General features: G+C 69.7%; 102 protein-coding genes, 1 tRNA gene and 1 riboswitch (1 of these 104 only partly in view). Of the genes, 57 read left to right on the top strand and 46 right to left on the bottom strand.

Annotated elements, in window-relative coordinates; genetic code table 11:
- The 5 genes in view from kdpA to SFC76_RS17445 are tightly spaced (at most 49 nt apart) and all read left to right on the top strand, a layout consistent with a single transcriptional unit that may run on beyond the window.
- Positions 1 to 1640: the 3' portion of a potassium-transporting ATPase subunit KdpA gene (gene kdpA / locus SFC76_RS17465; RefSeq protein WP_322850681.1), read on the top strand. It extends 64 nt beyond the left edge of the window; 1640 of the gene's 1704 nt are visible here — the last part of the coding sequence; the start codon falls outside the window, past its left edge; the stop codon is at positions 1638 to 1640.
- Between the two features lie 12 nt (positions 1641 to 1652).
- Complete coding sequence (gene kdpB, locus SFC76_RS17460) at positions 1653 to 3689, top strand: potassium-transporting ATPase subunit KdpB (protein ID WP_322850680.1); 2037 nt, start codon at positions 1653 to 1655, stop codon at positions 3687 to 3689.
- Between the two features lie 49 nt (positions 3690 to 3738).
- Positions 3739 to 4305 carry a potassium-transporting ATPase subunit KdpC gene (gene kdpC / locus SFC76_RS17455; protein ID WP_322850679.1) on the top strand — a complete coding sequence of 189 codons (567 nt, stop codon included), beginning with the start codon at positions 3739 to 3741 and terminating at the stop codon, positions 4303 to 4305.
- The gene (locus SFC76_RS17450) at positions 4302 to 6962 is read left to right on the top strand and encodes a sensor histidine kinase KdpD (RefSeq protein ID WP_322850678.1); all 2661 of its coding nucleotides are present in this window, start codon (positions 4302 to 4304) and stop codon (positions 6960 to 6962) included. The genes kdpC and SFC76_RS17450 overlap by 4 nt, the downstream gene beginning before the upstream one ends.
- Positions 6962 to 7645: a response regulator transcription factor gene (locus tag SFC76_RS17445; RefSeq protein ID WP_322850677.1), complete on the top strand. Its 684-nt coding sequence runs from the start codon at positions 6962 to 6964 to the stop codon at positions 7643 to 7645. Before SFC76_RS17450 ends, SFC76_RS17445 begins: the two co-directional genes overlap by 1 nt.
- Positions 7646 to 7696: 51 nt before the next feature.
- On the opposite strand, the gene cobU is transcribed toward SFC76_RS17445, so the two are convergent.
- Positions 7697 to 8221 (bottom strand): bifunctional adenosylcobinamide kinase/adenosylcobinamide-phosphate guanylyltransferase, encoded by a 525-nt coding sequence (gene cobU / locus SFC76_RS17440; RefSeq protein WP_322850693.1) that lies wholly within the window; start codon positions 8219 to 8221, stop codon positions 7697 to 7699.
- Positions 8222 to 8249: 28 nt separating this feature from the next.
- A riboswitch (cobalamin riboswitch) is annotated at positions 8250 to 8454 on the top strand.
- A gap of 134 nt (positions 8455 to 8588) precedes the next feature.
- Here cobU and SFC76_RS17435 point away from each other — a divergent pair.
- From SFC76_RS17435 to SFC76_RS17385, 11 genes are read left to right on the top strand one after another with little or no spacing between them, the layout of a single operon-like run.
- On the top strand, positions 8589 to 10508 hold the full coding sequence (locus SFC76_RS17435) for a TonB-dependent receptor plug domain-containing protein (RefSeq protein WP_322850676.1): 1920 nt from the start codon (positions 8589 to 8591) through the stop codon (positions 10506 to 10508).
- On the top strand, positions 10508 to 11482 hold the full coding sequence (locus tag SFC76_RS17430; protein WP_322850675.1) for an aminotransferase class I/II-fold pyridoxal phosphate-dependent enzyme: 975 nt from the start codon (positions 10508 to 10510) through the stop codon (positions 11480 to 11482). The genes SFC76_RS17435 and SFC76_RS17430 overlap by 1 nt, the downstream gene beginning before the upstream one ends.
- The gene (gene cobO, locus SFC76_RS17425; RefSeq protein ID WP_322850674.1) at positions 11479 to 12081 is read left to right on the top strand and encodes a cob(I)yrinic acid a,c-diamide adenosyltransferase; all 603 of its coding nucleotides are present in this window, start codon (positions 11479 to 11481) and stop codon (positions 12079 to 12081) included. Before SFC76_RS17430 ends, cobO begins: the two co-directional genes overlap by 4 nt.
- Positions 12078 to 12890, top strand: a complete 813-nt coding sequence (locus tag SFC76_RS17420) for an ABC transporter substrate-binding protein (RefSeq protein WP_322850673.1) — start codon at positions 12078 to 12080, stop codon at positions 12888 to 12890. The genes cobO and SFC76_RS17420 overlap by 4 nt, the downstream gene beginning before the upstream one ends.
- The gene (locus SFC76_RS17415; RefSeq protein ID WP_322850672.1) at positions 12887 to 13849 is read left to right on the top strand and encodes an iron ABC transporter permease; all 963 of its coding nucleotides are present in this window, start codon (positions 12887 to 12889) and stop codon (positions 13847 to 13849) included. The genes SFC76_RS17420 and SFC76_RS17415 overlap by 4 nt, the downstream gene beginning before the upstream one ends.
- Complete coding sequence (locus SFC76_RS17410) at positions 13846 to 14616, top strand: ABC transporter ATP-binding protein (RefSeq protein WP_322850671.1); 771 nt, start codon at positions 13846 to 13848, stop codon at positions 14614 to 14616. Before SFC76_RS17415 ends, SFC76_RS17410 begins: the two co-directional genes overlap by 4 nt.
- Positions 14613 to 15524 (top strand): adenosylcobinamide-phosphate synthase CbiB, encoded by a 912-nt coding sequence (gene cbiB / locus SFC76_RS17405; protein WP_322850670.1) that lies wholly within the window; start codon positions 14613 to 14615, stop codon positions 15522 to 15524. Before SFC76_RS17410 ends, cbiB begins: the two co-directional genes overlap by 4 nt.
- Positions 15512 to 16966, top strand: a complete 1455-nt coding sequence (locus SFC76_RS17400) for a cobyric acid synthase (protein WP_322850669.1) — start codon at positions 15512 to 15514, stop codon at positions 16964 to 16966. Before cbiB ends, SFC76_RS17400 begins: the two co-directional genes overlap by 13 nt.
- Positions 16963 to 17979: a nicotinate-nucleotide--dimethylbenzimidazole phosphoribosyltransferase gene (gene cobT / locus SFC76_RS17395; RefSeq protein WP_322850668.1), complete on the top strand. Its 1017-nt coding sequence runs from the start codon at positions 16963 to 16965 to the stop codon at positions 17977 to 17979. Before SFC76_RS17400 ends, cobT begins: the two co-directional genes overlap by 4 nt.
- Complete coding sequence (gene cobS, locus SFC76_RS17390) at positions 17979 to 18743, top strand: adenosylcobinamide-GDP ribazoletransferase (RefSeq protein ID WP_322850667.1); 765 nt, start codon at positions 17979 to 17981, stop codon at positions 18741 to 18743. Before cobT ends, cobS begins: the two co-directional genes overlap by 1 nt.
- Positions 18740 to 19309: a histidine phosphatase family protein gene (locus SFC76_RS17385; RefSeq protein WP_322850666.1), complete on the top strand. Its 570-nt coding sequence runs from the start codon at positions 18740 to 18742 to the stop codon at positions 19307 to 19309. Before cobS ends, SFC76_RS17385 begins: the two co-directional genes overlap by 4 nt.
- Here SFC76_RS17385 and SFC76_RS17380 read toward each other — a convergent pair.
- The 3 genes from SFC76_RS17380 to SFC76_RS17370 all read right to left on the bottom strand — a co-directional run bounded on the left by SFC76_RS17380 (position 19292) and on the right by SFC76_RS17370 (position 24469).
- Positions 19292 to 21271, bottom strand: coding sequence for an ATP-binding protein (locus tag SFC76_RS17380; RefSeq protein ID WP_322850665.1), 1980 nt, complete (start codon positions 21269 to 21271; stop codon positions 19292 to 19294). The genes SFC76_RS17385 and SFC76_RS17380 overlap by 18 nt on opposite strands.
- A 2-nt stretch (positions 21272 to 21273) precedes the next feature.
- On the bottom strand, positions 21274 to 22773 hold the full coding sequence (locus tag SFC76_RS17375; protein WP_322850664.1) for an ATPase domain-containing protein: 1500 nt from the start codon (positions 22771 to 22773) through the stop codon (positions 21274 to 21276).
- A gap of 73 nt (positions 22774 to 22846) precedes the next feature.
- Positions 22847 to 24469 (bottom strand): M28 family peptidase, encoded by a 1623-nt coding sequence (locus SFC76_RS17370; protein ID WP_322850663.1) that lies wholly within the window; start codon positions 24467 to 24469, stop codon positions 22847 to 22849.
- A gap of 167 nt (positions 24470 to 24636) precedes the next feature.
- Here SFC76_RS17370 and SFC76_RS17365 point away from each other — a divergent pair, with 167 nt between their 5' ends.
- Entirely contained in the window at positions 24637 to 25926 is a 1290-nt protein-coding gene (locus SFC76_RS17365) for an Hsp70 family protein (RefSeq protein WP_322850662.1), read from the top strand.
- Between the two features lie 94 nt (positions 25927 to 26020).
- Positions 26021 to 27952: a CocE/NonD family hydrolase gene (locus SFC76_RS17360; RefSeq protein ID WP_322850661.1), complete on the top strand. Its 1932-nt coding sequence runs from the start codon at positions 26021 to 26023 to the stop codon at positions 27950 to 27952.
- Position 27953: 1 nt separating this feature from the next.
- Here the strand turns inward: SFC76_RS17360 and SFC76_RS17355 are convergent, their stop codons facing one another.
- Positions 27954 to 28814 (bottom strand): oxygenase MpaB family protein, encoded by an 861-nt coding sequence (locus SFC76_RS17355; RefSeq protein WP_322850660.1) that lies wholly within the window; start codon positions 28812 to 28814, stop codon positions 27954 to 27956.
- Positions 28815 to 28867: 53 nt separating this feature from the next.
- Here SFC76_RS17355 and SFC76_RS17350 point away from each other — a divergent pair, with 53 nt between their 5' ends.
- Positions 28868 to 29611: a class I SAM-dependent methyltransferase gene (locus SFC76_RS17350; protein WP_322850659.1), complete on the top strand. Its 744-nt coding sequence runs from the start codon at positions 28868 to 28870 to the stop codon at positions 29609 to 29611.
- 216 nt (positions 29612 to 29827) lie between these two features.
- Positions 29828 to 30304: a DUF1440 domain-containing protein gene (locus SFC76_RS17345; protein WP_322850658.1), complete on the top strand. Its 477-nt coding sequence runs from the start codon at positions 29828 to 29830 to the stop codon at positions 30302 to 30304.
- A 341-nt stretch (positions 30305 to 30645) separates the two neighbouring features.
- Here SFC76_RS17345 and SFC76_RS17340 read toward each other — a convergent pair whose 3' ends face one another.
- From SFC76_RS17340 to SFC76_RS17305, 8 genes are all read right to left on the bottom strand, one after another.
- Positions 30646 to 31686: a sensor histidine kinase gene (locus SFC76_RS17340; protein WP_322850692.1), complete on the bottom strand. Its 1041-nt coding sequence runs from the start codon at positions 31684 to 31686 to the stop codon at positions 30646 to 30648.
- A 1-nt stretch (position 31687) separates the two neighbouring features.
- The gene (locus SFC76_RS17335; protein ID WP_137899422.1) at positions 31688 to 32134 is read right to left on the bottom strand and encodes a response regulator; all 447 of its coding nucleotides are present in this window, start codon (positions 32132 to 32134) and stop codon (positions 31688 to 31690) included.
- Positions 32131 to 33642, bottom strand: a complete 1512-nt coding sequence (locus SFC76_RS17330) for a sensor histidine kinase (protein ID WP_322850657.1) — start codon at positions 33640 to 33642, stop codon at positions 32131 to 32133. Before SFC76_RS17330 ends, SFC76_RS17335 begins: the two co-directional genes overlap by 4 nt.
- Positions 33643 to 33914: 272 nt before the next feature.
- Positions 33915 to 34673: an exonuclease domain-containing protein gene (locus SFC76_RS17325; RefSeq protein WP_416222439.1), complete on the bottom strand. Its 759-nt coding sequence runs from the start codon at positions 34671 to 34673 to the stop codon at positions 33915 to 33917.
- Positions 34674 to 34834: 161 nt separating this feature from the next.
- The gene (locus SFC76_RS17320; protein ID WP_322850656.1) at positions 34835 to 35299 is read right to left on the bottom strand and encodes a PH domain-containing protein; all 465 of its coding nucleotides are present in this window, start codon (positions 35297 to 35299) and stop codon (positions 34835 to 34837) included.
- A 30-nt stretch (positions 35300 to 35329) separates the two neighbouring features.
- On the bottom strand, positions 35330 to 36697 hold the full coding sequence (pgmG, locus tag SFC76_RS17315; RefSeq protein ID WP_322850655.1) for a phosphoglucomutase/phosphomannomutase PgmG: 1368 nt from the start codon (positions 36695 to 36697) through the stop codon (positions 35330 to 35332).
- Entirely contained in the window at positions 36694 to 36957 is a 264-nt protein-coding gene (locus tag SFC76_RS17310) for a J domain-containing protein (protein WP_322850654.1), read from the bottom strand. Before SFC76_RS17310 ends, pgmG begins: the two co-directional genes overlap by 4 nt.
- The gene (locus tag SFC76_RS17305) at positions 36954 to 37742 is read right to left on the bottom strand and encodes a division plane positioning ATPase MipZ (RefSeq protein WP_322850653.1); all 789 of its coding nucleotides are present in this window, start codon (positions 37740 to 37742) and stop codon (positions 36954 to 36956) included. Before SFC76_RS17305 ends, SFC76_RS17310 begins: the two co-directional genes overlap by 4 nt.
- An 86-nt stretch (positions 37743 to 37828) precedes the next feature.
- Between SFC76_RS17305 and panC the strand changes: the two genes are divergently transcribed.
- On the top strand, positions 37829 to 38674 hold the full coding sequence (gene panC, locus SFC76_RS17300) for a pantoate--beta-alanine ligase (RefSeq protein WP_322850652.1): 846 nt from the start codon (positions 37829 to 37831) through the stop codon (positions 38672 to 38674).
- Positions 38675 to 38752: 78 nt separating this feature from the next.
- The gene (locus SFC76_RS17295; RefSeq protein ID WP_322850651.1) at positions 38753 to 39049 is read left to right on the top strand and encodes a hypothetical protein; all 297 of its coding nucleotides are present in this window, start codon (positions 38753 to 38755) and stop codon (positions 39047 to 39049) included.
- A 58-nt stretch (positions 39050 to 39107) separates the two neighbouring features.
- Here the strand turns inward: SFC76_RS17295 and SFC76_RS17290 are convergent, their stop codons facing one another.
- Positions 39108 to 40118: an amidohydrolase family protein gene (locus SFC76_RS17290; RefSeq protein WP_322850650.1), complete on the bottom strand. Its 1011-nt coding sequence runs from the start codon at positions 40116 to 40118 to the stop codon at positions 39108 to 39110.
- A gap of 110 nt (positions 40119 to 40228) precedes the next feature.
- Positions 40229 to 41275 carry a glycoside hydrolase family 5 protein gene (locus SFC76_RS17285; RefSeq protein ID WP_322850649.1) on the bottom strand — a complete coding sequence of 349 codons (1047 nt, stop codon included), beginning with the start codon at positions 41273 to 41275 and terminating at the stop codon, positions 40229 to 40231.
- Positions 41276 to 41429: 154 nt separating this feature from the next.
- Here SFC76_RS17285 and SFC76_RS17280 point away from each other — a divergent pair, with 154 nt between their 5' ends.
- Positions 41430 to 41879 carry a DUF3617 domain-containing protein gene (locus tag SFC76_RS17280; protein ID WP_322850648.1) on the top strand — a complete coding sequence of 150 codons (450 nt, stop codon included), beginning with the start codon at positions 41430 to 41432 and terminating at the stop codon, positions 41877 to 41879.
- Positions 41880 to 41922: 43 nt separating this feature from the next.
- On the opposite strand, the gene SFC76_RS17275 is transcribed toward SFC76_RS17280, so the two are convergent.
- From SFC76_RS17275 to recF, 3 genes are all read right to left on the bottom strand, one after another.
- Positions 41923 to 42198 (bottom strand): hypothetical protein, encoded by a 276-nt coding sequence (locus SFC76_RS17275; protein WP_322850647.1) that lies wholly within the window; start codon positions 42196 to 42198, stop codon positions 41923 to 41925.
- 272 nt (positions 42199 to 42470) lie between these two features.
- Positions 42471 to 44996 carry a DNA topoisomerase (ATP-hydrolyzing) subunit B gene (gene gyrB / locus SFC76_RS17270; protein WP_322850646.1) on the bottom strand — a complete coding sequence of 842 codons (2526 nt, stop codon included), beginning with the start codon at positions 44994 to 44996 and terminating at the stop codon, positions 42471 to 42473.
- Positions 44997 to 45208: 212 nt separating this feature from the next.
- The gene (gene recF / locus SFC76_RS17265; RefSeq protein ID WP_322850645.1) at positions 45209 to 46264 is read right to left on the bottom strand and encodes a DNA replication/repair protein RecF; all 1056 of its coding nucleotides are present in this window, start codon (positions 46262 to 46264) and stop codon (positions 45209 to 45211) included.
- A gap of 116 nt (positions 46265 to 46380) precedes the next feature.
- Here recF and SFC76_RS17260 point away from each other — a divergent pair, with 116 nt between their 5' ends.
- Together SFC76_RS17260 and SFC76_RS17255 are read left to right on the top strand one after the other, a co-directional pair.
- On the top strand, positions 46381 to 46797 hold the full coding sequence (locus SFC76_RS17260) for a hypothetical protein (RefSeq protein ID WP_322850644.1): 417 nt from the start codon (positions 46381 to 46383) through the stop codon (positions 46795 to 46797).
- Between the two features lie 29 nt (positions 46798 to 46826).
- Positions 46827 to 47279 carry a hypothetical protein gene (locus SFC76_RS17255; protein ID WP_322850643.1) on the top strand — a complete coding sequence of 151 codons (453 nt, stop codon included), beginning with the start codon at positions 46827 to 46829 and terminating at the stop codon, positions 47277 to 47279.
- Between the two features lie 343 nt (positions 47280 to 47622).
- Here SFC76_RS17255 and SFC76_RS17250 read toward each other — a convergent pair whose 3' ends face one another.
- Positions 47623 to 47784, bottom strand: a complete 162-nt coding sequence (locus SFC76_RS17250) for a hypothetical protein (protein WP_322850642.1) — start codon at positions 47782 to 47784, stop codon at positions 47623 to 47625.
- Positions 47785 to 47914: 130 nt separating this feature from the next.
- On the opposite strand from SFC76_RS17250, the gene SFC76_RS17245 reads away from it, so the two are divergent.
- Together SFC76_RS17245 and SFC76_RS17240 are read left to right on the top strand one after the other, a co-directional pair.
- Positions 47915 to 48316, top strand: coding sequence for a glycine zipper 2TM domain-containing protein (locus SFC76_RS17245; RefSeq protein ID WP_322850641.1), 402 nt, complete (start codon positions 47915 to 47917; stop codon positions 48314 to 48316).
- Positions 48317 to 48410: 94 nt separating this feature from the next.
- Entirely contained in the window at positions 48411 to 50315 is a 1905-nt protein-coding gene (locus SFC76_RS17240) for an LpqB family beta-propeller domain-containing protein (protein ID WP_322850640.1), read from the top strand.
- Between the two features lie 113 nt (positions 50316 to 50428).
- Here SFC76_RS17240 and SFC76_RS17235 read toward each other — a convergent pair whose 3' ends face one another.
- Both SFC76_RS17235 and SFC76_RS17230 read right to left on the bottom strand, forming a co-directional pair.
- Positions 50429 to 51397 carry a cell wall hydrolase gene (locus tag SFC76_RS17235; protein WP_322850639.1) on the bottom strand — a complete coding sequence of 323 codons (969 nt, stop codon included), beginning with the start codon at positions 51395 to 51397 and terminating at the stop codon, positions 50429 to 50431.
- A gap of 296 nt (positions 51398 to 51693) precedes the next feature.
- Positions 51694 to 54531, bottom strand: coding sequence for a pitrilysin family protein (locus tag SFC76_RS17230; RefSeq protein WP_322850638.1), 2838 nt, complete (start codon positions 54529 to 54531; stop codon positions 51694 to 51696).
- Between the two features lie 244 nt (positions 54532 to 54775).
- Here SFC76_RS17230 and SFC76_RS17225 point away from each other — a divergent pair, with 244 nt between their 5' ends.
- The 4 genes from SFC76_RS17225 to SFC76_RS17210 all read left to right on the top strand — a co-directional run bounded on the left by SFC76_RS17225 (position 54776) and on the right by SFC76_RS17210 (position 59444).
- Positions 54776 to 56050, top strand: a complete 1275-nt coding sequence (locus tag SFC76_RS17225) for an MFS transporter (protein ID WP_322850637.1) — start codon at positions 54776 to 54778, stop codon at positions 56048 to 56050.
- A complete protein-coding gene (locus SFC76_RS17220) occupies positions 56047 to 57177 on the top strand; it encodes a metallophosphoesterase family protein (protein WP_322850636.1) in 1131 nt (376 codons plus the stop codon). Before SFC76_RS17225 ends, SFC76_RS17220 begins: the two co-directional genes overlap by 4 nt.
- A 337-nt stretch (positions 57178 to 57514) precedes the next feature.
- Positions 57515 to 57880, top strand: a complete 366-nt coding sequence (locus SFC76_RS17215) for a hypothetical protein (RefSeq protein WP_322850635.1) — start codon at positions 57515 to 57517, stop codon at positions 57878 to 57880.
- A 73-nt stretch (positions 57881 to 57953) separates the two neighbouring features.
- On the top strand, positions 57954 to 59444 hold the full coding sequence (locus tag SFC76_RS17210; protein WP_322850634.1) for an HWE histidine kinase domain-containing protein: 1491 nt from the start codon (positions 57954 to 57956) through the stop codon (positions 59442 to 59444).
- Between the two features lie 24 nt (positions 59445 to 59468).
- Here the strand turns inward: SFC76_RS17210 and SFC76_RS17205 are convergent, their stop codons facing one another.
- The 5 genes from SFC76_RS17205 to SFC76_RS17185 form a co-directional block, all read right to left on the bottom strand.
- Entirely contained in the window at positions 59469 to 61676 is a 2208-nt protein-coding gene (locus tag SFC76_RS17205; RefSeq protein ID WP_322850633.1) for an ATP-binding protein, read from the bottom strand.
- 117 nt (positions 61677 to 61793) lie between these two features.
- The gene (locus SFC76_RS17200; protein ID WP_322850632.1) at positions 61794 to 62267 is read right to left on the bottom strand and encodes a hypothetical protein; all 474 of its coding nucleotides are present in this window, start codon (positions 62265 to 62267) and stop codon (positions 61794 to 61796) included.
- A 100-nt stretch (positions 62268 to 62367) separates the two neighbouring features.
- Positions 62368 to 63477 (bottom strand): acyltransferase, encoded by a 1110-nt coding sequence (locus tag SFC76_RS17195; protein ID WP_322850631.1) that lies wholly within the window; start codon positions 63475 to 63477, stop codon positions 62368 to 62370.
- Complete coding sequence (locus SFC76_RS17190) at positions 63474 to 64022, bottom strand: sugar O-acetyltransferase (protein ID WP_322850630.1); 549 nt, start codon at positions 64020 to 64022, stop codon at positions 63474 to 63476. The genes SFC76_RS17195 and SFC76_RS17190 overlap by 4 nt, the downstream gene beginning before the upstream one ends.
- 4 nt (positions 64023 to 64026) lie before the next feature.
- Positions 64027 to 64716, bottom strand: coding sequence for a DUF1349 domain-containing protein (locus tag SFC76_RS17185; RefSeq protein WP_322850629.1), 690 nt, complete (start codon positions 64714 to 64716; stop codon positions 64027 to 64029).
- Positions 64717 to 64808: 92 nt separating this feature from the next.
- Here SFC76_RS17185 and SFC76_RS17180 point away from each other — a divergent pair, with 92 nt between their 5' ends.
- Positions 64809 to 65360, top strand: a complete 552-nt coding sequence (locus tag SFC76_RS17180; protein ID WP_322850628.1) for a TetR/AcrR family transcriptional regulator — start codon at positions 64809 to 64811, stop codon at positions 65358 to 65360.
- Between the two features lie 77 nt (positions 65361 to 65437).
- Positions 65438 to 66619, top strand: a complete 1182-nt coding sequence (locus SFC76_RS17175) for an MFS transporter (protein ID WP_322850627.1) — start codon at positions 65438 to 65440, stop codon at positions 66617 to 66619.
- Here SFC76_RS17175 and SFC76_RS17170 read toward each other — a convergent pair.
- A complete protein-coding gene (locus tag SFC76_RS17170; protein ID WP_322850626.1) occupies positions 66616 to 68436 on the bottom strand; it encodes a DUF885 domain-containing protein in 1821 nt (606 codons plus the stop codon). The genes SFC76_RS17175 and SFC76_RS17170 overlap by 4 nt on opposite strands.
- Positions 68437 to 68564: 128 nt before the next feature.
- Complete coding sequence (locus SFC76_RS17165) at positions 68565 to 68873, bottom strand: hypothetical protein (protein ID WP_322850625.1); 309 nt, start codon at positions 68871 to 68873, stop codon at positions 68565 to 68567.
- Between the two features lie 121 nt (positions 68874 to 68994).
- On the opposite strand from SFC76_RS17165, the gene SFC76_RS17160 reads away from it, so the two are divergent.
- Entirely contained in the window at positions 68995 to 69627 is a 633-nt protein-coding gene (locus SFC76_RS17160; protein ID WP_322850624.1) for a nicotinamidase, read from the top strand.
- Here SFC76_RS17160 and SFC76_RS17155 read toward each other — a convergent pair.
- From SFC76_RS17155 to SFC76_RS17110, 10 genes are all read right to left on the bottom strand, one after another.
- The gene (locus SFC76_RS17155) at positions 69624 to 70316 is read right to left on the bottom strand and encodes a FadR/GntR family transcriptional regulator (RefSeq protein WP_322850623.1); all 693 of its coding nucleotides are present in this window, start codon (positions 70314 to 70316) and stop codon (positions 69624 to 69626) included. The genes SFC76_RS17160 and SFC76_RS17155 overlap by 4 nt on opposite strands.
- Positions 70313 to 71056, bottom strand: a complete 744-nt coding sequence (locus SFC76_RS17150; protein WP_322850622.1) for a helix-turn-helix transcriptional regulator — start codon at positions 71054 to 71056, stop codon at positions 70313 to 70315. The genes SFC76_RS17155 and SFC76_RS17150 overlap by 4 nt, the downstream gene beginning before the upstream one ends.
- A gap of 63 nt (positions 71057 to 71119) precedes the next feature.
- Entirely contained in the window at positions 71120 to 72406 is a 1287-nt protein-coding gene (locus tag SFC76_RS17145; protein ID WP_322850621.1) for an MFS transporter, read from the bottom strand.
- Positions 72407 to 72665: 259 nt separating this feature from the next.
- On the bottom strand, positions 72666 to 74066 hold the full coding sequence (locus SFC76_RS17140) for an FAD-binding oxidoreductase (RefSeq protein WP_322850620.1): 1401 nt from the start codon (positions 74064 to 74066) through the stop codon (positions 72666 to 72668).
- 5 nt (positions 74067 to 74071) lie between these two features.
- Entirely contained in the window at positions 74072 to 76258 is a 2187-nt protein-coding gene (locus SFC76_RS17135) for a TonB-dependent receptor (RefSeq protein ID WP_322850619.1), read from the bottom strand.
- A gap of 118 nt (positions 76259 to 76376) precedes the next feature.
- Positions 76377 to 77138 carry an SDR family NAD(P)-dependent oxidoreductase gene (locus tag SFC76_RS17130; RefSeq protein WP_322850618.1) on the bottom strand — a complete coding sequence of 254 codons (762 nt, stop codon included), beginning with the start codon at positions 77136 to 77138 and terminating at the stop codon, positions 76377 to 76379.
- A gap of 13 nt (positions 77139 to 77151) precedes the next feature.
- Positions 77152 to 78669, bottom strand: coding sequence for a carboxylesterase/lipase family protein (locus SFC76_RS17125; protein ID WP_322850617.1), 1518 nt, complete (start codon positions 78667 to 78669; stop codon positions 77152 to 77154).
- Between the two features lie 102 nt (positions 78670 to 78771).
- Positions 78772 to 79332 (bottom strand): GAF domain-containing protein, encoded by a 561-nt coding sequence (locus SFC76_RS17120; RefSeq protein ID WP_322850616.1) that lies wholly within the window; start codon positions 79330 to 79332, stop codon positions 78772 to 78774.
- 193 nt (positions 79333 to 79525) lie between these two features.
- On the bottom strand, positions 79526 to 80905 hold the full coding sequence (locus tag SFC76_RS17115) for a sensor histidine kinase (protein WP_322850615.1): 1380 nt from the start codon (positions 80903 to 80905) through the stop codon (positions 79526 to 79528).
- Positions 80906 to 81189: 284 nt separating this feature from the next.
- The gene (locus SFC76_RS17110; RefSeq protein ID WP_416222438.1) at positions 81190 to 81855 is read right to left on the bottom strand and encodes a response regulator transcription factor; all 666 of its coding nucleotides are present in this window, start codon (positions 81853 to 81855) and stop codon (positions 81190 to 81192) included.
- A 95-nt stretch (positions 81856 to 81950) separates the two neighbouring features.
- On the opposite strand from SFC76_RS17110, the gene SFC76_RS17105 reads away from it, so the two are divergent.
- From SFC76_RS17105 to SFC76_RS17085, 5 genes are read left to right on the top strand one after another with little or no spacing between them, the layout of a single operon-like run.
- Positions 81951 to 83027 carry an ABC transporter substrate-binding protein gene (locus SFC76_RS17105; RefSeq protein WP_322850613.1) on the top strand — a complete coding sequence of 359 codons (1077 nt, stop codon included), beginning with the start codon at positions 81951 to 81953 and terminating at the stop codon, positions 83025 to 83027.
- Positions 83024 to 84517: an OprO/OprP family phosphate-selective porin gene (locus tag SFC76_RS17100; protein WP_322850612.1), complete on the top strand. Its 1494-nt coding sequence runs from the start codon at positions 83024 to 83026 to the stop codon at positions 84515 to 84517. The genes SFC76_RS17105 and SFC76_RS17100 overlap by 4 nt, the downstream gene beginning before the upstream one ends.
- A 20-nt stretch (positions 84518 to 84537) precedes the next feature.
- Complete coding sequence (locus tag SFC76_RS17095) at positions 84538 to 85842, top strand: CitMHS family transporter (RefSeq protein WP_322850611.1); 1305 nt, start codon at positions 84538 to 84540, stop codon at positions 85840 to 85842.
- The gene (locus SFC76_RS17090) at positions 85839 to 86918 is read left to right on the top strand and encodes an AbrB family transcriptional regulator (protein ID WP_322850610.1); all 1080 of its coding nucleotides are present in this window, start codon (positions 85839 to 85841) and stop codon (positions 86916 to 86918) included. Before SFC76_RS17095 ends, SFC76_RS17090 begins: the two co-directional genes overlap by 4 nt.
- Positions 86894 to 87553, top strand: coding sequence for an alpha/beta fold hydrolase (locus SFC76_RS17085; protein ID WP_322850609.1), 660 nt, complete (start codon positions 86894 to 86896; stop codon positions 87551 to 87553). Before SFC76_RS17090 ends, SFC76_RS17085 begins: the two co-directional genes overlap by 25 nt.
- Positions 87554 to 87635: 82 nt before the next feature.
- On the opposite strand, the gene SFC76_RS17080 is transcribed toward SFC76_RS17085, so the two are convergent.
- Positions 87636 to 87722, bottom strand: a tRNA-Leu gene (locus SFC76_RS17080).
- Between the two features lie 109 nt (positions 87723 to 87831).
- On the opposite strand from SFC76_RS17080, the gene SFC76_RS17075 reads away from it, so the two are divergent.
- The 6 genes from SFC76_RS17075 (at position 87832) to gltB (ending at position 96444) form a co-directional block, all read left to right on the top strand.
- A complete protein-coding gene (locus SFC76_RS17075) occupies positions 87832 to 88761 on the top strand; it encodes a complex I NDUFA9 subunit family protein (RefSeq protein WP_322850608.1) in 930 nt (309 codons plus the stop codon).
- Between the two features lie 9 nt (positions 88762 to 88770).
- Positions 88771 to 89568 (top strand): undecaprenyl-diphosphate phosphatase, encoded by a 798-nt coding sequence (locus SFC76_RS17070; RefSeq protein WP_322850607.1) that lies wholly within the window; start codon positions 88771 to 88773, stop codon positions 89566 to 89568.
- Positions 89569 to 89721: 153 nt separating this feature from the next.
- A complete protein-coding gene (locus SFC76_RS17065; RefSeq protein ID WP_322850606.1) occupies positions 89722 to 91155 on the top strand; it encodes an NAD(P)-dependent oxidoreductase in 1434 nt (477 codons plus the stop codon).
- Complete coding sequence (locus SFC76_RS17060; protein ID WP_322850605.1) at positions 91152 to 91451, top strand: nucleotidyltransferase domain-containing protein; 300 nt, start codon at positions 91152 to 91154, stop codon at positions 91449 to 91451. The genes SFC76_RS17065 and SFC76_RS17060 overlap by 4 nt, the downstream gene beginning before the upstream one ends.
- Complete coding sequence (locus tag SFC76_RS17055; protein WP_322850604.1) at positions 91448 to 91921, top strand: hypothetical protein; 474 nt, start codon at positions 91448 to 91450, stop codon at positions 91919 to 91921. Before SFC76_RS17060 ends, SFC76_RS17055 begins: the two co-directional genes overlap by 4 nt.
- Complete coding sequence (gene gltB / locus SFC76_RS17050; RefSeq protein WP_322850603.1) at positions 91918 to 96444, top strand: glutamate synthase large subunit; 4527 nt, start codon at positions 91918 to 91920, stop codon at positions 96442 to 96444. The genes SFC76_RS17055 and gltB overlap by 4 nt, the downstream gene beginning before the upstream one ends.
- 4 nt (positions 96445 to 96448) lie before the next feature.
- Here gltB and SFC76_RS17045 read toward each other — a convergent pair whose 3' ends face one another.
- Together SFC76_RS17045 and SFC76_RS17040 are read right to left on the bottom strand one after the other, a co-directional pair.
- Positions 96449 to 96838: a type II toxin-antitoxin system VapC family toxin gene (locus SFC76_RS17045; protein ID WP_322850602.1), complete on the bottom strand. Its 390-nt coding sequence runs from the start codon at positions 96836 to 96838 to the stop codon at positions 96449 to 96451.
- Complete coding sequence (locus SFC76_RS17040; RefSeq protein ID WP_322850601.1) at positions 96835 to 97089, bottom strand: type II toxin-antitoxin system VapB family antitoxin; 255 nt, start codon at positions 97087 to 97089, stop codon at positions 96835 to 96837. The genes SFC76_RS17045 and SFC76_RS17040 overlap by 4 nt, the downstream gene beginning before the upstream one ends.
- 96 nt (positions 97090 to 97185) lie before the next feature.
- Here SFC76_RS17040 and SFC76_RS17035 point away from each other — a divergent pair, with 96 nt between their 5' ends.
- Entirely contained in the window at positions 97186 to 97860 is a 675-nt protein-coding gene (locus SFC76_RS17035; RefSeq protein ID WP_038665920.1) for a glutathione S-transferase family protein, read from the top strand.
- On the top strand, positions 97847 to 98194 hold the full coding sequence (locus SFC76_RS17030; RefSeq protein WP_322850600.1) for a tRNA-binding protein: 348 nt from the start codon (positions 97847 to 97849) through the stop codon (positions 98192 to 98194). Before SFC76_RS17035 ends, SFC76_RS17030 begins: the two co-directional genes overlap by 14 nt.
- Before the next feature lie 25 nt (positions 98195 to 98219).
- Here the strand turns inward: SFC76_RS17030 and SFC76_RS17025 are convergent, their stop codons facing one another.
- The gene (locus tag SFC76_RS17025; RefSeq protein ID WP_322850599.1) at positions 98220 to 98648 is read right to left on the bottom strand and encodes a DUF1810 domain-containing protein; all 429 of its coding nucleotides are present in this window, start codon (positions 98646 to 98648) and stop codon (positions 98220 to 98222) included.
- Positions 98649 to 98689: 41 nt separating this feature from the next.
- Here SFC76_RS17025 and SFC76_RS17020 point away from each other — a divergent pair, with 41 nt between their 5' ends.
- Together SFC76_RS17020 and SFC76_RS17015 are read left to right on the top strand one after the other, a co-directional pair.
- Positions 98690 to 99196, top strand: coding sequence for a hypothetical protein (locus tag SFC76_RS17020; RefSeq protein ID WP_322850598.1), 507 nt, complete (start codon positions 98690 to 98692; stop codon positions 99194 to 99196).
- Positions 99197 to 99199: 3 nt separating this feature from the next.
- Entirely contained in the window at positions 99200 to 99820 is a 621-nt protein-coding gene (locus SFC76_RS17015; protein WP_322850597.1) for a YbhB/YbcL family Raf kinase inhibitor-like protein, read from the top strand.
- 281 nt (positions 99821 to 100101) lie between these two features.
- On the opposite strand, the gene SFC76_RS17010 is transcribed toward SFC76_RS17015, so the two are convergent.
- Together SFC76_RS17010 and SFC76_RS17005 are read right to left on the bottom strand one after the other, a co-directional pair.
- On the bottom strand, positions 100102 to 101154 hold the full coding sequence (locus tag SFC76_RS17010; RefSeq protein WP_322850596.1) for a GGDEF domain-containing protein: 1053 nt from the start codon (positions 101152 to 101154) through the stop codon (positions 100102 to 100104).
- Positions 101155 to 101216: 62 nt separating this feature from the next.
- Entirely contained in the window at positions 101217 to 101747 is a 531-nt protein-coding gene (locus SFC76_RS17005) for a peroxiredoxin (protein WP_322850595.1), read from the bottom strand.
- A gap of 63 nt (positions 101748 to 101810) precedes the next feature.
- On the opposite strand from SFC76_RS17005, the gene SFC76_RS17000 reads away from it, so the two are divergent.
- Complete coding sequence (locus tag SFC76_RS17000; RefSeq protein ID WP_322850594.1) at positions 101811 to 102626, top strand: inositol monophosphatase family protein; 816 nt, start codon at positions 101811 to 101813, stop codon at positions 102624 to 102626.
- 65 nt (positions 102627 to 102691) lie between these two features.
- Here SFC76_RS17000 and SFC76_RS16995 read toward each other — a convergent pair whose 3' ends face one another.
- Entirely contained in the window at positions 102692 to 104833 is a 2142-nt protein-coding gene (locus SFC76_RS16995; protein ID WP_322850593.1) for an AsmA family protein, read from the bottom strand.
- 162 nt (positions 104834 to 104995) lie between these two features.
- Between SFC76_RS16995 and rpmI the strand changes: the two genes are divergently transcribed.
- The 5 genes from rpmI (at position 104996) to pheT (ending at position 109878) form a co-directional block, all read left to right on the top strand.
- Positions 104996 to 105199: a 50S ribosomal protein L35 gene (gene rpmI / locus SFC76_RS16990; protein ID WP_017977259.1), complete on the top strand. Its 204-nt coding sequence runs from the start codon at positions 104996 to 104998 to the stop codon at positions 105197 to 105199.
- 12 nt (positions 105200 to 105211) lie between these two features.
- Complete coding sequence (gene rplT / locus SFC76_RS16985) at positions 105212 to 105577, top strand: 50S ribosomal protein L20 (RefSeq protein WP_038665948.1); 366 nt, start codon at positions 105212 to 105214, stop codon at positions 105575 to 105577.
- A 318-nt stretch (positions 105578 to 105895) separates the two neighbouring features.
- Entirely contained in the window at positions 105896 to 106234 is a 339-nt protein-coding gene (locus tag SFC76_RS16980; protein WP_322850592.1) for a GIY-YIG nuclease family protein, read from the top strand.
- On the top strand, positions 106231 to 107394 hold the full coding sequence (pheS, locus tag SFC76_RS16975; protein ID WP_322850591.1) for a phenylalanine--tRNA ligase subunit alpha: 1164 nt from the start codon (positions 106231 to 106233) through the stop codon (positions 107392 to 107394). Before SFC76_RS16980 ends, pheS begins: the two co-directional genes overlap by 4 nt.
- Positions 107395 to 107502: 108 nt before the next feature.
- Positions 107503 to 109878: a phenylalanine--tRNA ligase subunit beta gene (pheT, locus tag SFC76_RS16970; RefSeq protein WP_322850590.1), complete on the top strand. Its 2376-nt coding sequence runs from the start codon at positions 107503 to 107505 to the stop codon at positions 109876 to 109878.
- A 230-nt stretch (positions 109879 to 110108) separates the two neighbouring features.
- On the opposite strand, the gene SFC76_RS16965 is transcribed toward pheT, so the two are convergent.
- The gene (locus tag SFC76_RS16965) at positions 110109 to 110819 is read right to left on the bottom strand and encodes a murein L,D-transpeptidase catalytic domain family protein (RefSeq protein ID WP_322850589.1); all 711 of its coding nucleotides are present in this window, start codon (positions 110817 to 110819) and stop codon (positions 110109 to 110111) included.
- Between the two features lie 206 nt (positions 110820 to 111025).
- Between SFC76_RS16965 and SFC76_RS16960 the strand changes: the two genes are divergently transcribed.
- Together SFC76_RS16960 and SFC76_RS16955 are read left to right on the top strand one after the other, a co-directional pair.
- Entirely contained in the window at positions 111026 to 111586 is a 561-nt protein-coding gene (locus SFC76_RS16960; RefSeq protein WP_322850588.1) for a L,D-transpeptidase family protein, read from the top strand.
- 47 nt (positions 111587 to 111633) lie between these two features.
- Positions 111634 to 112509, top strand: coding sequence for an aldose 1-epimerase family protein (locus SFC76_RS16955; RefSeq protein ID WP_322850587.1), 876 nt, complete (start codon positions 111634 to 111636; stop codon positions 112507 to 112509).
- Positions 112510 to 112548: the final 39 nt, after the last annotated feature.

Here is a 112548-nt window from a genome sequence, read left to right as displayed (position 1 = left end):
CCGTCGGTATGTGGCTGTTCGCCCTGTACGAGGGGCGGCGCACGCCGCTCCACGCGCTGCTCGGCCCAGTCGAGACCGGCTTCTACAGGCTCGCCGGCATCGACCCGACCGCCGAACAGGGCTGGCGCCGCTACGCCGTCCATATGCTGATCTTCAACGTCGCGCTGATGGCCTTCACCTATGCGGTGCTGCGCTTGCAGGGCGTGCTGCCCGGCAATCCGCAGGGGCTCGCCGGTCTGTCGCCCGACCTCGCGTTCAACACCGCGGTCAGCTTCACCACCAATACCAACTGGCAGAGCTATGGCGGCGAATCGACGATGTCGAACCTCAGCCAGATGCTCGGGCTGACCATCCACAATTTCCTGTCGGCGGCGACCGGCATCGCGCTCGCCTTCGCATTGTTTCGCGGCTTCGCGCGCCGCGAGGCGAAGGCGATCGGCAATTTCTGGGCGGATTGCACGCGCGTTACGCTCTACCTGCTGCTGCCGCTCTGCGTCGTCTACACCGTGTTCCTGATCGCCAGCGGCGTGCCGCAGGCGCTCGCCGGCGTCGTCGACGTCACCACGCTGGAGGGGGCGAAACAGTCGCTGCTGCTCGGCCCGGTCGCCAGCCAGGAGGCGATCAAGATGCTCGGCACCAACGGCGGCGGCTTCTTCAACGCCAATAGCGCGCATCCGTTCGAGAACCCGACCGCGCTGACCAACATGGTGCAGATGCTGTCGATCTTTCTGATCGGTTTCGGCCTGACCTGGACGTTCGGCAAGGCGGTCGGCAACACGCGGCAGGGCTGGGCGATCCTGTCGGCGATGGTGATCCTGTTCCTCGCCGGCGTCACCGTCACCTATTGGCAGGAAGCGGCGGGCAATCCCGTGCTCCACCACCTCGGCGTCGGCGGCGGCAATATGGAGGGCAAGGAGGTGCGCTTCGGGGTCGCCGCCTCGTCGCTGTTCGCGGTCGTCACCACCGCCGCCTCGTGCGGCGCGGTCAACAGCATGCACGACAGCTTCACCGCATTGGGCGGGCTGGTGCCGCTGTTCAACATCCAATTGGGCGAGGTCGTGATCGGCGGCGTCGGCGCCGGTATCTACGGCTTCCTGCTGTTCGCGATCCTCGCGGTGTTCGTCGCCGGGCTGATGGTCGGGCGCACCCCCGAATATGTCGGCAAGAAGATCGAGAGCCGCGAGGTCAAGCTCGCGGTGCTGGCAATCGCGGTGCTGCCGCTGATGATCCTCGGCCTCACCGCCTTGTCGTCGGTGGTGGCGCCGGGGCTGGCGGGGCCGCTCAACAAGGGGCCGCACGGCTTCGGCGAGATCCTCTACGCCTTCACCAGCGCGGTCGGCAACAACGGTTCGGCCTTCGCCGGATTGAGCGCGAACACGCCCTATTACAACGGGCTGCTCGGGCTGGCGATGTGGGTGGGGCGGTTCTTCATCATCGTGCCGATGCTCGCCATCGCCGGTAGCCTCGCCGCCAAGAAGCACACGCCGGAAAGCGCCGGATCGTTTCCGACCACCGGCGGCCTGTGGGTCGGCCTGCTCGTCGGCATCGTGCTGATCCTGGGCGGGCTCACCTTCCTGCCGGGCCTCGCGCTCGGTCCCATCGCGGATCATCTCGCCATGATCCACGGCCAACTCTCCTAAAAGGCGCCGCACATGGCACGCGCACAAACCAAATCCCTGTTTACCGCCGACCTGATCCTGCCGGCGATCGGCGATGCGTTCCGCAAGCTCGATCCGCGCCAGCTCGTCCGCAACCCGGTGATGTTCGTCACCGCCGTCGTCGCGCTGCTGCTCACCGCCTTGCTCGCAGTCGGCAGCGACGGGCTGACCATCGGCTTCAAGCTGCAACTCGTCGTCTGGTTGTGGCTGACGGTGCTGTTCGGCACCTTCGCCGAGGCGCTGGCGGAAGGCCGCGGCAAGGCGCAGGCGGCCAGCCTGCGCGACGCCAAGGCGGAGCTGCGCGCCAAGCAGCTGATCGGCGTCGCCGATGCGTGGGAATGGGTGCCCGCCAGCCGGCTGTCGATCGGCGACGTGGTGCTGGTCGAGACCGGCGACCTGATCCCCAGCGACGGCGAGGTCATCGCCGGCGTCGCCTCGGTCAACGAGGCGGCGATCACCGGCGAGAGCGCGCCGGTGATCCGCGAGGCGGGCGGCGACCGTTCGGCGGTGACCGCGGGCACGCGCGTCATCTCCGACAGCATCCGCGTGCGGGTGACGGTCAATCCGGGACAGGGTTTCCTCGACCGGATGATCGCGCTCGTCGAGGGCGCCGAGCGGCAGAAGACGCCGAACGAGATCGCGCTGACCATCCTGCTCGTCGGGCTGACGATCATCTTCCTGATCGCGGTCGGCACGGTGCCGGGCTTCGCCGCTTATGCCGGCGGGTCGATCCCGGTGTCGATCCTCGCCGCGTTGCTGATCACGCTGATCCCGACGACGATCGCCGCATTGCTGTCGGCGATCGGCATCGCGGGCATGGACCGGCTGGTGCGCTTCAACGTGCTCGCCAAGTCGGGCCGCGCGGTGGAGGCGGCGGGCGACGTCGACGTGCTGCTGCTCGACAAGACCGGCACGATCACGATCGGCGACCGTCAGGCAAGCGAGTTCCGCGCGGTCGCCGGGGTCAGCCCGAGCGAGCTCGCCGAGGCGGCGCTGCTCGCCAGCCTCGCCGACGAGACGCCGGAGGGCCGCTCGATCGTCACGCTGGCGCGCGAACGTTTCCAAGTCGCCACCACGCGGCTGCCCGACGATGCCGAGGTGATCGCGTTCACCGCGCAGACGCGTATCTCGGGCGTGCAGATCGGCGCGACCCTGATCCAGAAGGGGGCGGTCGATTCGATCCTGCGCGCCAATGCGGGCGCGGGCGAGACCGCGGCGGCGACCGAGCTGCGCCGCGCCACCGACGAGATCGCGCGCGCCGGCGGCACGCCGCTCGCGGTCGCGATGGACGGGCGGCTGCTCGGCGCGATCTTCCTCAAGGACGTGGTCAAGGCGGGGATTCGCGAACGTTTCGGCGAGCTGCGCACGATGGGCATCCGCACCGTGATGATCACCGGCGACAATCCGCTCACCGCCGCGGCAATCGCCGCCGAGGCGGGGGTGGACGACTTCCTCGCCCAGGCCACGCCCGAGGACAAATTGGCGCTGATCCGCAAGGAGCAGCAGGGCGGCAAATTGGTCGCGATGTGCGGCGACGGCACCAACGACGCGCCCGCCCTGGCGCAGGCCGATGTCGGCGTCGCGATGAACACCGGCACGCAGGCGGCGCGCGAGGCGGGCAACATGGTCGATCTCGACAGCGATCCGACCAAGCTGATCGAGGTGGTCGGGCTCGGCAAGCAATTGCTGATGACGCGCGGCGCGCTGACCACCTTCTCGGTCGCCAACGACGTCGCCAAATATTTCGCGATCATCCCGGCGATGTTCGTCGCGCTCTATCCCGGGCTCGGCGTGCTCAACGTCATGGGGCTGGCGACGCCGCAATCGGCGATCCTCAGCGCGATCATCTTCAATGCGCTGATCATCCCGCTACTCGTGCCGCTGGCGCTGAAGGGCGTGGCGTACAAACCGATGGCGGCGGGGCCGCTGCTCGCGCGCAACCTCGCGGTCTACGGGCTCGGCGGGCTGCTCGCCCCCTTCGCGGGGATCAAGCTGATCGACCTCGCCGTGGGCGGCCTGGGACTGGCGTAACACGCAACATCTGCCCCTCCCGCGGGCGGGAGGGGCGAAAGGACCGACGATGACTTCCGATTTCACTTCCGCGCTACGTCCCGCGCTCGTGCTGACGATCCTGTTCGCAGCCTTGCTCGGGATCGGCTATCCCCTTGCGATGACCGGTATCGGACAGACGCTTTTCCCCGTTCAGGCCAATGGCAGCCTCGTCACCGCGGGTGGCAGGGTGATCGGCTCGACCGTGGTCGGGCAGGCGTTCGTCAGCGACCGCTATTTCCAGACGCGGCCCTCGGCCGCCGGCAAGGGCTATGACGGGCTCGCCTCGTCGGGCTCCAACCTCGGCCCCGCCAGCAAGGCGCTGGTCGCGCGCGTTGCGCCCGACGTGGCGAAGCGCCGCGGCGAGGGCGCGACCGGGCCGCTGCCCGCCGATCTGGTCACCGCGAGCGGTTCGGGGCTCGACCCCGATCTGTCGCCCGCCGCGGCGCTGGTGCAGGCGGCGCGGGTCGCGCGCGTTCGCGGCCTGCCGGTCGGGACGGTGCGCGCACTCGTCCAGCGGCAGGTGGAGGATTCGCCCTTCGGCGATCCGCACGTCAACGTGCTCGCGCTCAACCGGGCGCTCGACGCGGGCCGGTGAACGACGCCGCCGCCCGCCCCGATCCCGACGCCCTGCTGCGCCATGCCGCGCAGGAGGGGCGCGGGCGGCTGAAGATCTTCCTCGGCGCCGCGCCCGGCGTCGGCAAGACCTACGAGATGCTGTCCGAGGGCGCGGCGCAGGCGCGCGAGGGCGTCGACGTCGTCATCGGCGTGGTCGAGACGCACGGGCGCAGCGAGACCGAGGCGCTGACCCGCGGCTATACGATCGTGCCGCGGCGGACGGTGGTGCACGAGGGTCATGGCCTCGCCGAGATGGACCTCGACGCGATCCTGGCGCGGGCGCCGCGGCTGGTGCTAGTCGACGAACTCGCGCACAGCAACGCGCCGGGCAGCCGCCACGCCAAACGCTATCAGGACGTCGAAGAGCTGCTCGCGGCGGGGATCGACGTCTATTCCACGGTCAATATCCAGCACGTCGAGAGCCTCAACGACGTCGTCGCCGGCTTCACCCGCGTCCGGGTGCGCGAGACGGTGCCCGACCGCATCCTCGAACTGGCGGAGATCGAGGTCGTCGATATCCCGCCCGACGAGTTGATCGAGCGACTGAAGGCGGGCAAGGTCTATCTGCCGCAGGAGGCGACGCGGGCGCTCGCGCATTTCTTCTCCAAAACCAATCTGTCGGCGTTGCGCGAGCTGGCGCTGCGCCGCGCCGCGCAGGCGGTCGATGCACAGATGCTCGACCATGTCCGCGCGCTTGGCGTCGGCGGCACCTGGGCGGGCGGCGAGCGCGTCGTCGTCGCGGTCAGCGAGGCGGCGGGGGTGGAATCGCTGGTCCGCGCCGCCAAGCGGCTCGCCGATGCGCTGCATGCGCCGTGGACCGCGGTGTTCATCGAGACGCCGCGCACGCAGGGGTTCGGCGCGGCGGAGCACCGTCAGGTCGCCAGGGCGATGAACCTGGCGACGCAGCTCGGCGGGGCGGCGGCGGCGGTGCCGGCGCAGACCGTACTCGCCGGGCTCAAGGCCTATGTCGGCGAGGCGCGCGCGACCCAGCTCATCGTCGGCAAATCGTCGCGATCGCGCTGGTTCGAGCTGCGCCACGGCTCGATCGTCGACCGGCTGGTTCGCGAGGCGCCCGATATCGCGATCCACGTGCTGCCGATGGCCGCCGGGGCGCGCGGTCCGCGCCGGGCGCCGCCCGACCGATGGGGCAGCCGCAGCGGCTATGCCTGGACCGGGGCGATGGTCGCGGCGGTGACCGGGATCGCCAGCGCGCTGTTCCACATCCTCGACCTCGGCAACGTCGCCTTGCTCTACCTGCTGCCGGTGATGATGGCGGCGAGCCTGTTCGGGCTGTGGACCGGGCTGTTCGCCGGGCTCGCGTCGAGCATCGCCTATAATTTCTTCTTCCTGCCGCCGACCGGCACGCTGACGATCAGCAATCCCGAAAACGTCGTGTCGGTGCTGGTGCTGCTCGGCATCGCGATCGCGACCAGCCACCTGACGGCGCGGGTGCGGGCGCAGGCGGACATCGCCGCGGCGAGCGCGCGGACCAATGCGGCGCTCGCCGGCTTCCTGCGCCAGCTCACCCGGCTGAACGATCCCGTCGCGGTGGCGCAGGCGATCTGCGAGGAGGTCGGGCAATTGTTCGGGCTGCGTACGGTGATGCTGGTTGCCGAGGGGGCGGGGCTGGCGGTGCAGGCGGCGAACGGCAGCGACTATCGGCTGGAGACGATGGAGATGGCGGCGGCGCAATGGGCCTATGACGGCGGCGCGCCGGCGGGGCGCGGCTCGGCGACGCTCGCCGCGTCGCAATGGTTCTTCCAGCCGCTGGTGACCGGCGAGCGGACGCTCGGCGTGCTCGGCCTCGCCAACGAGGCGGGCGGCGATCCGCTGCGCCCCGACCAGATCCCGCTGTTCATGAACCTGATCGAACAGGCGACGCTGGCGCTCGAACGACTGCGGCTGGAGATCGAGACGCGCGACCTCGGCGCGATGCGCGAGCGCGAGCGGCTGCGCACCGCGCTGCTGTCGTCGGTCAGCCACGATCTGCGCACGCCGCTGACCGCGGTGATCGCCGCGGCCGCCGAGCTGCATCATGGCGCCACGCCGGAATTGATCGCGACGATCGAGGGCGAGGCGGCGCGGCTGCATCGCTTCGTTGCCAATCTGCTCGACATGGCGCGGGTCGAGGCGGGGGCGCTGACGCTGCGCATGGAGGCGGTCGACCTCGCCGATGCAGTCGCCGGCGCGGCGCATGACGCCCGCCGCGCGCTGGAGGGGCATACGGTGCAGCTCGACGTGCCGCCCGACCTGCCGCTGGTCCGCGCCGACCAGCAATTGCTCCACCATTGCCTGCTCAACCTGCTCGACAATGCCGGCCGCTATGCCGATCCCGGCACGCCGATCCGCGTCGAGGCGCGCCATCGCTACGGCGTCATCCTGCTGTCGGTCGAGGACGAGGGGCCGGGCCTGCCGCCGGGGCGCGAGGCGGAGGTGTTCGACACCTTCCGCCGCTTCGCCGGTTCGGATCGCGCGATTGGCGGCACCGGGCTGGGGCTGGCGATCGTCAAGGCGTTCGCCGCGGCGATGGGCATCGGCGTCGAGGCGGCGAACCGGCAGGACCGGGCGGGCGCGCGCTTCGGCCTGTCCTTTCCGGCGGCGTTGATCGTGCGCGACATGGCGGAGGAACGCGACTGATGGCGGCCAAGATATTGGTGGTGGACGACGAACAGCCGATCCGCCGGCTGTTGCGCAACACGCTGGAACGCGCCGGCTATGCGGTGGTCGAAGCGATCAACGGCCGCGAGGCGCTCGCGGCGGTCGCCGCCGAGACGCCCGACGCGGTGCTGCTCGACCTCGGCCTGCCCGATCGCGACGGGCTGGAACTGGTGCCGCTGATCCGCCGGGCGGGCGATGCGGTGATCCTCGTCGTCTCGGCGCGCGACGCGACCGACCAGAAAGTGGCGGCGCTCGATCTCGGCGCGGAGGATTACGTCACCAAGCCGTTCGACGGCGAGGAATTGCTCGCGCGGCTGCGTGCGGCGCTGCGCCACCGCGGCATCGACGCGGCGGCGGCGAGCGTGATCCGCCGCGACGGGCTGGAGATCGACCTCGACCAGCGGATCGTCCGGCGGGGCGGCGAGGCGTTCCACCTGACGCGCAAGGAGCATGACGTGCTCGCGGTGCTCGCGCGCCATCCCGGGCGGGTGGTGACGCACCAGCGCATCCTGGCGGCGGCCTGGGGCGGCGACGACGATCCGCGGGTCGAATATCTGCGCATCGTCGTGCGCAACCTGCGCCTGAAGCTGGAGGAGCCGAGCGCGACGGGAAGCGTGATCGCCAACGAATTGGGCGTGGGATATCGGCTGCTGGTGGGGTGAGGGCGTTTCGGTACATTCCTCCCCGTGCCGGGGAGGAATTGGGGGCGGCCGTCAGGACTCCCGTCCCGGAAACGGCTGCAACGGCAGCACCATGCCGGCGGCGACGAAATAGACCTCGCGCATCGCCGCCGCGACCTGCTGGTTGAGCCGGCCGGCGGCGTCGCGGAAGGCGCGGCCGAGCGGATGGTCGGGGACGATGCCGAGGCCGACCTCATTGCTGACGACGAACAGCGGCAGCGGCGTCGCGGCGAGCGCCGCGAGCAGGGCGTCCGATCGCGCCGCGACATCGTGGTCGCCGAGCATCACGTTGGTCAGCCAGAGCGTCAGACAGTCGATCAGGATCGCGCCCGTCCCGATCCCGCCGATCGCCTCGGGCAGCGCGAGCGGGCATTCGACGGTCGTCCAGCGCGCGTCGCGGTCGGCGCGGTGGCGGGCGATGCGGTCGGTCATCTCGCCGTCCCATGCCTCGGCCGTGGCGAGATAATGGAGCGGGCCGGCGCAGCGCTCGGCGGCGGCCTGCGCCAGCCGGCTCTTGCCCGAGCGGGCACCGCCCAGGAACAGCGTCTTGGCTGCGATCATCTTGCCTTCGTCTCCGCGGGGTTCTAGGGGCGCCGATGCGACAGGTTCCCAGAGATGGGATGAAAAGGGAACCCGGAAGCGAGCCTGAGGCTCGCCAGCCGGGGCTGCCCCCGCAACTGTGACCGGCGAGCCCTGCTCCTCCGCGCGCCACTGGATCATCCCGATCCGGGAAGGCCGGGCAGGGCGACGACCCGCGAGCCAGGAGACCTGCCCGTCGCGGTTGTCCTTCGTGCGGACGGGGTGTGCCGGCGCGATCGAGGGTTTCCTCGCGAGACGACGATGTTGGGGGCGTTGCGCGGCGGACCAAAGGTTCCGGCGAATCCGCGGTGCGTGCTCCCGTTGTTGCAACGAGGGGGAAACCATCGTGACGAAATACGCCTGTCTCATCCTGCTGCCGTGCATCGCGGCCGCGACACCTGCCTTCGCCCAGAATGCGCAATCGACCAGTGGCCTGGAGCAGGTCGCCGACGCCGGCAGCGACATCCTCGTCACCGCCAATCGCGAGGCGCGGCCCGCGTCCACCGTCGGCCAGGCGGTGACCGTCCTCGACACCGCGACGATCACCCAGCGGCAGGCGGTCGTCGTCGCCGACCTGCTGCGCCAAACGCCCGGCGTCAGCGTGACGCGCAACGGCGGCGTCGGCACCGCGACCTCGGTCAACATCCGCGGCGCGGAGAGCGACCAGACCGTCGCGCTGATCGACGGGATCAAGCTCAACGATCCCTCGTCGCCGGGCGGCGGCTTCGACTTCGGCGGGCTGCTGATCGGCAATATCGCGCGGATCGAGGTGCTGCGCGGCGCGCAATCGGTGCTGTGGGGCAGTCAGGCGATCGGCGGCGTCGTCAACCTCATCACCCGCCAGCCGACCGAACAGGTCGCGGTCAACGCGCGCGTCGAGGGCGGCTGGCACGAGACCGGGCAGGGCTTCGCCAACGTCTCGGGCAAGATGGGGCCGGTGTCGGCGAGCCTGGGCGGCGGCTATTACACCACCGAGGGCATCTCCGCCTATGCGCCCGGCACGGAGCGCGACGGCTATCGCAACTATGCCGCCAACGGCAGCCTCGGCATCGCGCTGGCGCCGACCGTGTCGGTCGACCTGCGCGGTTTCTATTCGAACGGGCGTGCCGAGTTCGACGGCGGCTTTCCGTTGCAGGACACGCGCGATTACGGCGAGACCGAGCAATGGACCGGCTATGCCGGCCTGAACGCGGCGCTGTTCGGCGGCAAATTGCGCAACCGCTTCGGCTATGCGCATACTGACACCGACCGGCACAATTACGATCCCGACGGCACGCCGACCGAGACGTTCGCCGGCAAGGGGCGCAACGACCGGATCGAATATCAGGGTGTCGCCGATCTCAGTTCCGCGGTGTTCGCCACCTTCGGCGCGGAACGCGAGGTGTCGCGCTTCACCACGGCGAGCTACGGCGGGCCGGTGACGCAGGGACGGGCGCGGATCTTCAGCGTCTATGGCCAGCTCGCGGTGACGCCAATCGCCGGGCTGACCGCGACCGGCGGCGTGCGCCACGACGATCACAATCGCTTCGGCGGCGCGACGACCTGGTCGGGCAGCGGCGTCTATACGCCCAACGACGGCGCGACCGCGATCCGCGCGAGCTATTCGGAAGGGTTCAAGGCGCCGTCCTTGTACCAGTTGCAGAGCGAATATGGGAATGGCGCGCTGCGCCCCGAACGCTCGCGCGGCTGGGATGCGGGCGTGACGCAGAAGGCGCTCGACGGCGCGCTCGAGGCGAGCGCGACCTATTTCCGCCGCACCTCGTTCGACCTCATCAATTTCGTGTCCTGCGACACGGCCGTGGGGATTTGCGCCGACCGGCCGTTCGGCACCTATGACAATGTCGCGCGGGCGCGGGCGCAGGGCGTGGAATTCGCGCTGACGCTGCGCCCGGTCGAGGCGTTGACGGTCAGCGCCGCCTACACCTATCTGGATGCCAAGAACCGTTCGACCGGCACCGCCAATGCCGGCCGCGACCTGGCGCGGCGGCCGGACAACAGCGTGTCGGTCAACGCCGACTATCGCTGGCCGTTCGGGCTGACCACCGGCGCGACCGTCACCGCGGTGGGGGACAGTTTCAACAATGCGTCCAACACGCAGCGGCTCGACGGCTATGTCGTCACCGACGTGCGCGCGTCCTTCCCGATCGTCGACCATGTCGAGGTCTATGGCCGGATCGAGAATGCGTTCGACGCGCGCTATCAGACGATCCTGCAATATGGCCAGCCGGGGCGCGGGGCCTTCGGCGGCGTTCGCCTGACCTATTGATGATCGTCCCGCGCCCGACCGCCCCGCATCCCTGGGCCACCTTCTGCGCCCATGGCGGGCGGGTGGCGGAGGCGCGCGCGGCGTTCGGCGGCGCGGACTGGATCGACCTGTCGACCGGGATTGCACCGTGGACCTGGCCGGTCGAGACGCTCGTGGGGCTCGATCGCCTGCCAGAACCGACGGAAATCGCGGCGCTGGAGGCGGCGGCGGCGCGGGCGTTCGGCGTCGCCGACCCGGCGCAGGTCGTCGCGGTGCCGGGGACCGATCTGGCGATGCGGCTGCTCGCGCCGCTGATCGGCGCCCGCGCGCCGGCGGTGCGGCATCCCGGCTATGCCGGGCATCGCGCGGCGTGGCCGGAGGCGGAACTGGTGGCGGAGGGGCCGGGCGACCACGACCTGTTCGTGCTGGCGAGCCCGGCCAATCCCGACGGGCGCATCGCCGATCCGGCCGGCCTGCTGACGGCGACGATGCCGCTTGTGCTCGACGAAGCCTATGCCGACCCTGCGCCCGGCCTGTGCCCGCAGGCGTCTGACCGGCTGATCGTGTTGCGATCGTTCGGCAAATTCTATGGCCTGCCGGGATTGCGGCTCGGCTTCGTGGTGGCGGGGGCGGGGATTGCGGGCGGGATGCGCGCGATGCTCGGCGATTGGCCGGTGTCGTCGCCGGCGGTGGCGATCGGCACCGCCGCCTATCGCGATGCCGCATGGCGGCGTGCGCAGGCGAGCCGCATCGTCGAGACGGGGGTGCTGCTCGATACGGTGCTGCACGAGGCCGGGCTGGCGCTGGCCGGCAGCGCGCCGTTGTTCCGGCTGATCGCCTGCGACGATGCGACGCGCCTGTTCGGCACGCTCGCGCGTCATGCTATCCTGACCCGACCCTTCGCCGACCGGACCGACCGGTTGCGGATCGGCCTGCCGCGCGGTGCGGCCGCGCTCACCCGCCTCGCCGCGGCCCTCGAGGAGTATCGCTCATGACCGACGACTATGCCCGTCACAATGCCCGCATGGCGAAGGTCGCCGCGGCGCGCGAGAAGATGCAGGCGCGCCGGACGCTCGAACGCGGGCTGCTGATCGTCCACACCGGCAACGGCAAGGGGAAGTCGTCCTCCGCCTTCGGGATGGCGATCCGCAGCATCGGCTGGGGCCTGAAGGTCGCGATCCTCCAGTACGTCAAAGGCAAATGGGAAACGGGCGAGCGCAACTTCTTCGAGGCGCATCCCGATCTCGCGACGTTCGAGGTGATGGGCGAGGGCTTCACCTGGGACACGCAGGACCGCGCGGGCGACATCGCCGCGGCGCAGGCGGCATGGGAGCGGTCGAAGGCGATGATCCTCGATCCGGAAATCGATTTCGTCATCCTCGACGAGCTCAACATCGTGCTGCGCGACGGGACGCTGGCGATCGACGATATCGTGGCGTTCCTGAAGGACCGGCCGCTGACCAAGCATATCTGCATCACCGGCCGCCATGCGCGGCCCGAGCTGCTGGAGATCGCCGATCTGGTCACCGAGTTCGGCGAGGTGAAACATCCCTACAATGCCGGGTTCAAGGCGCAGAAGGGCGTCGAATATTGATCCGGCCGCTCGCCGTTGCGCTCGCCGCGCTGCCGCTGCTGTCGGCGGCCCCGCCGCCGCGGCCCCCGCGGATCGTGTCGATCAATCCGTGTATCGACGCGGTGCTGATGCACGTCGCCGACCCCGCGCAGATCGCCGGGATCAGCCATTATTCGCAGGACCCGCGCGCGACCTCGATCCCCCTGACGCAGGCGATGCGCTTCACCGCGACCTCGGGCACCGCGGAGGAGGTGGTGGCGCTGGCGCCCGACATGGTGCTGACCGGCCCGCATGTCGCGCCCGCGACGATCGCGGCGCTGACCCGGATGAAGATTCGCATCGTCCAATATCCGGTGCCGGATACGGTCGTGGAGAGCGAGGAGCAGGTGCGCGACATCGCCCGCGTCGTCGGCCATCCGCAGCGCGGCGTGGCGCTGGCGGCGCGGATCGCGGCGGCGGCGCGACCGGCGGCGGTGACGCCGGTGCCGGCGCTGATCTGGCAGTCGGGCGGGCTGGTGCCGGGGAGCGGCACGCTGCCCGCCGAGCTGCTGCGCCGTGCCGGGTTTCGCGACATGAGCGCGGTCTATGGCTTGAAGAAATGGGACGTGCTGCCGCTCGAATATCTCGTCGCGCGGCCACCGCGCGTCTTGCTGTCGACCGCCGCGGCGGACGTCGGCGAGGATCGGATGACGTCGCATCCGGCGGTGCGGCGGCTGGCGGGGCGGATCACCGTCGCGCCCTATCCGGCGCGGCTGATGAATTGCGGCGGACCGACGATCATCGCGGCGATGGCGCGGCTGCGACAGGTGCGCGGGGGATTCGGGGCATGACGCGGCTCAATATCGGACTGGTGGTCGCGCTGCTCGCCGTCGCGGCGCTGTCGGTCGCGGCGGGCAAGGTGTGGGTGCCGTGGGACGCGTGGACCGCCACCGATCCGCGCTCGATCATCATCGTCGAGCTGCGCCTGCCGCGCACCGTGCTGGCGTTGGTCGTCGGCGCGGCGCTCGGCCTGTCGGGGGCGGTGATGCAGGGCTATTTGCGCAATCCGCTCGCCGATCCGGGGCTGTTCGGCGTGTCGACCGGCGCGGCGTTCGGTGCGGTGCTGGCGCTCTATTTCGGCTATGCCGCGCAGATGTGGCTGTTGCCGGGCTTCGCGCTGGTCGGCGCGGGGGTGACGATGGCGTTGCTCGCGTTGATCGCCGGCCGCTCGGGCAGCCTGATCCTGTTCACGCTGGCGGGGATGATCCTCACCAGCATCTTCGGTTCGCTGACCAGTTTGGCGATCAGCCTCGCGCCGACGCCGTTCGTCTCGTCGCAGATCGTGACGTGGCTGCTCGGCGCGCTGACCGATCGGAGCTGGGACGATGTCAAGGTCGCCGCGCCGCTGGTCGCGGTCGGTGCGGCATTGCTGTTCGCCACCGGCCGCTCGCTCGACGCGCTGACGCTCGGCGAACAGGCGGCGCGGTCGATGGGGGTCGATCCGGCGCGGCTGCAATGGCTGGTGATCGCCGGGGTGGCGCTGACCGTCGGGGCGTCGGTGGCGACGGCGGGGCAGATCGGCTTCGTCGGGCTGATCGTGCCCCATATGGTGCGGCCGTTCGCCGGGCATCGACCGTCGGCGATCCTGCTGCCCTCGGCGCTTGGCGGTGCGCTGCTGCTGACGCTCGCCGATGCGCTGGTGCGGATCGCGCCGACGGTGAGCGAGCTGCGGCTCGGCATCGCGATGTCGATGCTGGGCGGGCCGTTCTTCCTCTATCTGCTGATCGCGATGCGCCGGAGGCTCGCATGACCGGACTCGCGGCCGAGGGGATCGGCCTGACGCTCGGCGGCAACCGCGTGCTCGACGACGTGAGCTTCGCCTTCCGGCGCGGGCGGGTGACCGCGCTGCTCGGCGCGAACGGTGCGGGCAAGAGCACGTTGCTTGGCTGTCTCGCGGCGCTGCGCCGGCCCGACCGGGGCGCGGCGACGCTCGACGGGGTCGACGTGCAGGCGCTCGACCGGCGGGCGCGGGCGCGCGCGATCGGGTTGCTGCCGCAGGCGGCGGACGTGCATTGGGATATCGACGTCGCGACGCTCGTCGGGCTCGGGCGGCTGCCGCATCGCGGCCGCTGGGGCGAGACCGACGACGACCGCGCCGCGGTGGCGCGCGCGCTGGCGGCGACCGACATGACCGGCTTCGCGACGCGCGGCGTCGAGCGGTTGTCGGGCGGCGAGCGCGGCCGGGCCTTGCTCGCGCGGGTGCTGGCGGGCGAGCCCGACTGGCTGCTCGCCGACGAGCCGCTCGCCAGCCTCGATCCGGCGCACCAGCTCGACGTGCTCGCGAGGCTGCGCGGTGTCGCCCAAGCCGGAAGCGGCGTGGTGCTGGTGCTGCACGACCTGCATCTCGCGGCGCGGATCGCCGACGATGCGGTGCTGCTGCGCGGCGGGCGCGTCGTCGCGGCGGGGCCGGCGGATACGGTGCTGACCGCGCCGCTGATCGCGCAGGCCTATGGGGTGGAGGTCGAGATCGGCGTCACCCCGGCCGGCCAGCGCTTCATCCTGCCGATCGCGCGGTGAGCCATGCGCTGCCGCTGCTCCTCATGCTGATCGCGGAGGCGGCGTTCGGCTATCCGCGGCGTTGGCGGCATCCGGTGGTGGCGGTGGGCGCGCTGATCAATGCGGTCGAGCGGCGCTGGAACCGTGGCGATGCGCTGCGACAGCGACTGGGCGGGGTGACGCTGCTGGCAATATTGGTCGAACTGTCGGTGCTGACCGGCGTCGGCATAGAGCGGCTGGCGGGGGACCGCTGGGGGCTGGTCGCAGTGGTGGCGATCGGGACGACCGGGCTGGCGCAGCGCAGCCTGTACGATCATGTCGCGGCGGTGCTGACGCCGCTGGCGCATGGCGATCTGCCCGCGGCGCGGCAGGCGGTGGCGATGATCGTCGGACGCGATACCGACGGGCTCGACGAGAGCGGCGTTGCCGTCGCGGCGATCGAGAGCCTTGCCGAGAGCTTCTGCGACGGCGTCGTCGCGCCCGCTTTCTGGTTCCTCGTTGCCGGTCTGCCGGGGCTGTTCGCGGCCAAGGCGATCAACACCGCCGATTCGATGGTCGGGCATCGCACGCCGCGGCTCATCCGGTTCGGCTGGGCGTCTGCGCGGGCGGACGATCTGGTCAATTGGCTGCCGGCGCGGCTGTCGGGCGGGCTGATCTGTCTGGCGGGGTGGGGCGGCTGGCGCACGATGCTGCGCGACGCACGCCGCCACGCCTCGCCCAACGGCGGCTGGCCCGAGGCGGCGATGGCGGGGGCGCTGGGGCGGCGGCTGGGCGGCGCGGTGTCGTATGACGGCGAGCCGGCGCAGCGGGCGGTGCTGGGCGCGGGGCCGGCGCCGGATGCCGCCGATCTGGCGCGGGCGCTGCGCCGCTACCGGATCGCCTGCCTGCTGCTGTGGATAATGGTCGGAGCGCTCGCATGGGCGCGGTGATGGTGCAGGGAACGGGTTCCGACGTCGGCAAGTCGGTGCTCGTCGCCGGCCTGTGCCGCGCGCTCGCCAACCGTGGCCTCGTCGTCCGCCCGTTCAAGCCGCAGAATATGTCGAACAACGCCGCGGTCACCGCCGACGGCGGCGAGATCGGCCGCGCGCAGGCGTTGCAGGCGATCGCCGCACGCGTCGCGCCGAGCGTCGACATGAACCCGGTGCTGCTCAAGCCGCAGAGCGATCGCACCTCGCAGCTCGTCGTCGCGGGCCGGTCGCGCGGGACGCTGGCGGCGGGGGACTATTGGCGGCGCAAGCCCGATCTGCTCGGCGAGGTGCTCGATGCCTATCGGCGGCTGGCGGCGGCGGCGGATATCGTCGTGGTCGAGGGGGCGGGGTCGCCCGCGGAGATCAACCTGCGCCGCAACGACATCGCCAACATGGGCTTCGCGCGTGCCGCCGGCGTGCCGGTGGTGCTGGTCGGCGATATCGATCGCGGCGGTGTGATCGCCGCCCTGGTCGGGACCAAGGCGGTGATCGATCCGGAGGATGCGGCGATGATCCACGGCTTCATCGTCAACAAATTCCGCGGCGACCCCGCCTTGTTCGAGGACGGCGTAACCGCGATCGCCGATCGCACCGGCTGGCGCAGCATCGGCGTCGTGCCGTGGCTGGCGGAGGCGGTGCGGCTGCCCGCCGAGGATGCGGTGGCGCTCGGGCGGGAGAGCGGCGGCGCGGGGGTGACGATCGCGGTTCCGATGCTGTCGCGGATCGCCAATTTCGACGATTTCGATGCGCTGGCGCACGAACCCGGCGTGCGGCTGGCGATGATCCCGCCGGGCCGGCCCTTGCCGGGCGATGCCGCGCTGGTCGTGCTGCCGGGGAGCAAGGCGACGATCGCCGACCTCGCCTTCTTCCGCGCGCAGGGCTGGGACGTCGACCTTGCCGCGCACGTCCGCCGCGGCGGGCGGGTGCTGGGGATTTGCGGCGGCTATCAGATGCTGGGGCGGACGATCGCCGATCCGCTGGGGGTCGAGGGGCCGGCGGAGACGGTCGCGGGCCTGGGGCTGCTGCCGGTCGATACGGTGATCGCCGCGGACAAGAGGACGCGGGCGATCACCGGCGAGATCGGCGCCGGCATCGGCTTCACCGGCTATGAGATCCACGCCGGCGTCACGACGACCGCCGCGGGCACGCCGCCGCTGCTCCGCTTCGCCGATGGCGCCGCGGACGGGGCAAGCGCGCAGGATGGCAGGATCGCCGGCTGCTACGTCCACGGCCTGTTCGACGACCCCGCCGCGCGCGCGCATCTGCTCGCGCCGCTCGGTGTCGTCTCGGACGGGTTCGACCGGCGCGAGGCGATCGATACGGCGCTCGACGCGATCGCCGCGACGCTGGAACGGGCGCTCGACATCGACGCGCTGATCGCGCTTGCAAGGACCGCCGCATGACCGATGACGACGTTCGCGCCCATCTCGATGCGCTCGCCAAGCCGCGCGGCAGCCTGGGGCGGCTGGAGGATATCGCGGTGCGGCTGGCGCGAACGCAGGACCGGCTCGATCCGCGCACCCGGCCACGGCGGATCGTGCTGTTCGCGGGCGATCACGGCTGCGTCGCCGATGGCGTGTCGGCCTGGCCATCGGCGGTGACGGGCATGATGGTGGCAACGATCCTCGCCGGCCGCGCGACCAGCAACGCGCTCGCCGCGGCGCATGACTGTTCGCTGCGGCTGGTCGATGTCGGCGTCGCCGGGCCGAAGCCGGCAGCACCGCCCGTCTTCTTTCGTGACGCGCGGGTGGCGGACGGCACCGCCAGTCTCGCACGGGGTGCCGCGATGGATACGGGGCAGTTCGACTTGGCGTGGCGGGTCGGCGCTTTGGAGGCGGATGCCGCGATCGACGACGGCGCGGCGCTGCTGATCGCCGGCGAGATGGGGATCGGTAACACGACCGCCGCCGCCGCGCTCACCGCGTTGCTGACCGGCTTGCCCGCCGCGCAGGCGGTCGGGCGGGGTGCCGGTGCTGACGCGGAGATGGTCGCCACCAAGACGCGGATCGTCACCGATGCGGTCGCACGGGTCGCGCCGGGGCTGGCCGGCGATGCGCGGGGGACGATCGCCGCGGTCGCCGGCTATGAGATCGCCGCGATGGCGGGGTTCTTCGCGCGCGGCGCCGCGCGTGGCGCGACGCTGCTGCTCGACGGCTATGTCGCCACCGCGGCGGCGCTGGTCGCCGAGCGGCTCGCCCCCGGCAGCATGCGCGCGATGATCGCCGGTCATCGCTCGGCCGAGCCGGGTCATGCCGCGGCGCTGGCGCAGCTCGGGCTGGAGCCGCTGCTCGATTGGGGGATGCGGCTGGGCGAGGGGAGTGGCGCGCTCGTCGCGCTGCCGCTGCTCGATGCGGCGGCGGCGTTGCTCCGCGACGTCGCCCGGCTCGACGCGATCGGCGCCGAGCGGGCGGATTGATGGCGCGCGCGCCTTTATGGGCACCGCCGTTGCTGGCGGTGCAGTTTCTCACCCGCGTGCCGGTGCCGGCACTCGCGCGGCTGAGCGCGGCGGCGGCGGTCGACGGCTTCGCGCGGGCGATGGCGTGGCTGCCGCTGGTCGGTGCGCTGATCGGAGCGGTGACCGCCGGGGTCTTCGTCGCGGCGCAGGCGTGGTGGCCGCCGGTGATCGCGGCGCTGCTCGCGCTGGCGGTCGAGGCGCTGCTGACCGGCGCCTTCCACGAGGATGCGGTCGCCGATTTCTGCGATGCCTTCGGCGGCACCGCGCTCGGCGAGGCGGCGCTTCGGATCATGCGCGACAGCCGGATCGGCAGCTATGGCGCGCTCGGCCTGGGATTGATGGTCGGCCTGCGGCTGGCGGCGATCGTCGCGCTGCCGCCGATGCTGGCGGCGGCAGCGATCGTCGCGGCGGCGGCGGCGGGGCGGTTGTGGGCGGTGCTGCTCGCCGCGATCCTGCCGCCGGTGGCGGAGGGGATCGCGGCGTGGACGGGCGGGGTGCCGCCGCGCCGTGCGCTCGCCGCGCTGGCGCTGACCGTGCCGGGCGTGCTGCCGCTGGCGTGGTTGAGCCCGATGCCGGTGCTGGTCGATGCGGCGGTCGGCGTGGCGATCCTGTGGTGGCTGGCGTGGTTCCTGCGGCGGCGGATCGGCGGCAGCACCGGCGATTGCCTCGGCTTCGCGGCCTATGTCGGCCAACTGACCTTGCTGCTCGCGGTGGCGGCGGGGTGAGCGCGCAAGTGCTGCTCGTCCGCCATCCGCCGGTGGCGAAGGCCTGGGCGGGGCGGTGCTACGGCCGGTGCGACATGGGATGGAGCCGCGCGGGCGCGGCGCTCGCGCGGCGGCTGGCGGTCGAGCTCGCAGCCGAATCGTTCGCGACGATCGTCCATTCCGGCGCGCGCCGTACGCGGCGGCTCGCCGACATGGTCGCGCGGCTGACGGGGCGGCCGGTGCAGGACGATCCCCGCTGGCTGGAGCGTGATTTCGGAACGTGGGAAGGGCGGCGCTGGGATGCGATCTGGCGCGAGACCGGCGACCTGATGGACCGGATGATGACGCATCCGCGCGACTTCCGCCCGGGCGGCGGCGAGACCGGGCTCGACCTCTCCCGCCGTGCCCGCGCCGCCTGGGACGCGCTGCCGCGCACGGCGGACGTGCTGGTGATCGGTCATGGCGGGCCGATCGCGGCGGTCCGTGCGCAGCGCGCGGGCCTGCCGCTCGAACGGATGATCGAGATGGTGCCGCCGTGCGGCGCGATCGTCCGGCTGCCGCGCCTCGCGTCAGCGGACGACGCGTAACCCCTTGGCGCTCTTGGGCGGCTGATGGAGCAACGTATCGACGCGCGCGGCGAGATCGACCTGGCGGAACGGCTTGGCGAGCCGCGGCACGTCGCCGGGCACGTCGGCGCCGGTCGCGGCATAGCCGGTGATCAGCAGCGCGGGCAGGTGGTGGCCGGTGGCGCGCAATTCGCTGATCAGCGCCGCGCCGGTGATCCCCGGCATCAGATAATCGGTGACGAGCAGATCGACGTCGACGCCGCCGCGGATCGCCGCCAGCGCCTGGCTGCCCGAGGCCGCCTCGACGACCTGATAGCCGATGTCGCGCAGCATGTCGGCGGTGGCGAAGCGGACGATGTCCTCGTCGTCGACCAGCAGGATCTTGGCGGCGCGACGCGCGGTGACCGGCTCGTTGCGATGATCGGCGACCACCGCAGGCTCCTCCTGCGTCGCCGGCAGCCAAAGCTCGACACGGGTGCCGCGGCCCGGCTCGCTCGCCAGCGCCAGCGTGCCGCCCGATTGCGCGGCGAGGCCGTGGATCATCGACAGGCCGAGCCCGGTGCCCTTGCCGACGCCCTTGGTCGAGAAGAACGGCTCGGTCGAGCGCGCCAGCGTCGCTTTGTCCATGCCGATGCCGGTATCGCTCGCCAGGATGCGCACGTAGCGGCCGGCGGACAGGCCGATCGCATTGCGCTCGTCGACCACGGCGCCGCCGACGGTGATCGTCAGCTGGCCACCGCCCGGCATCGCGTCGCGCGCGTTGATCGCGAGGTTGAGCAGGGCGAGTTCGAGCTGGTTGGGATCGACCCGCGCCGACGGCAGATCGTCGGCGACCTCGATCGTCACCTTGATCGTCGGCCCCAGCGAACGACGGATCAGATCGACCAGCCCCTCGATCAGCGCGCCGACGTCGACCGCCTTGGGTTGCAGCGCCTGCCGCCGCGCGAAGGCGAGCAGCCGCTGGGTCAGCGTCGCGGCACGCTCGGCCGCCTGCATCGCGCCGCTGACCATCCGCTGCGTGCGCTCGTCGTCCTTGTGCCGCCGCCGGACGAGATCGAGGCTGCCGACGATCGGGGTGAGCAGATTGTTGAAATCGTGCGCAACGCCGCCGGTGAGCTGGCCGATCGCGTCCATCTTCTGCGCCTGGGCGAGCTGGGCGTCAGCCTCCTTGCGGGTGGTGATGTCGGCGACGACGCCAGTCAGCCGTTCCGGCGTCCCATCGGCGGCGTAGCGCATCCGCCCCTTCTTGCTGATCCAGCGGCGGTTGCCGTCGGCACCCTGGATCGCGCATTCGACATCAAGCGTGCCGGTGCGCGCCGCATCGTCCAGCGCCGCGGCGATCTCGTCGCGCTGTGACGGGTCGACGTGGCCGATCAGCCGCTCGACCGACCATTGCGGCTGCGGCACGCCATAGCCGAAAATCTCGTCGTGGCGCGGGCTGCGACGGATGTCGCCGCTGGCGACGTCGAGATCCCAGCTGCCCATGCCCGCCGCCTCGAGCGCGAATTCGAGGCTGTCGCGTGCCGCCTCGAGCTCGGCGGTGCGCTGCGCCACCGCCGCCTCCAGCGTCGCGGCGGCGGTGCGCAGCTCATATTGCCGCTGCCGCGCCTTGATCGCCGAGCGGACCGCGCCGAGCATTGCCTCGGCATGCAGCGGCCGTTCGAGCATCACGACGTTGCCGAGTTCGTCCAGCCGCTGCGCCGCCGCCGCCGACCGCGGCGCGCGGCCGCCGTTGGCGAGCATCACGAACGGCAGGTCGGACCAGGCCGGCTGCGCCGCCACCCAGGCGGCCAGCGCCGAGCGATCGCCGGCGACCAGCGCCTCCTCGGTGATCAGCACCGCGGCGACGCCGCGCGCCAGTTCGGCGACCAGCGTCGCCAGATCTGGGACGATCTCCGCCGAAATCGCCCCGCGCCGCAGCAGGTCGGCGGCGACGAAGGCGTCGCGCCCCCGCGGCGCGAGGATGAGGACGCGGTCGTCCATGGTCAGCCGCCGCCGCCGTCGGCGGGCGTGAGCAGCGTGTTGCTATCGCCCGAGAAGCTCGGCGCGCCGCTCAGCACGTTCTGGAACGACGCCAGCGGCTCGCCCAGATGGATGCCGCCCTTGCCGATGCGGAATTCGCGGATCGTGCGCTCGTGGCGGGCGGTGCGCGTCTTGATCACCGAAATCGCCTGCCGCACCGCGCCGAACGCCTCGAAATAGCGGAGCTGGACCGCGGTGTCGGCGAGATAACTGAGATCGATGTCGGCACGCACGTCCCCGAGAATGCCGTGCATCCCGAGGATCAGCAGCGAGGCGACCCCGCGCTGACCCAGATAGGTCAGCAGCTCGTGCATCTGGAGCATGAGGAACTGCTCGCTCGGCATCGATTGCAGATAGGCATTGAGGCTGTCGATGACGATGATGCGCGCCGCATCCTCCTCGACCGCGGTGCGCACCGTCGCGGCGAACTCGCCCGGCGACAGCTCGGCGGGATCGATCGCGCGCAGCGTCAGCTGGCCGTTGGCGAGATAGGGATGCAGGTCCATCCCCAACGCCTGCGAGCGGGCCAGCAGCGTCGGCGCGCGCTCGTCGAACAGGAAATAGGCGGCATTCTCGCCGCGACGTAGCGCCGCGATCATGCATTGCACGGTCGTCGTCGTCTTGCCGACTCCGGCAGGGCCGGTGAACAGCGTCGCCGTGCCGCGGACGAGGCCACCGCCGAGCAGCGCATCGACGGCGTCCGACCCGGTGGAGATGACCTCGAGATCGCGTTCCGCCTTGTAATCGGCGGCGGTCAGCCGGGTATAGACCGACAGGCCGCCGCGCTCGATCTCGAAATCGTGATAGCCGCCGCGGAAGCGGACGCCGCGCATCTTGACGACGTGCAGCCGCCGCCGCTGCGCGCCGAACCCGGAGAGCGTCTGTTCGAGCGAGATCACGCCGTGCGCGATACTGTGCAATTGCAGGTCGTTGCCCGTCCCGCTCTTGTCGTCGAGGACGATCACCGTGCACTGGCGGGTCGAGAAGAAATGCTTCAGCGCGAGGATCTGGCGGCGATAGCGGATCGGGCTCTGCGCGAGCAGGCGCAATTCGGACAGGCTGTCGATGACGACGCGCGCCGGACGCAGTTCGTCGACCTTCGCCATGATCGCGCGTACCGTCTCGCCCAGCTCGACTTCGCTGGGGTGCAGCAGCGTCTGTTCCTGGTCGTCGCTCAGGCCGTCGGCGGGGACCATCTCGAAGATGGTGATCGGATCGAGCGACCAGCCGTGCGTCTCGGCGACAGCGAGCAGCTCCACCTCCGTCTCGGCGAGCGTGACGTACAGGCCCGCTTGTCCGATCGCGGCGCCGGTGAGCAGGAAGCCGAGCCCCAGCGTCGTCTTGCCCGTTCCGGGCGTGCCCTCGACCAGATAGAGGCGCTCGGGCGTCAGCCCTCCGTTGAGGACGTAATCGAGCCCGGTGATGCCGGTGGATGCCTGGGTCGATTGTGTAGCCTGTACCAATCCGGTCTCCGTAAGACGTTGCCGGATGACGGTCCCGGTGCCGATCCTCGTTAGGCGTGTCGGCGCCTGGCGCCTAGTCGCGTTCCCGTCGTGCCGCATCGGTCTTAGCGCGCTCCGCGGCAAAGGGTTCCGCGGCGTTCCAGCCGGGCCACGTCCGCCCCCCGGCGATCTCGCGACCGAGCGCATACGCGACGCTGCCCTCCTGCGCCGCGCCGGTCATGTCCCAGCGCGGGTCGTATTCGTCGCAGGTCTGGTGATAGCAGCGCGCGTTATAGGCGTTGCGCTTCGCCTCGCCCGCCGCCATGCCGACGGCGACGATGTCGCGGCCGGCGCGGAAGTAGACGCCGGGGACGCCCTTCGCGGCGAAGGCATAATGGTCGGAACGATAATACCAGCCCGCCTCGGTATTCTCCTCGGGATCGATCCGCAGGCCCTGCGCCGCGGCGACGCGGGCGAGATCGGCCTCCAGCGGGGTGCGGCCGACGCCGATCAGCTCGAGATTGCGGGTGCGGCCGAGCACGACATGCGGGTCGAGGTTGAACTGCGCCGCGGTGGTCGCGAGCGGCAGCGCGGAATGGTCGGCATACCAGGTGGCGCCGAGCAGGCCCTTCTCCTCCGCGGTCCACAAGGCGAACACCACCGATCGCCGCGGGCGGGCACCGGCGGCGAAGGCGCGGGCGATGTCGAGCAACGTCGCGGTGCCGGTGCCGTTGTCGATCGCGCCGTTGCGGATGCGGTCGGCGGGCGGATCGAAGGCGTTCTCGCCATAAGCGTCCCAATGCGCGCCGTAGAGGATGCTGCCGGCCGCGGGATCGGTGCCGGGCAGGATGCCGACGATATTGTGGCTCTCGGTCCGGTCGAGCCGCGTCGTCACCGCCGCGCTGAACGTCGCGCCGCGCAGCGCGACGCCGGTGAAGTCCGCCCGCTGCGCGGCCCGCTTGGCGGCGGCATAGTCGAGCCCGCCCTGCGCGAGCAGCCGGACGCCGATATCGTTGCGCAGCGTGCCGCGCAGGCCGAAGGCGGGCGGCACGCTGCCGGTGTCGAGCGCATAGCCCGGCACCGCATCGCCGTTGGCCAGTTGCAGCCAGGGATAGCTCGACGGGAAGGTCTCATGGATCTGGACGAAGGCGGCGGCGCCGCGTTTCTGCGCCTCGGCGAGCTTGGTGCGCGCGGCGGGGCTCGACGCGCGGCCGCCGAAGCCGAGATCGCGCCCCGCCTCGACGTCGGGATCGCCGGCGAGCGCCACCACCAGTTTGCCGCGCACGTCGACGCCGCGATAGGGATCGTAGCCGAGCCCGGGCTCGACCACGCCATAGCCGACGAAGACCACCGGGACGCGATCGAGCCGCGTCTCGCCGACGATCCGCGAGCTGGCCGAAATCTCGACCCCCGGTCGCAGCGGCAGCGCGGTGCCGCCGAGGTCGAGCGTCATCTCGGCGCGCTCGCGGGTCCAGCGCAGCAGCGGCACGCGCTGGCGATAGCCGCTGTCGCCTGCGGGCTTGAGGCCGAGCTTGACGAAGCGCTTTTCGAGGAAGTCGAGCGTGATCGGCTCGCCCGCCTGCGTCGGCCCGCGGCCGTGGAAGCCGTCGGCGCTGAGGGTACGGACGTCGGTCTTGATCCGCTCGGGCGAGAGCAGCGGCGGCTTGGGATCGGTCGCGGCGATCAGCAGCAGGGCGAGCGGGAGCAGGCGTTTCATGACGGCGAAGGTGACGCGGTTCGGGGCGGCGCACAAGCGGGGGAGGTTCCTATTCGGTGCCGTGGCGAAATTGCTCCCCCTGGCGGGGGAGGAATTGTTATAGGCGCCAGGTCGGTTGCCCTATCCGCACTTGCGGGCGCCCCGCGCGTCATGACAAAGCCGCGCGGATGACGTCCTTGCCCGCCCTCGGCCTCGATTTCGGAACCACCAATTCGGTCGCCGCGGTCGCGTGCGGCGAGGCGGCCGAATTGGTCATGCTCGATGCGCCCGACGGCGACCAGGCGGTGTTCCGTTCGGCCCTGTGCTTCTGGGAGGACGGCGACGTCCGCGGCGGGCTCGCAGCGGAGGCGGGACCGTGGGCGATCCGCGAATATCTCGACTTTCCCGAGGGCAGCCGCTTCATCCAGTCGTTCAAGTCGGTCGCCGCCAGCGCCAGCTTCGAGCATGCCACGATCTTCGAGCGGCGGATGCGGTTCGAGGATCTCGGCAGCCTGTTCGTCGCCAAGATGCGCGCGCATGCCCGCGGCCGGCTGGACGGGCCGATCGCGCGCGTCGTCGTCGGCCGGCCGGTGGCTTATGCGGGCAGCCGGCCCGACGAGGCGCTGGCGCGCAGCCGCTACGATCTGGTGTTCGGCGCGCTCGGCGCGGAGGTCCATTACGTCTACGAGCCGCTCGGCGCGGCGTTCAGCTACGCGGCGCGGCTGACCGAACGCGCGACGATCCTCGTCGCCGATTTCGGCGGCGGCACCAGCGACTTTTCCGTCGTGCGCGTCGACGTGCCGGGGGCCGCGCGGCGCTGCGTGCCGCTCGGCCATGCCGGCGTCGGCATCGCCGGCGACCGCTTCGACCAGCGGATCGTCGACCGGCTGGTGATGCCGTTGCTCGGCAAGGGCGGGTCGTATCGCTCGTTCGACAAGGTGCTGGAGATCCCCGGCGGCTATTTCGCCGATTTCGCCGACTGGTCGCGGCTGGCGCTGATGCGCAACAAGCGGACGCTCGCCGAACTGGAGAAATTGCGCCGCTCGGCGCTCGATCCCGACGCGATCGGGCGGATGATCGCGGTGATCGAGCAGGAGCTGGGCTATCGGCTCTACGACGCGGTCGGGCAGTTGAAGCGCGCGCTGTCGGAGGCGGAGCAGGCGCGGTTCGTGTTCGAGGGTGCCGGGCTGGCGATCGAGGCCGAGGTGACGCGCGACCAGTTCGAGGCGTGGATCGCGCCCGACATCCTGCGCATCGACGCCGCGGTCGACAGCGCGCTGGCCAATGCCGGGGTCGAGGCGGCGGCGATCGACCGCATCTTCCTGACCGGCGGCACCTCGCTCACCCCGCGCATCCGCCGCCTGTTCGACGAGCGCTTCGGCGCGGAGCGGATCGCGACCGGCGGCGAACTCACCTCGATCGCGCACGGATTGGCGCTGATCGGCGTGCAGGACGACATCGCCGCCTGGGCGAGCTGACGCGGGTCCGCCTGCCCGGCTTGCGGAATAAGGCCACTTGCCGTTTCCGGCATGCCGCGCCTAGCATAGGTCATTCATTCTGTCGGAGATCCCCATGCGCGCTGTCCTGTTGCTGTCCTCGCTCGCCCTGCTCTCGGTCGGCGTACAGGCGCAGCAGCAGCCGGCGGGTGACATTCCGGCACAGTTCAAGCTGGTCGATACCGCCAACGATTACATCAAGCGCGAAGTGATGATCCCGATGCGCGACGGGACCAAGCTCTATACCGTGATCGTCATCCCCAAGAATGCGACCAACGCGCCGATCGTGCTTACCCGCACGCCCTATAACGCCAAGGCGCGCGCCAACCGCAGCGACAGCAGTTCGATGCTGGCGACCTTGCCGCTCGCCGACGAGATTTTCGTCAAGGGGGGCTATATCCGCGTCTATCAGGACATCCGCGGCAAATACGGGTCGGAGGGCGATTACGTCGTCACCCGGCCGGTGATCGGGCCGCTCAACCCGACCCCCCCAAATAAGGTTGGGGTCGATCACGTCACCGACGCCTATGACACGATCGACTGGCTGGTGAACAAGGCGAACCTGCCGCAGTCGAACGGCCGCGTCGGTATGATCGGCTCGTCCTACGAAGGCTTTACCGTGGTGATGGCGCTGCTCGCGCCGCATCCCGCGCTCAAGGTCGCGGCGCCGGAAAGCCCGATGATCGACGGCTGGATGGGCGACGACTGGTTCCATTACGGCGCCTTCCGCCTCGCCAATATCGCCTGGCTCGGCGGACAGACCGGCTACAAGGGCAACGGCACCGTGCCGCCCACGGGGGGCTGGGACGATTACGACAATTTCCGCGAAATCGGCTCGGCGGGCGATTGGGCGAAGAAATCGGGCTACGACCAGCTCCCGTATTGGAAGCGGATGTCGCAGCATGCCGCCTATGACGATTTCTGGCAGGGGCAGGCGCTCGACAAATTGCTCGCCGCCAATCCGTCGAACGTGCCCACGCTCTGGGAACAGGGGCTGTGGGATCAGGAGGATATGTACGGCGCGATCACCGCGTGGGAGGCGCTGAAGGCGAAGGGCAAGGCGGGCAACAATTTCCTGGTGATGGGGCCGTGGCGGCACAGCCAGGTCAATCGCGAAGGCCGCAGCCTGGGGCCGTTCCAATGGGACGGCGACACCGCCGCGCAATTCCGCGAGCAGATGGTGCTGCCGCTGTTCGACCAGTATCTCAAGGACGGTCCGGCGGCGAACCTGCCGCAGGCGGCGATCTACAACACCGGCGAGAATCATTGGGATCGCCTCAACAACTGGCCGCTCGCCTGCGAGAGCGGCTGCGCGGCGCCGCTCAAGCCGATCTACCTCCAGGCGGACGGCGGGCTCGGCTTCGGCAAGGCGGCGGCGGGCGGCGACAGCTATGTCTCCGACCCCGCCAAGCCGGTGCCGCATCTGCCGCGTCCGGTCAATTTCAAGGATGGCCGCTGGGGCGACTGGCTGGTCAGCGACCAGCGCGGATCGGACGGGCGGCCCGACGTGATGACCTATACGACGCCGGTGCTGACCGCGGCGATGCGCGTCTCGGGCGCGCCGATCGCCGATCTCTATGCGGCGACGACCGGCACCGACGGCGATTTCGTCGTCAAGGTGATCGACGTCTATCCGGCGGAGAACGCCACCGATCCCAAGATGGGCGGATATCAATTGCCGATCAGCCTCGACATCTTCCGCGGCCGCTATCGCGACAGTTTCGCGCATCCGAGCGCGATCCCCGCCAACAAGGTGCAGCATTACCGGTTCCGCCTGCCGACGGTGAACCACGTCTTCCAGCCGGGGCATCGCGTGATGGTGCAGGTGCAGTCGAGCCTGTTCCCGCTCTACGATCGTAACCCGCAGACCTATGTGCCCAACATCTTCTTCGCCAAGCCGGCGGATTACCGGAAGGCGACGGTGACATTGCGCCGTGGTGGCGCGACGCCGAGTGCGGTGCTGCTGCCGGTGGTCCCGATCGAGCAGGCGCAAGCGCGGGGACAGTAATTCAGCTCTGCGTCGTCGCGCGCTTCGCCGATCCGTCGCGGAGCGCCCAGCGCAGGACCGAGGCGATGCCGGCGACGCCGGCGCGCACCGCGGGCTTGCCAAGCGGCGGGCGATCGAGCCCGTGCATCCGCGCCGCCCAATCGGGAAGGAGGTCGATGCCCCCCTCCATCAGCACGGTCTGCGCGGGGGCCATCGCGAGGCTGGCGGGTTGCTGGCGGAGCAATGCGCGCGATACCTCGCGGGTGCGGTGGTCGACGCGCAGCTGCGGGCGGATCGCGGTGAAATAGGCGGCGAGCGCCGCGCGCGTCCTGGGCACGCCGGTCGCGCCGAGCCGTTCGGCAACGACGGCATATTCGGCGAGATAGCGGTCCTGCTCCGCCGCCGGGAAGGCGGGGTCGCGGTAGCGGCGGTGCGCGGCGAGGAAGCTCGCGACCTCGGCGACATGGACCCAGGTGAGCAGGTCGGGATCGTTGGCGCTATAGGGCGTGCCGTCGGGCAGGGTGCCGGCGACGCGGTCGTGGATGCCGCGCACCTTGGCGATCAGCGCCTCCGCGGTCGCGGTCGAGCCGTAGGTGGTGCCGGAGATGAATTGCGCGGTGCGGCGCAGCCGGCCGAGCATGTCGCGGCGGAAGTTGGAATGGTCCCACACCCCCGCCAGCGCGCCGGGATGGAGCATCTGGAGCAGCAGCGCGGCGACCCCGCCCGCCATCATCGCGGTGAAGTCGCCATGCACCACCCACGCGGCCGAGCCGGGGCCGAACAGGCCGTCGTCGCCGGGCGGGCGGGTGAGATCGACCGCTCCGTCACCGAAACCGACCAACCGATGCACCTGAGTCTGGATCGTGTCGCGAAGATCGGCCATGCTGTCTCATCTAGTGCGGCCCGGCGGCCAAACCAGTGACGGGAGACGTAACGATGCGCCTGGCTCTTTCGATGTTCGCGGCGGCGGCGCTGACCACCGCGGTGGTGGCGCAGGACAAGGCGGCGCCCGCCGGCCCGGCGATCACCCGCGCGCTCGCCGATCCCGCCCGCGCCGACCAGGCGGGCGACGATGCCCGGCGACAGGCGGCGGCGGTGCTCGCCTTCGCCGGGGTGAAGCCGGGCGACACGGTGGTCGATTATCTGCCCGGTGCGGGCTATTGGACGCGGATCTTCACCGGCGTGGTCGGGCCGAAGGGCAAGGTCTATGCGCTGTGGCCCGCCGCCGGCGCCAAATATGCCGAGAAGAGCCTGCCGGCGTTGCAGGCGCGCGGCCTCGCCAACGTCGTCGCGCAGGTGCAGCCGACCGATCTGCCGACCGCGCCGCAGCCGGTCGACCTGTTCTGGACGGTGCAGAATTACCACGACATCCCCAACAAGGGCGCGGGCGAGCCGGCGTTGCGCGCGTTCGACGCGGCGGTGTTCCAGTTGCTCAAGAAGGGCGGCACCTATGTGGTGATCGACCATGCCGATGCGCCGGGCACCGGGCTGACCGGGACCGAGACGAAGCACCGGATCGATCCCGCGGCGGTGCGCCGGCAGATCGAGGCGACGGGGTTCCGTTTCGTCGGGGCGAGCAAGGTGCTCGCCAATCCGGCGGACGACCATAGCAAGAACGTGTTCGATCCGGCGGTGCGCGGCAAGACGGACCAGTTCGTGCTGAAGTTCCGGAAGCCGTAGGACCGCAAATTCCTCCCCCGCCAGCGGGAGTGAACCAGCGAAGCGGGTGGTGAGGGAAGACAGGGTAGGAGCTTCGCAATCGGGCTTCCACCCTTTCCTCCCCCTCCACCATTCGGCTGGCGCCGAACGGTCCCCCTCCCCCTGGCGGGGGAGGAATTTGGGGGCCTTTTGGTCGCACTGCGCGTTACCTCGCCGACTTATCGGAAGGGAATGCCTGTGCCGTCATTGACCAAGACCCTTGCCGCCGGGATCGCCGGTGGGCTCGTCGCCAGCCTGGCGATGAACCTGTTCCAGTCGGTGAGCGCGTCGGCATTCGGGCAGACGGGCAGCAACGACGATCCGTCCACCGTGAAGGCGGCGGACAGCGCCAAGAAGGCGGTCACCGGCGATGCGGTGACGCAGAAGCATCGCGCCGCGGCGGGCGAGCTGGTCCATTATGCCACCGGCGCGGCACTGGGTGCGGGCTATGCGCTGGCGGTGCGGCAATGGCCCGAATCGAATGCGGGGTTCGGATCGGCATTCGGGATCGGCGTGGCGACGATGCTCGACGATGTCGCGGTGCCGGCGTTCGGCTGGGGACCGGGGCCGACCGAGACGCCGCCGGAGACGCATGCCTATGGGCTGGTCAGCCATGTCGTGTTCGGGCTGGTGCTGGAAGGTACGCGGCGGGCGATCGTCGAGACGCTCGACTGATTCGATTGCGGCAGGAATGCGGCAACGTGGACAAGATGGACACCTGAACGAAAACGATCGGGGGCGATCGTTTCCATTCTGGTGGTGATAGACGGAAGACGGGATAGCGCGTCTGGCCATTCCTTGCTCTTGTCCTTTACCGCCGGGGGGTGGGGGCAGCGACGGGGCCGAGATGGGAGAAACACCACCGAGGACGTTGCTACCTCCCCCTCCGTCATGCCTTCGGCATGCCACCTCCCCCTGGCGGGGGAGGAATTTGTCGCTGCTTAGGACGCTGGTGGGGTGTAGGACAGGGGCGGCTATTTCGCCTTGTGGCTCAACGCGTTACCTTCTGCGTCGACCTATACCGCGGCGCGGAGGGTGGCGCAGACGCCGTTAGTGCGGGGTTCGTATTCGACGATCGTCTGCAGGCTCTGCGCCATCGCGCGGATCAGCTTGGTGCCGAGGCCGGTGCCCTTCGGCGTCGCTTCGGCGGGCATGCCGCAGCCGTCGTCCTCGACCGAAAGGCGGAACGCCTGTTCGCCGTCCGCGGAGAGCATCACCCGGATCTCGCCGCCGGCGCCGGCGGGATAGGCGTATTTGCAGGCGTTGGTGACGAGTTCGGTGACGATGACGCCCAGCGACACCGCCTTGTCGGTGGGCAGGCGGATCGGTTCGGCGGCGACGCGCAGCGCGTGCGGCGCGGTGTCGCTGGACAAGGTTTCGGCGAGTTCGGCAACGAGCGAGCCGAGATAGTCGCGCATGTCGACGCTCTCGACATCGTTCGCCGAATAGAGGCGGCGATGGACCTGCGCGATCGCGCCGATCCGCCGCTGCGTATCGTCGAGCGCGGCGCGCGCGGTCGGATCGGCGAGCGCGCCGGCCTGTAGCCGCACCATCGCCGAGACGAGCTGGAGCGAATTGGCGACGCGGTGATTGACTTCGCCGAGCAAAGCCTCAAGCCGCGCGTTGCTGGCGCGCAGGTCCTCCTCGGCGCGTGCCTTTTCGCGCGCCAGCAGGCTGCGGTCGAGCACCTGTTCGAAACTGGCGGCGAGCAGGTCGAAGAAGTCGTCGCCGATCGTCTTGACGACGTAATCGGCGGCGCCCGCCTTGAGCGCGGCGACCGCGATCCGCCCCTCGTCCGAGCCGGTGACGTAGACGACCGGCGGCATGACGGGGAGCGCGGCGAGCCGTTCGAGCGTCTCCAGCCCGTCCATCCCCGGCATGTAATGATCGACCGCGATCAGGTCGAACGGCTGCGACGCCGCCAGCATCAGCCCCTCGGCGCCGCCCTCCGCGGTGGTGACGCGATAGCCGCGCCGCGCCAGCCCGCGCGCGGCGAGGCGGCGGATGCCGTCGTCGTCGTCGATATAGAGTACGCTGGGGTTGGCGGCTTCGGCCAGATCAATGTTCCTCGACTGCGGGGACCTGGATCACCGACAGGAACAGACCGAGCTGGCGGATCGCCTGTGCGAAGCTTTCGTAATTGACCGGCTTGGTGATGTAGACGTTGCAGCCGAGATCGTAGCAGCGCTGGATCTCGATCTTGTCGTCGGTGGTGGTCAGCACGACGACGGGGGTGCGCTTCAACGGGCTGCCCTCCGCCTTGATCCGCTGGAGGATGTCGGTGCCGCTCATGTCGGGCAGATTGAGATCGAGCAGGATCAGCGCCGGCGCGCCCTTGGCGGGACCGTCGTCCGCCTCGAACAGATGGTGGAGCGCCTGGGTGCCGTCGGTGAAATGCTTGATATCGTTGAGGATGCCGGCGCGACGAATGTTCTTCTCGATCAGCCGGGCATGGCCTTCGTCGTCCTCGATCATCACGATGCCGACGGATTGATGGGCGTTCATGCTGCGCTGTCCTGACTAACGTAGGTCTTGGGAAGATTGAGGCGGAAGGTGGAGCCGCGGCCCGGTTCGCTCTCCACGTCGATCGTGCCGCCGAGACGATAGGCGAGCGCCCGGACGTGCGCCAGCCCGATCCCCTCGCCGGGCTGGTCCTGCTGGCCCGAACGGCGGAACAGGTCGAAGATGCGCTGGTGATCGCGCGGGTCGATGCCGCGGCCGTTGTCGGTGACCGACAGGATGACGCGGTCGCGCCGCTGCTCGCCGGCGACCGTGATCACGCCGGGGCGACCGGGCTGGAGATATTTGGTGGCATTCTCGATCAGGTTCGACAGGATCTGTTCGAGCGCGACGCGGTCGGTGACGACCGGCGGGATCGGGCGGCGGACGCTGAAGGCGATGCCGCGCTCGTCGAGCAGGTGGCGGATCGAGCCGGCGACGGTGTCGGCGATCGCGCCGGGATCGATCGTCTCGGGCGCGATGACGCGGCGGCCCTCGCGCGACAATTTGAGGATGGCGTTGATCAGCCGGTCCATCTTCTGCGTCGAGGTGCGGATGAAGCCGATCGATTCGGGCAGGTCCTCGCGCACCGCGAGCCGCGCCTCCTCGCTGACGATATGCGGCGCCTCCGCCTCGGCGCGATCGACCAGCTCGGTGAGCGGGGTGGTGGCGGCGGCAAGCTCGGCGGTGAAGCCCATCACGTTGACCAGGGGCGAGCGCAGATCGTGGCTGACGATATAGGCGAACCGCTGGATCTCTTCGTTGGCGCGGCTGAGATCGGCGGTGCGCTCGTGCACGGTTTCTTCGAGATGCTCGTTGAACTCGCGCAGCGAATCGCGCGAGCGGGCGAGGTCGCGGGTATAGCCGAGCACGGTGAGCAGCGAGGCGAGCGCGACCAGCGCGAGGATCACCGCGGCGAGCGCGAGGATGCCGTAGAAGATGCGCACGCTGGTGCGCTGCGCCGCATCGCGCTCGGCGAGCAGGCGGCGTTCGGTGACCGCCATCCGTTCGAACGCGTCGCGGATCGAGGTCAGGCGGCGCACGCTCGCCTCGGTGCGGAACAGCGCGACCGCGGTATCGGCACGACCGGCGTCGATCAGCGCGATCGTGCGCGCGCGCTGGGTGAGCAACGCCTGGATCTCGCCGCGAAGCTGCCGCAGCGTCGCGATCTGCGCCGGATTGTCGCGGGTGAGATGCTGGAGATAGCCGAGCGCGACGGGGGTCGCCGCCGACCAGCGATGATAAGCGTCGCGATATTCGGGGTTGCCAGTAAGCAGATAGCCGCGCCGCGACGCCTCGCCCTGTTCGATCAGCCGGCGTGCGTTGCTGACCGCCAGTTCGACCTCATAGGTGTGGTTGACCGAGCGGGTGTGGCTCTCGTTCTGCCCCGTCGCCCAGCCCGCGCCGATCCCCGCCGCGACCAAAGCGAGGAAGCCGAGCGCCATGAACGTGACGAGCAGCCGGCCGAAACGGCCCTCGGATACGACGAACGGGTTGCGGACTTTTCTGATCACGCGCGGGGCTTTACGCGAGGCGGTGTCGTTACGCCAGCGACGCCGTCGGGGGTCGTGACGCCAGCGACGCCGTCGGGGTGGGGGGCCTAGGCCGGATCGACATCGGGCAAATTCCTCCCCCTGGCGGGGGGAGGTGGCGCGGCGAAGCCGTAACGGAGGGGGAGGTAAGCGACCACTCCGGTTCCGTGTCCTCCCCCTCCGTCATGCCTTCGGCATGCCACCTCCCCCTGGCGGGGGAGGAATTTAGCCAAAACTCCGGACGCCTTCCCGATCTACAGCAGCAATTCCTGCGTGGTGGCGCGGCCGACGGCGCCGCCGCCGCTGCGACGGTCCATCTCGGCGTTGGCGGTGAAACGGATGTCGGGGTCGCGATCGGCCATGAACGCCATCAGGCTCTCGTGGTCGAGTTCGCTCCACGCCTTGCCGCGATGCGGGCCGTAGCGGACGCGCGGGATCAGGCCGGGCGTGCGCGACCAGTCGAGCAATTGCGCGACGCTCGCCTCGTTGAGCTGGTCGCGCAGATGGTGCGCGGTGACGTAGGCGTCGGGGAAGGCGCGGTGGACGGGCAGGCCGCGGTCGTGATCGAGGCCGGCGGGCTTGCGCCAGTAGCGCAGCACCTGATTGGAGAAACTGGGCGAGTCCGGCCAGAGGCGCAAAGCGCATTTCCAGGTGCAGATCCACTCCTGACCATGGGTTAGGTTGGGGGTGCAGAATTGCTGCTCGAAATCGGCGCGGTGCGCGGCGAGTGCGAGGCGGCGCGGATAGGGATCGAGCACGCGGCGCGCGACGTCGTGCCACCACGGCGCCTCGGCGACATGCTCGTCGAGGATGTGGTGGATCGCCTGGGTGATCGGCGGGATGGCGCGGCCGGGGTTGACCAGGATCGCCCCGCCTTCGCCCTCCAGCTCCCAGCGGCCGTCCTGCTGGAGCGCGACATCCTGCCAGCCGATCTCGCACACGCCATGCGCCGGCGGCGCGCTGCCGGTGGTTTCGAGGTCGATGACGCGGATGATCTGGGGGGTGGGTCGCATTATGCCCTAAATGGGCGCTTGGCGGCGATTATGCCAGTGGGAAGGGGGCGTGCCGGCGTCGCTGCCCTATCCACGTTCGTCACCATGGGTCCCGACTTTCGTCGGGATGACGAATGTGGGTGAGGGATGACGAACGTGGGGTGGGTGGGGCAGGGCGGGCCTTACCGATAATCCTCGTCGTCGATGTCCATCTCGCGGACGCCGCGCAGGCGGCGGGCGCGGTCGACGAGCTTGCGCAGGCCTTCGCGGCGCTCGCGCGCGGCGGGGATGTCGCGCAGCACGAATTGCGCGTTGCCGGTGGTGCGGTCGGAGGAGGTGATGGTGATCGTGCCGATGTCGGTGATCTGGTTGATAAGCGAATAATCGACGCGGACGTCCTTGATCCGGTACAATTCGATCTCGTCGATCGACTTCATGACGAGGCCGCGCTTCACGATCAGCCGCTGGTCGGTGATCGCATAGGAGGCCGACAGATTCTGCAGCCAGCGCACCGCGATGACGATCAGGCCGACGCCGATCGCGCAGGCGAGGATGGTCAGCCAGCCGGTGAAGCTGCCGAACAGCCAGCGATTGGTGCTCGACCGGAAATTGTCGACCGGCCGTTCCGTGCTGTAGGTCCCCACCATGCGCCGACCCTATCCGGCGCGCGGCGGCTGTCAATCGCGCGTGACGCCCGACGCCGCGAGCGCCGCGTCGATCGCGGCGAGGAGCGCGTCGAGCCCGACCTGATCCGCCGCCTCGGCGCGGGCGGTGAGCACGTCCTGCGTGTTGGAGGCGCGCAGCAGCCACCAGCCCTGCGGCGTGGTGACGCGGACGCCGTCGATCGCGATCACCGGGGTGCCGGCAGCCTCCAGCCGCGCGCGGACCTCGTCGATCACCGCGAACTTGCGCGCGGGATCGACCGGGAAGCGCAGGTCGGGGGTGTTCACCAACGGCGGCATCGCGTCGCGCAATTGGGTGAGCGAGCGGCCGGACAGATGCACCGCGCGGATCAATTGCACCGCGGCGTGGAGCGCGTCGTCGAAGCCGTACCAATCGTGCGCGAAGAAGATATGGCCGCTGAGTTCGCCGGCGATCGGCGCGTGGTGCGCGAGCATCGCCTCCTTCATCAGGCTGTGGCCGGTGGCGCCCATCACCGGCGTGCCGCCGAGCGCCGCGATGCGGTCGAAGACGAATTGCGAGGATTTGACGTCGGCGACGACGGTCGCGCCGGGCAGATCGGCGAGCACCGGCGCGATCAGCAGGCTGAGCAACTGGTCCCCCCACAGCACGCGGCCGGCGCCGTCGACCGCGCCGATCCGGTCGCCGTCGCCGTCGAAGGCGATGCCGAAGTCGAGTCCCTCGCGGCGGACCAGCGCCTTGAGGTCGGCGAGGTTATGCTCCTCGGTCGGGTCGGGGTGATGGTTGGGGAAGCGGCCGTCGACCTGCGTGTAGAGCGTATGGTGCTCGCCGGGGAGCAGGGCGGTGAGCGCCTCGACCGCGGGGCCGGCGGCGCCGTTGCCGCAGTCCCAGCCGATCCGGTAGTGGCCGCCGCCGTGGCCGGCGAGGAGCCGCGCGACATAAGCGTCGAGCACGTCGGCGTCGGCGATGCTGCCCGCGCCCTCGCTCCACGCGCCGGCGGCGGCGATGCGGGCGAGGTCCTGCACGTCGGCGCCGTAGAAGGAGCGGTGGCCGAGCACCATCTTGAAGCCGTTGTCGTCGCGCGGATTGTGGCTGCCGGTGACGTGGATGCCGGCGTCGACGCCGAGCGTCGCCTCGGCATAATAGAGCATCGGCGTCGGCCCGATGCCGATCCGCACCACATCGACGCCGCCGGCGACGAGGCCGGCGACCAGCGCCGCCTCCAGCTCGGGCGAGGACAGGCGGCCGTCGCGGCCGACCGCGACGCGGCGGCCGCCGGCGGCGCGGACGCGGGTGGCGAAGCTGCGGCCGATCGCCATGGCATCGGGGGCGCCGAGGTTGCGGCCGACGGTGCCGCGCACGTCATATTCCCGCAGGATCGCGGGCGACAGGACGTGGCTCATCCGCCGTGGCGCAGCGCGCCGAGCAGCAGGTCGCGCGCCGCGTTGATTTCGGTGCTCGCGGCTACCGAGCCGCCGCGGTCGGGATGCGATTCGGCGAGCAGGCGGCGATGCGCGGCGCGGATCTCGCCTTCGTCCGCCCCGGCGCGCAGGCCCAGCACCTGCCGCGCGCGCTGCGTGTCGGTGAGCTTCGGGCGCTTGGCGGCCGGTCGCAGATAGCGCCATGCGAACCAGATCAGCCCGATGACGAACAGCCATTTCATGCGGCGGCCTGCGGGACGCCGGGCTCGGGCAGCTGGAGCGCGCTCATCATCTCGCGCAATTCCTGCCGCGAGGCGACGTGGCCGAGGCCCATCGCGCCGAATTCCTTCGAATCGATCATCGTCAGCCCGGCGGGGAACAATTCGCGATAGATCACGCGTTCGCCGAGGCCGGGGATGATGCGGAAGCCGACGCGCTTGGCGAGCTGGCCGAGCGCATCCGACACGCGGCGCATGTTGCGCGCCTCGATATGCTGGAGGCGGTTGCGCAGCACGACCCAGTCGATCTGGGTGCCGTCGGCGCGGGCGCGCTGTTTGCGCGCGTCCCAGATCAGCTCCGAATAGAAACTGGGGCGGGTGACGTTGAACGTCTCGGGATCGACCTGCCCGATCAGGTCGAAATCGACGAAGCTGTCGTTCATCGGCGTGACCAAGGTGTTGGACAGCGCCGCGGCGGTGCGCGCGAAATAATCGTCGCGGCCGGGGGTGTCGATGATCAGGAAGTCGGCGCCCTCCGACAGGCGCTGCCACGTCTCCTCGAACACCGACTCGCTCGCGCCGTCGTGCGTCGCGTGAATCGGCATCGGCAGGTCGCTGCCGGTCCGCTTGATCGTCGCGGCGCGGTTCTCGAGATAGCGGCCGACGGTACGCTGGCGATGGTCGAGGTCGAAGCACGCGACCTTGGCCCCCTTGGCGGCGAGCGCGATGGCGACGTGCACCGCGGTCGTCGACTTGCCGGTGCCGCCTTTTTCATTGGCGAAGACGATGACGTGTGGCCCTGCGGGCACGGTTCGTTCCTTATCGATGCTGGCGGGTTGCTCGGTCACGACGCTCTTCATAGAAGCCGCGCGCTCATTGTTCGAGGGATTAAACGGTGCTGACGGTTCGAGACCTGGACGGGCTGCGTGCGGCGGTCGCCGCTTTCCGCGCGGACGGCGCGACGATCGCGCTGGTGCCGACGATGGGGGCGCTGCATGCGGGCCATATGGCGCTGGTCGAGGCGGCCCGCCGGCCGGGCACCAAGGTGATCGCGTCGATCTTCGTGAACCCCAGGCAATTCGGCCCGAACGAGGACCTCGGCCGCTATCCGCGACGCGAGGCGGCGGATGCGCGGCTGCTCGCGGAGGGCGGCTGCGACCTGCTGTGGCTGCCGCCGGTCGAGGCGATGTATCCGGCGGGCTTCGCGACCAACGTCGGCGTGACCGGGGTCAGCGACGGCTTCGACGGCGCGGCGCGGCCGGGCCATTTCGACGGCGTCGCCACCGTCGTCACCAAATTGTTCAACCAGACCGATGCGGATGTCGCCTATTTCGGCGAGAAGGACTTCCAGCAGCTCGCCGTGATCCGCCGCATCGTCGCCGACCTCGACATGGCGATCGAGATCGTCGGCGTGCCGACGCAGCGCGACGACGACGGCCTCGCGCTGTCCTCGCGCAACATCTACCTCGACGACGAACAGCGCGCCAAGGCGGTGGCCTTGCCGCGCGCGCTCGGCGTCGCGGCGCGGGCGGTGGGGCGCGGCGACGATATCGAGACCGCGCTCGCCGAAGCGCGCGCGACGCTGATCGCGGCGGGGTTCACGGTCGATTACATCGCGCTCGCCGATGCCGAGACGCTCGCCGAATCGCCTGCCGCGGACCGGCCGCGGCGGCTGCTCGCGGCGGCGCGGATGGGCGCGACGCGGCTGATCGACAATATCGCGGTCGAACCGAACGCCTGATCGGTAGGGTTGCCTCTGCGTTAACCAATTCGCAGGACGAATCGCCGATGGTGTCGTCATGACGAATGGGGGCAAACCATGGGCAATAGTTTCAAGAGCGCGCAATTCCTTATAGACAGCCGCATCGCCGATGCGATGCGCGGCCGGCCGGAGGCGCTGTTCGACCTCGGCGTCTGCTACCAGACCGGCACCGCCGGCGCGGCGGTCGATCTGATCGAGGCGCATAAATGGTTCAACCTCGCTGCGGTGGCGGGTTTCAGCGACGCCGTCGACGCCCGCGCCGAAGTGGCGGAGGACATGACCGCCCGCGAGATCGCCGCCGCACAGCGCCAGGCGCGCGACTGGCTGGGCATGACCCAGCGGCGCGCGGCGTAACGGGGTTCCTGCTACCGCCACGGATGCGCATCCCCCGACGTTAGACGGCGGTTGCCGTTTATCGGGCGGGCGGGCTGTCCTGCTGCGCGATGGCGCCGGTCAGGCGATCCCAATTGGCATGGGCGAAGCCTTGCCGCGCGGCATCGTCGAGCTGGACCGATTCGAGGAAATGGCGCGGGGCGCCGCCTTCCTTATATTGATAGGGGAAGTCGGTGGAGAACAGCAGGCGCTCGGGGCCGACGATCTCCAGGCAGCGGTGGAGATAGGTCTCGCTCCACATGCCGCTGCCGGTGACGTACAGGTTGCTGCGGGCATAGTCCGACAAGGATCGGCGCAGATCGAGCGCGCGTGCGAAGACCGCGGACGTGCGCTCCAGATAGAAGAGCACCACCTCGCCCCAGTGACCGAGGATGATCTGCAGGTCGGGAAGCTCATCGAACACGCCGGCCGCGGCGAGACGCAGCCATTGCAGCCCCGCCTCATAATGCCAGCCGAGGCCGAATGCCGCCAAAGCGAGGTCGGCCGTCTCGCCGATCCCCGAATAATTGGCCTGACGGACCCCCGCCAGCGGGGTCTGCGGATGGATGAACAGCGGCACGTGCAGCTCCGCCGCCTTGGCGAGCAGGGGGCGCAGATCGGGATGGTCGAGATGACGCTCGCGCGTGCGGCCGCAGAGCAGCGCGCCCTTCAATCCGAGGTCGCGGACCGCGCGTTCGAGTTCGCGCGGCGCGGCGTCGGCATCCGGGGTCGGCACGGCGGCGAACCCCTGGAAGCGGTGGGGATGGCGCGCGCAGGTTTCGGCGATCAGGTCGTTGACCCGCTGCGCCGTCTCGACCGCCGCTGCGGGGGCGAGATTGTGCAGACCGGGGGTGGTGAGCGAGAGCACCTGCACGTCGACGCCCTGTTCGTCCATCAGCGCGATCCGGCCGTCGCCGAGATCCGCGAGGCGGCGGCCGTTCTCGCCACCGTCGGCGAAGGCCGAGACCGGATCGTGCGGGGGTGGCGCGGCGTCCCAGGCGTCGCGGACGAAGGGGGGCAGGACATGCTCTTCGATCGCGATCAGGCGCATGGGCAATCTCTCGGGACGACAGGCCTAGGCGGGGTAGACATTCAGGTCATGAAGTCTTCCCCCTTGCGGGGGAGGACTTCTCAAGGACCGGAATGGCGGTCCCGGTCCGGTCAACGAGGCGCCGCGGCTTTGGTTTCTTCCGGCACGAGCGCCTGGCGGATCGGCTCCACCCAGCGGTCACGATCGATGTCGTACAGGATGAAATCGCTGTCGAACTGCCAATAGGCCCAGGGGAAGCCGTGCGCCTCCGCTTCGCGGCGGACGGTCGCGGTGTAGCGCGCGCGTGCCGCCATCGGCGTGCCGCTTTTCTCATAGGCGCCGAATTCGCCCATCAAAACCGGGCGATCGTTCGCCTTCGACCATGCGCCGACGGTGTCGTAATCGGCCTTGATCCGCCGTTCGTCCGCCGCGGTGAACGGCACGTTCTTGACGCCGGTCAGCTCGGGTGCCCAGGGCGCGCCCTGATGCGTGAAGCGGAACGGTTCGTAGGAGTGGAAGGTGACGAGGATGTTGCGGTCGGCCTCGGGCAGGTCGAGCTTGGGCAGTTCCTCGAGATTGTTCCAGCGGCTCGGGCCGATCACCAACGTGCGCTGGGGGTTCGTCCGTCTGACCAGGGGGATGAGCGTGCGCAGCATCGCGTTCCAGCGCGCATCGTCCAGCGGCGCGTGCGGTTCGTTGAGCAGTTCGAACAGCACGGACGGCGGTGCATCGCGATAGCGTTCGCCGATCTGCGTCCAGAAGGCGATCAATTTGGGTTCGCACGCATCCGGCGCCTTCGAACAGACGTTGAAATCGTGTTCGTCGATGATGACGCTGAGGCCCGCGGCGCTCGCCTCGCGGACGACCCGGTCGAGCGTCGCGAGCCATTGCGGATCGAGCCGGTTCTGCGCGTCCATATGGCTAAACGACTGGAGCACGACACGGACGAAATCGAACCCGCCCTGTCGGATGATGCGGAAGTGGCGCGTCTTGAACCGCGCCTTGGCCGCGTCGCGCCACAACGGGTCGTAGCCGAGGATGTTGATGCCGCGGTGCAGGCGCGCGGCGGTGCGCCACGCCGGGCCGGTCCCCGTCGTTGCGGCGGTCGCGGCCGGCGCCGTCGCCTGACCCGCCGCGATTGCCGGGGCGACCGTGGGTGCGGCGAGGATCAGGGCCAAAGTCAGTAACTTAGAGGTGAACCGCACGGCGCTGACCCTTCGCAAGACGAGAGCTTGGGCGGTAGCCGATCCGGCGGGGGTTGTCCTCTTATTCGGTGCGGCGGGCGGCGATCGGCTGCTTGCGCTGGCGGCGGGCAGGCGCCATGGCCTGTGGATGCGCAGCCTGACCCTGTTCGCCGTTCTGCTCCCGCTGCCCGCGGTCGGCGCCGCCCAGTCGCTCGCGCAGGAGCGCTGGGACGTCACGTCGACGGTGGTCGATCTGACCGTGCCGGGGGCGCCCGGATTCTTGCTGCGGATGGCCAAGGGCAAATCGCGTGCGGAGCATAAGTGCGTCGCGCCCGGGCAGACCATCGCGGCGGTGCTGGCGCCCGATCCGAAGGCACGATGCCGGGTCGACAAGCAGCAGATCGCCGACGGCCGCTACACGCAGGCGCTGACCTGTCCGCAGAAGAACGGGACGCCGATGCAGGTCAGCCGCGCCGGGACCTTTACCGCCGCTGGCTTCGTCGGCCGCGCCGAGATGACCGGTCAGACGGCCAAGGGCAGGATGAACGTCGTCCTCGATCAGCGGGCGGCCCGGGTCGCCGGCACCTGCAAGGGCTGACGACGGGGCGGGCCCTCCCGTGGCGTCGATCGCGCCGGAGGGATCAGTGGTCGACGGGGATGTCGGCGATCTCGGTGTTGGACAGGCCGGCGCTTTCGTCGCGCAGGAAGCGCAGCAGCTCCGCCACCTCGGGCGGTCCGAAGCGGAGGCCGAGGTCGTCCATCTGGATGAAGATCGCCTGCTGCCTGTCCGGCGACATCGCCGCGACGACATCGACGCATTCCGCCAGCGTGCCTTGGCCCACGACGTCCGACATCGCCTCGGTATCGCCTTCGATGGCGTAGATCGTCGCGGGTTCGCTTAACGGATAGGTCGTCATCGCTGCTCCTGTCGGTCGCTGTCGCGACGATAACGTGCGGGGGCGGGAATGGACGCAGGCGTTGCGCCGCGTTTGAAGAAGGTCGTTAGGCACTGTGGGCCGGATCGACGTTTAGGGTCGCCCTCAATTCCTCCCCCGCCAGGGGGAGGTGGCATGCCACAGGCATGACGGAGGGGGAGGACACGAAACCGAAGTGGTCGCTTACCTCCCCCTCCGTCACGGCTTCGCCGCGCCACCTCCCCCTGGCGGGGGAGGAATTGAGGGTGTCAAACCTAGACGTCCAGGTTGGCGACGTTCAGCGCGTTGTCCTGGATGAATTCGCGGCGGGGTTCGACGACTTCGCCCATCAGCTGGGTGAAGATCACGTCGGCGGCCGAGACGTCTTCCGAGGTGACGCGCAGCATCGTGCGGTTCGAGGGATCGAGCGTGGTCTCCCACAATTGGTCGGCGTTCATCTCGCCGAGCCCTTTGTAGCGCTGGATCGCCAGGCCCTTGCGGCCCGCGGCGAGGATCGCGTCGAGCAATTGCGACGGCCGCGCGACGAGGCTTTCGCCGCGCGAGACGGTGGTGGTGATGCTGCCGATCTGGCCGGCGTTCTCCTCGGCCTCCTCGCCGCCGTCCGTGGCCGGTTCGGGGTCCGCCGCGGTGGCGGCGAGGCCCTTGAGCGGGATCAGCTTGCCCGCCGCGACGAAGCTTTCCGCCTGTTCGGCGGCGAGGCCGTGCAGCTTGCGCGCCTCGGCGCTGGCGAGGAAGGTCGCCTCGACGATGTGATGGTCGGTGACGCCGCGCCACAGCCGTTCGAAGTGGATGCCGCCGTCCTCGGTCAGCCGCGCGGTCCAGCGCGCTTCCTCGTCGCCCGATTCGAGCCGGCGGACGACCTCGGCGACCGTCGCCGCACGCTGGTCGCGGGTGAAGCTGGGGTCGAGCGCGCCGGCGAGCGCCAGCACCTCGATGATCACCGGGTCGTAGCGCCGCGGCACGTAGCGCATCAGCGTGCGCATGCGGCGGGCATGGTCGAGCAGGCTCTTGAGGTCGGCGCCCGAGCGCGTGCCGCTCGGCGCGTCGAACACCATCGACGAGACGCCGGCGTCGACCAGATATTCGTCGAGCGCGGCATCGTCCTTGAGATAGACTTCCGACCGGCCCTTGGTCGCCTTGTACAGCGGCGGCTGCGCGATGAAGAGGTGACCGCGGGTGATCAGCTCGGGCATCTGGCGGTAGAAGAAGGTCAGCAGCAAGGTGCGGATATGCGCGCCGTCGACGTCGGCGTCGGTCATGATCACGATCTTGTGATAGCGCAATTTGTCGGCATTGAAGTCGTCGCGGCCGATGCCGGTGCCCATCGCCTGGATCAGCGTGCCGATCTCGCGGCTGGCGATCATCCGGTCGAAGCGCGCACGCTCGGTGTTGAGGATCTTGCCGCGCAGCGGGAGGATCGCCTGGAAGTGGCGATCACGGCCCTGCTTGGCCGAGCCGCCGGCCGAATCGCCCTCGACCAGGAACAGCTCGGACTTGGCCGGGTCCTTCTCCTGGCAGTCGGCGAGCTTGCCGGGCAGCGAGGCGATGTCCATCACGCCCTTGCGCCGGGTCAGCTCGCGCGCCTTCTTGGCGGCCTCGCGCGCGGCGGCGGCGTCGATGATCTTGCCGACGATCGAGCGGCCGTGGGCGGGATTTTCCTCCAGCCATTCGGCGAGCTTGTCCGCCATCAGCGATTCCAGCGGCTGGCGTACCTCGGACGAGACGAGCTTGTCCTTGGTCTGGCTGCTGAATTTGGGATCGGGCAGCTTGACCGAGACGATCGCGGTGAGCCCCTCGCGCATGTCGTCGCCGGTGAGCGTCACCTTCTCCTTCTTCAGCATCCCCGACTTGTCCGCATAATTGTTGAGCGTGCGGGTCAGCGCGGCGCGGAAGGCGGCAAGGTGCGTGCCGCCGTCGCGCTGCGGGATGTTGTTGGTGAAGGCGAGGACGTTCTCGTAATACGAGTCGTTCCATTCGAGCGCGACGTCGATGCCGACCTCGTCGCGCTGGCCGTGGATCGCGATCGGTTCGGGGAACAGCGGCGTCTTGGCGCGATCGAGCCACTTCACGAACGCGGCGATGCCGCCCTCGTAATAGAGCTCGACCGTCTTCGCTTCCTCGTGGCGTGCGTCGGTGAGGAACAGGCGGACGCCCGAGTTGAGGAACGCCAGCTCGCGATAGCGATGCTCCAGCTTCTCGAAGTCGAATTCGGTGATCTTGAACGTCGCGGGCGAGGGCAGGAAGGTGACGCGCGTGCCCTTCTGGCCGGGCGCGGCGGGGCCGACGACCTTGAGCGGGGCGACCGCGTCGCCGAACGCGAAGCGCATGTAATGCTCCTCGCCGTCGCGCCAGATGGTGAGATCGAGGAATTCGCTCAACGCGTTGACGACCGAGACGCCGACGCCGTGCAGGCCGCCCGACACCTTGTAGGCATTGTCGTCGCTGGTGTTCTCGAACTTGCCGCCGGCGTGGAGCTGGGTCATGATGACCTCTGCCGCCGAGACGCCTTCCTCGGGGTGGATGCCGGTCGGGATGCCGCGGCCGTTGTCGGTGACGCTGACCGATCCGTCGGCGTTCAATTGGATGTCGATCCGGTCACAATGGCCGGCGAGCGCCTCGTCGATCGCATTGTCGCTGACCTCGAACACCATGTGGTGGAGGCCCGATCCGTCGTCGGTGTCGCCGATATACATGCCCGGCCGCTTGCGCACCGCGTCGAGGCCCTTCAGCACCTTGATCGACGAGGCGCCGTATTCGTTCGCATTCTGGGGTTCTGCCATAGCGAGGATATAGGGATTACAGGGGCGGAACGAAAGCGAAATGGGCGGTTGGGGGTGGTGAGGCAATTCCTCCCTCGCTTCAGCGGGGGAGGGGGACCGCCCGGCGCAGCCGGGTGGTGGAGGGGGCGTTTCCGCATACGGCGAACGTGCCGTATCCTCCCCCTCCGTCACGGCTTCGCCGCGCCACCTCCCCCTGGCGGGGGAGGACTTATTCACCCCAGTTCCACCCGCGTCGCGTCGCCGCCGATCGCGGCGAACAGCGCGGGTTCGGTCCCGGTCATCCACACCTGCCCGTGGCCCGCGAGCCGGTCGAACAGCGCGGCGCGGCGGAGCGGGTCGAGATGCGCGGCGATCTCGTCGAGGAGGAGGATCGGGGCGTGGCCGGTGCGCTGCGCGACGAGTTCGGCATGGGCGAGGACGATGCCGAGCAGCAGCGCCTTCTGCTCGCCGGTCGAGGCGAGCGCCGCCGCCTGCGCCTTGCCGAGATGCGTGACGGCGAGGTCGGCGCGGTGCGGACCGGCGAGCGCGCGGCCGGCGGCGGCGTCGCGCGGGCGCCCCTGGCGCAGCGCGTCGAGCAATTGCGCGCCGTCGCCGCGCCAGCCCTCCAGCGCCAGCGCGGCGCGCGCGAACGGGCCGTCGGGCTGGTCCGCGAGCCGTTCGCCGAGCAGCGTGACGGTGGTGCAGCGTGCGGTCTCGATCGCGCCGCCATGATCGGCCATCTGCGTCTCCAGCGCGGTCAGCCAATCGGGGTCGGCGGGCGCATCGGCGGCGAGCAGGCGGTTGCGTGCGCGCATCGCCGCCTCGTAGCGCGCGGCGTGATGCGCATGGCCGGGGAGCAGCGCCAGCGTCAGCCGGTCGAGGAAGCGGCGGCGCTCCCCCGCCGGCTCGACGAACAACCGGTCCATCGCCGGGGTCAGCCACAGCACGGTGAGCCATTCGGCGAGCGTATTGGCGGTGGCGGCGGCGCCCTGGATACGCAGCTGGCGGCGGTCGGGCGCCGCGGCGAGCGTGCCGGTCGCGATCTCGACGTCGCCGCCGGGCGCGGCGAGCGTCGCGGCGATGCCGAAGCCGCCCGCGCCGCCCTGCCGCTGCATGTCGGCGAGCGCGGCGCGGCGCAGCCCGCGGCCGGGGGCGAGCAGCGACACCGCCTCGAGCACGTTGGTCTTGCCCGCGCCATTCTCGCCGGTGAGCACAACGAAGCCCGGACCCGGCGCGAGCGCAAGGCCCGCATGGTTGCGATAATCGGTCAGGACGAGGCGCGAGAGCATCGTCCGCCCGCCTATAGCAAAGCAATGGAGCGGCAAATCGCCGTCATCGCTGCCGATCCGGGCATATCCGCTTGATCGGCAAGGAACGGATGCGAATTGCGGCCGGTTGCGACGGCATGACCGAGACCCCTTCCGCCGCGCCGCTCGCCGGTCGGCATATCCTGATCGTCGAGGACGAATGGCTGCTCGCCGACCATCTCGACGGGATCGTCACCGATGCCGGCGGCACGGTACTGGGCCCGTTCGCCACCGCCGGGCAGGCGCTCGCGGCACTTGCCGGCGACGCACCGCGACCGGACGCGGCGACGCTCAACGTCGTGCTGATCGATCATATGTCGTTCGATGTCGCCGATCGGCTCGGCGATCTCGCCATTCCCTATACTTTCCTGTCGGCCAACCGGCCGTACACCCTGCCCGAACGGTTCCGGACGACGCCGCTGATCGGCAAGCCGTTCAGCGACCGGCAGGTGATCGAGGCGCTGGTGGTGCTGCTGGACGAGGCGGAACCCGCCCGGACGCGCACCGTTGGATGAGCGAACAGCAGCAACCGGGACGCTTTACGATGGATTACAAGAAGATCGGCTTCGGCCTCGGCGCCTTCGCGGTGGGTGCGGCGGCGTGGACCGCGGCAACGGCGGCGTTCGGCCCCACGCCCGGCTCGCGGCCACGGCGGCTCGCGGACGACGCGGGTGCGGGCGCGGTGCCGGGCGACAGCACGACCAGCCCGATCGCGCCGCGCCCGGCGACGATGGCCGCCGCGCCGGTCGGTATGGCCGAGACGGAGAAGCATTTCGAGGAGCAGCCGGGCAATCCGGCCGCCGAGCACGTGCCGACCGATCTGATGGGCGACGCGCATCCCGGCAACGATAGCCGCGCGGTCGAGGCGTTCCGCCCCGATCCCACCGCGGTGCCGACCGAGGAAGAGCGCGAGGCGCTGCGGCCGGCGACGGGGCCGGCGCCGACCCTGGTCGCCGATCGCGGCAGCGGGTTCAGCGAGGCGGCCGGCGCGGCCTGAGCAGACACCCGGTGTACCCCGGCGGAGGCCGGGGCCCGACGGGGTGGAAGCCTGCGCTGACTTCAATGGCCTTCCCGACCGCGGCTCGGCCTTCGCAGGAGCTTTGCAAAAGGTCACCTCACCAGTGTTCCCGCGAAAGCGGGAACCCAGGGTCAGGCAGGGCAACGTCTTGCGGCGTCCGGGGCCCTGGGCTCCCGCCTTCGCGGGAGCACTGGTGGGATTTGCGCACATCTTGCGAAGCCGGAAGCTGGTCGGGAAGGCCGTCGCTCGGTCATCACCGGCCTTCACCCAATTGGGCCCCGGCCTTCGCCGGGGTGCAGGTTCGTGGACGTTCGCCGCGCGGTCAGTCGTTGCCGAGCAGCGAGGATTTGCGGGGGATCGTCTCGCCCTGCGGCTGGTCCTTGTCGAGCGTGTCGCTCGGGCGGCGTGCGTCGCCGGCGCGTTGATGTTCGGTGGACAGGTTGGGATCGGATGTCTCGGTCGTCGGCTTGGTGTCGTCGGTCATCGTCGGTTCCTCTCGGGACTTCAACCGCCGGGCGAGGCGCCGCGTTCCGCCGGCCGCAGCGTGATCCATGTTGCAACCAAATCGCCGCAATGGACATTCTTCTTTGATCTAAATCAGATGGGAGGATGTCATGCGGATACCCTTGTTGGCGGCGACGATCGCCGCGACCGCGCTTGCGGGATGCTCGACCACCGGTACGGACGGCCGGTATCGGAGCTACAGCCGCTACGACTATAACCGGGTCGATCCGGCATATGGCGGCTATTATGCCGATCGTTATTATGCCGACGGCCCGCGCTATCGCGAACGCCGCCTGTCCTCGCGCGACCGGATCTATCGCGGCGAGAACGGCCAATATTATTGCCGCCGCAACGACGGGACGACCGGGCTGATCGTCGGCGGCCTCGCCGGCGGCGTGCTCGGCAACATCATCGCGCCGGGCAATTCGGGTCTGCTCGGCACGTTGCTCGGCGGTGCCGCGGGTGCTGCGGTCGGGCGCTCGGTCGACCGCAACAACGTCCGCTGTCGATAAGGGGACGCGGCGGGGCGCGGTATCCCGCGTTCCGCTTGCGGCGCGGCGGCGAGACGCTAAGCGTCGGGGATAGTGCCTGTCCGCCGGAGTTCCGATGCGCCTGATCCTCGCCGCCACCCTGCTCGCGTCCACCTCGCCCGCCGCCGCGCAGGCGCTGCATCAATATGGCGGGCTGGCGATCTCGCCGACCGGCGACCGGGTCGCGGCGATCGAGAGTGCCGGCGGCCATGGCGTGGTGACGGTGCGCGGCACCGCCGACGGCCGCGTGCTGCGGACGATCGATCCGTGCAAGACGTGCATTTACTCGGGGCTGAGCTTCGCACCTAATGGCGACCTCGTCTTCCTGGTCCGCGATACCGCGGCGGTGCGGCTGAGCTATGCCGACGCGACGACGACGCGGACGATCGCGACGATCCCCGGCATCGCGCAGACACCGCGCGTCTCGCCCGACGGCACGCGCATCGCGCTGCTGGTGACGCTGGGCGCCGCCAAGGAATCGGGCGCGACGCAGGCGGGCGTGCGGATGATCGGCGAGATCGGCGAGAAGAACGACGAACAGCGGCTGGCGGTGTTCGACATCGCCAAAACCGCGGCGACGACGGTGACGCCGCTGTCGCCCGCCGGGCGCTACGTCTACGAATATGACTGGACGCCCGACGGGCGCGGCTTCGTCGCGACCACCGCGCTCGGTAACGGCGACAACAATTGGTGGGTGGCGACGCTCGATGCGATCGATGCACGCACCGGGGCGGTGCGCCCGATCGCCAAGCCGGCGACGCAGCTCAACCAGCCGCGCGTCTCGCCGGACGGGCGCACGGTCGCCTATATCGGCGGCTTGATGAGCGATTTCGGCTCGATCGGCGGCGACGTCTTCACCGTGCCGCTGGCCGGCGGCACGCCGCGCAACATCACCGCCGGCGCCAAGTCGACCGTCACCACGATCGACTGGACCGCGGGCGGGCTGCGCACGGTGACGCTGGCCGGGGACAGCATCCAGTTCGGCACGCTGACGCCGGGCCAGCCGGTCGCGCCGGGCTTCGCCAAGCCGGCGAGCAGCGCGGCGGGCGACGGCCGCGCGGTCTTCTCCGCCGACGGCCGCGTCGCCGCGGCGGTGGTGCAGGATTACGAGCATGCGCCGGCGATCTATGCCGGACCGGTCGCCGCGCCGGCGACCGGCGTGCGGCAGATCACCCACGACAACGACGCCGCACCGGTGCTGGCCAGCGCGCGCAGCATCGCGTGGCAGAACGAAGGCTATGACGTGCAGGGCTGGCTGCTCGCGCCGCGCACCGCGCCCGCCGGCAAGGCGCCGATGATCACGATGGTGCATGGCGGCCCGTCGGCGGCGTCGATGCCGGGCTATGTCTCGGCGGGGTCGACGAACGGCGCGCTGCTCAAGGCGGGCTATTACGTCTTCCTGCCCAATCCGCGCGGCAGCTACGGCCAGGGCGAGGCGTTCACCGCCGCGAACAAGCGCGACTTCGGCGGCGGCGACCTGCGCGACATCCTCGCCGGGATCGACGCGGTCGAGCGCGTCGCGCCGGTCGACGACGCGCGGCTGGGGCTGGGCGGATGCAGCTATGGCGGGTTCATGGCGATGTGGACCAACACCCAGACGAACCGGTTCAAGGCGATCGTCGCCGGTGCCGGCCTGTCCAACTGGGTGAGCTATTACGGCACCAACGGCATCGACCAGTGGCTGCTGCCGTTCTTCGGCAAGACGATGTACGACGACATCAAGGCCTATGAGGACGTGTCGGCTGTCTATCAGGCGAAGAAGGCGAAGACGCCGACCTTCATCTATGTCGGCGAGCGCGACATCGAGGTGCCGCCGACCCAGTCGATCGAATGGTGGCACGCACTGAAGGACCGTAACGTGCCGGTCAGCCTGGTGATCTATCCCGACGCGGGCCATTGCGTCAGCGCGCCGGAGCAGGCGAGCGACGTGCGCGCGCGCTCGATCGCGTGGTTCGATCGATATGTGAAGGGAGCGAAATAGGGCGGCTTCGCCTTCGCCGATCGTCATCCCGGCGTAGGCCGCGACCCATGGACGCCGGCGGCCGCTGTTCCGCGCAACGACCGCGTTCATCTGAAGGGGGCGGGCGCGTGCGCCTAGAACAGCGGCTTGCCCGAATCCTTCCATCTGTCGAGCACCGTCGCGGCGGGCGGCAACATGTCGGGGGTCGGGCTGGCCGCGGGTTGCGGCGCGCCCGGCGCGACCGGCAGCGGTGCGGCGGCGGCGATCAGTTCGGGCGGCGGCGCGACCGGCGGTACGCCGAGCCGCAGGTGCGGGCCGGGCAGCGGCTCACCGCCAAGATAGCTCCGGGCGAAGGCGGCGCGAGTGCCCCAGAAACCCTTCCAGCGGTGGAACAGATGCGCGCCGACGATATCGGTCATCACCATCGCCCGGTTCCACGCCGGGGTCACCGCATAGGTATGGTAATGCGTGGCGAGGCCGACCGGCGCATAGACATAGCCGGCGAGCGCCATCGCCGCATGCCGCGCCGCGCGGGCCCAGGCGGCGCGCGCCGGCACCCGCGCCATCGCGCCGTCGCAGGCGAAGCTGAACTGGCAGCCGGCGCGCTCGGAGCCCTGATAGACGACGCCGCACACCGTCGCGGGGAAAGCGGGATGGCGCGCCCGGTTGAGGATCACCTGCGCGACCGCGGACTGGCCCGCGTCGGATTCGGAGGCCGCCTCGTAATAGATCGCGGCGGTGAGGCATTCGAGCGCGCGCGACCGGTCGAGGCCGGTCGCCGCCTTGGTCGAGAAGGGCACGGCGCCGCTGCCGCTGCGCAGTGCCGCCGCGAGGACGGCGGCCGATACGGGCAGCGCGGGCAAAGCGGTGGAGCCGGTGACGCCCTCCGCCGGCGCGGCGCTCTCGCCCGCGGCGGGTGCGGTGGCAGCGGCGTAGAGCAGCGCGGCACCGGGGAAATGATCCTCCGCCTCGTACCCGGCGGGCGCGGGCAGCGGCGGCGCGGCCACGCCATGCGCGGCGATCGCGCGCCACGCCGCCTGCGCCGCCAAGACGACGGCGAGCGCGAGGCACAGCGCGACCAGCGCCAGCCACAGGCGCGTCATCGTCCTTATCGTCCGCATCGGCACCCGCATTACGCGCCAATAGCTTACATCGGGTTTCGCGTCCGCGGGGATTGCGGCCGCGTCATTCGGAGCGGTGTTCAGGGGCGGTCACGGTGACAAATCCACCTGAGATGCCGGACACGTCCGGGGGAACAACCGAACGAATTTCGATCGCGCCTCCATATGCAACACTTCCAGATTGGATCGACACTTAGCAAATTCCTCCCCCTGGCGGGGGAGGGATACTGTCTGAAAATCCTGAGCGTCGATCCGGCCTAGGGGTGTCTCCGGGGGGCTTATTTCAGCGTCGGGCTGTCGAGGTTGAGTTGCGCCTCGGTCAGCGTTTCCGTGTCGGGGCGTGCGGCTTTCAGGGGCGTGAGGAATTGCTTGGCGTCGCCGACGATCGCGACGCTCGCCGCTTTGGGATCGAGCAGCGCCGCCGCCGCCGACTGGACCGCGGCGGGGGTCACCGCCTCGACCTTGGCGGTGTAGCTCTGCAATTCGGTGAGCGGCACGTCGTCGAGAACATAGCTGCCGAGGATGCCGGCGATGCCGCCCGTCGTCTCGACCGTGCGGCCGAAATTGCCGACCAGCACCGCCTTGCGCGTCGCCAGTTCCGCCTCGGGCACCGGCGCCGCGCCCATCCGCGCCATTTCGGCGGTGATCAGCGTCACCACCTCCGCCGCGGTCGGGTTCTTGGTCTGGGTGCGCGCGGTGAATTCGCCGGCGAGGCGGCCGCCGCCGACCCCGCTCGACGCGCCGTAAGCGAGGCCGCGCTTGATCCGCACCTCCTGGTTGAGCCGCGACGAGAAGCCGCCGCCGAGCACGGTGTTGGCGACCGCGAGCGGATAATACCGCGCGTCGGCGCGCGGGATCGCCGGCCGCTCGACGACGACCCCCGCCTGACCCGCGCCGGGCATGTCGACGACGATCGTGCGCGGCGCCGGGAAGGCGGCGACGGCGACCGGCGCGGCGGGCGCGCCGGCAGGTGCGCGCCACTGGCCGAGCTGCGCCTCGGCGAGCGCCCTGGCCTGTGCCGGGGTGACGTCGCCGACGAGGATCAGCGCCGCCTGATCGGGGCGCCAGGTGCGCGCATAAGCGGCGGTGACGTCGCCGCGGGTGATCGCCTTGAGCGACCTGGGGGTGCCGCCGCCCGGCGCGCCGAACGGCGAGCCGCCGAAGGTGGCGCGGTCGGCGACCATCGCGGCGAGCTGCGCGGGGTCCTTGACCGCGACGGTGACCGCGTCGACCTGCTGCGCGCGGGCGCGATCGAGTTCGTCGGGCGCGAACACCGGATGCGTCGCGACATCGGCGAGGATCGTCATCGCCGGGGCGAGCTGGTCCGACTTGACGGTCACCGAGACGGTGCCGCCCTCCTGATCCGAACCGGCGCCGATCGATCCGCCGAGGCTTTCGACCTGCCGCGCGATCTCGGTCGCCGAGCGGGTGGTGGTGCCCTTGGTCATCAGGCTCGCCGCGAGACTGCTGACGCCCGACCGGTCGATCGGATCGAGCACCTCCCCGCCGGTCGCGACGAGATAGGCGGTGGCGATCGGCAGCTCGTGACGCGCGACGGTGATGACGCGCAGGCCGTTGGCGAGCCGCGTCTCGACCGGCTGCGGCAGGTTCGCCTTGACCGGCGCGGCGGGGGCGGGCGGCCGGATGCGCTCGCTTTCCGGCGCGGGGGTGACGATCGCGATCTGCGCCGGCGGGGTGAGCGGCGCGGTCTGCACCGTGGAAGCGATCGCGATCGTGTCGCCGCTCTGGCCGGCGGGCTTGGCGGTGTCGGGCAGGTAGCGGATCGTCGCCGACTGGGCGTCGCCGAGATATTTGCGCGCGACGCGCTGCACGTCGGCGGCGCTGACCCCGGCAATCTCGGCGAGCTGGCGGTCGGCGGCGCGGGGATCGCCGTCGATGATCACCGACGAGGCGAGGATGCGCGCCTTGCCCTCGGCGGTCTCGCGGCTGCGGATCGCCGAGGTCAGGATCTCGTTCTTCGCCTCGGCGAGTTCGGCGGCGGTCACCGGCGCGTCGCGGAAGCGCGCGATCTCGCGCTTGAGCGCGGTCTCGCCCTGTTCGACGGTCTTGCCGCCGGCGAGGATCGCATAAGCGATCAGATTGCCGGTACCCTGTTTGCTGTCGAGGAAGGACGAGGCGTCCTGCGCGAGCTGGTCGCGATAGACGAGGCTTTCGTACAACCGGCTGCTCTCGCCGGTCGACAGGATCGTCTGGAGCACGGTCAGCGCCGGGATGTCCCCGTCGCGATCGGCGGGAACGTGCCAGCTCATCAGCACCGCGGGCAGCGGCGTATTGGATTCGTAGACGGTGTAGCTGACCGACTTGGTGCGCGGTAGTTCCTGCACCGTGACGCGCGGGATGACCGCGGCGGGCTTGGCGATCTTGCTGAAATATTGGTCGATCCACGCATTCAGCTGCGCCGGATCGAAATTGCCCGAGACGACGAGGATCGCATTGTCGGGCCGGTAATAGGTCGCGTGGAAGGCGCGGACGTCGTCGATCGACGCGGCTTCGAGATTCTCGATGCTGCCGATCGTCGAGCGCGCATAGGGATGCGTGGTGTAGGCGGCGGCCGACAGATAGGTGGAGAACAGCTTGCCATAGGGCCGCGCGAGCGTCGACTGGCGCAGCTCCTCCTTCACCACGTCGCGTTCGGAGGCGAAGCTCTTCGGCTCGACGACGAGGCTCGCCATCCGGTCGGCCTCGGCGAACAGCAGCCGTTGCAGGTGGTTGGCGGGGATGACCTCGAAATAATTGGTGAAATCGTCGTTGGTCGAGGCGTTGTTATAGCCGCCGACATCCTCGGTCAGCCGGTCCATCTGTTCGGAGACGAGGTTGCGCGTCGCCTTGAACATCAGATGTTCGAACATATGCGCGAAGCCCGAGCGGCCGCGCGGATCGTCCTTCGAACCGACGTCGTACCAGACCTGCACCGCGACGTTGGGCGTGCCGGTGTCGCGAAGCGCGTAGACGCGCAGGCCGTTGGCGAGCGTCCGCTCGGTGAAGGCGATCGGCTTGACCGTCGCGGTGTTGGCGCGGGGGCGCGCGGTCTGGGCGGTGGCGGCGAGGGGCAGGAGCGCGGCCCCGAGCAACAGGGCGGCACGAACGAGGCGCATGGATCGGGGCTCCGGCTGGGCAGGTAGGATGATGGCGAGTTGAGCCGCAGGCGGGAGCGGTGTCAATCGTGCGTGGTCCCGCCATCGCGCACGAGAGATGACGCCGAATTCATCTAGCCGGTAAATATCTGATTTTGAATGGCTATACTTGCCGCTGTGGCGGTCCGCCGCGATCGGGGCTGCGCGGCGATGGGTCTATTTCGGCTCGATCGGGTTTAGCGCCACGAACCGAAGGACGTGGGCCATGGCATCGAGCGCAATTCCCGTTTCGCGATCCGCATCCTGCGACGAGACGGGGCGCGCCCGGACGGCGTTGCAGGCGCTCAATTTCTTCATGGCGGACATGCAGGCGGGGATCGGGCCGTTCCTCGGCGTGTTCCTGCAACAGCGCGGCTGGACCGCGGGACCGATCGGCACGGTGATGTCGGCGGGCGGGGTCGCCGGAATGATCATGACCGTGCCGGCGGGGGCGTTCATCGACCATACCGAAAAGAAGCGGCTGGTGGTGATCGTCACCGGCATCTGCACGGTGATGGCGTCGTTCCTGATCCTGCTGTCGCAATCGGGCTGGGTGGTGACGGTGAGCCAGGTGGCGACCGCGATCGCCGGCGCGGCGATCGGCCCGGCGGTGACCGGGATGACGCTGGGCGTGGTGCGCCAGCGCGGCTTCAACGCGCAGAACGGCCGCAACCAGGCGTGGAACCATGCCGGCAACATGATCGGCGCCGGCCTGTCGGGCTTTCTCGGCTGGAAGTTCGGGATGCCGGCGATCTTCTACCTCGCCGCGGCATTCGGGGTGCTGGCGATCGTCAGCGTGCTGATGATCCCCGAACAGGCGATCGACCATCGTGCCGCCCGCGGCCTCGAAGGGGACAAGCAGGATGATGCGGGCGGCGGCCAGGCGGAGGGGTTCAGGACGCTGCTGCGCAACAAGCCGATGCTGATCCTCGCCGCCGCGCTCGCCTGTTTCCACCTCGGCAACGGCGCGATGCTGCCGCTCTACAGCCTCGCGGTGGTCGGCGCGGGCAAGGGCAATGCGGCGCTGTTCACCGCCACCACCGTCGTCGTCGCGCAGGCGGTGATGATCGCCGCGGCGCTGATCGCGATGAAGATGTCGGCGGGCAAGGGCTATTGGCTGGTGCTGCTGATCTCGTTCGCGGCGTTGCCGCTGCGCGGGTTCCTGGCGGGGACGTTCATCGAACATTGGGGCGTGTGGCCGGTGCAGGCGCTCGACGGCATCGGCGCCGGATTGCAGAGCGTCGCGGTGCCCGGCCTCGTCGCCTGCCTGCTCGACGGCACCGGCCGGGTCAACGTCGGGCAGGGCGCGGTGATGACGATCCAAGGCCTCGGCGCGTCGCTGAGCCCGGCGATCGGCGGCTGGATCGCGCAGGCGTTCGGCTATCACGCCGCCTTCCTGATCCTCGGCAGTTTCGCGCTGGCCAGTCTGGCGCTGTGGATCGGCTTCGCCGGCCTGTTGCGGCCGGCATGCGAGGGCAAACGGGTGGAGAACAGGGCATGAGCAAGACGATCACCTGGGTGCATGTCGGCGATCTCCATGCCGATCCCGCCGACGGCTGGCTGGGGATCGACCGGCTGGAGGCGATCGTCGCCGACCTCGCTGTGGTGCGCGAAGGGATCGACTTCGTCTTCGTGCCCGGCGACAACGCCAATCACGCCACCGTCGAACAATATGACCGCATCCGCGCCGCGCTCGCGCCGCTGGCGCTGCCGGTGTTCACGATCCCGGGCGACCATGATTTCGAGGACGGCACGCTCGCCGCCTTCCGTGCCGGCACGCCGGAGGCGATGCGGCCGTTCGAGCGGGTGATCGGCGGCCACCGCTGCCTGTTCCTCGATATCGTCAGCGCCGGCAGCGGCGGCCCCGACTTCCGCATCGGTGCCGGCCAGCGCCGCCGGATCGATGCCGCGCTCGCCGCGAGCGACGACGAGGGGCTGACGCCGCTGGTCTTCATGCACGCCTATCCCGGCGACCTCGCCGATGGGGGCGAGGTGCTGGCCACCGCCTTCGCCGACGCCGGCGTCGCGTTCGTCGATACCGGGCATACGCATTACAACGAGCTGCTCAACGACGGCCGCGTCGTCTATGGCGCGACCCGCTCGACCGCGCAGATCGAGGAGGACGACGGCGCGGCGGGCTATGCGATCGTCAGCGTCCATGACGGCGTGCCGAGCTGGACCTTCCGGCCGATCGGCGATGCCGCGCCCGGCTGGCCGCACGTGCAGATCCTGTCGCCGACCGACGTCCGCCTGCTCACCCGGCCGCACGATCCCCGTCACGTGCCGCCGCCCGGCACGATCGCGGTGATCGCACGCGTGCTGGGTCCCGCCGCCGCGCCGCCGGTGGTCGAGGTGGACGGCGTCGTGACGCCGATGCACGCGGTATCCGGCCAGCCGGCGACCTGGACGGCGGCGGTGACGGTCGGGCGGCCCGGCCTCCACCCGCTGCGGGTGCGCAGCGGCGCGGCGAGCGACACGATCGACATCCTGGTCCGCGACCGCGAGGACCGCCCCAAGCGCGGCCGGCCGGTGGTGCCCGGCCATGCGGTCCATACGATCGGCGCCTGGCCGTCGCGCCACATCCTCGGCGCGCAACTCGGTCCCAATCGCAACGGCGGCGGCTGGTGACCGCGCTGGCGGTGGACTAGCCGGATTGACAATCAGGGTCTGGGGAAAAGTCCTCCCCCGCCAGGGGGAGGTGGCGCGGCGAAGCCGTGACGGAGGGGGAGGACACGGAACCGAGGTTTCCCTTTCCTCCCCCTCCGTCATGCCTGCGGCATGCCACCTCCCCCTGGCGGGGGAGGATTTTGACCGAATGTCGGTGGACTAGGTCAAAAGCACCACGGCATAGTGCAGCAATACCGGGCACTTGGCCTGTATTGTGGAGACTTTTCGGTCGACTTGGCGGCGGCGATCCCGGACAAGCAGGCACCGGCACAATGGTGCGGTGACAGGGGATATCTACATGGCCGATCGTTTCTTCTTCCGCGCGCCGGTGTTCGTCGCGACCGGCATTGCCGCGTTGCTGGGCGGCTGCGTCGATCCCTCGGCGCGGATCGCCACCGCGATGGAGGGATACGGTTTCCAGCCCGCCCAGTCGCAATGCGTCGGCGACCGGCTGGAGGCGAATCTGTCGATCGGCCAGTTGCAGCAGCTCGGCCGTGCGGCACGCGCGGCGCGGCAGGGCGACACCAGCCCCGGCCGGCTGACGATCGGCGACTTCGTGCGCGTCGCGGGACAGGTGAAGGACCCCAAGGTGCCGATCGAGGTCGGCAAGGCGGCCGCGGGCTGCGGCGTCCTCGCCGATGCCGTCGTTGCGGCGCCGCTCTGAAATGCGATAAGCCCCATCCCGGAGCTTTCGCGATATTGCTGAAATCCTTATCTTAAGATAGCGCTGGTCAGGCTTGGATCGTTTCTCTTTCTCTCCCGGTCCGGTCGAGCCGGTCGTCGCTGCCCCGGCGGTGCAACGGTCGATCGATGCGTTCGGGGAGCGGCTGGATGCGGCGGACCCGGTCGTCGTCGGGTTCCGCGATGCGACGCTGCCGATGGCGATCAGCGACCCGACGCTGCCCGACGATCCGATCATCTACGTCAATGCCGCGTTCGAGCGGCTGACGGGCTATGCCGCCAGCGAGATCGTCGGGCGCAATTGCCGGTTCCTGCAAGGCCCGGCGACCGATCGCGCCGACGTCGCGCGGCTGCGCGAGGCGATCGCGGTGCGGCGGCGGATCGAGATCGACCTGCTCAACCACCGCCGCGACGGCACCGCCTTCTGGAACCGGCTGACCGTCGCGCCGGTGTTCGGCGACGACGGCGCGCTGACCTATTTCGTCGCGTCGCAGACCGACGTGACGCTGGAGCGGCACCGGCTGGTCGAGCTGATCGAGGACCGCGACGCGCTGAAGGTCGAGGTGGCGGTGCAGGAGGCGGCGCTCGCGGAGCGCGCGTTGCAGTTGCAGCTCGCTTTGCGTGCCGGGGGCCTGGGCTATTGGAGCTTCGACATCGCGTCGCAGACGCTGGAGGCGTCGCCGGGCTGCAAGGCGATCTTCGGCCGGGCGGCGGAGGAGGCGTTCACCTATGCCGATTTCTGCGGCGCGGTGCATCCCGAGGACATGGCGTTGGTCACCGCGGCGATTTGCGACACGATCGCCGGTGTGGGCGACTGCGCGCACGATTACCGCATCTTCACGCCGGCGGGCGAGCTGCGCTGGGTGCAGACGCGGGGCGAGGTGACGCGCCACGACGGCGCCGCACCGGCGACGCTGATCGGCTTTTCGACCGACATTACCGCGCGCAAATTCGCCGAGGAGCATCGCGCGGTGCTGGCGCAGGAACTGACCCACCGCGTCAAGAACACGCTGGCGACGGTGAGCGCGGTGGTCAGCCAGACGTTGCGCAACGCCGGGTCGATCGCTGAGGCGCAGGAGGCGATCGCCGGGCGGATCGCCAGCCTCGGCGCGGCGCACGACCTACTGATCCGCGACGAGGTGGAGGGGGCGGCGCTCGGCGAGGTCGCCGAAGGCGTGCTGATGCCGTTCATGGACCGCGCCGGCAGCGTCTTCTCGATCGACGGGCCGGAGGTGCGACTGTCGCCGGCGGTCACGCTGGCGATGTCGATGGCGCTGCACGAACTGGCGACGAATGCGGCCAAATATGGCGCGCTGTCGGTCGCGGGCGGGCATGTCGCGGTGCGCTGGCACCATGTCGACGCCGGCGACGCGCATCGCGTCCGCTTCTCGTGGGTGGAGAGCGGTGGCCCGCCGGTGGTGCCGCCGACGCGCACCGGTTTCGGCACGCGGATGATCTCGCGCGTGCTCGCGCAGCACGTGCGCGGACAGGCGTCGATCGACTATCCGCCCGAAGGCGTGCGCTTCGTCATCGATGCGGCGATCTGAGGTCGGGCACCGGCGATAAGCGCATCAGTCGCTGCGAAGCGGGGCGAGGCGCTGGAAGGCGGCGCTGAGCGCGTCGATCGAATAGGGTTTGTGCAGCAGCTCGAACTCGCCGGCGCCCTGTTTCGACAGGATCTCGCTATAGCCGCTGGTCAGGATGATCGGCAGTTCGGGCAGGCGGGTGCGGATGACGTGCGCCAGTTCGATGCCGTTCATGCCCGGCATCATCACGTCGGAGAAGACGACGTCGAAACCATCGCCATCCCCCTCCAGCCGGCCCAGCGCCTCCTTGGCGTTGCGCGCGAGCACGATGTCGTGGCCGAGGTCGCTGAGCGCGGCGGTGGCGAAGGTGCCGACCTCCGGATTGTCCTCGACCACCAGGATGCGCAGCGGCGTGCCGGTGGCGGCAGCGTGCGATGCCGGCGACGCCTCGACAGCGGGGGCGGCACGTTCGCGCGGCAGGAACAAGGTGAAGGTCGCGCCCTCGCCGACGCAACTCGTCGCCAAGACGTCGCCGCCCGATTGCTTGGCGAAGCCGAACACCTGCGACAGGCCGAGGCCGGTGCCGTGGCCGACCCCCTTGGAGGTGAAGAAGGGTTCGAAGATCCGGTCGATATGGTCGGGCGGGATGCCGGTGCCGGTGTCGGTGATCGATACCTTGAGGAAGTCGCCGCTCCGCTCGCTATGGCCACGTACCGGCGGGATGCGGTCGCAGATGTCGACCGCGATCGTCAGCCGGCCCTCCTTGCCCATCGCGTCGCGCGCGTTGACCGCCATGTTGACGATCGCGGTCTCGAACTGGCTGACGTCGGCATGCGCGAAACAGGCGACGTCGGGCAGGTCGAGGTCGACGGTGATCAGCGCGCCCGCCAGCATCTCCATCATGTCGGTCAGCCCGCGGATCGTATCGCCGACGTCGAACACCTGCGGGGTCAGCGACGAGCGCCGTGCGAAGGCGAGCAACTGGCCGGTCAGCGTGCTCGCCCGGTCGGCGGTCTGGGCAATCGCCTCGATATAGCGGTCGCGCCGCTCCTCGCTCAGCCCCGGCCGGCGCAGCAGCTCGGTCGAGCCGCGGATCACCGTCAGCAGATTGTTGAAATCGTGCGCGATGCCGCCGGTGAGCTGTCCCAGCGTCTCCATCTTCTGGGCCTGGCGCAACGCTTCGTGGGCGCGGGTCAGCGCCTCGCTGCGCTCCGCGACGCGGCGTTCGAGCGTGTCGTTGACCTCCTGCACCGCGCCGAACAGCCGCGCATTGTCGATCGCGATCGCGGCCTGCGCGGCGATGCCGACGAGCAGCCGCTCGTGCCGGGCGTGGAAGCGGCCGGGTTCGGGATGGCCGAATAGCAGCCCGCCGAGCACCTCGCCCGAGCGCGACGCTACCGGCGCAGCGAGATAGCTGCGTACCGGCAGATGCCCCTCGGGCAGGCCGCGGTGCGGGGCGTTGTGGCCGTAGCGCGGGTCCGACTGGATGTCGTCCGACCGCAGCACGCCTTCGTTGCGGAAGGTCGGCGTGAACACCGCCGTGGCGCGCGGCTTGCCGAACCCCTCGAACGCGGCACGGCTGGCGCCGGACAGCGTGAAGAGGTTGAGCCGCTTGCCGTCCTCATCCATCTGGTTGTGGAAATAGGCGCCGAATTTCGCGCCGGTCAGCGTCACGCCGGCATCGGTGACCATCTGCACGAGCGGTTCTAGGTCGAGTTCGGCGGCAAGCGCGGTGCCGATGCGGTTCAGCGTCTCGAGGCTGTGCGTCTCGGCGATCAGCTCCTGCTCCATCGCCACCGCCTGCGTCACCTCGATGACCACGGCGAGTACGCCACCCGCATCCCCCGCCGGATCGAACACCGGCGCATAGGTCAGGTCGAAGAACACCTCGGCAGGAAAACCATCGCGATAGACGGTGATCCGCTGGCGCGAAAAGGTCAGCGGCTCGCCCGCCAGTCCGGCGCGCAGCACGCGGCGGTTGAAATCCGCCGCCTCGGGCCAGGCGTCCGCGACCGGCCGGCCGAGGATGGCGGGATGGTAGCGGCCCGCGATGGTGGCATAATGATCGTTGTAGATCAGACACCCCTCGTCGCCCCACAGCAGCGCCATCGGCAGCGGCGATTGGAGGACGATATCGGTAACCGTCCTGAGATGCGGCGGCCAGCCCTCGCGTGGCCCCAACGGCGACGCCGCCCAGTCGTGGGCGGCGACCCGCGCCGCCATCTCACCGCCACGACTGGAAAAATCCGTCAAACCCTGGGCCTTGTCATGATCGCATCAACGACCAGAACCGGCGAGCGGCCGAACTGATCCCGATCAATGTGCACCCGCGCCGCAGATCGTCGCAAACCGGGACGGTTCGGGGAGTGCTCAGCCGGCGCCGGGCTTGCGCTGTTCGGCCTCGTAATCGGCATCGGTGCCGATCTTGCCGCTCGTCTCGGCCTCGGCGACACCGTCGGTGGCGGTCGCCTTGACCGGGCCGTCGGTGCCGCCCACCGCATGATCCCGGCGGTCGGCGGTCGGGACCGCATCGCCGGCGTCGTCGGTCGCGTCGGGACCTTCGCGCGAGCCGGTCGCGGCGTTGGCGACGCTGGCACCGTCCTCGCCGGCCTGGCCGCTGCCGTGATAGGCGATCTCGGTCTGGCCGCCGTGGCCCATGAAGCCGCCGCCGGTGGGGGTCTTGCCGGTATGCGGATTGGGATAGGCGCCGCCGCTGCTCTCGCCGCCGGCGCTGCGGCCGTGGATCTCGCGATCGCCGCCGCCGGGGACGCCCGAGACGCCGTCGGGCGCGCCCTTGCTCGCCGGATTGCCGCTGACCGGATTGGGGACCTTGTCGTCGCTCATCATGTCATCCTTGGTCGTGGCCGCGGTTGCGGCCCCGATATCCAAGCGATGCGGGTCCGCGATCGTTCCTCCGCCGTCATGCGATCGGGTCGCGCCTGCGTCATGCCGCGGGCAGGCGGCGGTTGAGCCAGGTGCGGATCGGCACGTCCCAGCGGGCATAGGCGACAGCGGCGAACAGGATGGTGAAGCCCAATAGCGCGACCGCGACCGTCGCGGTCAGCCAGCCCGGCCCCTGCCGCCCGGCGATCCAGTTCATGTAGAGATACACGAAGGGATAATGGGTGATGTAGATCGGGTAGGAGAGGCGCCCCGCCAGCTTGCAGAGCGCGACGACGCCCGGGCCGCCGCGCGAATGGCGGCCGGCGACGATGATCGCGGGGAACAGCAGCAGCACGCAGGCGGCTTCGTAGAGACCGTTGAGCTTGAGCGCGCCGACGGCGGGGAAGACCGGCGCGGCGAAGGCCAGCGCGAGCACGACGCTGAGCGTGACGAAGCCGAGCCGCAGTCGCGGCAGACGATCGCCGAGCCGGTAGAGCAGCAGCCCGGTGACGAAGGGATAGGCCAGGCGGACCGGGGCCCCCCAGAAATTGGCGAGCCCCCAGCCGGTGTCGTAGGAGCCGAGCGTCAGCGCGGTCGCCGCCGAGACGATCGCGGCGATCAGGGCGACGCCGGCGAGCGCGCGCAGGCCGAGCCGGCGCAGCAGCAGCGCATAAGCGAGATTGGCGATATATTCCTGGAAGAGCGTCCAGGCCGGCGCGTTGAGCGGGTGGCTGTCGCCGAGCCGGTTGGCGAGCGGCAGCGACGGCAGCGCGAGCAGTCCGGCGGCGAAGGCGAGCGCGACCAGACCGGCGGAGGCGTCCTGCTTGCCGTCCGCGAACGGATCGAACAGGTAGCTCGCCAGCCCGAGCAACGCGCCGAGCACGACGAGCGGATGCAGCCGGACCAGCCGCCGCGCCAGAAAGCCCCGCGTCGTCATCCGCGGCCAGCGATCGTCATAGGCGTAACCGATGACGAAACCCGACAGCGCGAAGAAGAAATCGACCGCCAGATAGGCGTGCGGCAGCATCAGCCGCGACGCGTCGAACAGCACCGCAATGCCCTGGATGTGGAAGGCGACCACCAGCAGCGCGGCGGTGCCGCGCAGGCCGTCGAGCACCTCGAAATGGGTTTTGCCGACGCTGGTGCGGTCGGGCGTCGGCACCACGTTCATGCACGCACCACGCGGGCGGGATTGCCGACGACGGTGGCGCCGGCGGGCACGTCGCGGGTGACGACGCTGCCCGCGCCGACGATCGCATCGTCCCCGATCGTCACGCCGGGCAGGATCAGCGCGCCGCCGCCGATCCAGACGTTGGCGCCGATCCGGATCGGCCGACCGAATTCGAGCATCGCCGCGCGCGTCGCAGGGTCGCGCGGATGGTCGGCGGTGAGGATCTGGACGCCCGGCCCGATCTGCGTCCCCGCACCGATCTCCACCGCGACGACGTCGAGGATGACGCAGCCGAAGTTGAGGAACACGCCGTCGCCGAGCCGGATGTTGTCGCCATAGTCGCAATGGAAGGGCGACCGCACGGTGACGCCGCGGCCGACCGCCCCGAGCCCCTCGACGAGCAAGGCGTGGCGCTCGGCCGGGCTCGCCGCGGCGGCGGCATTGTAGCGCGCCATCCATTGCGCGGCGCGTGCGGCATCGGCGGCGATCTCGGGATCGTCGGCGGTGTAGAGGTCGCCCGCCAGCATCTTCTCCTTCTCGGTCATCGTCTCAGCTCAGATCGTGCAGGTCTTTGCCGAGCGGCGCGGTGATGCGCAGATCGGAGAAGCGCACCCCGAGCCCGCTGCGCTCCGGCGTACAGGCCATCGGTCCGACCCGGTAGGACGATGCGACCGGAAAGGGAGCGAGGCGGACGAGCGGCCAGGTCCGGCCGTCGGCGGAGACCTGCAACCGCAGCACCCCCTTGGCGACCGTCGCGCGCATCCAGAAATCGGACGCGTCGCCGGTGTAGCGGCCGGTCGCCCAGTCCGAGCGGCCGTCGGTCAGGACGCTGCTCAGCATCGCCGCGCCGTCCGACAATTCGATCCCCGCCTTGACCCAGCGACGCTCGTCGACGCGGACCATGATACCGGCTTGATCGTAGAGCTGCCGATAGTCGCCGCGGATGCGCAATTGCGCGGTGAAGGCGGCGGGGGTGGGGAAGCCGAGGAAATGGCCGCTGTCGCGGGTGAAGCCGTAATGCGTCTCGCGCCAGAAATCGGTGGCGCGATCGGTGACGATCGTCAGCTCGCCGGCGGCATCGGCGTGCCATTGCTTGGGCGGATTGAGCCAGCGGCCGTCGCGGCGACCGAATACCGGCGCATCCGCCGCCTCGCCGAGGGCGGCACCGGCGGTTGCGGGCAGCGCCAGTGCCGCGGCACCGCCAAGGACGGTACGGCGGGATAGCGGCGGTTGGGACATGATCGACGGCCTTTCTTGCGATACGGCGGCGTCGGCCGCGAAAGATGCGCGTATATGTACAAATGTACACATGATTGGCAAAGGAAGAATGCGTGGCATCCGGCGAACCCAAGCGGAACGACCCCGATCGCCGGCAGCGGATCGTCGATGCGACGCTGGAGGTGATCGCGCAGCACGGCGTCGCGGCGACGACGCACCGGCGGATCGCCACCGCGGCGGCGGTGCCGCTGGGATCGGTGACCTATTATTTCGCGTCGCTGGAGGCGCTGCTGACCACCGCCTTCCTGCAACTGGCGGCGGTATCGTCGGCGGCGTTCGCGGCGCGGCTGGCGGAGGCGCAGGATCGCGACGGCGCCCGCGCGGCGATCGTCGACATCATCGCCGAATCGATCTGGGCGGAGCCGCGCACGCTGCTGCTCAGCTACGAACTCTATGCCTTCGCCGCGCGCCACCCACCGGTGACTGCGGTGATGCAGCGATGGATGGACGACAGCCGCGCGGCGCTGGAGCGGTTCTTCGATCCGCTGACCGCCCGCGCGCTCGACGCGCTGGTCGAGGGGATCGGCATCCACAATTCGATCGACCGCCAGCCGCTGCAACGCGACGCGATTCGCGAGATCGTCGATCGGGTGGCCGGCGCCTGATCGGTCTTTTCCCCGATCGGCCGCGGGCTTGGCGATCGGGGCGCGACGACGGGCGCGAGAGCCGGTAAGCGGCGGCGATGACCGACCAGACCGACCATGCCGGGATCAGCCCGGGGCTCACCGCGATCTTCTCGCTCGCCTGCGGGCTGATGGTCGCCAACCTCTATTATGCGCAGGCCCTCATCGGCGAGATCGCGCCGGCGCTGGGGCTGCACGGCAGCGTCGCCGGGCTGATCGTCACGTTGACCCAGCTCGGCTATGGCGCCGGGCTGTTCTTCGTCGTCTCGCTCGCCGACCGCGTCGAGAACAAGCGGCTGATCCTGCTGCTCACCGTCGGGGCGTGCCTCGGGCTGGTCGGGATCTGGACAGCGACGGGGGCGACGGGCTTTCTGATCTTCTCGTTCCTCACCGGCTTCTGCTCGGTCGGCGCGCAGATCATGGTCCCGCTCGCCGCGCATCTCGCCCCCGAACAGCGGCGCGGCCAGGTGGTCGGCAATATCATGGGCGGGCTGATCACCGGCATCATGCTCGCCCGGCCGCTCGCCAACGGGCTCGCCGCGGTGGCGGGGTGGCGCGCGATCTTCGGGCTGTCGGCGATCGGCATGGCGCTGCTCGCGCTGCTCATCGCGCGCACCGTGCCGCAGCGGCGGCCCAAGCCCGATCTGGGCTATGGCGCGCTCCTGCGGTCGGGCCTGTCGCTGCTCGTCCGCACGCCCGCGATCCGGCGGCGGACGGCTTATCAAGCGACGATATTCGCCGCGTTCAACCTGTTCTGGACGACGGTGCCGCTCTTGCTCGCGCAGCGCTTCGGGCTCGGCCAGATGGGGATCGCGCTGTTCGCCTTGGCGGGCGCGGGGGGCGCGCTGGCGGCGCCGATCGCCGGGCGGCTGGGCGACCGCGGGCATATCCGCGCGGGTACGGCAGGCGCGCTGGCGGCGGCGATCCTCGCCTTCCTGCTCGCCGGCTGGGCGGGCGCGGCGCATGCGCTGATCCTGCTCGCGGTCGCGGCGGTGGTGCTCGACGCGGCGACGCAGATGAACCAGGTGCTCGGCCAGCGCGTGCTCTTCTCGATCGCGCCCGAGGCGCGCGGGCGGATCAATTCGGTCTATATGACGATGGTCTTCCTCGCCGGCGCGCTCGGCTCGACGCTGGCGACGATCAGCTACGATCGCGGCGGCTGGACCGCGACCGCCGCCGTCGGCGCGGCGCTGATGACGGCGGTGTTCCTGCTGTTCCTGACCGAGCGCCGCGCCGCCTAGCGTTTGGCGGCGATGTAGCGCGTCACCTGTTCGTCGAGCAGGTCGAGCGGCAGCGCGCCCTGATCGAGCACGGCTTCGTGGAAGTCGCGGATGTCGAACTTCGGCCCCAGCGCACGCTGCGCCCGCGCCCGCGCCTCGCTGATCCGGAGCTGGCCGACCATGTAGCTGGTCGCCTGGCCCGGCCAGTTGAAATAGCGATCGACCTCGCGCGCGATATCGGTGTCGGAGACCGAGCTGTTGGCGCGAAAATAGGCGATCGCCTTGTCGCGATCCCAGCGCTGCGCGTGGATGCCGGTGTCGAGCACCAGCCGGATCGCGCGCCACATCTGCAACGACAGCATGCCGAAGCGGGCATAGGGGTCCTTGTAGAGTCCCATCTCGTCGGCGAGCCGCTCGGCGTAGAGGCCCCAACCCTCCGCATAGGCGCCGTAGCCGCCGTATTTGCGGAATTTGGGGATGCCGGTCAGCTCCTGCTGGCGCGCGATCTGGAAATGATGGCCGGGCGCGCCCTCATGCGCGGCGATGCCGGCGACCTGCACCTTCTGCGTTTGGGTCATGTCGATCAGATTGACGTAATAGATGCCCGGCCGCGACCCGTCCGCCGATGGCGGATCGTAGAAGGCGGTCGACGCGGTCCGCTCGCGCCACGGCTCGACCGCGCGGACCTCCAGCGGCGCCTTGGGCAGGACGCGGAAATAGCGGGGTGCCGCCGCCATCGCCCCGGCGATCACCGCGCGCGCATCGCCCAGATACGCCTGCCGCCCCGCCGCGGTGTTCGGATATTTGAGCTGCGGATCGGTGCGGATCTTGTCGAAAAAGGCTTCCAGCGTGCCGGTGAAGCCGACCTCGCGCTTGATCCCCTCCATCTCCTGCCGGATTGTCGCGACCTGGCGCAGGCCGAGCGCGTGGATCTGCTCGGCGGTGAGATCGGTGGTGGTCGCGGTCTTGAGGCGGTCGGCGTAATAAGCGGCGCCGTCGGGCAGGCTCCACGCGCCGAAATTGCCCTTGGACAGCGGCTCGACCGCGTCGAGCGCCGCGAACAGCACGTCATAGCCGCGGCGGAACGGGCCGGTCAGCGCCGCGGACGCATCGGCGATGAGCTGCGTCCGGGTCGCCGGCGGCACGTCGAGCGCGGTCACCTTCTTGCGGAAGTCGGCGAGCAGCGTCGAATCGGGACCCTTATCGAACGGCGCGCCGGTTACGATGGCGCGTGCGTCGGATCGGGCGGGGGCGAAATTGACCTTGTTGGGGACGATCCCCGCCGCCGCCTGTTCGCGCATCGTCGCGGCGACCTCGCGCATCACCCGCTCGGTGTCGCGCAGGCGGGCGATATAGGCGCGGGCGTCGGCGAGCGTGTCGATCCGGTGATTGTTGATCAGCAGCACCGGGATGTCGCCGGCCGGACTGCCGGTGGTCGAGACCGGGAAGCGCAGCTTGCGGAAGCGCAAAGATTCGCGCCCGCGCGTGACCTCATATTCGAACAAGCGGTAGCTGACCCGTGCGCTCTCGCCGAGCTGGTCGGGGCGGAAGCGCGCGTGCATGTCCTGCAACTGGCGTTCGGCCAGCGCCTGATCGCCGCGCGCGCCGGCATCGGTGTAATCGTCGAGCCGGTCTTCGTGCGTCTTGAGGCCGAGCTGGGTCAGCGCCTCCGGATTGCGGTCGAGCTGTTCGTCGAAGGCGCGGTCGAGGAATTGCAGCAGCGCCGCGTCCTGCGTTGCGGTCGATGCGGCGCGGGGCGGAGCGGCTTGGGGCGGGGCGGCGTCGGCCTGGACGAGCGGTGCTGCCGACACCAGCAGCAGGGCAAGAGCGTGACGCATGGAGAAACCCCTGTCGAAACCGTCGGCGCCGGTAGGTCCGGCGCCCTTATCGCGCCGACCTTACGTCATGCGCGTGCCGCGACAAGTCTCGCGCGTCGGCCGGACGCGATGCGTCCGACCGGTAGGCGTCAATCGGCGGTGACGTCCGCCGCGTTGAATTCGGCGAAGGCGTCCTTCACCTCGTCGGCGAGCGTCGCATCGTTGATGTCGACCGACACGACGACCGCACCGGCGTGGGCGCCGTCGTCGCGCGCTTCTGGAGTGGGGGCGCCCGCCTCGGTGTCGGAACCGGCTTCTTCGGTGCCGACGGTGTTGTCGGGGCCGTCGGCGGCGATGAACACGTCGGTGCGCGGAATCTCGAACTGCTGCACCAGCCGCTCCACCGTCATCTCCGCTTCGCGCCGCGTCTCGAACTTCGCGGTCAGGGTCGTGCTCATGAACCTCTCCCGGCGGTCACAGCGACCGCCAAGCCCCTCCAACGCGCGAACGCCGGTGTGGACGCAGACATAACGCGTCGTCCTGCTTTGCCGGCGGGCGGTTCGCCCGGTAAGAGGCGCCATGGACCCCAGCGACGTCACCCCCGCCGATGCGCTCGTCATCGTCGATCCGCAGATCGACTTCTGTCCCGGCGGACGGCTCGCGGTGGCGGACGGGGACGCGGTAATGGGGCCGATTGCGGACTTGGCCATGCAATTCGCGCATGTCGTGGTGACGCAGGACTGGCATCCTGCGGGCCACAGCTCGTTCGCCAGCAGCCATGCCGGACGGCAGCCGTTTGAGACAATGCGGATGCCCTATGGCGAGCAGGTGTTGTGGCCGGACCATTGCATCCAGGGCACGCCCGGCGCCGATTTTCATCCCGCGGTTGATGCGGCGGTGGCGCGGGCGGGGCTGATCCTGCGCAAGGGGCAGCATCCCGACGTCGATTCCTATTCGGCCTTCTTCGAGAACGACAAGACGACGCGCACCGGGCTGGCGGGCTATCTGCGCGATATCGGGGTGCGGCGGTGCGTGTTCGTCGGCCTCGCCTACGACTTCTGCGTGGCGTGGTCGGCGCTGGATGCGCGGCGCGAGGGGTTCGCGGCGGCGATCCGGAAGCCGTACACGCGCGCCATCGCGATGCCGCTGGCGCAGGGTACGACGGCCGATGCGATCGAGGTGCAGCTCAGCGCCGCCGGGGTCGCGTTCTAGCGGACGAAGATGTCGCTGATCGCGCGGTCGAAATGCGCGTCCATCAGCGTCGCGGCGGCGGCGGCGTCGCGGTCGGCGATCGCCGCGGCAAGATCGCGGTGGACGGCGAAGACCGTCTCGCGCTGTTCGAGCGTCTCGCGCGTCTGCCAGGCGGTGGGGACGGCGACGCGCATCAATTGCTCGAACGAGCGGACGATCTGGTGGAACAGCGCATTGCCGCCGGCGCGGGCGATCGCCTGATGGAAGGCGATGTCGTGGCGGATCAGCCGGTCGAGATCGTCGGCACTCGTCGCCATCTGCGCGGCATGATCGACGATCAGGCGGGCGTCGGCGTCGCTGCGATGCGCGGCGGCGAGCGCGGCGGTGCGCAGCTCCAGCGTGCGGCGGACGTCCCAGACGTCGCTGGTGGTGATCTGCGCGGTGGCGACGGCATGGTCGATCGAGGCGGCCATCACCGAACCGTCGATCGCGCCGACCCGCGCCTTGCGGCCGTTGCCGACGTCGATGACGCGCAGCGCGGCGAGGGCGCCGAACGCCTCGCGCATCACCGCGCGGCTGACGCCCAGGTCGCTGGCGAACTGGCCCTCGCCGGGCAGAGTGTCGCCGACCTTGAGATCGGCGCCGCGAATATGGTCGCGGACGCGGCGCACCGCCTGATCGACCAGCGAGCCGGAGAGATCGGCCGTCATGCGGCGAGCGGGTGGCTGCGCAGCTGCGTCGGCGGCTGGCCGTAGCGGCGCGAGAAGGCGCGGGTGAAGCTGGCGTTGTTGAGATAGCCGCAGCGATAGCCGATCGACGAGACCGGCAGGTCGGTCGCGAGCAGCAGCTCGCGCGCGCCGCTCAGCCGCCGGTCGGTGATCGCGTCGGCGACGCTCATCGCGAACATCGAGCGGAAGCCGCGGGTGAGCTTGGCGCGGTTGAGGCCGCAGGCACGCGAGATCGAATCGAGCGTCAGCTTCTCGTGCCAGCGTTCGTCGATCAGGCGGCGGGCGGCGGCGATCCGCTGCGCCTCGCCGGCGGACAAGGCGCCGCTGCCGTCGGCGGGGATCAGGCTGCCGTCGCCCAGTGTCTCGAAGGTCGCGCAGATCAGCTCGATGCATTTGGCGATGCGCAGCGTCGCGGCGGCGGCGCTCGCCAGCCGGCCGGGTTGCAGCGTCAGCGCGATCGCGCGCATGTCGCTGGGGATATGCCAGGTGCCGGCGCGATCGGGGGCGCCGCCGAAGATGCGGGTGCAGGCGGTGGTCGCGACGACGAAGGCGATATCCGCCGACTCCAGCGCGTCCGCGGCGGGGGCCGGATGGAAGTCGAAGGTCGCGGGTGCCAGCCGGTAACCGAACGCAACCGCCTCGAACGGCCAATCCGCCACCGGCAACGGTCCCTCGCCGATGAAGGCGTACATCTCCGGCGATACCTCGACCCGCGTTTTCATCCTGACCTCTCGTTATATCGTTGAGGGCGTGATGAACCTATCCGATAGCTGATGCAAGAGCTTTCAGATAGGTTCGGTGGTCGCCGTCGCGGGCGCGCGGCGCATCGCGACGAAAAAGGCGATCAGCGACAGCGCGCTGGTCGCCGCGCCGACGGTGGCGAGGCCCTGGTCGAGATGCGATTCGCCGCCGAACAGGCTGCTCGCCGCGGCGACCAGCGTCGGTGCGACGCCGAAGCCGATCAGCCCGGCGATGGCGATGAACGCGCCGATACACAGGCCGCGCAGTTCGTTGGGGATGAGCACGGTCAGCGCCACCGAGGTGACGACCCCGGTCACCGCGCCGCACAGCAGCAGCAGCCCGAGCGCCGCGCCGAACAGCGGGACGGAGGGCGCGATCGGGAACAGCCCGGCGGGGATGCCGAGCGAGGCGGCGATCACCGCGCCGATCAGCAGGCCGCCGCGGCGGCCGCTCTTCTGCCCCCAGTCGGCGGAGAAGCCGCCGATCACCGCGCCGAGCAGGCCGGCGACGAAGATCATCGTCCCCATCCAGCCGGCGACCTGATCGGGGCGCAGCCCGAAACTGCGCGACAGGACGGGCGCGGCCCAGATCGCCGCGGCGGCGTCCGCCATCACGACGCTGACCTGCCCCATGAACAGCGGCAGCAGGAAGGCGCGGCGCGCCCACAGCTCGCCGGCGACGATGCGGAAGGGGGCGTGGGTGCTCGCGGCGACTTCGTGGCGGACGGGTTCGCGCAGCAGGAACAGCGGGATCATGAACGCCGCGCCCATCAGCGCGAGCGCGAGATGCGCGCTGCGCCACGGTGCGGCGTGCCAGAACCAGCCGGGCGCGCCGCCGCGGAGGAACAGGCCGAACAAGGCGCCGGTGAGGCCGAAGGCCATCGCCTGCCCCAGCGACTTGCCGAGGTTGACGACGAGCAGCGCGCGGCCGCGCTGCGTCGGAGGGCAGAGATCGGCGCAGAGCGACAGCGCCGCGGTGAGCGCGCCGGTGGTGCCGATGCCGGTCAGCATGCGCGCGACGAACAGCAAGGCGACGCTGTGCGCGACCGCGGTGAGGAGGGTGCCGAGGACGAAGGTGGCGACCAGCACGATCATGATGCGGACGCGATTGTGCCGGTCGACCCAGATGCCGATCGGGATCGAGAACAACGCGAGCGGCAGCGCGGCGCTGAGGCCCTGGATGAGGCTGAGCGTATAATCGCTGAGGTGGAGTTCGGCCTTGGCGCCTTCCTGCACGGTGCCGAACGACGCCATCATCGTGAAGCCGAGCATCATCGCCAATGCGAGCGCGAGCAGCGGGAGGAGCGAGCGAGAGAAAGCGGGGGTCGGCATGGCTGGCTCCTGTTGGGGTAGGTCGTCGGACGGTCAGCGCGGGCCAAATTCCTCCCTCGCTTCAGCGGGGGAGGGGGACCGCCGGCCGCAGGCCGGTGGTGGAGGGGGCGTTTCCGCGAAAACCGACTTCGCCGTATCCTCCCCCTCCGTCACGCCCTTCGGGCGCGCCACAGTGCCGGGTCGGTCATGCCCCCGGCATGACCTTGAACGGCCGGGGGCCGTTCAACCCGGCACTCCCTGGCGGGGGAGGAATTCTCGGTTACAAACTGAAGATCTTGCCCGGGTTGAACAGGTCCTTCGGGTCGAGCGCGCGCTTCAGGATGCGCATCACGTCGACCGCGTCGCCGAGTTCCTCGACCAGCCAATGCTGCTTGCCGATGCCGATGCCGTGTTCGCCGGTGCAGGTGCCGTCCATCGCCAGCGCGCGGGCGACGAGGCGGGCGTTGACGCCTTCGACCTCGGCGAGGTCCGCCTTCGACTCCGGGTCCATCGCGAAGATGACGTGGAAATTGCCGTCGCCGACATGGCCGAGGATCGTCGCGGGGACGCTGCACGTCGCGAGGTCCGCCTTGGTCGCGGTGATGCATTCGGGCAGGCGGCTGATCGGCACGCAGACGTCGGTCGCCCAGCCGACCGCGCCGGGGCGCAGCGCCACCGCGGCATAATACGCCTCGTGCCGCGCCTTCCACAATCTGCCGCGCTCCTCGGGGAGGTTGGACCAGGCGAAGTCGCCGCCGCCATTCTCCGCGGCGAGCATGCCGACCATCTCGACCTGTTCGGCGACGCTGCCCGGCGAACCGTGGAATTCGAAGAACAAGGTCGTCACCTCGGGCAGCGCGAGCTTCGACCAGGCGTTGACCGCACGGATCTGCATGTCGTCGAGGATCTCGACGCGGGCGAGCGGCACGCCGGCCTGGATCGACTGGACGACGGTGGTGATCGCGCCTTCGAGGCTGGCGAAGCCGCAGACCGCGGACGAGATCGTCTCGGGGATAGGATGCAGCCGCAGCGTCACCTCGGTGATGATACCGAGCGTGCCCTCGCTGCCGACGTAGAGGCGGGTGAGGTCGTAGCCCGCCGCGGACTTGCGCGCGCGGCGTGCGGTGGTGACGACCTTGCCGTCGGGGGTGACGACCTTGAGGCTCAGCACCGCCTCGCGCATCGTGCCGTAGCGCACCGCATTGGTGCCGCTGGCGCGGGTCGAGGCCATGCCGCCGATCGTCGCATTGGCGCCGGGATCGATCGGGAAGAACAGGCCGGTGTCGCGGAGATGCTCGTTGAGCTGCTCGCGGCGGCAGCCCGCCTGCACGGTGCAGTCGAAATCCTCGGCGTTGACCGCGACGATCTGGTTCATCTCGCCGAGATTGACGCTGACGCCGCCGCGCACCGGCACCGCATTGCCCTCGATCGAGGTGCCGGCGCCGAACGGCACGATCGGTACGTCGGCGGCGACGCAGAGATTGACGAGATCGACCACATCCTGCGTCGAATGCGCGAAGACGACCGCGTCGGGCAGGACGACGTCGAAATGCGCCTCGTTCGAGCCGTGCTGGCGCAGCATCGCGTCGGTGAGGTGCAGCCGCTGCCCGAACCGCTCGCGCAGCCGGTCGAGGAACGCCGGGTCGAGCGCGGCGCGGGGGAGGGCGGTGTCGATATGCATGGGACCTAGAACCTGAAGCCGAGGCGGACGCCGATGCGGCGGCGATCGCCGATGATGCCGAGATCGGAGGCGGGCAGGCCGGCGAGGGCGAGCGTCGTCTTTTCGATATAGGCGTCGAAATAGTTCTTCTGGAGAAGGTTGTTGGCGAACGCCGCAACCTCCAGCGGACCGGTGCGATAGGTGATCGCGGCGTTGACCAGCGCATAGGGGCGCAGGAAGGTCGGCGTCGTCTGGTTGAGCGTCGCGGCGAGGCGGCTGCCCTTGGCGACGACGCCGCCGGTCAGCGTCAGCGTATCCTCGCCGCCGAGGCGGATGGTATAGTCGCTGTAGATATTGCCGCTGAAATCGGGCTGGAAGGTCAGCCGGTCCGACGACAACGTGCGGCCGGTGACCAGCGTATAGGGCGAGGAATCGGTCAGGCGGGCGTGGATGTAGGTGACGCTGCCGTTGATCGTCCAGTTGGACACCGGCCGCACCGTCGCCTCCAGCTCGGCGCCGTAGCTTTCGACGTCACCGCTGTTGAGATCGACGGTGACGAGGCCGCCGCCCGCCGCCGGCGCGATCGAGTTGAGGCCGATATAGTTGGAATAATCGTTGTAGAAGACGTCGCCCGACAGGCTGAACGCGCGATTGGGCGAGACGTATTTCGAGCCGATCTCATAGGTCCATGCCGAATCGCCCTTGTAGGTGCGGATCGGCGCGGTCGGCGCGTTGAAGCCGCCGCCGCGATAGCCGCGCGCCACCGACGCATAGGTCATCAGCTGGCTGGTCCAGTGGCGGGTGACCGACAGGCGCGGTTCGACCTGATCGGACTTGAGCTGCGCGTTGGAGATGGTGGTCGGCAGCGTCGCGGCACCGACGGTGATCGCGATATCGCCGTCGGCGCTGCGCTTCTCGTGATCGTAGCGCAGGCCGAGCGCGATCTCCCACGCCGGGGTCGGCTTCCAGAAGATCGTGCCGAAGGCGGCATAGGTGTCCGCCTTGGTGGCGTTGTTGGTCAGGCGGGTGAGGTTGGCGGGCAGGATGCGGGTGCGGTCGAACGCGGTCGCCTCCTCACGGCTGTAGAACAGGCCGAGCAGGGTGCTGAGCGTGCCGCCGAGTTCGGTGTCGAGGCGGGTCTCGACCGTCTTGGTGCGCAGGCTGTCGGTGCCGTTGCTGCGCGCGATGTCGGCGGGGCCGAAATCGGCATCGCTGTTGGGCGACACGCCGTTGCGCGCGTCATAGGAGCCGACGAGGGTGAATTTGGAATTGATCGCCTCGATCGGCGTCTCCAGCCGCGCGTTGACGCCGCGATAGCGATACTGGATGCGGTTGGGCGCGTTGAACTGGACGATGCGCGAATAATCGGTCGGGCCGGTGACGCGCGCATAAGGCGTGTTGGCGCCGTCGACCCAGTCGTAATAGCCGTTGACGGTCAGCACGACGTCGCCGGTCGGCACGAAGCGGATCGTGGTGTTGAGCGAATCGGTCTTGAACGGGCTGGCATCGATGCCGAGCAGATTGTTGCGCAGGAAGCCGTCCTGCTGGCGGTGGCCGGCGGCGACGCGGACCTGCAGCACGTCCTTGATGATCGGGCCGCTGACCGAGGCGGAGGCGAGGATGCTGTCGTCGGGGCCGGCGAAGCTGAAATTGCCGCGTGCCTCGGTCTCGTTCGACGGCTGGCGGGTGATGACGTTGATCGCGCCGCCCAGCGTGTTCTTGCCGTACAGCGTGCCCTGCGGGCCGCGCAGCACCTCGATCCGGTCGATGTCGAGCAGCGGATTGTTGAGATAGGACGTGTTGGGCTGGTAGATGCCGTTGATGAACAGGCCGACGCCGGGCTGCACCGATTGCACCAGCGTGACGCCGACGCCGCGGATCGAGACGAAGGCGCGGCCGGCACCGTCGCTGGCGATGTTGAGCCCGGGGGTGAGCGACGCGGCCTCGCGCACCGAATTGACGCCGCGCTCGGTCAAAGTGTTGCCGCTGATCGCGGTGGCGGCGATCGGCACGTCGAGCAGCGATTCGGCGCGCTTGCGGGCGGTGACGACGATATCCTGGTCGCCGGTCTGCGGCGCGGCGCCGGTGGCGCGGCCGGGCGGGGCGGTGTCGGTGACGTCGGGAGCTTCGGCGACCTGCGCGGCGGCGGGTGCGGCGAAGGCGAGCAGTGCAACGGGCGCGGTGGTGACGGCAAACAGGGTGCGAAGGCGCATCTTTTATCCTCTCTTCGGCCGGTGAGTCTCCGCCCACCTGTCAGAAAGGTTTGTGCGCCTTTCGCTACCTATCCGAAAGGTAAGGCGGATATGCCGATCGGCTCTGCCGCTTCGCCGATCACCAGCAGCTGTAGCCGCCGTCGGCGAGGACGATGCTGCCGGTCATCAGGCTGGCGGCGTCGCTGGCGAGGAAGTGGACGATCGAGGCGACCTCCTCGGGCTCGCCGAGCCGGGCCTGCGGCGTGCCGTCGATCCAGCGGCGGTACATCTCGCTCTGCTTGTCGGCGAAGGCGTTGAGCGGTGTGGCGATATAGGTCGGCGCGACCGCGTTGACGCGGACGCCGCGCGGTGCCCATTCGGCGGCGAGGCTGCGGGTGAGCTGGTGCACTGCGGCCTTGCTGGCGTTGTAATAGCTCTGCGGCTGCGGGCGGTTGACGATGAGCCCCGACATCGAGCCGATGTTGACGATGCTGCCCGTGCCGCGCGCGAGCATATGCCGGCCGAAGGCGCGCGCGCACCAGAAGGTGCCGTTGAGGTTGACGTCGAGGACGTTGCGCCATTGTTCGTCGGTGACGTCCTCGGCGGGGGTGTCGCTGCGCGCGATGCCGGCGTTGTTGACGAGGATGTCGACCGCGCCGGCGCTGTCGGCGATGCGCGTCACCGCGGCGGGATCGGCGACGTCGAGCAGCACGCCGTCGATGGCGCGGCCGCGCGCGCGCAGGCGCTCGATCGCGGCACCGAGCGCGTCGGGATCGCGGTCGGCGAGGATGACGCGCGCGCCGGCCTCGCCCAGCGCATCGGCGCAGGCATAGCCGATGCCCTGCGCGGCGCCGGTGACGAAGGCGGTGCGCCCGTCGAGGCGCAGGCGGTCGAGATACATGAGGGGAATCCGATCAGGGCAGGAAGGCGGCGGCGGGCATCACCGGCTCGGCGACCGGCTGGCCGGCGGCGAGCTGGTAGACGATGCGGCCGTCGCGCTCGAACGGCGCCCAGGGGAGGCTGCCGTCGCGGGCGAATTGCACCCAGAGCGCGTGGATGCGGTCGGCGAGGTGCTGCGGCGGCGCATCGCCGCACAGCCCTTCCGCGCCGGTGCACTTGGCGAGGCTGTCGAAGACGAAGGGCAATTCCATGCCGTGCGATGCGCCGAGCCCGTCGTCGTAGCGCGGCGAGCGCCATTCGAATTCGTACATATGCGTGCGGCCGCGATGCTCCTCGGCGAACCGGCGCGCGGGCCAGCGAAAGACGAGGTCGGTCATCGCATCGGTCAGCGCCTGTCCGGCGGGCTTGCCGCGCCCCATGCCATAGGCCTTGAGGACCGCCCACGCACGCGGCTGCGACTTGCGCAGCACGACCCAGGCGAGCAGCTTGCCGATCGCGGTGTTCAATTTGTCGCGGACGCCGCTGGGGACGAGGTAGAGGTTCATCTCCTCGCGGTTGCTGCCGATCAGCAACGCGACCTCGGCACCGGCGCCCTGTCTGAGCGCGTCGAGCGGAGCGAGCGGCAGCACGTCGTCGCCGTGGACGGGGACGAAGCGGCTGATCCCGAACACCGGCTCGCGCCCGTCCGCGCCACGCAGATCGAGCCGGGTGGTGGGCAGCGAGACCGTCTCGACCGCGTCGAGCAAGGGCTCGCCGGAGGCGACGCGTTCGAAACCGGCGCGATCGGGGGTGACATCGAGCAGCGCGGCCATCTTCTTCACCAGCCGCTGCGCGACGGGGATCGTGCGGGTCATGCCGCCATGGCCGCTCTGCACGATGGCACGATGGAACAGCTCCTTGGCGAGCGGCGATGCGATCAGGTCGGCGATCGCCATCGCGCCCGCGCTCTCGCCGAACACGGTGACGTTGGCGGGGTCGCCGCCGAAGGCCGCGATCTCGTCGCGCACCCAGCCGAGCGCGGCGATCATGTCGCGCAGGCCGAGGTTGGTCGGCACGCCGGGGATCGGCAGGAAGCCGTCGACCCCCATGCGATAGTTGATCGCGACATAGACGATGCCGTCGCGCGCGAAGCTCGCGCCGGTCTGTACGCCCGCGTCCTTGCTGCCGACGACGAAACCGCCGCCGTGGATGAACACCATGACCGGGCGCGCCTTGTCCTCTTCTGCGTCCACTCCCGCCGGGCACCAGACGTCGAGCGCGAGATACTCGTCGCCCGGCGTCCAGCCCTCGCCGATCAGCGGCGCGGCATCGAGGCCGGGCAGCTTGCGCGTCCGCTGCGGCGCGTTGGGACCGGGCGCGACCGCCTGCCGCACGCCGGACCAGCGCGTCACCGGCGCCGGCGGCGCGAACCGCCGCGCCCCGACGGGAGCCGCGGCATAGGGAATGCCGCGAAAGACGGTAAGCGCGCCGAGGCGGCGCCCTTCGACCGGTCCGGCAGCGGTTTCGATCACGGGAGGGGGAAGCGACGACATCCCGATACTATGCCGCGAGCCACGCGCGTGGCGTAGCGCCCATCGTTATGCCGATCGGGTGATTTGCCGTGCCCGGCGACGGTCGCCTGCCTTCCGCGCCGATCACACGTCGGATTCGAGCCGTAGCCGCCAGGGCGTCGGCGCGGCGGGCGTGGCGGGGGCGATGGCAGCGATGGCGCGTTCGGCTTCGTGCGCCATCATGACGAGCAGCGAGCGGTCGAAATCCTCGGTCAGCGGCGCGCTGTCGGCGATGCAGATCGCACCGAGCGCCATGCCCGCCTCGTCGTGGATCGGCACGCCCGCATAGAAGCGGACGAAGGGATCGCCGGTGACGCTGTCGAACTTGGCGAAGCGGGCATCCTCGCGCGCGTCGGGAACGACGAGCGCATGGCCGCCCTGCTGGATCGTCACCGCGCAGAAAGCGGTGCTGCGCGCCGTCTCGGCGATGCCGAGGCCGCGTTCGGCGAGCAGCACCTGCGAGCGTTTGTCGATGATCGAGATCGCTGCATAGGGGCGGTGATAATGATCGCGCACGACATCGACGATCCGCGCCAGTTCGGTGCTGCCGCGCATCGATACCGCCCGGCTGCGATCCACGGCGAGCTGCCGCGTCTTCTCGGCAGAGAAGGCATCGAACCATGAACTAACGCGCGGTTCGTCCACCGTGCTCTCCCACTTGTTTCATCAACAACCCCAAGTATCGCAATTAGTTGCCAGACAATGCAATCGAAAACGCAAAGCAAAGCCGGACGATGTCGACAGGTGTCGTCAGCATCGCGGAGCACGTCGGCCGAAACTAATCGAACCGATATGAGGATAATGCCGGTTAACCAGCCATTTACTATGGCCGGGTTCGTCAGGGCGACGGCGCGTCGGGCAGGTGGAGGAGGACGACGAGGCCGGGTTCGGCGTCGGCCAGCCGCAAGGTCGCGCCGATCCGCGCCGCGGCGGAGCGGACGACGGCGAGGCCGAGGCCGCTGCCGTCGGGCGCATGGCGGTCGCCGAGCCGGACGAACCGCTCCAGTGCGCGGTCGCGGTCGGCTGCGGCGATCCCGGGGCCGTCGTCGCGGACCGACAGATCGACGCCGCCGCCGGCCGCGCGGATCGCGACGGTGACGGTGCCGCCGCGCCGGTTGTAGCGGATGCCGTTGTCGATGAGGTTGCTGAGAATCTCGACCAGCAGCGTGCGATGGCCGTGCACCCAGGCGGGGGTCGCCGCGGCGTCGAGCTGGAGTTCGACGCCGGCGTCGATCGCTTGGCCGATGCGGCGGCTGATGACGCGCACCGCGACCTCGCGCAGATCGACGCGTTCGAGCGGCGGCGCCGCGCCCGCTTCCTCGGCGCGGGCGAGCGCGAGCAGTTGGATCAGCAGCCGTTCGAGCCGCGCGGCGGCGGTGGCGATCTCGTCGAGCGCCTCGCGCGAGCCGCGGCGGGCAAGCTCGATCTGCACCTTGAGCACCGACAGCGGCGTGCGCATCTGGTGCGAGGCGTCGGCGGTGAAGCGGCGCGTCGCGGCGGTGGCGGTGTCGAGCTGGGCGAGCAGCCGGTCGAACGCCTCGGCGAGCGGGCGCAATTCGAGCGGCAGCGGGCCGGCGTCGATCGGCGACAGGTCGGGCGCGGCATGGCCCTCGCGCGCCTCGACCGCGCCGCGCAGCCGGGCGAGCGGGCGCAGGCTCCAGCCGAGCGCCGGGCGCAGCAGCAGCATCGCGATGCCGACCAGGGCGAGCTCGCCGCCGAGCAGCGCGATCATCAGCCGGCGGCTGAGCGCGCGGCGGCCGTCGAGCGTCTCGGCGACCTGGACGACGACGGGGCGCTCGATGCCGGGCAAGGCGCGACGCACCTCGGCGATGCGGATGCGCTGGTCGCGATAGTCGGCGAAGCGGAAGCGCGGCTGGTCGATCGCGAGTGCATCGGCCGCGGGCGCGGGGAGGTCGGCATAGCCGGTGAGCAGATCGCCGCCGACGGCGATACGGTAATAGACGTTGTCGCGCTCGCTGTTCTCCAACATGCCGAAGGCGGCGGGCGGCAGATCGAGCGTCACCTCGCCGCGCTCGACCTGCACCGTCTCGGCGATCGCGCCGAGCGCGCCGCCGAGCACGCGGTCGTTGGTGCGGCGCACCACATCGGCGATCAGCGCCGCGCCGGCGACGCCGAGCAGGATCGCGACGCCAAGCAACGGCCCGAGCATCGCGACGAGCAGGCGCGTGCGCAACGCGATGGCGCGGGGGGCGGGCATCAGGTGGCGGCGCTGGCGGGGGTCATGCGCGGATTCCCGGGCGGGTTCTGGAGGGTTCCGGGCATGTCTCACTCTGGATTGGTTGGGGACCTCCGCAATACGCTTGGTGTACCCCGGCGAAGGCCGGGGCCCTGTTGGGAAGGCCACTGTGAGTCACGACGACCCTCACCCAAATGGCCCCCGGCCTCCGCCGGGGTACGGGCTTGGTATGGGGTGGGACTTTCGCGAAAGTCTCGCCTGCGTCGGAGCGCGGGTAGCGGTGGCGGCGCGCTTGCCCTCCCGCCTCACCCGGCATCGAGCAGATACCCAACGCCGCGCACGGTGCGGATCTGCGGGCCGTCGGGGGCGAGCTTGCTGCGCAGGCGGGTGACGTTGACCTCGATCGCATTGGGGCCGACGGGTTCGTCATAGCCGAATACCTCGGCGAGCAGCAGCTCGCGCGGCACGACCTGGCCGGCGCGGGTGGCGAGCGCGTCGAGCACCGCCCATTCGCGGCGACGCAGGTCGAGCGCGCGGCCGCCGACCTCGGCCTGGCCGGTCGAGCGGTTGAGGGTCAGTGCGCCGATCGTCACCTCCGGGGTCGGATCGCCGCCGCGGCGGCGGCCGAGCGCGCGGACGCGCGCCTCCAGCTCCTGCGGCTCGAACGGCTTGCGCAGATAATCGTCCGCGCCGAGATCGAGCCCGCGCACCCGGTCGTCGAGCGCGTCGCGCGCGGTCAGCATCAGTACCGGCACCTTCTCGCCGCGCCGGCGCAGCCGTTCCAGCACGGTGAAGCCGTCGATGCCGGGCAGGCCGACGTCGAGGATGACGAGCGCATAGGGTTCGCCCGAGATCAGCGTCAGCCCTTCTTCGCCGCTCGCCGAATGATCGACCGCGTGGCCGCTGGCACGCAGCAGGGCGGCGATGCTCCTCGCCAGCGCCGCATCGTCCTCGATCATCAGGATTCGCATGGTTTCACCCGGTGAAAGGTTGCTGACAGGTGCGCCGGATATCCCACGATGGCAGCTTATCCGATCACAGAAGCGGAAAAGCGAGAGGAGCCGGGATGCGGACGATCCTATTCGGGACGATGATGATGCTGGCGGCAGCAGGGACGGCGCACGCGCAGACCCGGCCGGCGGGCTATCCGCGGTCCTACGACGGGCTGATCGCCGCGGCGAAGGCGGAGGGCGGGCTGACCGTCTACGGCAATGCCGACCGCAGCGAGCTGGTCGGCGTCGTCGCCGGCTTCCACCGGCTCTATCCCAATATCCGCGTCCGCTACGTCGACCTCGGCTCGATCGAGATCTACCGCCGGCTGGTCGGCGAGACGCGCGCGCGGCGGCCGTCGGCGGACCTCGTCTGGTCGTCGGCGATGGCGTTGCAGGTCAAGCTGATCAACGACGGCTTCGGCCAGAGCTATGCCAGCCCGGAGAAGCCGGCGCTGCCGCCGCAGGCGGTGTGGAAGAACATCGGCTATGGCGTCACCGCCGAGCCGATCGGGATCGTCTACAACCGCAAGCTGATCCCCGACGCGCAGCGGCCGCGCAGCCATGCCGCGCTCGAGACGCTGCTGCGCACGCGGCGCGCGCAATTCACCGGCCGCGTCACCACCTTCGATCCGGCGCGGTCGAACGTCGGCTATCTGTATCTGACCGAGGATCTCGCGATCACCCGCGACAGCCGTGCGCTGATGACGGCGATCGCGGCGACCAGGCCGGTGCTGGCGGAGCGGACCGAGCCGATGCTCGCCGCGGTCGCCGCCGGGCGGCAGGCGATCGCCTATAACGTCGTCGCATCCTATGCGCTGGAGCAGGCGAAGCGCGATCCGCGGCTCGGCGTGGTGCTGCCGAGCGACTATACGATCGTCAGCTCGCGCATCGCGTTCATCGCGCGCCAGGCGCGCGCGCCGGCGAGCGCCAAGCTGTTCCTCGATTTCCTGTTGTCGCGGCGCGGCCAGAGCCTGCTCGCCGCGCGCAGCCTGTGGCCGGTGCGCGCCGACGTGCCCGCGCGGCGGCTGCCCGCGGCGCAGGCGCGCCCGATCCGCGTCGGGCCGCAACTCCTCGTCCCCCTCGACCGCATCACCCGCCAGCGCTTCCTGCGCGACTGGCAGGCGATCCTTGCCGGAGCCCCCACGTCATGATCCTGCGTACCGGATGCGCCCTGTTGGCGCTCGTCGCCGCCACGCCTGCGCTCGCGCAGACGCCCTCGCAGGCGGAACTCGCCGAATTGGTGCGGGCGCAGGCGGCGGAGATCGCGGCGTTGAAGGCGCGGCTCGACCGGGTCGAGGGGCAGCAGGCGCTCGCCGCGGCACCGCCCCCCGCTCCGGCGCCCGCCCCCGTGCAGACGCCGCCGCAGCAGGTCGCGCAGGCCGCGCCGCCGCCGGTGCGCCGCACGGTGCCGTTCGCGCCGCAGCTCGCGCCGCCCGGCCCCGCCGACCGCGACGTCGCACAGGCGACGGCGGCGCGCGACAATCCGTCGGGGGTGACCACCGAATGGGGTGCGGGTCTGCCCGTCTTCCACTCGGCCGACGGCGTCTATACGTTCAAGCCGCGCGGCCGCATCCTCGCCGACGTCAGCAGCACCTTCGGCTCCAAATCGGACACGCGCAACCTCACCACCACCGGCATGCGCGCGCTGCGCCTGGGGCTGGAGGGCGGCGTCGGGACGCATTTCTTCTACCAGATGGAGGCGGATTTCTCGGAGAACGAGGTCGATGTCGTCACCGCCTTCATGGGCTGGCGCGACCGGATCAGGCCGGGGCTCGATTACGACGTGCGCGCCGGGCACCTGTTCAACGACCGCGGCTTCGAAGGCTCGACCGGATCGGATTCGACGCCGTTCCTCGAACGCACCACGGTCGCCACCGCGATCATCCCCCAACGCGGCTTCTACGGCATCGGCATCATGCCGCGCCTGTTCTGGAAGACCGGCCACGCCTCGCTGACCGTCACCGGCGACCGCGTCGACGGCACGCAGGCGGTGAGCGACGGACGCACGCTGCTGGGCCGCGCGCATTGGAACCCGGTCAAGACCGACGACACGGTGCTGCACGTCGGCGCCTGGGGCTTCGACGAGAGCCTGTCGCCCGCGGCGACGACGCTGACCCGCAACACGGTGATCGGCGGCCGCTTCAACGGCGGCCTGCGCGTCTCGACCGGCACGTTGCTCGGCGGCACCGGCACCACCGGCTATGGCGCGGAGCTGGGCGGCTATCGCGGGCCGTTGTGGGTGATGGGCGAGGCGGGGCGGCGCGTCGCGCGGCTCGACGGCGGCCGGCCCGATTTCGTCAGCAAGGCGTGGAGCGTGTCGGGCGGCTTCTTCCTCACCGGCGACCTGCCGCCGTACAATCCGCGGCTCGGCAGTTTCGGCCAGCCCAAGGTCAAGCGGCCGACTTTCGACGGGGGTCCCGGCGCGATCGAGCTGACCGCGCGCTATGAGAGTCTCGATTACACCGACCTCATCACCGGCGGCGAGGGCTGGGCGGGGACCCTCGGCGTGAACTGGTACCTCAACAGTTTCACGCGGCTGCAGGTCAACGGCATCCATTGGGACACCGACAATCGCAGCGGCGCCGTCACCGGCGCCGATTCCGGCGAGACCGTCAGCGCCCGCGTCGCCGTCACCTTCTGATCTTTCCAAGGATTTTGCCCATGGATTTGGCGCTGCTCGGCTTCCTGATGGTGGCCACCTTCATGACGCTCATCATGACCAAGCGGATGACGCCGCTGGTCGCGCTGATCGTCATCCCGACGCTGTTCGGCGTGATCGCCGGCCAGGCCGCGGGGCTCGGCGACATGATGATCGACGGGATCAAGAACCTCGCGCCGACCGGCGTGATGCTGCTGTTCGCGATCCTGTTCTTCTCGACAATGACCGATACCGGCCTGTTCGATCCCCTGGTCGGCCGGCTGATCCGGCTGGTCCACGGCGATCCGACGCGCATCCTGCTCGGCACCGTCGTGCTGTGCGCGCTGGTCAGCCTCGATGGCGACGGGTCGACCACCTACATCATCACGATCGCCGCGCTGCTGCCGCTCTACAAGCGCTACGACATGAACCGATTGTATCTGTGCTGCCTGTTGATGGCGACCAGCGGCATCATGAATCTCACCCCCTGGGGCGGCCCGACCGCGCGTGCGGCGAGCGCGCTGAAGCTCGATCCGGCGACTTTGTTCCTGCCGCTGATCCCCGGCATGATCGCCGGCCTCGCCAGCCTGCTCGCGCTCGCAATTTGGTTCGGCCGCAAGGAGCGCGTGCGCATCGGCACGGTGCAGACGCGCGACGAGACCGACTTCACCGGCATGGCGGTGTCGCAATATCCCGAGGCGCGGCGGCCCAAGCTGATCTGGTTCAACGGCCTGCTCGTCGTCACGCTACTGACCCTGCTGGTCTGGGGGCTGTTGCCGCTGTCGGTGCTGATGATGATCGCCTTCGCGATCGCGATGATCGTCAATTACCCCGGCGTCGCCGAGCAGAAGGAGCGGATCGCCGCGCATGCCGGCAACGTGCTGTCGGTGGTGTCGCTGATCTTCGCCGCGGGCATCTTCACCGGTATCCTCGGCGGCACCGGCATGGTCGAGGCGATGAGCAAGGAGGTCGTCGGCATGATCCCGCCGGTGATGGGGCCGTATATGGCGCCGATCACCGCCTTGCTCAGCCTGCCCTTCACCTTCTTCATCTCCAACGACGCCTTCTATTTCGGCATGCTGCCGATCCTCGCCGAGGCGGGGGCGCATTACGGCGTCTCGCCGATCGCGATCGCGCGCGCCTCGCTGATGGGGCAGCCGGTGCATCTGCTCAGCCCCCTGGTGCCCTCCACCTATCTGCTGGTCAGCCTCGCCGGGGTCGATCTCGCCGATCACCAGCGCTTCACCTTGCTGCCGGCGATCATGGTCTGCGCGGTGATGACGCTGGTGGGCATGATCGCGCTCGCCTTTCCGTTCGTCGCCGGGTGAACCGCGACGCCGCCTCGATCGGGCTGCGCTTCGCCGCGGCGCTGCTCGTCGGCGGCGCGGGCGGCGCGCTGTTCCATGCCGCGGGCGCGCCCTTGCCCTGGGTGCTCGGCTCGATGGCCGCCTGCGCCGCGGCGAGCGTCGCGGGGGCGCCGATCCGCGCCTCGGCGGCGACGCGGCGGCCGATGGCGGCGGTGATCGGCGTCGTGCTCGGCAGCAGCTTCCACCCCGGGCTGATCGCGCAGGCGCGCGACTGGCTGGTGCCGCTCGCGCTGCTGCCGCTGTTCCTGGCGAGCGCGGCGCTGCTCTGCGTGCTCTATTTCCGCAAGGTCGCACGCTTCGACCCCGCCACCGCCTATTTCGCCGGCATGCCCGGCGGTATCGCCGAAATGGTGCTGATGGGGGCCGATCGCGGTGCCGACGAGCGCGCGATCGGGCTGATCCACGGCGCGCGCATCTTCCTCGTCGTCTTCGCTCTGCCCTGGGCGGTGCATCTGATCCGCCCCGCGGCGGAGCAGGCGATGGCCGCGGCGCCCGCCGGTGGCGGCACGCTCGATCCCGCGCTGCTTCTCTGGGGCGGCGGCTGTATCGCGCTCGGGCTGCTGCTCGGCCGGGCGCTGCGGCTGCCCGCCTGGCATCTGATCGGGCCGCTCGCGGTCAGCGCCGCGGTGCACCTGACCGGATTGAGCGACTTCCGCATCCCCGGCTGGATCGTCGGCGCGGCGCAGGTCGGGCTGGGGGCGACGATCGGCTGCCGCTTCGTCGGGCTGACGCTGGCGACGCTCGGGCGCACCTTGCTGCTCGCCGCCGGCTCGACCGCGATCCTGCTGACGCTCACCATCGCCTGGGCGGCGGCCATCGCCGCGTTGACCGATCTCGATCCCGTCTTGCTGGTGCTCGGCTATTCGCCCGGCGGGTTGGCCGAGATGAGCATGGTCGCGCTCGGCCTGTCGCTCGAACCCGGATTCGTCATCGTCCACCATCTCACCCGCGTCGTGCTGGTGCTGATCGGGGCGCCGCTCGCCTTCCGCCGCCCCCAACCCCCGGAGACCATATGGACCGACCGCGCCTGCCCCTGATGCTGCTGCCCGCGATGGGCTGCGACGGGCGCCTGTGGGCGCGCCAGATCATGGACCTCGCCGACATCGCCGAGCCCGACTTCGCCGACCTGTCGCAGGATACGACGATCGGCGCGATGGCGGCGCGGGTGCTCGCCGCGATGCCACCGCGCGGCGCGGTCGCCGGGGTCAGCCTGGGCGGGTATGTCGCGCTGGAGATGGTGCGCCAGGCGCCCGAGCGGATCACCCGCATCGCCCTGTTCGGCACGCGCGCCTCGATGGAGCCGCGGGCGCGCACCGTCGCGGACCAGGGCCTGATCGCCACCGCGCCGCATGCCGATCCGCAGCTGTCGGCGATCGTCAGCGGCCCGGCGCTGGCGATGGCCGAGCGGCTCGGCCCGACCGTCTTCGCGCGCCAGCAGGCGGCGCTGCTCGCCCGTCCCGACATCGCCGAGGCGATTCGCGCGATCCGCGTGCCGACGCTGGTCGCGGTCGGCGATCGCGACCGGATCTGCACCCCCGACGACGCGCGTGCGCTCGCCGAGGCGATTCCCGGCGCGCGCCTGCACGTGCTGCGCGGCTGCGGCCATCTCTCGCCGATGGAGCGTCCCGGCGAGGTGACGACGCTGCTGCGCCGCTGGCTGCGGGCGGGGTAGGGACTGGGTGGGGGCGGTGCGGCCCGGCATTCGCGCCGGGGCGTCGCGCCGTCCGGCCGCGGCAGACGCCGGGGTCGGAAAATGGTGCCCAGAAGAGGACTCGAACCTCCACGACCTTGCGATCGCCAGCACCTGAAGCTGGTGCGTCTACCAATTCCGCCATCTGGGCACGGGGTAGGGGGCGGCCTTTAGGGGGCGGTCGCCGCGCTTGTCAACACGGGTTTCGCGGGGCAAGGGGCGAAACATCAGCACAGCGACGAAAAAATGAGGCCCGGGCGATGAAAGACAAGCTGGTTACGATCTTCGGCGGCGGCGGATTCGTCGGCCGCTATGTGGTGCAGGCGCTGCTGCGCGGCGGCGCGCGGGTGCGCGTCGCCGAGCGCGATCCGCGGCATGCGTGGTTTCTCAAGCCGTTGGGCGGCCTCGGCCAGACCCAGTTCGTCGCCGCCGACGTGACGCTGCCCGATACGGTGCAGCGCGCGGTGCAGGGCGCCGACGCGGTGATCAACATGGTCGGGCTGCTCGCCGGCGATTTCGAGCGCGTCCATGTCGGCGGCGCGCGCAACGTCGCCGAGGCGGCGGCGGCGGCCGGCGTCGGCACGTTGGTCCATATGTCGGCGATCGGCGCCGATGCGAGCGCGCCCTCCGCCTATGGCAGCAGCAAGGGGCGCGGCGAGGCGGCTGTGCAGGCCGCTTTCCCCAACGCCGCGATCATCCGCCCGTCGATCGTGTTCGGCCGCGAGGACCAGTTCATCAACCGCTTCGCCGGGATGATCGGCAAGGCGCCGGTGGTGCCGGTGCTGCGCGCGCCGGTGAAGTTCCAGCCGGTGTTCGCCGGCGACGTCGGCGATGCGATGGCGGCGGCGACCGACGCACGCTTCGCCGGCCAGACGTTCGAACTGGGCGGCCCCGACGTGATGACGATGGGCGAGATCATCCGCTGGATCGCCAAGACGATCGGCCGCAGCCCGTCGATCATCGAATTGCCCGATGCGGCCGGCGCCTTGCTCGCCAAATTGCCGTTCGCGCCGATCACCAACGACCAATGGCTGATGCTCCAGCGCGACAATGTCGTCGCACCGGACGCGCAGGGTCTTGCCGCGCTCGGCATCGATCCGACCCCGCTGCAGGCGGTCGCGCCCGAGTGGCTCGTCCGCTTCCGCCGCACCGGCCGGTTCGGTCGCCGCGCCGAAACCCTCGCCGCTTAAGGACTTTTCATGGACCTGCTCACCGTCATCCTCCTCGGCATCGTCGAGGGGGTCACCGAATTCCTGCCCGTCTCCTCGACCGGGCATCTGATCCTCGCGGGCACCTTGCTCGGTGTGCAGGACCAGGCGACCGCCACCTTCGACATCGTGATCCAATTGGGCGCGATCCTCGCGGTGATCGTCCTTTATTGGCGGCGGTTCTGGGACGTCGCCGTCGGCCTGGTCGGCGGCCAGCCCAAGTCGTGGGCGTTCGTCCGCAACATCGCGCTCGGCTTCCTGCCCGCCGCGGCGATCGGCGTCGTCGTCTACAAGGCGGTCAAGGCGCTGCTCGAAAGCCCAACGGTGGTCGCAATCGCGCTGATCGTCGGCGGTATCGCCATCCTCGTGATCGAGCGGCTGGTGAAGCAGGCGCGGATCGAATCGGTCGAGGCGATGCCGTGGAGCACCGCGCTCGGCGTCGGTGTCGTCCAGTGTCTCGCGATGATCCCCGGCGTCAGCCGCTCGGGCGCGACGATCATGGGCGCGCTGAGCCTCGGCGTCGATCGGCGCGCGGCGGCGGAATTCTCCTTCTTCCTCGCGATTCCGACGATGCTTGCCGCTTCGGGTTACGATCTGCTCAAGTCGGGCGCGACATTGGGGCAGGGCGAGTGGCTGAGCATCGCGATCGGCTTCGTCGTCTCGTTCGTCGTCGCCCTGGTGGTGATCCGCTGGTTCGTCGGCATCGTCAGCCGTCACGGATTTGCACCTTTCGCCTGGTATCGGATCGTCGTCGGCGCGGTCGCACTGGTCGCGCTGCAACTGAGGTAGGTCCGGTTCATTACCTTGTTCGCTGCGGCTGCAGCGAGGAAGCGTGCGAAGGGCGGGATGAGGCACCTAACTAAGGCAGTATAACTTCCATATTGGCGATTTTGTGCGTGACATGGTTGGCTTTCCTTCGTAGCTGAGGCTGAAGGAGGCCCCATGCCGCACGATTCCATGCTCAAGTTCGTCGACCGCGCGCAGGCCTATCCCGCCAAGCGCGATGCGGAAACGCGCGCCGAGGACTTTGCCGAGATCGCCGCGCGCTATGCCGCGCCGACGGCGGAGGATCAGGCCGGGCGCTGCTCGCAATGCGGCGTGCCTTATTGTTCGGTGCATTGCCCGCTGCACAACCATATCCCAGACTGGCTGCGGCTGACCGCCGAGGGGCGGCTGCACGAGGCGTACGAACTGTCGAACAGCACTTCGACCATGCCCGAGATCTGTGGCCGCATCTGCCCGCAGGACCGGTTGTGCGAGGGTAATTGCGTGATCGAATTCACCGGCCATGGCGCGGTGACGATCGGATCGGTCGAGAAGTTCATCACCGATACCGCCTGGGAAGAGGGCTGGGTCGAACCGCTGGTGCCCGGCCCCGCGCGCGGCCAGTCGGTGGCGGTGATCGGGGCCGGTCCGGCCGGATTGACCGCGGCGGAATATCTGCGTGGCCATGGTTATGAGGTTCACGTCTACGACCGGCACGATCGCGCCGGCGGCTTGCTGACCTATGGCATCCCCGGCTTCAAGCTCGAGAAGCCCGTCGTCATGCGCCGCGTCGACCGGCTGAAGGCGGGCGGCATCGTCTTCCACGAAGGCTTCGGCGTCGGCGAACAGGCGAGCCTCGACGATCTCCGCCGCGAGCATGATGCGGTGCTGATCGCCACCGGTGTCTACAAGGCGCGCGCACTCGATGTCGCCGGCGGCGACGACGGCCGCGTGGTGGCCGCGCTCGACTATCTGATCGCGTCGAACCGCAAGGGCTTCGGCGATGCGGTGCCGGCGTTCGACCAGGGCGGGCTCGACGCGGCGGGCAAGCACGTCGTGGTGATCGGCGGCGGCGACACCGCGATGGACTGCGTGCGCACCGCGATCCGCCAGGGCGCGGCATCGGTGAAATGCCTCTACCGCCGCGATCGCAAGAACATGCCGGGCAGCCAGCGCGAGGTGACCAATGCCGAGGAGGAGGGCGCCGAATTCGTCTGGCTCTCCGCCCCCGCGGCGTTCGACAGCGACGGCACGGTCCGGGTGCGCAAGATGCGCTTGGGCGCTCCCGATGCGAGCGGCCGGCGTGCGCCGGAAGCCGATCCGAGCGGCGATTTCACCCTGCAGGCGGATCTGGTGATCAAGGCCCTGGGCTTCGACGCCGAGGATCTGCCGACGCTGTTCGGCGCGCCCGAACTCGGCGTCAGCCGCTGGGGAACGGTGCTGGTCGACGGCAAGACGCTGATGACCAGCCTCGACGGCGTGTTCGCGGCGGGTGACATCGTCCGCGGGGCGTCGCTGGTGGTCTGGGCGATCCGCGACGGCCGCGACGTCGCGGCGACGATGCACAAATGGCTGAAGGCGAAGGCAAAGGCGGGAAGGCAAGCGGCGTGAGACTCACCGCGGACGAGGTGCAGGCGATCAAGGCGGCCGCCGCCGAAGCGTTCGGCGCGTCCGCCGTCGTGCGCCTGTTCGGCAGCCGGGTGGACGATACCAAGCGTGGCGGCGATATCGACCTGCTGATCGAGGCGCCGGCGGACCGGATCGGAATCGCCTATGAATCGCGGTTTCTCTCCAACCTGTTCCGGCGGATCGACGAGCGCAAAGTCGATGTGGTGTTGACCAAACAGGGTCAGCCGTTGCCGCCGTTCGCCGCGATGGTCGCGCAACATGCGGTGCCGCTGCCATGACGGACACCGAGGTCTTTATCGGTCGCACACTTGCCCGCTGTCGCAAGGTTGCTGCGGGTGCAGAGGAACTGATGCCGTTGCTGGCTGGCGTGATGCCGTTCGACGGTGAGGATCTCGCCGCGCTGAACCTGATGCAACGTACGGCGGCGACCGCATTCCTGAAACGGTTCGAACAGCTTCAGGATTTGATCGCCCGCGCGGTGCGTGCGATTGCCGGCTGGACGGGCGTGGATGCCGGATCGATGACGCATCGGGATATCGGCGATTGGCTGGAGAAGCATGCGCTCGTGCCTGATTCCGAATCCTGGATGGTGGCGGTGCGTCTGCGCAACCGCCTCGTCCACGAATATCCGATCGAAGAGCAAGAACAGGTGCTGCGGCTCAACGAAAGCTGGGCGGCGATGCCCCTGCTGCACACCATCACCGATAATCTCGGCGCCTATGCCGAGCAGAAGGGCCTGCCGACATGACCGACGCCCATGATCCGATGAAGAACGACCAGCGCGCCTACCTCGCCGAACACGGCATGTACCGCCCCGACAGCGAGGGCGATGCCTGCGGTGTCGGCCTCGTCGCCGCCACCGACGGGCGCGCATCGCGGCGCGTCGTCCAGTCGGCGGTCGATGCGCTCAAAGCGGTGTGGCACCGCGGCGCGGTCGATGCCGATGGCAAGACCGGCGACGGCGCCGGCATCCATATCGACCTGCCGCACCGCTTCTTCGACGATGCGGTCGTCGCGAGCGGGCACAAGGTGCTGCCCAACCGGCTCGCGGTCGGCATGATCTTCCTGCCGCGCACCGATCTCGGCGCGCAGGAGAATTGCCGCACGATCGTCGAAAGCGCGATCATCGAGGCGGGCTATACGATCTACGGCTGGCGGCAGGTGCCGGTCGACGTGTCGGTGATCGGCCTGAAAGCGCAGACGACGCGGCCCGAGATCGAGCAGATCATGATCGCCGGCCCGCTGCCCGACGAGGTCAGCGCCGCCGAGTTCGAGAAGAACCTGTATCTCGTCCGCCGCCGCATCGAAAAGCGCATCATCGCCGCGCAGATCCAGGGCTTCTACGTCTGCTCGCTGTCGTGCCGCTCGATCGTCTACAAGGGATTGTTCCTCGCCGAGAGCCTGTCGGTCTTCTATCCCGACCTGCAGGACCAGCGCTTCGAATCGCGCGTCGCGATCTTCCACCAGCGTTATTCGACCAACACCTTCCCGCAATGGTGGTTGGCGCAGCCGTTCCGCTGCCTCGCGCACAATGGCGAGATCAACACGATCCGCGGCAACAAGAACTGGATGCTCAGCCACGAGATCCGGATGGCGAGCCTCGCGTTCGGCGACAATTCGGAAGACATCAAGCCGGTGATCCCGGCGGGTGCGTCCGACACCGCCGCGCTCGACGCGGTGTTCGAGGCGATCTGCCGCTCCGGCCGGGATGCGCCGACCGCCAAGCTGATGCTGGTGCCCGAGGCGACGGGGGCGGACACGCCGGCCAATCATGCCGCGATGTACAATTACCTCGCCTCGGTGATGGAGCCGTGGGACGGCCCCGCCGCGCTGGCGATGACCGACGGGCGCTGGGCGGTGGCGGGCGTCGACCGCAACGCGTTGCGGCCGCTGCGTTATACGCGGACCTCCGATGGCCTGCTGGTCGTCGGGTCGGAGACCGGCATGGTCGTCCTTCCCGAATCGACCGTCGTCGCCAAGGGCCGGCTCGGGCCGGGGCAGATGATCGCGGTCGATCTCGACGAGGGCCGCGTGCTCGACGATCTCGAGGTCAAGGACCGGATCAGCGGCGAGCATGACTATGCCGCGATGATCGGCGAATTCCATACGCTCGACGATCTGCCCGAGGTCGCCGAGGCGGTGGTCCGCTACGATCGCCCCGCGCTCGCGCGCCGCCAGGTCGCCGCCGGCCAGACGCTCGAGGATATGGAGCTGATCCTGTCGCCGATGGTCGAGACCGCCAAGGAGGCGATCGGCTCGATGGGCGACGACACCCCGCTCGCCGTCATCAGCGACAAGCCGCGGCTCATCAGCCAGTTCTTCCGCCAGAATTTCAGCCAGGTCACCAACCCGCCGATCGATCCGCTGCGCGAGCGCTACGTCATGTCGCTGCGCACCCGCTTCGGCAATCTCGCCAACATCCTCGACACCGAGGATCAGCGCGATCGCGTGCTGGTGCTCGATTCGCCGGTGCTCACCGGCCAGCATTGGGCGCGGCTCAAGGCGCATTTCGCACGCACCGCGACCGAGATCGACTGCACCTTCGACGCCGAGGGCGGTCCGGAGAAATTGCGCGCGGCGATCCAGCGCATCCGCAACGAGGCGGAACAGGCGGTGCGGCAGGGCAAGAGCGAGCTGTTCCTGACCGACGAGCACGTCTCCGAAGACCGGATCGCGATCGCCGGCGTGCTGGCGGCGGCGGCGGTGCACACGCACCTCGTCCGCCGGGGGCTGCGCTCCTATGCGTCGATCAACGTCCGTTCGGCGGAATGTCTGGACACGCATTATTATGCGGTGCTGATCGGTGTCGGCGCGACGACGGTGAACGCCTATCTGGCCGAGGCGGCGATCGTCGACCGGCAGGCGCGCGGCCTGTTCGGCGATCTCAGCCTGGACGAATGCCTCAAGCGGCATCGCCATGCGATCGAGGAAGGTCTGCTCAAGATCATGAGCAAGATGGGGATCGCGGTGATCTCCTCCTATCGCGGCGGCTATAATTTCGAGGCGGTCGGGTTGAGCCGCAGCCTCGTCAACGACCTGTTCCCCGGCATGCCCGCCAAGATCTCGGGCGAAGGCTATAATTCGCTGCACCACAGCGCGCTGGTGCGGCACGAACTGGCGTGGGACGAAGGCGTGGCGAAGCTGCCGATCGGCGGCTTCTATCGCCAGCGCCACACCGGCGAGACGCATGCTTATTCGGCGCAGCTCATGCACCTGTTGCAGACCGCGGTGTCGACCGACAGCTATACCAGCTATCTGCAATTCAGCCGCGGCGTCGCCGATCTGCCGCCGGTCTATCTGCGCGACCTGCTCCAGTTCAACTTCCCGAGCGAAGGCGTGCCGGTCGATCAGGTCGAGGCGATCACCGAGATCCGCAAGCGCTTCGTCACCCCGGGCATGTCGCTCGGCGCGCTCAGCCCCGAGGCGCACGAGACGCTGGCGATCGCGATGAACCGCATCGGCGCCAAGGCGGTGTCCGGCGAGGGCGGCGAGGATACCAAGCGCTTCAAGCCCTATGAGAATGGCGACAACGCCAATTCGACGATCAAGCAGATCGCCAGCGGCCGGTTCGGCGTCACCGCGGAATATCTCAACGCCTGCGAGGAGATCGAGATCAAGGTCGCGCAGGGCGCCAAGCCCGGCGAGGGCGGTCAGTTGCCCGGTTTCAAGGTAACCGAGTTCATCGCCAAGCTGCGCCATGCGACGCCGGGCGTGACGCTGATCAGCCCGCCGCCGCATCACGACATCTATTCGATCGAGGATCTCGCGCAGCTCATCTACGATCTCAAGCAGATCAACCCGCGCGCGCGCGTCTGCGTCAAGTTGGTCAGCTCGTCGGGGATCGGCACCGTTGCCGCCGGCGTCGCCAAGGCGCATGCAGACGTCATCCTGATCGCCGGCCATGTCGGCGGCACCGGCGCCTCGCCCCAGACCAGCGTCAAATATGCCGGCACGCCGTGGGAGATGGGCCTCAGCGAGGTCAATCAGGTGCTCACCCTCAACGGCCTGCGCGGCCGGGTGCGGCTGCGTACCGACGGCGGGCTCAAGACCGGGCGCGACATCGTCATCGCCGCCATCCTCGGCGCCGAGGAATATGGCATCGGCACGTTGAGCCTCGTCGCGATGGGCTGCATCATGGTGCGCCAGTGCCATAGCAACACCTGCCCGGTCGGCGTCTGCACGCAGGATCAGGCGTTGCGCGACAAGTTCGTCGGCACGCCCGAGAAGGTCATCAACCTGATGACCTTCATCGCCGAGGAGGTGCGTGACATCCTCGCGCGGCTGGGCGTCAGGAGCCTCGACGAGGTGATCGGCCGCACCGAATTCCTGCGTCAGGTCAGCCGCGGCGCCGAGCATCTCGACGACCTCGACCTCAACCCGATCCTCGCCAAGGTCGATGCGACCGACGCCGAGCGCCGCTTCTCGCTGTCGACCTTCCGCAACGAGGTGCCCGACAGTCTCGATGCGCAGATCATCAAGGATGCCGCGGCGGTGTTCAGCCGCGGCGAGAAGATGCAGCTCACCTATTCGGTGCGCAACACGCATCGCGCGGTCGGCACGCGGCTGTCGAGCGAGGTCACCCGCCGCTTCGGGATGAGCAAGCTCGCCGACGGCCACGTCACCGTCCGGCTGCGCGGGAGCGCCGGGCAGAGCCTCGGCGCGTTCCTGTGCAAGGGCATCACGCTGGAGGTGTTCGGCGACGCCAACGATTATGTCGGCAAGGGCCTGTCGGGCGGCATCATCGTGCTGCGCCCCGCGGTGTCCTCACCGTTGGCGAGCCAGGACAATACGATCCTCGGCAACACGGTGCTCTATGGCGCGACCTCGGGGACGTTGCTCGCCGCGGGGCAGGCGGGCGAGCGGTTCGCGGTGCGCAATTCGGGCGCGACCGTGGTGGTCGAGGGCTGCGGCGCCAATGGCTGCGAATATATGACCGGCGGCGTCGCGGTGCTGCTCGGCCGCGTCGGCCAGAATTTCGGCGCTGGGATGACCGGCGGCATGGCCTTCGTCTACGATCCCGACGGCGAGTTCGCCCAGCGTGCTAACCCGGAGAATATCGTCTGGCAGCGACTCGCCTCGGCGCATTGGGAGGGCGTGCTGCACGGCCTCGTCGCGCGCCACGCGCAGGCCACCGACAGCAAATGGTCGAAGGGCCTGCTCGCCGACTGGGAGCGGATCGCCGGCGACTTCTGGCAGGTGGTGCCGAAGGAAATGCTGTCGCGGCAGACCTATCCGCTGGACGATTCGGTGGAGCTGGTCGCGGCGGAGTGACGGATCAGAGCGCGGACCGGATATCGGTCCGCGCGAAATCCTCGCCTTTGTAGAGCAAGGGGCAGCCGGCGACGTGCGCGACGGCATAGGCCATGCAGTCGCCATAGTTGAGCGATGCCGGATGGCGTCCCTTGCCGTAGCGGTCGAAGGCGGCCTGGGCAGCCGCAAGATGGATGCCATCGAAGCTAATCCGCTCGACGTCGGCGAGAAGTCGTTCCGTTGCGGCGCGGGCAGACGCCGCGCCGATTTTGCCCGCCGTTACCAGATGCAGTTCGAACTCCGTTGGCCTTCCGATCAACAGATGCGTGGCCGCCGACAGGCGATCGGCGATGCGATCCGCATCGGGTTCGTTCTGCAACACCGCGACGATCGCCGACGTGTCCAGCGCGATCATGTCGGCAGACCATGTTCGTCGAAGCCGATGATCTCGTCCGGGGTGCGCGGATCAAGAATGGGGGCGGCTGCGAAGATCGCCTGTGCTTCCCGCACGCGCGCCAAATACTCGGTCCTGCGTTCCGTTTCGCGGTCCCGCTCAAGCTCGTTGCAAACGGCCACGCCGATAGCGTCGCTGAACGATAAGCCTCGGTTTGCAGCCAGCTCGCGGATCGCCTGTTCATGCGCGTGATGCTGAATATGAACGTCCATCGCCAGTCTCTCTTGGAGTTCGTCCTCAATTTATAGACGGGCGGACAGAAGACAACGGCTTCACCTCGCCCCCGCCGATGCCCTACAGGTGGCCGCATGTGGCAGCTTTACCAATTCCCGCTTTGTCCGTTCAGCCGCAAGGTGCGCCTGCTGCTCGGCGAGAAGGGCATCGGCTATGAGCTGGTGCGCGAATCGCCGTGGGACCGGCGCGACGAGTTCATGGACATGAACCCCGCCGGCGAGACGCCGGTGATGGTCGATGCGTCGCGTCCCGGTGCGCCGCTGATCGATTCGATGGCGATCTGCGAATATTTCGAGGAGACGGTCGACAAGGCGGCGACGATCAACGGCACCGCCGCCAATCGCGCCGAGATCCGCCGGCTGGTGAGCTGGTTCGACACGCATTTCTATCGCGACGTCACCGGGCCGCTGCTGCACGAGCGTGTCGTCAAGCGGCTCGCCCATCGCGCCGCGCCCGATGCCAAAGGGCTGCGCGAGGCGATGAAGGCGGCGGTCAGCCACCTCGATTACACCGATTACCTGCTCGATCACCGCAACTGGCTGGGCGGCGCGACGCTGAGCCTCGCCGATCTCGCCGCGGCGGCGCAGATTTCGGTCGCCGATTATCTCGGCGGCATCGACTGGAAGGGGCACGACCAGACCGCGCGCTGGTATCGCGGCTTCAAGAGCCGGCCGAGCTTCCGGCCGTTGCTCTCGGAGCGGATGGAGATGATCGGGCCACCGGCGCATTATGACAATGTCGACTTCTGAACCGATCGCCTTCGCCGATTTCGAGCGGGTCGACATCCGCGTCGGCACGATCGTCGCCGCCGAACCCTTTCCGGAGGCGCGCAAGCCGGCGATCAAGTTGCGCATTGATTTCGGCGATGCGATCGGGGTGAAGACATCCTCGGCGCAGATCACCGATCATTATACGCCCGAGGCGCTGGTCGGGCGGCAGGTGGCGGCGGTGATCAACTTCCCGCCGCGCCAGATCGGCCCGTTCATGTCCGAGGTGCTGACGCTCGGCTTCCCCGATGCGGACGGCAAGGTGGGGTTGATCGGCCCGAGCCTCGCGGTGCCGAACGGCGGCAGATTGTTCTGATCGCGCGTGCGGCAAACCGCACCCGTCACGAACCGTCGTGCCGCTCCAGCAAGTCCAGCGTCGCCGCATCGCGCTCGCCGCCGTAGAAGCGCGTCAGCGCCGCCTCGAACGGCGCAGGATCGTCCGCCACCGCCGCGAACAGCGTCAGCGACGAGCGCAGCTTGAGCGCGTCGATCTCGCCGAAGATCGCGATCGCGGTGCCCGGTGCGGCGGTCGCCGTCCGCGTCGCCTCGATCAGCCGCGGGCCGAGCAGCGGATGCGCGAGATAGGCACGCGCCTCCGCTGCGTCGCTTATCGCGTAGAAGCGCGCGGTCTCGCTGCGCCCCAGACCGGCGATCTGCGGGAAGATGAACCACATCCAGTGGCTGGTCTTGCGGCCGCGGCGTAGCTCGGCGAGCGCCTGATCGTGGACGAGCGCCTGGGCGGAGAGGAAACGGTCGAGATCTTGCGTCATGTCGCAGGCAACCGCCGGGGCGCTTGCCGCGTTCCACGACAATGCGCGCTCTCTGCCTTGCTCCGCTCTTGCTGCTCGCCGCCTGCGGCAGCGGCCAAAAGTCCGATGGTGCGGACAATCAAGCGGCGCGCTTCGTGCCGCCGCCGACGCTGCCGCCCAAGCCGCTGCCGGGGCAGGAGCACAGCAATCCGATCACGGCTTATGTCGGCAAATACCCGGGCGACGCGGTCGCCGGGGTCGGCTTCTACGACCGGACCGAGGTGTCGCGCGCGCTGATCGATGCGGTCGGCGACGACGCGTTGCGCCATCGCTTCACCGCGCACGATGCGGTCAGCGTGCCGATCTTCCAGACGAAGGACGGCCGCATCGCCGCACACGGCTGCGAAGCGCATAATTGCGACGGCAAGGACTGGACCTTCCTCGTCGCCCCCGACGGGACCCGCGGTGAAGCCTGTTACCACGACGGCGAGACGATGGGGGCGACCAGCCGTTGGTATGCCGCCGGCAGCCCGCCGAAATCCCGCCCCGGCGATTGTCCGCAGGAGTAAGCGATGCTCGAACATGTTCCCGCCTGGCTCGGCCAGGCCCTGAGCGGCGTGCGCGCCGGTGCCGACAAGCTGGCGATCGCCCGGCCCGAACTGGGTTCGGCCTTCCCGGCGATCGACCTCAGCAGCCCGGCGTTCGCCGATGGCGCGCGCTTGCCCGACCGGTTCACCGCGGATGGCGAGGGCGTGTCGCCGCCGCTCACCTGGGGCGCCGCGCCGGAGGGCACCGCGCTGTTCGCGCTGCTGGTCGAGGATGCCGACGCGCCCGCGCCGCAGCCTTTGGTGCATGCGGTGGTATGGGGGATCGCCGCCGATGCCGGCCGGCTCGAAGAGGGGGCGATCGTCGGCGATGGTGCCGGCTCGCCCGATCGCGACGTCGGGCGCAACAGCTATCTGCGCGAGGGCTGGCTGCCGCCCGATCCGCCGACCGGTCATGGCACGCATCGCTACGTCTTCCAGTTGTTCGCGCTCGGGCCGGATGTCGGCGCGCCGGGCGAAACGCCGGGGCGTACGGCGATCGTCGAGGCGATGGCGGGGCATGTGCTCGCCGCCGGGATATTGACCGCGACCTATGGCCGCGGCGAGGCGGCGGCGGTCGGCCCGGTCGGGGCCGCCGCGCCCGCCTGAGCCATCATGCGATCGGCGTGACCGGCACCGCGGCGCTGATCGCGACGGCGGCGAAGGCGAGGGCGGCGACGACCGAGAAAGCGGCGCGCTGGGCGAGTTCGAGGCGGAGAAACATGGCGTTGGTCCCTTTTGCTGATCGGGGCGACCTGTTCGCCGCCGATGCCGGGGACTTTGCAGGCACCGTGCCAGAACCGAAAAATGGCTGGATTCTGCGGAAAACCAATGTGTCTCGCGACGAGGTTGGGAATTCCCGCCAGCCCAGGCTGCAAATCACGCCAAGATCAGGCGGCGCATACCCGGTCGCGGCCTTCGGCCTTGGCGGTGTAGAGCAAACGGTCGGCGCGATCGAAGGCATCGGTGAGCGTTTCGCCGGTGTGGACCGCGGTCACGCCGATCGACACCGTCACCTGCCCCAGCGGCCGGTCGCTCTCGCGCAGACGGAAACGCTTGATCGAGATCGCATCGCGCACCTCGTCGAGCTGCGCCGCCGCATCCGCCAGCGCGACGCCGTGCAGCAGCACCGCGAATTCCTCGCCGCCATGCCGTACGACGAGATGATCGCCACAGGCATCGGCGAGCGTGCGCGCCACCGCGCTGAGCACGCGGTCGCCGATCGGATGGCCGTGGACGTCGTTGATCCGCTTGAACCGGTCGATGTCGCATACCGCCAGGCAGAAGGGGCCGTCGCTTTCGCGCCGCACCGCGAACGCCTCGTCGAAGGCGCGGCGGTTGGGCAGGCCGGTGAGCGGATCGCGCCGCGCGGTGTCGTTCGCCTCGGCCAGCTTGGCGCGCAACGCCTCGGCCTCGTCGGTCGCCTTGGCCAGCCGCGTCTCCGCCTCGCGAATGCGGGTGAGCATCGCGCCGGTGATCCGCGCGATCTCGTCGAGCCCCGCCGCGGAGGGGACGGCGGGCGTATGGTGGCGCATCGCTTCCGCGCTCTGCGCCAGGTCGCGACCGAAGCCGCGCGTCTCGTCCTGCATCTCGCGCATCATCGTCGCGAAGCCGTCGACCTGCGCCTGCGTCTTCGCCACCAGATTGGCGGCATCGTCGTCGCGGGCGTCGGGTTCGCCATGGCGCCGCTCGGGCGATTCGGCGACTCCGCCACCGGCGCTCACCGTCCCGCCGAGCGCCTCGATGTCGGAGCGGCTGAGCCGGATGCCGCCGTCGGTCAGCCGGCGCACCGCCTCGGCGATGGCGCCATGCGGATCGGCGATGACGTCATAGGCGAAGCTGTAATGCGCCGGCTCCGGCGACAGGCCGTGATCCGCAAGGAAGTCGCCGATCTGTCCGAACAGATCGACTTTTCCATCCTTCCTCGCTGCAATCCCGCGCATGCCCCACCCTTCGTTCCCAAGCACTTATAAGCACTATTGATTAGCGGAGGGTTTCGAAAGGATCAGGAATGGCGCAGCTTGCGCACCGCGGCGAGGGTCAGCGCGACATGCTGGGCGGGGTTCATGTCGTCGTGGACGAAGGCGACGCGGCCGTCGGACGCGATGACATAGCTGGTCCGCTTGGTCAGCGCGCGCCCGCCGCCGTTGAGCGCGACGTCATAGCCCTTGATGACGTTCGGGCCGGCGCTGGCGACCGCGAACTTGCCCGCGCATTTCTCCGCCGAGAAGCGCTGCAGCGTCGGCACGTCGTCGGCCGACATGCCGATCACCGTCGCGCCGGCCTTCTGGAAGTCGGGGATCGCCTCGGCGAAGGCATGCGCCTCGGCATTGCAGCCGCCGGTGAACGCCGCCGGGAAGAAATACAGCACCACCGGCCCCTTCTTGAGCTGCTGCGCGAGATCGACCCCGACCACCTGACCGGCGACCGCGCCGCGGGTGGAGAAGGTCGGCGCCTTGGCACCGACCGGCAGGCCGGCGAGCGCGGGGGTGGCGATCAGGGCGACGGCGGCGATGGCGGCGGGAAACAGGCGCATGGGATATCCTCTCGACTTTCGTGCACCCTAGCGCGGCGCGGGGCGGCGCGATAGGGCTGGGCCATGCCGATCACCGCCGCCGACATCCAGCTCGCCAGCCGCCTCGCCGACGCCGCCGGCGCCGCGATCCGCCCCTATTTCCGGGCCGAACACGGCGTCGAATTCAAGGACGATCACTCCCCCGTCACCCGCGCCGATCGCGAGGCGGAGGCGGCGATGCGCAAATTGCTCGATGCCGAGGCGCCCGGCGACGGCGTGATCGGCGAGGAATATGGCGAGAAGCCCGGCGTCACCGGTCGGCAATGGGTGCTCGACCCGATCGACGGTACGCGCAGCTTCACCGTGGGGCGCGCGATCTTCGGCACGCTGATCGCCTTGGTCGAGGATGGCTGGCCGGTGCTCGGCATCATCGACCAGCCGGTGCAGCGCGAGCGCTGGCTCGGTGTCGCCGGCCGGCCGACGACGTTCAACGGCCAGCCGACGCGCACGCGGCTGTGTCCGCAACTGGAGGGCGCGGTGCTGGCGACGACCAGCCCGCACCTGTTCGCCGAGGGCGACGTGCCGCATTACATGGCGCTCGTCGCCGCCGCCTCGGGCGGGCACACGCGGCAGGGGCCGGTCTATGGCGGCGACTGCTACAATTACGGCCTGCTGGCGAGCGGGCAGCTCGACATCGTCGTCGAATCCGGGCTGCAATTGTACGATTTCGCCGCTTTGGTGCCGGTGGTCGAGGGTGCCGGCGGCCGCATGTGCGACTGGAACGGCGACCCGCTGACCTCGGCGAGCGCCGGCCACGTGCTGGCGATCGGCGACCCGGCGCGCACCGACGACGTGCTGGAAGCGATCCGCGCGACCGCAGGGGACGACCACGGGCATTGAGGGGGTCTGACGCCCTCCCACGTTCGCCGGGATGACGAAGGGGCAGGGCGCGCCACCTCCCGCCATCAGAAAATCCCCAGGAACTTCTTCCGCTGGCTCTTCTTCTCGCCGCTCGTCTTCTTGCCGTCCTCGTCCTTCGCGGTCGTGCCGTGGCCGACGTCGTCGCGTGGCTGGCCCTTGGTGGTCCGCTGCGCCGCCGCCGTCGCGCCGGACAATACCGGCCCGCACGCCGCCGACTTGGCGTCGCCGACGTCGACGAACGCCAGCACCCCCGCCAGCGGCGTCGCGACCAGCGCGAGCCCTAATCCCGCCCCCGCGCGTCCCAGCAACTGGTCGCTGATAACATTGAGCTTCGGCGCGGCGAAATAGCCGCCGACCCCGACCGGCGACTGGCCCGAGAACAGGCTGAACTTCTTGCCGTCGGCCCGGAAGGCGAGGTCGACCGCCTCGGTCTTGAAGCTGAACCCGCCGCGCCCGACGATGACGTTCTTGGTGGTGTCGATCAGGATCGGGTCCGCCGCCGCGACGCCGCCGCGCACGGTGAAGCCGATCAGCCCGCAATTCACCTCGACCGGCTTCTTGAGCTTGTCCTCGAACATCTTCTGCACGAACGTGCCGAGGTCGAGCTCGGCGAGCTGGACGTTGCGCGTCCACAATTGGCCGTGCGGCATGACGAAGGCGATGCGGCCATGCGCCGTGCTGAGCGATTCGTGGATCGAATCGCCGCGCCCCTCCAGCCGGATGCGGCCCTTGATCGTCCCCGTCGTCCCCGCCTCGGCGACGCCATAGCCGGCGAGCAGCCGCCCCATTGGCGTCGGCGACAGGCGGATGTCGTAGGTGTCGAGCGCCGGCCGCTGCCGCGTGTCGAACACCACGTCCGAGGCGACGTTGCCGCGCGCCATCGCCATCGTCAGCGGCGACAGTGCCAGCCGGCCGCGCTCCAGATCGAGCGTCATGTCGATGTCGCTGATCGGCAGGTTGCGCGAGCGCACCCGCCCGATCTTCCACTTCAGATCGGCGTCGAAACGCTGCATCGTCTCGATCGGCAGCTTCGCCTCGGGCAGGATGCGCTGCGGCGCCGCGCCGGTCGCGGCGGCGGCGGCGAGCGCGCCCTTGGTCGCGACGATATCGGGATTGTAGCCGATGAACGGCGCGGCATCGATGATGTCGAGCGTCTTGGTGGTGAGCTGCGAATCGAGATGCAGCCGTTCGCCGTTGGTGATCTTCAGCGTGCCCGCGACATCGCTCGCGCCGACGATGCCGCTCATCCGGGTGAAATTATAGACCTGCCCCTGCTGCACCAATTGCGCCTTCAGCCGGTAGGTGCGGGTGGTGGGGATGACGACGCCGATGATGCCGAGCAGCTCGGACAGATTGCGCCCGCGTGCGCGCGTCTGCAACGGCACGCCCTCGATCGCCGCGATCGACGGCAACGTGCCGGACACGTCGAGGACGTTATGCGCCGCCCAGGCGCGCATCACCAATTCGTTCTTGCCGCGGTTGACCGTCGCATCGGGCGCGAGCAGCCGCGCGGCGACGCGGAACGGCGTGCCGCGGATCGTGCCGTCACCGGCGACGCCGACCGCCTTGCCGATCCGCGCGTCGGTCGAGCGGATGTCGTCGACCTTGAGGTCGGCGAGCAATTGCATGCGCGGATCGCGATAGCGCACGTTCGTGCCGCGCACCGCCGCGGTGTCGATCCGCGGGAAGTCGAGCGGCTTGCCGCCCTTCTTGTCGCTGAACGTCCAGGTGTTGGCGGTATGCGCCGCGTTCCACTCCAGATCGACCGCGCCGTCGGTGAGATCGAGCCAGTAGAGCCGCCGCTTGCCCCACAGCAGCGACAGCGGCGCGATCCGCGTGTCGATCCGCGCCGCCTGGAACAGATAGGGGCGCGTCGCCCAGTCCGGGTTGGCGATCGTCATCTTCTCGGCGACGAACTTGATGCGGAACGGCGCGAAATAGAGCTGGAAGTCGCCCGCCACCGTCACCGGCCGGTGCGTCTGGCCGCCGACGAACCGCTCGAACGGATGGCGCAGGAAACGGCCCTTGGTGATATAGAGCACCAGCCAGATCGCGACGATCAGGCCGATCACGACCAGCGCCGCGTTGCGCAGGATTCGTCCTATTCGCCGGCGCTGCTGCCGGCGCACGACGGGGGTGGGCGGCGGCGCGGCAGCCGGTTCCGGGGCGGGGGGCGGCGTATCCATCGCCGGCTGAATCGCGCCAGCGCTCGTTCCGGTTCCGCATCGGTTGCGTTTCCTCGCCGGGTCCGCTAGGTGGCCCGCTTCCCGAGCGAGGCGCTACAGGACTGCCCGGCCATCAAGGGCTGCCGCGGCGGTTCATGCCATGCTCACAGCGAAAGGACCAAAATGCCCAAGCTCAAGACCAAAAGTGGCGTCAAGAAGCGCTTCAAGCTGACCGCCAGCGGCCTGCTGAAGCACGGCGTCGCCGGCAAGCGCCACCGCCTGATCAGCCACAACAGCAAGTACATTCGCCAGAACCGCGGCACCAAGGTGCTGTCGAAGGCCGACACCGCGACGGTGAAGGCCTGGGCGCCGTACGGCCTCAAGTAAGGACATCAGGACATGGCACGCGTCAAACGTGGTGTAACCACCCGCGCCAAGCACAAGAGGATTCTTGAGCAGGCCAAGGGCTATTACGGCCGCCGCAAGAACACCATTCGTATCGCCCGTCAGGCCGTCGAAAAGGCCGGGCAGTACGCCTATCGCGACCGCAAGGTCAAAAAGCGGACCTTCCGCGGCCTGTGGATCCAGCGCATCAACGCCGGCGTCCGCGCCGAGGGTCTGACCTATTCGCAGTTCATGCACGGCCTCAAGCTCGCCGGCGTCCAGCTCGACCGCAAGGTCCTGGCTGACATCGCGATGCACGAGAGCGCCGCATTCAGCGCGATCATCGCCCAGGCGAAGGCCGCTTTGCCCCAGGCCGCGTAAGCGGTCGGGACTGCAGACGGATCGGGGCGCCGGTGGGACACCACCGGCGCCCTTTTTCGTGTCCGGGCGTTCCTGCTCCCCAACCCACCTTCGTCATCCCGGCGAATGCCGGGACCCATGGACACGGGCGGCGGCTGGCAGCACGCACCACCGGCCACGCCGTATCCATGGGTTCCGGCTTTCGCCGGAATGACGAACGAGGGGAGGCGTCGACCCGATCGGTAGCGAAAGCGTCACCATCCCGTCGTATGCTCGCCGCACCGCGACCCTCCGTCCCGGACCCCGCCGGCACGACCGACGGCGCGGAAGGAGGTCATCATGCGCGACGTCTTACAGCCTTGCGTGTATATGCTCGCCAGCCGTCGCCATGGTACGCTCTACATCGGCGTCACCTCGAACCTGCTCGTCCGCATCGTCCAGCATCGCGAGGGGTTGATCCCGGGCTTCACCAAGGCATACGGCGTCCGTCTGCTCGTCTGGTACGAGATGCACGACACGATGGAGGCCGCCATCGTCCGTGAGAAGCGGTTGAAGGACTGGCGGCGTGCGTGGAAGATCGCCCTGATCGAAGCGCGGAACGAAGATTGGGCCGACCTCGGCGTCGGTTTGGGGCTGCCCCGGCTGACGTCGGCGCCTGTGAAAGAGAGCGATACGTGACCGAAGACCTCGATACCCTGCGCGACCATCTGCTGACCGCGATTCCTGCCGCGGCGAGCGCCGACGCGCTCGAAGCGCTGCGCGTCGAGGCGCTCGGCAAGCAGGGCAGCGTCTCGCAACTGCTCAAGACGCTCGGCAAGATGAGCCCCGAGCAACGCCAGTCGGAGGGGCCGCGGATCAACGGCCTGCGCGAAGCCGTCGCCGAGGCGATCGCCACCCGCAAGGCCGCGCTCGACCGCGCCGCGCTCGACGCACGGCTCGCCGGCGAGACGCTCGATATGACGCTGCCCGCCGAGGCGCCGCTCGCCGGTACCGTCCATCCGGTCAGCCAGGTTATGGACGAACTCGCCGAGATCTTCGCCGACCTCGGCTTCGCGGTCGCCACCGGTCCCGAGATCGAGGACGACTGGCACAATTTCACCGCGCTCAACATTCCCGAGACGCATCCCGCACGCGCGATGCACGACACTTTTTACTGCGAGGAACCGAGCACGGCCGGCGGCGGGCAAAGCCCGCCGTCCGACGACGGCGGCTTTGCCGCCGGCGCGGGCCGCGCTGCGCGGATGCTGCTGCGCACGCATACCTCGCCGGTGCAGATCCGCACGATGCTGCAACAGAAGCCGCCGATCCGCATCATCGCGCCCGGCCGCACCTATCGGTCGGACAGCGACGCGACGCACACGCCGATGTTCCACCAGGTCGAGGGGCTGGTGATCGACAAGGGGATCACGCTCGGCCATCTCAAATGGACGCTGGAGACCTTCCTCAAGGCGTTCTTCGAGCGCGACGATATCGTCCTGCGCCTGCGCCCCAGCTATTTCCCCTTCACCGAACCCTCGGCGGAGGTCGACGTCGGCTATACGATCGAGAAGGGCAAGCGCGTCATCGGTGGCCATCCCGGCAGCAAGGGGGGCGGCGGCTGGATGGAGGTGCTCGGCTCCGGCATGGTCCACCCGAAGGTGATCGCCGCGTGCGGGCTCGATCCCGAGGAGTGGCAGGGCTTCGCCTTCGGCTGCGGCATCGACCGGCTGGCGATGCTCAAATACGGCATGGACGACCTGCGGCCGTTCTTCGACGGCGATATCCGCTGGCTGAAACATTACGGCTTTTCGGCGCTCGACGTCCCGACGTTGTCGGGCGGGGTCGGCGCGGGCGCGTGACCCCGCCTGCGATCGGATGCGCATGATGGCGGATGCAGGCGGACGTCACGAACCGCTTGCATCCATGGATCCCGGCGGTCGCCGGGATGACGAAGGTTTGGAATAGACATGAAATTCACTTTGTCCTGGCTCCGCGAGCATCTCGACACCGACGCCGGCCTCGACACGATCGTCGATACGCTGACCCGCATCGGGCTGGAGGTGGAAGGCGTCCACAATCCCGGCGACGCGTTGAAGGCGTTCCGCGTGGCGAAGGTGCTAAGCGCCGAACGCCATCCGCAGGCGGACAAATTGCAGGTGCTGTCGGTCGACGCCGGAGACGGTCCGTTGCAGGTCGTCTGCGGCGCGCCCAATGCGCGCGCCGGGCTGGTCGGCGTGTTCGGCGCGCCGGGCGCCTATGTTCCCGGGCTCGACGTGACGCTCAAGGTCGCGGCGATCCGCGGCGTCGAATCGAACGGCATGATGTGCTCGACGCGCGAGCTCGAACTCGGCGAGGATCATGACGGGATCATCGAACTGCCCGCCGACGCGCCGGTCGGCACGCCGTATCCGGATTATGCCGGGCTCAACGACGCGGTGATCGACATCAGCGTCACGCCCAATCGGCAGGATTGCATGGGCGTGCGCGGCATCGCCCGCGATCTCGCCGCGGCGGGGCTGGGGACGCTCAAGCCGCTCGCCATCGAAGCGGTGGCGGGCGAGGGCGAGGCGCCCGACGTCCGCACCGACGATCGGGACGGCTGCCCCGCCTTCTATGCGCAGAACGTCAGCGGCGTGACCAACGGCGAATCGCCCGACTGGCTGCGCCGTCGCCTCACCGCGATCGGGCAGAAGCCGATCAGCGCCTTGGTCGACATCACCAATTACGTGTCGATCGACCTCGGCCGCCCGCTCCACGTCTACGACCGCGCCAAGCTCTCCGGCGGACTGGTGGCACGCAAGGCGCAGGACGGCGAACAGGTCGTCGCGCTCAACGGCAAGACCTATACGCTCGACGCGACGATGACCGTCATCGCCGACGAATGCCAAGTCCACGACATCGCCGGCATCATGGGCGGTGAGCATTCGGGCGTCACCGCCGCGACGACCGACGTGCTGATCGAATGCGCCTATTTCGATCCCGACCATATCGCGCGCACCGGCCAGAAATTGCTGCTGACCAGCGATGCGCGCCAGCGCTTCGAGCGTGGCGTCGATCCGGCGTTCCTCGACGACGGCCTCGCCATCGCGACGCGGCTGGTGCTCGACCTGTGCGGCGGCACGCCCTCGCCCGTCACCCGCGCCGGCGAACCGCCGCTGGCCCCGCGCGTCTATGCCTATGATCCCGCCAAGGCGGAGACGCTGGGCGGCCTCGCCGTGCCCGCCGACCGCCAGCGCGCGATCCTCGAATCGCTCGGCTTCGGCGTCGCGGACGACTGGCAGGTCACCGTCCCGACCTGGCGCCGCGACGTCGACGGCGCCGCCGACCTCGTCGAGGAGGTGATCCGCATCGAGGGGATCGACAAGGTCGCGCCGGTGCCGCTGCCGCGCATCCCCGGCGTCGCCAAGCCGACCGCCACGCCCGAGCAGAAGCTCGAACGCCGCGTCCGTCGCGCCGCCGCCGCGCGCGGCCTCGACGAGGCGGTGACGTGGAGCTTCCTGTCGGAGGCGCAGGCCGCGCCGTTCGGCGGCGGCGCGTGGACGCTCGCCAATCCGATCAGCGAAGACCTCAAAGTGATGCGGCCGTCGCTGCTTCCCGGCCTGCTCTCGGCGACCGCGCGCAACCTCAAGCGCGGCATCACCGCGGTTCGCCTGTTCGAGATCGGCCGCCGCTATCTCGCGGAGGCTGAACATGCGACGCTCGGCCTCGTCCTCGCCGGCAACCGCCGCGAGCGCGGTTGGCGCGAGGGCAAGGCGGCGGGCTTCGACGCTTATGACGCCAAGGCGGAGGCGCTGGCGCTGCTCGCCGCGGCAGGGGCGCCGGTCGACAATCTCCAGGTGATGGGCGAGGCGGGGGACGCCTGGCATCCGGGGCAGAGCGGCACGCTGCGGCTCGGGCCGAAGACGGTGCTGGCGCGCTTCGGCATGCTCCATCCCAGCCTGCTCAAGGCGTTCGACCTCGACGGTGCGGTGGCGGCGGTCGAATTGTATCTCGACGCACTGCCGGCGAAGCGCGAGTCGAAAACCGGGGGAGGCTTCATGCGTCCCGCGTTCGCGCCGCCGGCGTTGCAATCGGTCCGCCGCGACTTCGCCTTCCTCGTCCCCGCCGACGTCAGCGCCGACGCGCTCGTCCGCGCGGTGCGCAGTGCCGACAAGGCGGCGATCGTCGCGGCGCGCGTATTCGACGTGTTCACCGGCGCGGGCGTGGACGAGGGCAGGAAGTCGGTCGCGGTCGAAGTGACGCTGCAACCGAGCGACAAGAGCTTCACCGACGAGATGCTGAAGGCGGTGGCCGACAAGGTCGTCGCGGCAGCGGCGAAACAGGGCGCGGTGCTGCGGGGATAACAGGCGAAATCCTCCCTCGCTTTAGCGGGGGAGGGGGACCGTTCGCGAAGCGAATGGTGGAGGGGTCGTCGCCGCATACGGTCAGGTTCGCCGTATCCTCCCCCTCCGTCAGGCCTTCGGCCTGCCACCCCCCCTGGCGGGGGAGGAATAAATGACATCGCCAAATAGCTTCGTCCGCCCCGGTGTTCCGGGATGACGGCACTCTCGTGGAAAGGCCCCGGCCTAAACCCTCACACCTTGGTCGAGAAGATCATCCGGCCCGGTCCGAGCTGCTCGAACACCTGCGACAGATCGCCTTCGCCGACCGCGAAACAGCCCTGGCTGCGGCCGAGCATGCCATGCGTGCGCAGCATGTCCCGGTTGGCATACCAGGCCGAATGGACCACGATCGCGCGGGCCAGCGCATTGTCGTTGGTCGCGTCCAGCCCCATCAGCCGCTGCGAGCGGCCGTGCTTGCCGACGTAATAATCCGCGGTGACGAACGCGCCTTCCGACGAGGCGTTGGAATTGGGCTCGTTCGAGAAGCGCTTGAGGAACCCGGTATGCGCCGGGTCCGAACCGCTGCCGTGCGCGACGAGAAACGACTGGCTGCGTCCCGAGACGAGATCGACGAGATGGAAGCGCGCTTCCGACGACGGCGCCGCCATGTCGGCGATCGCGATCCGGTCGCGCTGCGGAATGCGGCGGCCGTGCTGGCTCAGCGCGGCGAGCGCCTGGCGCATCAGATCGGGGCGCACGACGCGCGACGAGGTGATCGGCCGCGCCGCCACCATCGGCCGCGGTGTCGGCACCGGCGGCTCGGTCATCGGCCGCAGATCGCGCTGGGTGAGGCGACGCGGCGTCGCCGACAGCGTGCCGGGCAGTGCCAGCGTCGCTGCGAGCACGAGCCCGTTCTTCAGCAGAGCCCGTCGGTCGCGTGCGCTATCATGCTCAATGTGCATCAAAATTTCAAAAGCCCCGGTCAATCCCGCTGATCATCATATAGCAGCAACGGACTTAATTTTCGCCCACCGCGCGCCCCGATCGGCGTTCTGGTTGCACGGTTGACCGCGAGCGGCCCTCGATTGGTCCCGAATCGGGTCCGGCACGATCCGCGGAGTCGCGCGTTGAGCGGGCGGAAGGGGGACAGCGAAAGGACGACGACGAAATGAAGCATTGGCTCATCATGGCGGGCGCCGCCGTCACCCTCGCCATCGCGCCGGCTCCGGCGTTCGCGGCCGTCGCCGCCGATGCGCTCGCGCCCGAGGTGACCACGCTCGCCCCCAACAGGTTTCTGTGGAACGACGACGCGACGCTCGGCCCGGTCAGCATCGTGATCTCGATCCCCGACCAGAAGGCCTATGTCTATCGCGGCGAGATCCTGATCGGCGCGTCCACCGTCTCGACCGGCAAGGACGGCAAGGACACCCCGCTCGGCACCTTCCCGATCCTGCAGAAGTCGCAGGTGCACAAGAGCAACCTTTACGACAGCGCGCCGATGCCGTTCATGCAGCGGCTGACCTGGGACGGTGTCGCGATCCACGCCGGGATGAACCCCGGCTTCCCCGCCTCGCACGGCTGTATCCGCGTGCCGACCGCCTTCGCCAGGAACCTGTTCGGCGTGACCAGCAAGGGCACGCCGGTGCTGGTCACCGACGCCTCCGCCGCCGAAGGCTGGGTGCCGCCGACCGCGGCGGATGCGGCGCCGCTCGACCCGATCGCGCCGTGAGCGGCGGGCGGTTGCGATCGTGCCGCGCCTGACGCACAAGGCCGCGCATGACCGACCTCGTCACCATCCGCTCGATCGCGCTGACCGCGCAGATCAACCCGCTCGGCGCCGAGCTGACGCATCTGCGCGACGCCGGCGGGCGCGAGTTGATGACCGATGCCGATCCCGCATTCTGGACGGGGCATGCGCCGATCCTCTTCCCGGTCATCGGCATGCCGTTCGAGGAGACGATCCGCGTCGACGGCACCGCCTATCCGATGAAGAAGCACGGCTTTGCCCGCCGCTCGCGGTTCGAAACGGTGGAGGCGGCGGAGGATCGCGTCACCTTCGCGCTGACCGACAGCGCGGAGACGCGCGCCTCCTATCCGTTCGCCTTCCGCCTCGAACTCACCTACCGCGTCGAGGGCGCGACGCTGTCGATCGCGGCGCGGATCGCCAACCCGGCGGAGACCCCGTTGCCGGCGAGCCTCGGCTTCCACCCCGCCTTCGCCTGGCCCTTGCCCTATGGCGAGGATCGCGCCGCGCACCGCATCCTGTTCGACGCCGACGAACCCGACGCGCTGCGTACCATCGCCGCCGACGGCACAATCGCCGAGGCGCGCCGCCCGTCGCCGCTCGACGGCCGCACGCTGGCGCTGCGCGACGACCTGTTCACCGACGACGCCTTGGTCTGGGACCATGTCCGCTCCGACGCGGTCACTTATGGCGCGGCGAGCGGCCCGCAATTGCAGATCGCCTTCCCCGACACGCCGATGCTCGGCATCTGGACCAAGCCCGGCGCCGCCTATGTCTGCGTCGAGCCGTGGCACGGCATCGCCGATCCCGAAGGCTATACCGGCGAGTATCGCGACAAGCCCGGCGTGTTCGAAGTGCCGGCCGGCGGCGAGAAACGGATCGCGATGAGCGTGACGTTGAAGGGGTAGGCGCGCGACTCTCCCCAATCGTCATCCCGGCGAAAGCCC

The organism is Sphingomonas sp. CD22 (genome assembly GCF_034556155.1).
Lineage (GTDB): Bacteria > Pseudomonadota > Alphaproteobacteria > Sphingomonadales > Sphingomonadaceae > Sphingomonas.
The sequence above is the reverse complement of the archived record's forward strand: the minus strand, read 5'-3'. Positions and strand labels throughout refer to the sequence as shown.

What these genes read in the sequence shown, in the direction of transcription:
- pheT (WP_322850590.1), top strand. Translation starts at nt 107,503, where the DNA reads ATGAAATTCACTTTGTCCTGGCTCCGCGAGCATCTCGACACCGACGCC.
- SFC76_RS17115 (WP_322850615.1), bottom strand. Translation starts at nt 80,905, where the DNA reads ATGCCCGCCCCCCGCGCCATCGCGTTGCGCACGCGCCTGCTCGTCGCG.
- SFC76_RS16995 (WP_322850593.1), bottom strand. Translation starts at nt 104,833, where the DNA reads ATGGATACGCCGCCCCCCGCCCCGGAACCGGCTGCCGCGCCGCCGCCC.
- SFC76_RS17350 (WP_322850659.1), top strand. Translation starts at nt 28,868, where the DNA reads ATGCGCCTGGCTCTTTCGATGTTCGCGGCGGCGGCGCTGACCACCGCG.
- kdpC (WP_322850679.1), top strand. Translation starts at nt 3,739, where the DNA reads ATGACTTCCGATTTCACTTCCGCGCTACGTCCCGCGCTCGTGCTGACG.
- SFC76_RS17225 (WP_322850637.1), top strand. Translation starts at nt 54,776, where the DNA reads ATGGCATCGAGCGCAATTCCCGTTTCGCGATCCGCATCCTGCGACGAG.
- SFC76_RS17235 (WP_322850639.1), bottom strand. Translation starts at nt 51,397, where the DNA reads ATGACGCGCCTGTGGCTGGCGCTGGTCGCGCTGTGCCTCGCGCTCGCC.
- SFC76_RS17155 (WP_322850623.1), bottom strand. Translation starts at nt 70,316, where the DNA reads ATGACGGCCGATCTCTCCGGCTCGCTGGTCGATCAGGCGGTGCGCCGC.
- SFC76_RS17190 (WP_322850630.1), bottom strand. Translation starts at nt 64,022, where the DNA reads ATGACCGAGAAGGAGAAGATGCTGGCGGGCGACCTCTACACCGCCGAC.
- SFC76_RS16960 (WP_322850588.1), top strand. Translation starts at nt 111,026, where the DNA reads ATGAAGCATTGGCTCATCATGGCGGGCGCCGCCGTCACCCTCGCCATC.
- SFC76_RS17370 (WP_322850663.1), bottom strand. Translation starts at nt 24,469, where the DNA reads ATGAAACGCCTGCTCCCGCTCGCCCTGCTGCTGATCGCCGCGACCGAT.
- SFC76_RS17160 (WP_322850624.1), top strand. Translation starts at nt 68,995, where the DNA reads ATGGACCCCAGCGACGTCACCCCCGCCGATGCGCTCGTCATCGTCGAT.
- SFC76_RS17085 (WP_322850609.1), top strand. Translation starts at nt 86,894, where the DNA reads ATGGACCGACCGCGCCTGCCCCTGATGCTGCTGCCCGCGATGGGCTGC.
- SFC76_RS16965 (WP_322850589.1), bottom strand. Translation starts at nt 110,819, where the DNA reads ATGCACATTGAGCATGATAGCGCACGCGACCGACGGGCTCTGCTGAAG.
- SFC76_RS17415 (WP_322850672.1), top strand. Translation starts at nt 12,887, where the DNA reads ATGACGCGGCTCAATATCGGACTGGTGGTCGCGCTGCTCGCCGTCGCG.
- SFC76_RS17275 (WP_322850647.1), bottom strand. Translation starts at nt 42,198, where the DNA reads ATGACGACCTATCCGTTAAGCGAACCCGCGACGATCTACGCCATCGAA.
- SFC76_RS16955 (WP_322850587.1), top strand. Translation starts at nt 111,634, where the DNA reads ATGACCGACCTCGTCACCATCCGCTCGATCGCGCTGACCGCGCAGATC.
- SFC76_RS17215 (WP_322850635.1), top strand. Translation starts at nt 57,515, where the DNA reads ATGGCCGATCGTTTCTTCTTCCGCGCGCCGGTGTTCGTCGCGACCGGC.
- SFC76_RS17230 (WP_322850638.1), bottom strand. Translation starts at nt 54,531, where the DNA reads ATGCGCCTCGTTCGTGCCGCCCTGTTGCTCGGGGCCGCGCTCCTGCCC.
- SFC76_RS17025 (WP_322850599.1), bottom strand. Translation starts at nt 98,648, where the DNA reads ATGACGCAAGATCTCGACCGTTTCCTCTCCGCCCAGGCGCTCGTCCAC.
- SFC76_RS17045 (WP_322850602.1), bottom strand. Translation starts at nt 96,838, where the DNA reads ATGATCGCGCTGGACACGTCGGCGATCGTCGCGGTGTTGCAGAACGAA.
- SFC76_RS17105 (WP_322850613.1), top strand. Translation starts at nt 81,951, where the DNA reads ATGCGGACGATCCTATTCGGGACGATGATGATGCTGGCGGCAGCAGGG.
- SFC76_RS17035 (WP_038665920.1), top strand. Translation starts at nt 97,186, where the DNA reads ATGTGGCAGCTTTACCAATTCCCGCTTTGTCCGTTCAGCCGCAAGGTG.
- SFC76_RS17290 (WP_322850650.1), bottom strand. Translation starts at nt 40,118, where the DNA reads ATGCGCCTGATCGCGATCGAAGAGCATGTCCTGCCCCCCTTCGTCCGC.
- SFC76_RS16980 (WP_322850592.1), top strand. Translation starts at nt 105,896, where the DNA reads ATGCGCGACGTCTTACAGCCTTGCGTGTATATGCTCGCCAGCCGTCGC.
- SFC76_RS17100 (WP_322850612.1), top strand. Translation starts at nt 83,024, where the DNA reads ATGATCCTGCGTACCGGATGCGCCCTGTTGGCGCTCGTCGCCGCCACG.
- SFC76_RS17150 (WP_322850622.1), bottom strand. Translation starts at nt 71,056, where the DNA reads ATGAAAACGCGGGTCGAGGTATCGCCGGAGATGTACGCCTTCATCGGC.
- SFC76_RS17175 (WP_322850627.1), top strand. Translation starts at nt 65,438, where the DNA reads ATGACCGACCAGACCGACCATGCCGGGATCAGCCCGGGGCTCACCGCG.
- SFC76_RS17020 (WP_322850598.1), top strand. Translation starts at nt 98,690, where the DNA reads ATGCGCGCTCTCTGCCTTGCTCCGCTCTTGCTGCTCGCCGCCTGCGGC.
- SFC76_RS17005 (WP_322850595.1), bottom strand. Translation starts at nt 101,747, where the DNA reads ATGCGCCTGTTTCCCGCCGCCATCGCCGCCGTCGCCCTGATCGCCACC.
- SFC76_RS17000 (WP_322850594.1), top strand. Translation starts at nt 101,811, where the DNA reads ATGCCGATCACCGCCGCCGACATCCAGCTCGCCAGCCGCCTCGCCGAC.
- kdpB (WP_322850680.1), top strand. Translation starts at nt 1,653, where the DNA reads ATGGCACGCGCACAAACCAAATCCCTGTTTACCGCCGACCTGATCCTG.
- SFC76_RS17195 (WP_322850631.1), bottom strand. Translation starts at nt 63,477, where the DNA reads ATGAACGTGGTGCCGACGCCCGACCGCACCAGCGTCGGCAAAACCCAT.
- SFC76_RS17245 (WP_322850641.1), top strand. Translation starts at nt 47,915, where the DNA reads ATGCGGATACCCTTGTTGGCGGCGACGATCGCCGCGACCGCGCTTGCG.
- rpmI (WP_017977259.1), top strand. Translation starts at nt 104,996, where the DNA reads ATGCCCAAGCTCAAGACCAAAAGTGGCGTCAAGAAGCGCTTCAAGCTG.
- SFC76_RS17240 (WP_322850640.1), top strand. Translation starts at nt 48,411, where the DNA reads ATGCGCCTGATCCTCGCCGCCACCCTGCTCGCGTCCACCTCGCCCGCC.
- SFC76_RS17325 (WP_416222439.1), bottom strand. Translation starts at nt 34,673, where the DNA reads ATGCGACCCACCCCCCAGATCATCCGCGTCATCGACCTCGAAACCACC.
- gyrB (WP_322850646.1), bottom strand. Translation starts at nt 44,996, where the DNA reads ATGGCAGAACCCCAGAATGCGAACGAATACGGCGCCTCGTCGATCAAG.
- SFC76_RS17200 (WP_322850632.1), bottom strand. Translation starts at nt 62,267, where the DNA reads ATGAGCGACGACAAGGTCCCCAATCCGGTCAGCGGCAATCCGGCGAGC.
- SFC76_RS17110 (WP_416222438.1), bottom strand. Translation starts at nt 81,855, where the DNA reads ATGCGAATCCTGATGATCGAGGACGATGCGGCGCTGGCGAGGAGCATC.
- SFC76_RS17130 (WP_322850618.1), bottom strand. Translation starts at nt 77,138, where the DNA reads ATGTATCTCGACCGCCTGCGCCTCGACGGGCGCACCGCCTTCGTCACC.
- SFC76_RS17170 (WP_322850626.1), bottom strand. Translation starts at nt 68,436, where the DNA reads ATGCGTCACGCTCTTGCCCTGCTGCTGGTGTCGGCAGCACCGCTCGTC.
- SFC76_RS17360 (WP_322850661.1), top strand. Translation starts at nt 26,021, where the DNA reads ATGCGCGCTGTCCTGTTGCTGTCCTCGCTCGCCCTGCTCTCGGTCGGC.
- recF (WP_322850645.1), bottom strand. Translation starts at nt 46,264, where the DNA reads ATGCTCTCGCGCCTCGTCCTGACCGATTATCGCAACCATGCGGGCCTT.
- SFC76_RS17140 (WP_322850620.1), bottom strand. Translation starts at nt 74,066, where the DNA reads ATGCATATCGACACCGCCCTCCCCCGCGCCGCGCTCGACCCGGCGTTC.
- SFC76_RS17135 (WP_322850619.1), bottom strand. Translation starts at nt 76,258, where the DNA reads ATGCGCCTTCGCACCCTGTTTGCCGTCACCACCGCGCCCGTTGCACTG.
- SFC76_RS17185 (WP_322850629.1), bottom strand. Translation starts at nt 64,716, where the DNA reads ATGTCCCAACCGCCGCTATCCCGCCGTACCGTCCTTGGCGGTGCCGCG.
- SFC76_RS17220 (WP_322850636.1), top strand. Translation starts at nt 56,047, where the DNA reads ATGAGCAAGACGATCACCTGGGTGCATGTCGGCGATCTCCATGCCGAT.
- SFC76_RS17065 (WP_322850606.1), top strand. Translation starts at nt 89,722, where the DNA reads ATGCCGCACGATTCCATGCTCAAGTTCGTCGACCGCGCGCAGGCCTAT.
- SFC76_RS17070 (WP_322850607.1), top strand. Translation starts at nt 88,771, where the DNA reads ATGGACCTGCTCACCGTCATCCTCCTCGGCATCGTCGAGGGGGTCACC.
- SFC76_RS17410 (WP_322850671.1), top strand. Translation starts at nt 13,846, where the DNA reads ATGACCGGACTCGCGGCCGAGGGGATCGGCCTGACGCTCGGCGGCAAC.
- SFC76_RS17125 (WP_322850617.1), bottom strand. Translation starts at nt 78,669, where the DNA reads ATGTCGTCGCTTCCCCCTCCCGTGATCGAAACCGCTGCCGGACCGGTC.
- SFC76_RS17310 (WP_322850654.1), bottom strand. Translation starts at nt 36,957, where the DNA reads ATGAAATGGCTGTTCGTCATCGGGCTGATCTGGTTCGCATGGCGCTAT.
- SFC76_RS17015 (WP_322850597.1), top strand. Translation starts at nt 99,200, where the DNA reads ATGCTCGAACATGTTCCCGCCTGGCTCGGCCAGGCCCTGAGCGGCGTG.
- SFC76_RS17075 (WP_322850608.1), top strand. Translation starts at nt 87,832, where the DNA reads ATGAAAGACAAGCTGGTTACGATCTTCGGCGGCGGCGGATTCGTCGGC.
- SFC76_RS17030 (WP_322850600.1), top strand. Translation starts at nt 97,847, where the DNA reads ATGTCGACTTCTGAACCGATCGCCTTCGCCGATTTCGAGCGGGTCGAC.
- SFC76_RS17445 (WP_322850677.1), top strand. Translation starts at nt 6,962, where the DNA reads ATGGCGGCCAAGATATTGGTGGTGGACGACGAACAGCCGATCCGCCGG.
- cobO (WP_322850674.1), top strand. Translation starts at nt 11,479, where the DNA reads ATGACCGACGACTATGCCCGTCACAATGCCCGCATGGCGAAGGTCGCC.
- SFC76_RS17280 (WP_322850648.1), top strand. Translation starts at nt 41,430, where the DNA reads ATGCGCAGCCTGACCCTGTTCGCCGTTCTGCTCCCGCTGCCCGCGGTC.
- SFC76_RS17165 (WP_322850625.1), bottom strand. Translation starts at nt 68,873, where the DNA reads ATGAGCACGACCCTGACCGCGAAGTTCGAGACGCGGCGCGAAGCGGAG.
- SFC76_RS17250 (WP_322850642.1), bottom strand. Translation starts at nt 47,784, where the DNA reads ATGACCGACGACACCAAGCCGACGACCGAGACATCCGATCCCAACCTG.
- SFC76_RS17320 (WP_322850656.1), bottom strand. Translation starts at nt 35,299, where the DNA reads ATGGTGGGGACCTACAGCACGGAACGGCCGGTCGACAATTTCCGGTCG.
- cobS (WP_322850667.1), top strand. Translation starts at nt 17,979, where the DNA reads ATGGCGCGCGCGCCTTTATGGGCACCGCCGTTGCTGGCGGTGCAGTTT.
- SFC76_RS17260 (WP_322850644.1), top strand. Translation starts at nt 46,381, where the DNA reads ATGACCGAGACCCCTTCCGCCGCGCCGCTCGCCGGTCGGCATATCCTG.
- SFC76_RS17430 (WP_322850675.1), top strand. Translation starts at nt 10,508, where the DNA reads ATGATCGTCCCGCGCCCGACCGCCCCGCATCCCTGGGCCACCTTCTGC.
- SFC76_RS17380 (WP_322850665.1), bottom strand. Translation starts at nt 21,271, where the DNA reads ATGGACGACCGCGTCCTCATCCTCGCGCCGCGGGGGCGCGACGCCTTC.
- gltB (WP_322850603.1), top strand. Translation starts at nt 91,918, where the DNA reads ATGACCGACGCCCATGATCCGATGAAGAACGACCAGCGCGCCTACCTC.
- SFC76_RS17145 (WP_322850621.1), bottom strand. Translation starts at nt 72,406, where the DNA reads ATGCCGACCCCCGCTTTCTCTCGCTCGCTCCTCCCGCTGCTCGCGCTC.
- SFC76_RS17335 (WP_137899422.1), bottom strand. Translation starts at nt 32,134, where the DNA reads ATGAACGCCCATCAATCCGTCGGCATCGTGATGATCGAGGACGACGAA.
- SFC76_RS17055 (WP_322850604.1), top strand. Translation starts at nt 91,448, where the DNA reads ATGACGGACACCGAGGTCTTTATCGGTCGCACACTTGCCCGCTGTCGC.
- SFC76_RS17040 (WP_322850601.1), bottom strand. Translation starts at nt 97,089, where the DNA reads ATGGACGTTCATATTCAGCATCACGCGCATGAACAGGCGATCCGCGAG.
- SFC76_RS17255 (WP_322850643.1), top strand. Translation starts at nt 46,827, where the DNA reads ATGGATTACAAGAAGATCGGCTTCGGCCTCGGCGCCTTCGCGGTGGGT.
- SFC76_RS17355 (WP_322850660.1), bottom strand. Translation starts at nt 28,814, where the DNA reads ATGGCCGATCTTCGCGACACGATCCAGACTCAGGTGCATCGGTTGGTC.
- SFC76_RS17400 (WP_322850669.1), top strand. Translation starts at nt 15,512, where the DNA reads ATGGGCGCGGTGATGGTGCAGGGAACGGGTTCCGACGTCGGCAAGTCG.
- pgmG (WP_322850655.1), bottom strand. Translation starts at nt 36,697, where the DNA reads ATGAGCCACGTCCTGTCGCCCGCGATCCTGCGGGAATATGACGTGCGC.
- cobT (WP_322850668.1), top strand. Translation starts at nt 16,963, where the DNA reads ATGACCGATGACGACGTTCGCGCCCATCTCGATGCGCTCGCCAAGCCG.
- SFC76_RS17095 (WP_322850611.1), top strand. Translation starts at nt 84,538, where the DNA reads ATGGATTTGGCGCTGCTCGGCTTCCTGATGGTGGCCACCTTCATGACG.
- rplT (WP_038665948.1), top strand. Translation starts at nt 105,212, where the DNA reads ATGGCACGCGTCAAACGTGGTGTAACCACCCGCGCCAAGCACAAGAGG.
- SFC76_RS17365 (WP_322850662.1), top strand. Translation starts at nt 24,637, where the DNA reads ATGACGTCCTTGCCCGCCCTCGGCCTCGATTTCGGAACCACCAATTCG.
- SFC76_RS17010 (WP_322850596.1), bottom strand. Translation starts at nt 101,154, where the DNA reads ATGCGCGGGATTGCAGCGAGGAAGGATGGAAAAGTCGATCTGTTCGGA.
- SFC76_RS17295 (WP_322850651.1), top strand. Translation starts at nt 38,753, where the DNA reads ATGGGCAATAGTTTCAAGAGCGCGCAATTCCTTATAGACAGCCGCATC.